At 49.6% G+C, this 115,343-nt stretch carries 87 protein-coding genes, 2 tRNA genes and 1 riboswitch (1 of these 90 running past the window's edge); of the genes, 40 read left to right on the top strand and 49 right to left on the bottom strand.

Translation table 11 applies throughout. From position 1 onward, the window contains the following. The 8 genes from A372_RS0118300 to A372_RS0118265 form a co-directional block, all read right to left on the bottom strand. A protein-coding gene (locus A372_RS0118300) for a decaprenyl-phosphate phosphoribosyltransferase (protein WP_026011149.1) crosses the window boundary here: on the bottom strand, positions 1–734 show its 5' portion. It extends 157 nt beyond the left edge of the window; 734 of the gene's 891 nt are visible here — the first part of the coding sequence; it begins with the start codon at positions 732–734; the stop codon falls past the left edge of the window. Between the two features lie 180 nt (positions 735–914). Beyond that, complete coding sequence (locus tag A372_RS0118295; protein WP_036704639.1) at positions 915–3,926, bottom strand: GAP1-N2 domain-containing protein; 3,012 nt, start codon at positions 3,924–3,926, stop codon at positions 915–917. Between the two features lie 5 nt (positions 3,927–3,931). Beyond that, positions 3,932–5,194 (bottom strand): hypothetical protein, encoded by a 1,263-nt coding sequence (locus A372_RS0118290; RefSeq protein ID WP_019422336.1) that lies wholly within the window; start codon positions 5,192–5,194, stop codon positions 3,932–3,934. Positions 5,195–5,207: 13 nt separating this feature from the next. Further along, positions 5,208–5,843, bottom strand: a complete 636-nt coding sequence (locus tag A372_RS0118285; protein WP_019422335.1) for a hypothetical protein — start codon at positions 5,841–5,843, stop codon at positions 5,208–5,210. A 21-nt stretch (positions 5,844–5,864) separates the two neighbouring features. Next, positions 5,865–7,145: a vWA domain-containing protein gene (locus A372_RS0118280; RefSeq protein ID WP_019422334.1), complete on the bottom strand. Its 1,281-nt coding sequence runs from the start codon at positions 7,143–7,145 to the stop codon at positions 5,865–5,867. Between the two features lie 154 nt (positions 7,146–7,299). Further along, on the bottom strand, positions 7,300–9,759 hold the full coding sequence (locus tag A372_RS0118275) for a hypothetical protein (protein WP_019422333.1): 2,460 nt from the start codon (positions 9,757–9,759) through the stop codon (positions 7,300–7,302). 4 nt (positions 9,760–9,763) lie between these two features. Beyond that, entirely contained in the window at positions 9,764–13,153 is a 3,390-nt protein-coding gene (locus tag A372_RS0118270) for a tubulin-like doman-containing protein (protein WP_019422332.1), read from the bottom strand. 58 nt (positions 13,154–13,211) lie between these two features. Then, positions 13,212–14,996: a VWA domain-containing protein gene (locus A372_RS0118265; RefSeq protein WP_019422331.1), complete on the bottom strand. Its 1,785-nt coding sequence runs from the start codon at positions 14,994–14,996 to the stop codon at positions 13,212–13,214. 528 nt (positions 14,997–15,524) lie between these two features. On the opposite strand from A372_RS0118265, the gene A372_RS0118260 reads away from it, so the two are divergent. The 7 genes from A372_RS0118260 (at position 15,525) to A372_RS0118230 (ending at position 24,474) form a co-directional block, all read left to right on the top strand. Beyond that, positions 15,525–16,478, top strand: a complete 954-nt coding sequence (locus A372_RS0118260) for a lipoprotein (RefSeq protein WP_036704625.1) — start codon at positions 15,525–15,527, stop codon at positions 16,476–16,478. Between the two features lie 404 nt (positions 16,479–16,882). Then, the gene (locus tag A372_RS0118255; RefSeq protein WP_019422328.1) at positions 16,883–18,634 is read left to right on the top strand and encodes a copper amine oxidase N-terminal domain-containing protein; all 1,752 of its coding nucleotides are present in this window, start codon (positions 16,883–16,885) and stop codon (positions 18,632–18,634) included. 122 nt (positions 18,635–18,756) lie between these two features. Then, positions 18,757–19,452, top strand: a complete 696-nt coding sequence (locus A372_RS0118250) for a response regulator transcription factor (RefSeq protein WP_019422327.1) — start codon at positions 18,757–18,759, stop codon at positions 19,450–19,452. 56 nt (positions 19,453–19,508) lie between these two features. Beyond that, positions 19,509–20,744, top strand: coding sequence for a sensor histidine kinase (locus A372_RS0118245; RefSeq protein ID WP_019422326.1), 1,236 nt, complete (start codon positions 19,509–19,511; stop codon positions 20,742–20,744). A 222-nt stretch (positions 20,745–20,966) separates the two neighbouring features. Continuing rightward, positions 20,967–22,127, top strand: coding sequence for an acyltransferase (locus A372_RS0118240; protein ID WP_019422325.1), 1,161 nt, complete (start codon positions 20,967–20,969; stop codon positions 22,125–22,127). A gap of 245 nt (positions 22,128–22,372) precedes the next feature. Beyond that, positions 22,373–23,065, top strand: coding sequence for a response regulator transcription factor (locus A372_RS0118235; protein WP_019422324.1), 693 nt, complete (start codon positions 22,373–22,375; stop codon positions 23,063–23,065). A 191-nt stretch (positions 23,066–23,256) separates the two neighbouring features. Next, the gene (locus tag A372_RS0118230; protein ID WP_019422323.1) at positions 23,257–24,474 is read left to right on the top strand and encodes a polysaccharide deacetylase family protein; all 1,218 of its coding nucleotides are present in this window, start codon (positions 23,257–23,259) and stop codon (positions 24,472–24,474) included. Positions 24,475–24,594: 120 nt separating this feature from the next. Here the strand turns inward: A372_RS0118230 and A372_RS0118225 are convergent, their stop codons facing one another. From A372_RS0118225 to A372_RS0118200, 5 genes are all read right to left on the bottom strand, one after another. After that, positions 24,595–26,640: a methyl-accepting chemotaxis protein gene (locus A372_RS0118225; protein WP_237728561.1), complete on the bottom strand. Its 2,046-nt coding sequence runs from the start codon at positions 26,638–26,640 to the stop codon at positions 24,595–24,597. 103 nt (positions 26,641–26,743) lie between these two features. Beyond that, positions 26,744–28,459, bottom strand: a complete 1,716-nt coding sequence (gene ggt / locus A372_RS0118220) for a gamma-glutamyltransferase (RefSeq protein ID WP_019422321.1) — start codon at positions 28,457–28,459, stop codon at positions 26,744–26,746. A 99-nt stretch (positions 28,460–28,558) separates the two neighbouring features. Then, positions 28,559–28,651: riboswitch (cyclic di-GMP riboswitch) on the bottom strand. A gap of 677 nt (positions 28,652–29,328) precedes the next feature. Beyond that, on the bottom strand, positions 29,329–29,451 hold the full coding sequence (locus tag A372_RS39095; protein ID WP_019422319.1) for a hypothetical protein: 123 nt from the start codon (positions 29,449–29,451) through the stop codon (positions 29,329–29,331). 390 nt (positions 29,452–29,841) lie between these two features. Next, entirely contained in the window at positions 29,842–30,204 is a 363-nt protein-coding gene (locus tag A372_RS0118205; protein WP_019422317.1) for a helix-turn-helix domain-containing protein, read from the bottom strand. Positions 30,205–30,514: 310 nt separating this feature from the next. Then, positions 30,515–30,877 carry a helix-turn-helix domain-containing protein gene (locus A372_RS0118200; protein ID WP_019422316.1) on the bottom strand — a complete coding sequence of 121 codons (363 nt, stop codon included), beginning with the start codon at positions 30,875–30,877 and terminating at the stop codon, positions 30,515–30,517. Positions 30,878–31,011: 134 nt separating this feature from the next. Between A372_RS0118200 and A372_RS0118195 the strand changes: the two genes are divergently transcribed. Continuing rightward, positions 31,012–31,464, top strand: coding sequence for a hypothetical protein (locus A372_RS0118195; RefSeq protein ID WP_036704622.1), 453 nt, complete (start codon positions 31,012–31,014; stop codon positions 31,462–31,464). 189 nt (positions 31,465–31,653) lie between these two features. Then, positions 31,654–32,721 (top strand): hypothetical protein, encoded by a 1,068-nt coding sequence (locus A372_RS0118190; RefSeq protein WP_019422314.1) that lies wholly within the window; start codon positions 31,654–31,656, stop codon positions 32,719–32,721. A 475-nt stretch (positions 32,722–33,196) separates the two neighbouring features. Here A372_RS0118190 and A372_RS0118185 read toward each other — a convergent pair whose 3' ends face one another. The 5 genes from A372_RS0118185 to A372_RS0118165 all read right to left on the bottom strand — a co-directional run bounded on the left by A372_RS0118185 (position 33,197) and on the right by A372_RS0118165 (position 37,957). Then, entirely contained in the window at positions 33,197–33,394 is a 198-nt protein-coding gene (locus A372_RS0118185) for a hypothetical protein (RefSeq protein ID WP_019422313.1), read from the bottom strand. 12 nt (positions 33,395–33,406) lie between these two features. Then, positions 33,407–34,858: an RtcB family protein gene (locus tag A372_RS0118180; RefSeq protein ID WP_019422312.1), complete on the bottom strand. Its 1,452-nt coding sequence runs from the start codon at positions 34,856–34,858 to the stop codon at positions 33,407–33,409. A 349-nt stretch (positions 34,859–35,207) separates the two neighbouring features. Next, positions 35,208–36,428: an acyltransferase gene (locus A372_RS0118175; protein ID WP_019422311.1), complete on the bottom strand. Its 1,221-nt coding sequence runs from the start codon at positions 36,426–36,428 to the stop codon at positions 35,208–35,210. A gap of 100 nt (positions 36,429–36,528) precedes the next feature. Further along, on the bottom strand, positions 36,529–37,368 hold the full coding sequence (locus A372_RS0118170) for an EcsC family protein (RefSeq protein ID WP_019422310.1): 840 nt from the start codon (positions 37,366–37,368) through the stop codon (positions 36,529–36,531). 91 nt (positions 37,369–37,459) lie between these two features. Continuing rightward, positions 37,460–37,957: a hypothetical protein gene (locus A372_RS0118165; protein ID WP_019422309.1), complete on the bottom strand. Its 498-nt coding sequence runs from the start codon at positions 37,955–37,957 to the stop codon at positions 37,460–37,462. A 243-nt stretch (positions 37,958–38,200) separates the two neighbouring features. Here A372_RS0118165 and A372_RS0118160 point away from each other — a divergent pair, with 243 nt between their 5' ends. From A372_RS0118160 to A372_RS0118140, 5 genes are all read left to right on the top strand, one after another. Further along, positions 38,201–38,680 carry a MarR family winged helix-turn-helix transcriptional regulator gene (locus A372_RS0118160; protein WP_019422308.1) on the top strand — a complete coding sequence of 160 codons (480 nt, stop codon included), beginning with the start codon at positions 38,201–38,203 and terminating at the stop codon, positions 38,678–38,680. Further along, positions 38,677–39,537 carry an MBL fold metallo-hydrolase gene (locus A372_RS0118155; RefSeq protein ID WP_019422307.1) on the top strand — a complete coding sequence of 287 codons (861 nt, stop codon included), beginning with the start codon at positions 38,677–38,679 and terminating at the stop codon, positions 39,535–39,537. Before A372_RS0118160 ends, A372_RS0118155 begins: the two co-directional genes overlap by 4 nt. A gap of 131 nt (positions 39,538–39,668) precedes the next feature. Further along, entirely contained in the window at positions 39,669–40,466 is a 798-nt protein-coding gene (locus A372_RS0118150) for a class I SAM-dependent methyltransferase (RefSeq protein WP_019422306.1), read from the top strand. Beyond that, on the top strand, positions 40,450–41,406 hold the full coding sequence (locus A372_RS0118145) for a hypothetical protein (protein ID WP_019422305.1): 957 nt from the start codon (positions 40,450–40,452) through the stop codon (positions 41,404–41,406). The genes A372_RS0118150 and A372_RS0118145 overlap by 17 nt, the downstream gene beginning before the upstream one ends. Positions 41,407–41,458: 52 nt before the next feature. Then, positions 41,459–41,698 carry an NHLP leader peptide family RiPP precursor gene (locus A372_RS0118140; RefSeq protein ID WP_019422304.1) on the top strand — a complete coding sequence of 80 codons (240 nt, stop codon included), beginning with the start codon at positions 41,459–41,461 and terminating at the stop codon, positions 41,696–41,698. Positions 41,699–41,755: 57 nt separating this feature from the next. Here the strand turns inward: A372_RS0118140 and A372_RS0118135 are convergent, their stop codons facing one another. Next, positions 41,756–43,663 (bottom strand): sensor histidine kinase, encoded by a 1,908-nt coding sequence (locus tag A372_RS0118135; protein ID WP_019422303.1) that lies wholly within the window; start codon positions 43,661–43,663, stop codon positions 41,756–41,758. An 808-nt stretch (positions 43,664–44,471) separates the two neighbouring features. Further along, complete coding sequence (gene fabF, locus A372_RS0118130; RefSeq protein ID WP_019422302.1) at positions 44,472–45,713, bottom strand: beta-ketoacyl-ACP synthase II; 1,242 nt, start codon at positions 45,711–45,713, stop codon at positions 44,472–44,474. Between the two features lie 124 nt (positions 45,714–45,837). On the opposite strand from fabF, the gene A372_RS0118125 reads away from it, so the two are divergent. Then, positions 45,838–46,698 carry a helix-turn-helix transcriptional regulator gene (locus tag A372_RS0118125; protein ID WP_019422301.1) on the top strand — a complete coding sequence of 287 codons (861 nt, stop codon included), beginning with the start codon at positions 45,838–45,840 and terminating at the stop codon, positions 46,696–46,698. 159 nt (positions 46,699–46,857) lie between these two features. Beyond that, positions 46,858–47,019 carry a hypothetical protein gene (locus A372_RS37480; protein WP_019422300.1) on the top strand — a complete coding sequence of 54 codons (162 nt, stop codon included), beginning with the start codon at positions 46,858–46,860 and terminating at the stop codon, positions 47,017–47,019. Between the two features lie 131 nt (positions 47,020–47,150). Here the strand turns inward: A372_RS37480 and A372_RS0118115 are convergent, their stop codons facing one another. The 3 genes from A372_RS0118115 to A372_RS0118105 are packed head-to-tail and all read right to left on the bottom strand — an operon-like array spanning position 47,151 to position 50,378. After that, positions 47,151–47,861, bottom strand: coding sequence for an SDR family oxidoreductase (locus A372_RS0118115; protein ID WP_019422299.1), 711 nt, complete (start codon positions 47,859–47,861; stop codon positions 47,151–47,153). A 34-nt stretch (positions 47,862–47,895) separates the two neighbouring features. Next, complete coding sequence (locus tag A372_RS0118110; protein ID WP_019422298.1) at positions 47,896–49,140, bottom strand: aminotransferase class III-fold pyridoxal phosphate-dependent enzyme; 1,245 nt, start codon at positions 49,138–49,140, stop codon at positions 47,896–47,898. A 38-nt stretch (positions 49,141–49,178) separates the two neighbouring features. Then, the gene (locus A372_RS0118105) at positions 49,179–50,378 is read right to left on the bottom strand and encodes a hypothetical protein (protein WP_019422297.1); all 1,200 of its coding nucleotides are present in this window, start codon (positions 50,376–50,378) and stop codon (positions 49,179–49,181) included. Positions 50,379–50,619: 241 nt separating this feature from the next. Between A372_RS0118105 and A372_RS36505 the strand changes: the two genes are divergently transcribed. The 11 genes from A372_RS36505 (at position 50,620) to A372_RS0118055 (ending at position 63,532) form a co-directional block, all read left to right on the top strand. Beyond that, positions 50,620–50,814, top strand: coding sequence for a thiazolylpeptide-type bacteriocin (locus A372_RS36505; protein WP_083858884.1), 195 nt, complete (start codon positions 50,620–50,622; stop codon positions 50,812–50,814). Between the two features lie 292 nt (positions 50,815–51,106). Continuing rightward, the gene (locus A372_RS0118100) at positions 51,107–52,153 is read left to right on the top strand and encodes a hypothetical protein (RefSeq protein ID WP_019422296.1); all 1,047 of its coding nucleotides are present in this window, start codon (positions 51,107–51,109) and stop codon (positions 52,151–52,153) included. 37 nt (positions 52,154–52,190) lie between these two features. Beyond that, complete coding sequence (locus tag A372_RS0118095) at positions 52,191–54,779, top strand: hypothetical protein (RefSeq protein ID WP_019422295.1); 2,589 nt, start codon at positions 52,191–52,193, stop codon at positions 54,777–54,779. Continuing rightward, positions 54,754–56,367 carry a hypothetical protein gene (locus A372_RS0118090; protein ID WP_019422294.1) on the top strand — a complete coding sequence of 538 codons (1,614 nt, stop codon included), beginning with the start codon at positions 54,754–54,756 and terminating at the stop codon, positions 56,365–56,367. Before A372_RS0118095 ends, A372_RS0118090 begins: the two co-directional genes overlap by 26 nt. After that, on the top strand, positions 56,364–58,094 hold the full coding sequence (locus A372_RS0118085) for a YcaO-like family protein (RefSeq protein WP_019422293.1): 1,731 nt from the start codon (positions 56,364–56,366) through the stop codon (positions 58,092–58,094). The genes A372_RS0118090 and A372_RS0118085 overlap by 4 nt, the downstream gene beginning before the upstream one ends. 27 nt (positions 58,095–58,121) lie before the next feature. Next, on the top strand, positions 58,122–59,429 hold the full coding sequence (locus tag A372_RS0118080; protein WP_019422292.1) for a hypothetical protein: 1,308 nt from the start codon (positions 58,122–58,124) through the stop codon (positions 59,427–59,429). A 20-nt stretch (positions 59,430–59,449) separates the two neighbouring features. Next, positions 59,450–60,271, top strand: a complete 822-nt coding sequence (locus A372_RS0118075) for a lantibiotic dehydratase C-terminal domain-containing protein (protein ID WP_019422291.1) — start codon at positions 59,450–59,452, stop codon at positions 60,269–60,271. Then, positions 60,271–60,993 carry a SagB/ThcOx family dehydrogenase gene (locus tag A372_RS36500; protein WP_083858883.1) on the top strand — a complete coding sequence of 241 codons (723 nt, stop codon included), beginning with the start codon at positions 60,271–60,273 and terminating at the stop codon, positions 60,991–60,993. Before A372_RS0118075 ends, A372_RS36500 begins: the two co-directional genes overlap by 1 nt. Before the next feature lie 127 nt (positions 60,994–61,120). Further along, the gene (locus A372_RS0118065; protein ID WP_157259608.1) at positions 61,121–61,846 is read left to right on the top strand and encodes a hypothetical protein; all 726 of its coding nucleotides are present in this window, start codon (positions 61,121–61,123) and stop codon (positions 61,844–61,846) included. A 29-nt stretch (positions 61,847–61,875) separates the two neighbouring features. Continuing rightward, a complete protein-coding gene (locus A372_RS0118060) occupies positions 61,876–62,772 on the top strand; it encodes an ABC transporter ATP-binding protein (RefSeq protein ID WP_019422288.1) in 897 nt (298 codons plus the stop codon). Then, positions 62,765–63,532 carry an ABC transporter permease gene (locus A372_RS0118055; RefSeq protein WP_019422287.1) on the top strand — a complete coding sequence of 256 codons (768 nt, stop codon included), beginning with the start codon at positions 62,765–62,767 and terminating at the stop codon, positions 63,530–63,532. Before A372_RS0118060 ends, A372_RS0118055 begins: the two co-directional genes overlap by 8 nt. A 131-nt stretch (positions 63,533–63,663) precedes the next feature. On the opposite strand, the gene A372_RS0118050 is transcribed toward A372_RS0118055, so the two are convergent. Further along, entirely contained in the window at positions 63,664–64,908 is a 1,245-nt protein-coding gene (locus tag A372_RS0118050) for an outer membrane protein assembly factor BamB family protein (protein ID WP_019422286.1), read from the bottom strand. 165 nt (positions 64,909–65,073) lie between these two features. Between A372_RS0118050 and A372_RS0118045 the strand changes: the two genes are divergently transcribed. Further along, positions 65,074–65,679 (top strand): pentapeptide repeat-containing protein, encoded by a 606-nt coding sequence (locus tag A372_RS0118045; RefSeq protein ID WP_019422285.1) that lies wholly within the window; start codon positions 65,074–65,076, stop codon positions 65,677–65,679. Positions 65,680–65,783: 104 nt separating this feature from the next. On the opposite strand, the gene A372_RS0118040 is transcribed toward A372_RS0118045, so the two are convergent. The 5 genes from A372_RS0118040 to A372_RS0118020 all read right to left on the bottom strand — a co-directional run bounded on the left by A372_RS0118040 (position 65,784) and on the right by A372_RS0118020 (position 70,485). Beyond that, the gene (locus tag A372_RS0118040) at positions 65,784–66,563 is read right to left on the bottom strand and encodes a hypothetical protein (RefSeq protein WP_019422284.1); all 780 of its coding nucleotides are present in this window, start codon (positions 66,561–66,563) and stop codon (positions 65,784–65,786) included. A 36-nt stretch (positions 66,564–66,599) separates the two neighbouring features. Continuing rightward, the gene (locus tag A372_RS0118035; protein ID WP_019422283.1) at positions 66,600–67,292 is read right to left on the bottom strand and encodes a helix-turn-helix transcriptional regulator; all 693 of its coding nucleotides are present in this window, start codon (positions 67,290–67,292) and stop codon (positions 66,600–66,602) included. 70 nt (positions 67,293–67,362) lie between these two features. Beyond that, positions 67,363–67,980, bottom strand: coding sequence for a superoxide dismutase (locus A372_RS0118030; RefSeq protein WP_019422282.1), 618 nt, complete (start codon positions 67,978–67,980; stop codon positions 67,363–67,365). Between the two features lie 416 nt (positions 67,981–68,396). Continuing rightward, positions 68,397–69,545 (bottom strand): phosphodiester glycosidase family protein, encoded by a 1,149-nt coding sequence (locus A372_RS0118025; RefSeq protein WP_019422281.1) that lies wholly within the window; start codon positions 69,543–69,545, stop codon positions 68,397–68,399. A 208-nt stretch (positions 69,546–69,753) separates the two neighbouring features. Beyond that, positions 69,754–70,485 (bottom strand): acyl-[acyl-carrier-protein] thioesterase, encoded by a 732-nt coding sequence (locus A372_RS0118020; RefSeq protein WP_019422280.1) that lies wholly within the window; start codon positions 70,483–70,485, stop codon positions 69,754–69,756. Between the two features lie 1,041 nt (positions 70,486–71,526). Between A372_RS0118020 and A372_RS0118010 the strand changes: the two genes are divergently transcribed. After that, positions 71,527–72,204, top strand: coding sequence for a futalosine hydrolase (locus A372_RS0118010; protein WP_019422278.1), 678 nt, complete (start codon positions 71,527–71,529; stop codon positions 72,202–72,204). Continuing rightward, on the top strand, positions 72,201–73,034 hold the full coding sequence (locus tag A372_RS0118005; protein WP_019422277.1) for a 1,4-dihydroxy-6-naphthoate synthase: 834 nt from the start codon (positions 72,201–72,203) through the stop codon (positions 73,032–73,034). Before A372_RS0118010 ends, A372_RS0118005 begins: the two co-directional genes overlap by 4 nt. Before the next feature lie 980 nt (positions 73,035–74,014). Here A372_RS0118005 and A372_RS0118000 read toward each other — a convergent pair. Both A372_RS0118000 and A372_RS0117995 read right to left on the bottom strand, forming a co-directional pair. Then, positions 74,015–80,548, bottom strand: a complete 6,534-nt coding sequence (locus A372_RS0118000; RefSeq protein WP_026011146.1) for a S8 family serine peptidase — start codon at positions 80,546–80,548, stop codon at positions 74,015–74,017. A 324-nt stretch (positions 80,549–80,872) separates the two neighbouring features. After that, positions 80,873–81,667 (bottom strand): arylamine N-acetyltransferase family protein, encoded by a 795-nt coding sequence (locus tag A372_RS0117995; RefSeq protein WP_019422275.1) that lies wholly within the window; start codon positions 81,665–81,667, stop codon positions 80,873–80,875. 872 nt (positions 81,668–82,539) lie between these two features. Between A372_RS0117995 and A372_RS0117985 the strand changes: the two genes are divergently transcribed. Then, positions 82,540–83,586 carry a lytic polysaccharide monooxygenase gene (locus A372_RS0117985; RefSeq protein WP_019422273.1) on the top strand — a complete coding sequence of 349 codons (1,047 nt, stop codon included), beginning with the start codon at positions 82,540–82,542 and terminating at the stop codon, positions 83,584–83,586. A gap of 813 nt (positions 83,587–84,399) precedes the next feature. Here the strand turns inward: A372_RS0117985 and A372_RS0117980 are convergent. The 4 genes from A372_RS0117980 to A372_RS37475 all read right to left on the bottom strand — a co-directional run bounded on the left by A372_RS0117980 (position 84,400) and on the right by A372_RS37475 (position 88,485). Further along, positions 84,400–85,626 (bottom strand): RtcB family protein, encoded by a 1,227-nt coding sequence (locus A372_RS0117980; protein ID WP_019422272.1) that lies wholly within the window; start codon positions 85,624–85,626, stop codon positions 84,400–84,402. 69 nt (positions 85,627–85,695) lie between these two features. Next, complete coding sequence (locus tag A372_RS0117975) at positions 85,696–86,502, bottom strand: nucleotidyltransferase domain-containing protein (RefSeq protein ID WP_019422271.1); 807 nt, start codon at positions 86,500–86,502, stop codon at positions 85,696–85,698. A 44-nt stretch (positions 86,503–86,546) separates the two neighbouring features. Then, positions 86,547–88,040: a TROVE domain-containing protein gene (locus tag A372_RS0117970; protein ID WP_019422270.1), complete on the bottom strand. Its 1,494-nt coding sequence runs from the start codon at positions 88,038–88,040 to the stop codon at positions 86,547–86,549. A gap of 368 nt (positions 88,041–88,408) precedes the next feature. Then, positions 88,409–88,485 (bottom strand) — tRNA-Ser (locus tag A372_RS37475). 171 nt (positions 88,486–88,656) lie between these two features. On the opposite strand from A372_RS37475, the gene A372_RS0117960 reads away from it, so the two are divergent. From A372_RS0117960 to A372_RS0117950, 3 genes are all read left to right on the top strand, one after another. Then, positions 88,657–89,988, top strand: coding sequence for a helix-turn-helix transcriptional regulator (locus A372_RS0117960; RefSeq protein ID WP_019422268.1), 1,332 nt, complete (start codon positions 88,657–88,659; stop codon positions 89,986–89,988). Then, positions 89,957–90,802 (top strand): WYL domain-containing protein, encoded by an 846-nt coding sequence (locus A372_RS0117955; RefSeq protein ID WP_019422267.1) that lies wholly within the window; start codon positions 89,957–89,959, stop codon positions 90,800–90,802. Before A372_RS0117960 ends, A372_RS0117955 begins: the two co-directional genes overlap by 32 nt. Positions 90,803–91,007: 205 nt before the next feature. Then, complete coding sequence (locus A372_RS0117950; protein WP_019422266.1) at positions 91,008–92,213, top strand: MFS transporter; 1,206 nt, start codon at positions 91,008–91,010, stop codon at positions 92,211–92,213. Positions 92,214–92,858: 645 nt separating this feature from the next. On the opposite strand, the gene A372_RS0117940 is transcribed toward A372_RS0117950, so the two are convergent. From A372_RS0117940 to A372_RS34235, 8 genes are read right to left on the bottom strand one after another with little or no spacing between them, the layout of a single operon-like run. Then, positions 92,859–93,869 carry a hypothetical protein gene (locus A372_RS0117940; RefSeq protein ID WP_019422264.1) on the bottom strand — a complete coding sequence of 337 codons (1,011 nt, stop codon included), beginning with the start codon at positions 93,867–93,869 and terminating at the stop codon, positions 92,859–92,861. 39 nt (positions 93,870–93,908) lie between these two features. Beyond that, complete coding sequence (locus tag A372_RS0117935) at positions 93,909–94,742, bottom strand: ABC transporter permease (RefSeq protein ID WP_019422263.1); 834 nt, start codon at positions 94,740–94,742, stop codon at positions 93,909–93,911. A gap of 6 nt (positions 94,743–94,748) precedes the next feature. Next, positions 94,749–95,654: an ABC transporter permease gene (locus A372_RS0117930; RefSeq protein WP_019422262.1), complete on the bottom strand. Its 906-nt coding sequence runs from the start codon at positions 95,652–95,654 to the stop codon at positions 94,749–94,751. Then, the gene (locus A372_RS34240) at positions 95,608–96,663 is read right to left on the bottom strand and encodes an ABC transporter ATP-binding protein (protein WP_019422261.1); all 1,056 of its coding nucleotides are present in this window, start codon (positions 96,661–96,663) and stop codon (positions 95,608–95,610) included. Before A372_RS34240 ends, A372_RS0117930 begins: the two co-directional genes overlap by 47 nt. A 28-nt stretch (positions 96,664–96,691) precedes the next feature. Next, positions 96,692–97,867 carry a radical SAM protein gene (locus tag A372_RS0117920; protein ID WP_019422260.1) on the bottom strand — a complete coding sequence of 392 codons (1,176 nt, stop codon included), beginning with the start codon at positions 97,865–97,867 and terminating at the stop codon, positions 96,692–96,694. Next, the gene (locus A372_RS0117915) at positions 97,864–98,958 is read right to left on the bottom strand and encodes a hypothetical protein (protein ID WP_019422259.1); all 1,095 of its coding nucleotides are present in this window, start codon (positions 98,956–98,958) and stop codon (positions 97,864–97,866) included. The genes A372_RS0117920 and A372_RS0117915 overlap by 4 nt, the downstream gene beginning before the upstream one ends. 47 nt (positions 98,959–99,005) lie before the next feature. Next, the gene (locus tag A372_RS0117910) at positions 99,006–100,490 is read right to left on the bottom strand and encodes a hypothetical protein (RefSeq protein WP_019422258.1); all 1,485 of its coding nucleotides are present in this window, start codon (positions 100,488–100,490) and stop codon (positions 99,006–99,008) included. Next, positions 100,483–100,746: an acyl carrier protein gene (locus A372_RS34235; protein WP_019422257.1), complete on the bottom strand. Its 264-nt coding sequence runs from the start codon at positions 100,744–100,746 to the stop codon at positions 100,483–100,485. The genes A372_RS0117910 and A372_RS34235 overlap by 8 nt, the downstream gene beginning before the upstream one ends. A gap of 223 nt (positions 100,747–100,969) precedes the next feature. On the opposite strand from A372_RS34235, the gene A372_RS0117900 reads away from it, so the two are divergent. After that, positions 100,970–102,073, top strand: coding sequence for a mechanosensitive ion channel family protein (locus A372_RS0117900; protein WP_019422256.1), 1,104 nt, complete (start codon positions 100,970–100,972; stop codon positions 102,071–102,073). A gap of 462 nt (positions 102,074–102,535) precedes the next feature. Here A372_RS0117900 and A372_RS0117895 read toward each other — a convergent pair whose 3' ends face one another. Beyond that, positions 102,536–103,087 (bottom strand): hypothetical protein, encoded by a 552-nt coding sequence (locus A372_RS0117895; protein WP_019422255.1) that lies wholly within the window; start codon positions 103,085–103,087, stop codon positions 102,536–102,538. A 237-nt stretch (positions 103,088–103,324) separates the two neighbouring features. Beyond that, positions 103,325–104,314 (bottom strand): zinc-binding dehydrogenase, encoded by a 990-nt coding sequence (locus A372_RS0117890; RefSeq protein WP_019422254.1) that lies wholly within the window; start codon positions 104,312–104,314, stop codon positions 103,325–103,327. Positions 104,315–104,456: 142 nt separating this feature from the next. Here A372_RS0117890 and A372_RS0117885 point away from each other — a divergent pair, with 142 nt between their 5' ends. Next, positions 104,457–105,311, top strand: a complete 855-nt coding sequence (locus tag A372_RS0117885) for a LysR family transcriptional regulator (RefSeq protein WP_019422253.1) — start codon at positions 104,457–104,459, stop codon at positions 105,309–105,311. Positions 105,312–105,460: 149 nt separating this feature from the next. Here the strand turns inward: A372_RS0117885 and A372_RS0117880 are convergent, their stop codons facing one another. Genes A372_RS0117880 through A372_RS0117865 form a run of 4 tightly spaced genes read right to left on the bottom strand, consistent with a single transcriptional unit; the run spans position 105,461 to position 112,179 of the window. Next, positions 105,461–108,706 carry an AAA family ATPase gene (locus A372_RS0117880; protein ID WP_019422252.1) on the bottom strand — a complete coding sequence of 1,082 codons (3,246 nt, stop codon included), beginning with the start codon at positions 108,704–108,706 and terminating at the stop codon, positions 105,461–105,463. Beyond that, entirely contained in the window at positions 108,703–109,413 is a 711-nt protein-coding gene (locus A372_RS0117875) for a hypothetical protein (protein ID WP_019422251.1), read from the bottom strand. Before A372_RS0117875 ends, A372_RS0117880 begins: the two co-directional genes overlap by 4 nt. After that, on the bottom strand, positions 109,367–110,767 hold the full coding sequence (locus tag A372_RS0117870) for a hypothetical protein (RefSeq protein ID WP_237728562.1): 1,401 nt from the start codon (positions 110,765–110,767) through the stop codon (positions 109,367–109,369). The genes A372_RS0117875 and A372_RS0117870 overlap by 47 nt, the downstream gene beginning before the upstream one ends. Next, positions 110,752–112,179, bottom strand: a complete 1,428-nt coding sequence (locus A372_RS0117865; protein WP_019422249.1) for a hypothetical protein — start codon at positions 112,177–112,179, stop codon at positions 110,752–110,754. Before A372_RS0117865 ends, A372_RS0117870 begins: the two co-directional genes overlap by 16 nt. A gap of 634 nt (positions 112,180–112,813) precedes the next feature. On the opposite strand from A372_RS0117865, the gene A372_RS0117860 reads away from it, so the two are divergent. From A372_RS0117860 to A372_RS34230, 4 genes are all read left to right on the top strand, one after another. Then, the gene (locus A372_RS0117860; RefSeq protein ID WP_019422248.1) at positions 112,814–113,866 is read left to right on the top strand and encodes an NADH:flavin oxidoreductase/NADH oxidase; all 1,053 of its coding nucleotides are present in this window, start codon (positions 112,814–112,816) and stop codon (positions 113,864–113,866) included. A gap of 195 nt (positions 113,867–114,061) precedes the next feature. Further along, positions 114,062–114,505 carry a MarR family winged helix-turn-helix transcriptional regulator gene (locus A372_RS0117855; protein ID WP_019422247.1) on the top strand — a complete coding sequence of 148 codons (444 nt, stop codon included), beginning with the start codon at positions 114,062–114,064 and terminating at the stop codon, positions 114,503–114,505. 81 nt (positions 114,506–114,586) lie between these two features. Further along, positions 114,587–114,662, top strand: a tRNA-Ala gene (locus A372_RS0117850). A 303-nt stretch (positions 114,663–114,965) separates the two neighbouring features. Next, positions 114,966–115,343: 3-keto-5-aminohexanoate cleavage protein (locus A372_RS34230; RefSeq protein WP_019422246.1), on the top strand; the 378-nt coding region annotated here is incomplete at its 3' end.

Here is a 115,343-nt window from a genome sequence, read left to right as displayed (position 1 = left end):
GGTATTGTCCACATGAGATAGACAGTGCGTCCAGCTGTAAAAGTAAATAGCGAATAGCTGATAATCGTCGCCGTAGCGACAATACCAGTCAGCTGATCAAGCAGCGCAAAGGAATAGTTTTCGAGCACTTTCCGGTGAGAGCCTTTTTGATCCTCTAGCAAAAACAACTCATGGCGCCGTTTCCCGATAGCGAGAAATAGAGATAACAGCATCGTGCACAACAAGAACCACGGCGTTAGATGGACGAAAATGGCCAAGCCCCCCGCAATAGCCCGTAGGACAAAGCCCGAAGCGATGACCATGATGTCCAGAATGACCATATGTTTTAACTTGAAAGAATACGACACATTCAAAATAAAATATACAACCAACAGGACAGTCAGGAGCGGATTAATAAAATACGATGCAACCAGCGAAGCAGCCAGCAGTACCCCGCCAAACCATAATGCCAGTGCAGGGTTCAAAGCTCCGGAAGCCATAGGCCGGTTTTTTTTGACCGGATGTATACGGTCGGCTTCCCTATCTGCATAATCATTAATGATGTAGACGCACCCGGACACAAAACTGAACAGAAAAAAAGCTGCCAGCGAACGGATGAACGCTGACAGATCGACTGCTTTCAAAGAAAATAGCAGGGCCGCGAATACAAGTAAATTTTTGGTCCACTGTTTCGGCCTCAGCTGTGTAAACAGCAGCTTTAGCACATTGCTGCCATTCGTTGAAGAAGAAGGCAACGGTCGATTTGTTGGTTCTAAATTCACATTCAATGCTATTTAAACCCCTTTGCAATCTTTACTATATCTACCTGCAAAAATACATATCGACATATTATATTATAAATCTCGGAGAAATTATATGGTTCTGACGGCATCATTTCGGTAAAATCCAGATCAGTAAAGTAGGGGTAACGCCCCCTATTTCACAATGTATGGAATCAATTTTCCATCCACGATGACCTGATTGATGTTCGCGAGCGTAAGCTGCTCCCCCAATGGAACGACGACTTGATACTTCGGCTCGCCGGACGCTTGACCAGCCGACTGACTCGAATCTGTGCCCGGGGCAGTGTCGCTGCCTTCCGCATTGGAAGCACCGTTGGCCGCTTCTGCAACATTATCGCCATCCTTCACTTCCACATTCCCGGCGTCTGCGCTCTTCTTATCTGCGGCAGAATCGGCGCCATCCTCATTGTTGCCGTCCCCGCTCTTATCAGATTCAGCAGAATTGTCGGAGTCGGCGGCGGTATCGGAGGAGGATGAATCTGATGTACCGCTGGTCGCACCCGCTGACGAAGTCTCTGCGGATCCGGCAGCGGTCGTGCAAGCATGCTGCAGCTGCTTATCCGTGAACGACCGTTCCGTACCGTCATCAAGCTTCACTATAATCGCCTTTGCCTGAAATGCCGTACACTCAGAAGCCGTGCCGAAGTCGAACACAAGCTCCGTCGCCAGCTTTTTCACGCCATCAACGTCTTCCTCTACGTCCCGCGCGAATACCGCCGGCTGCTTATCCACAGCAGTCTGCACATCACCCAGCGTCTTCGCATCTTCTGCAGGCTTGTCCGCCAACGCCGGCTTGTCCTTGTCGAATACCCCTGCGGCAAACAGACCAATCAGCGCCCCCCCAATAACGACGACAGCCGCTAATGAAAACAAGCTTGCCTTTCTGTTCCATCTTATCAGCTTCATGAACGGCGAAGACAGCTCTAGTCGCGCCTTCTCATATACGGCTTGCAGCCCAGTTCCAGCCTGTGCAAAATATTGGCGATTGGTGCGCTTCTTGAACGCATCGCGATCATATTTTTTGAAGTACGACACAATCGCCGTTGCATATGCAGGAATAAGCTTTCTCGAACCGGCAAAGAGCGGATGCTTCTCGGACCAGTTCATGAACTGGTACACCGTCTCCTTATCCGGAGCATGCTGATTCAAGTAATGAAGCAGCGCCCCATATTCAACCAACGCCCTATCGGCTTCACGGTAGAAGGCAAGCACCAGCCTGCCGAATTGAGCAGGCACAAGCTCCTTCTGCAGCCAGCTGCGGCCTAACTGCTGCACCCGATCCATTTCCGTCAACGACAGATCGTCGAACACCGTTGCGTCTGGGTCCCGTTCGCTGAACCAGCGATAAGCGGACAGCATTACCGCCGCCTGAGACTGCACCTGCTGATTGAAGCGCGCAACCCACTGCTTCACCTCATGCGGATGCTGCAAGAAATCAATTTGTAAAAATGACTCCTTCCGCACCTGCTCCAAGTCCAAATCGGTCAGCAGGAACACGTTCGCCGCATAAGACAGCCGCTCCATAAACATCGCATAGTCTGCGCCCGAAGATCGGGAATCATCGCTCGGCAGTCGCGCAATCCGCTCGAGCACCTCGTTCACAGCCGCTACCGGCTCCACTTCCCGGCGCAGCTTCTCCACCAGCTGTGTCGAAGCCAGCTCCATGAAATAAGCATCACGCAGCACTTGCGGATGCGTACTTGACCAATGATGCGCCAGCTGCACGACGTCAATCGCCTTCTGCGCGGCATGGAATTTATGCTGGATGTACGGCTCGAACAGCTCTTTGGATTTGCCGCCTCGCAGCACCGTGTCGAAGAACGATCGGCTTAATTCCGGCTGGCTCTCAATCAAGCCATAGAATGATTCAACCCGCTCCTTGCCCTTCTCCATCGCGGCATTATATATGGCGCAGATCAAATAACCAATCAAATTGTTGCCCATATTGGCGCCGTCCAGCTCATTGTACTCCTTGAAGCATTTCACAATGGACAGATCCGGCACCTGTCGCTGCTTCGCCTGCTCGAATTCTCGGTTGAATCGGCCTAGGAGCAGGCCATTTAGGCGCTCCTTGGCTGCAATCGCTCCCGCCGGAGACAAATATTCAAGCATCGCCCGCAGCACCATGCTTCTGTTCGCATCATACAACGCGTCATTGCCTTCTTCGATCTGAAAAAACACGGCAAGCTCATGATAACTCGCTATAGCAGTATGCCGCTTTGGGTCCATATCCGCCAACATTTGCTCGGCAAATTGGTAGAAGCTGTCCGCTCTATCCGGATGTTCCAGATTCGACCAAGCAAAGCTCAAATAAGGCTGCTTCGCAAAGTCGATGTCCACATTCGTGACGCGCTGCGAAGCGAGATCGAACGTATAATCCTTGTCGATATTGCGGTCGTTCGGACGCAAGCTTCCTTGCTCGACAAAGGTAAGATGAATGCCCTTCTTGCTCTGCGGCTCCATCGCGTAGGTGATGAATCCAAGCACGCTGCGGTACGCATAAGGCAGGCTGGCATACAGCAAGCTAAGCAATTGCCCTGCGTTCTCCGATATGGACTCTACGGGAACATCCAGCGCAACGTACACCTTCCGCTTCGTTGCAACCGAAGACATAATCGCGAACAGCAGCTGCTTGAACAGCTTCTCATCGATGCCGAGGCTTGCGAGCAGCGCTGCGGGTGAAGCTGGAAGAGACGGGTCTGCTGCGACGGGCAAGCGCTCTAATTCCGGAAGCGTCATGCCTGTCTCGATATCATAGCTTTCGGCAAACGATGCATTCAGTAAAGAGACATAATCTCTGGCCGTATCCGCCGCGCGCTCCGCAGGAATGACATAGTTATGAGAGAAGAAGGCGCTGCGCAATCCCGTAAAATCAGTCGCTTGATAGACGCTGCAGCCGAGCACCATCTGCCCTGTGTCCGTATGAAACAGGTGTACTGCCTTCGGATAAGCGGCATCGTCCTTCTCACCGCGTGCGGTCAGCCCCGCCGGGGCGTCATAGACGCAGAACGGATGCAGCACCTTTTTAATAAAGCTATGGTCCAGCCCATCAGACTTGGCAATCGTGTCATAGCCTTCCGTAGAGCGAAATATCCCGCGCCGCTCTCGTGTGTACATCTGCTGCTGGATCGGTGTGGGAGTCATAGGCGTCACAGCTGTTCTCTCCCCTCGATGTAATTCAATTTATACAAGAGCCAAATGAACGGCTCGTCCACGCGGATCGGACTGACAACGCCCTGCAGCTTCTGATTGACCGGATTGCTGCCGAGTGCAGACACGGCGAAGTAGGCGGTATCGGAGAAATACACATCCATCGTTCCTTTGAACGGGCGGTCTACCTTCTCGATAAATCGCCGGATTTCGCCGTCGATGTTCTCGAATTCGGTTACATCCAAATGTTTACGGTGAACCATGTTGTTAAAAATGTTGCTGTTCGATTTAATGTATTCGCCGTCCTCGTCCTTCAACGAATGCAGCATGTCACTCTTCGTAAGCACAATCGCGGTAGGAATGTCCGTCTTGTTCTTGTCCTCATAAGCGATGAAGTCTCCGAACATCGTCAGCACCACGTCGCGGGGTTCGTCGTATTGAGGCACCCATTCGCCTGAAGTATCTCCATATTTAATGCGGATTTTCTCGCGAATCGAACGGATTTGGAGCGGATCCACCATGAACAGAATGCCGGCGGAATTTTTAATGTGCTGGCCGTGCAGTCCCAAATAATCCTGATCAACCATACCTTCGCCCGCGACGTCAAAAAAGACCAGCGTCAGCGGAGGCTTCGCTTCATCCTTGAACACGAATTGGAAAATAAAAGGCTCCTGCATCTTCTCCTTCTGCGTCGAAGCGAGCAGATCCCCGCGTTCGAACAGCGGCTCTTCGTACATCGTGCGGAACTTGCGGCTAATCTCTGCGTTCAGCGGCATACATGCGGCATCGAAATGATCGGCCGTCATATGCTGCAGTGTATGAATCAAGGTAGTCATGTACACGGATTTGCCTACTTGGGATGCGCCGATAATCGAAATGATGTTGCTCGGCACTTTACCTGCCGTCACCGGCAGCTCATTGTGGCAATGCGGGCACAGCCTTCTCCGCGTAACGACACCGTAACGGTCGTTCAGACCGATCAGCACATGATCCGAACGAATATGATGCTCCTCTGGGATATCGCGCGGATCGATGACCGCCTCCATGTCATACACTGTGTCCAGGCCGAAGCGTTCCCGGTATTTGTTCAGCTTCTCGTCTTCCTGCAGCGCGTAGTTCTCATCATCCTCCCGATGATGAGCCGCACGGAATACGGCGTCCTCCGGCGAGAACTTGCTGAAGCAGTACGGACATACGATATCGTAGAATAGCGGTCTGGGCGCCGCCTGCGGCTTCTTCTTAAAAAAATCAAAAATCCCCATGTTCTTGCCCTCCTTATTCCGGTATCAACTCATACAATTGCCCGTATAGGCGGCCGTCGGTGAAAAATAATCGGATGTAGTCATCCTTGCCAATCTCAATAACAGGCAGCACATTCCTCCCTGGGGCAAATGACTCGACGAATGGATACACGGTCCCATCCTCTTTGTTGGCGGGGTATCCGCCTTGCTTTTTCACATAGCACAGCACATCTTGGGCGACCGGAACCTCTGCCGTCACTTGAATTTGCACCGTCTTGTACTTTTTGAACAACCCGCTCTTCTGACGGATTGTGAAATAAATGTTAGCTTTGCCTGTGCTCATCACGATGCGGTTCTCGCTATCCGGCTGCAGGATGAGCCGCGTCTCGCCGCTTGTCATGACACAAGCGTACACCGTATATACGAGCCGCCCTATTCCTTCAATCCGATCGTAATAGCCGTTATTCGCTTTATATTCATCTTTGGTATACAGCTTCAGGCCAGCGGTGGGCGGCTGTTCATTCATCCGCTCATCCGCATTGGTCTTGTGAATGTATACGGCCTGAACGCCGTCAGGCCACAGCCACCGCAGCGTGCAGCGGTCTTCATCAACGCTATGACTTAATCCGCGGATGACTGGAGTCGTTGAATCCGCATCGATATACTGCATCTGTAATCGGCCTCCTCGCGACTAGAATCCTCTGCTGCGGCTGTCCTGCTTCCGCTCCGCCAAGCCGTCCGCGGCGCGTCCAGCCGAGCCCGGCCGGTGACGCTCTTCACGCGGCACATAACTCTCCTTCACTGGCACGATCAGGGTGAATAACGAGATAACGCCCGCGAGCACAAGGTCGGCGAGCAGGCGGCACAAGCCATCGGTGAATGGGCGTCCGGTTAGTCCTGTCTCCAGCAATGCGCCGGCTATGAGACCTGCTGCCGCTCCACCGATGGCGAAGCTTCTCGCCAAGTAGCGGTTGTCGAACACCAAGCCCAATGCCAGACCGATCGCCGCCCCGATAAGGGTCAGCGCCACAAGGCGCAGTATCATGTAGTAGCTGCTGTCCTTCACCGGACCTGTTCGTTCCGTAATTAATGTCCGGTCTCCGATGGTGCTATAAATCGTATTGAATACAAACGACAACTCGTCTGCTTTTGTAACGTCATAATATTGTCCGCCGGTAAGGCTTGCGATCTCCTTCAGCAAGATCGCACCGTCCCCGTTAACAAGATTGAGTCCAATCGTGTTCACCGCAATGTTCCGCTGCTGATACTCCGCCAGCGCTTGGCCTGTATTCAAATCACTTACACCATCCGACAGCAGCACAACCATCGTGCCTCGTCCCGTGTTCTCGTTGTCCTTAATCTGCTTCATCGTCTCGGAGAGAGACAGTCCAATATCCGTCCCGCCTCCCAATGAATCGATAGCATCCATCTTGGCATATATGGCGTCTTTCTCCGCTTGGCCTTTCACTAGCACGAACGGCTGCAGCAGCTCGGCTCTATCGTCAAAAGCGATAACCGCAACGCGCTTGTCACTGTCCATCTCATCAATCATACGCTTCGCGGCTTCATACCTTTTATTGTGCGGATCGTTCTGCTGCATGCTTCCGGAATGATCAATGACGAGCGCAATGTCTTTGACCGGCTTAGAGCCGCCGATATCCAGCTGATATACGAATTCCAGCGCCAGTCCAGCCACGAACAGCATGACCAATGTCGCCGGAACGAGCAGCTTCCAGGAAGCGCCTGTGTATCGCTGCCGCCAGGATGAACCGTTCAAGCGGGGGGATATCATCTCGGCAATTAGGCAGAACAGACCGATGAAAAAGGCAATGATACCGAAATAGAGGCCGACGACGATGATATTCGGCCACTCGCCGAGCAGGCTGTGCAGCAGCCATTCACCGAAAGCAAAGCCGACCGCGCCACCGATCAAGCTGAACAGCAGCATTAGCAAGTTTACTTTGCGATTCATATGGTTTGCCTCCTTTCCTATAGAATTAGAAGTTATAGGTTGAACAAGGCAGTGCGAGTGCGAATCGGAATTGATGTCCCGTTAGCCCGTCTGACATCACATCGATTCGCCTGGCCTTGTTCAGTCTGACACCACGTTAGCCCGACTGGCCCGCTCACCTAAGCTCCGGCAGCAGCCCGGGATCAATGCCGTGGAACTCATATCCGTTCTGATTGTAGCCTTCATAGTACACTTTGCCGTTCCGGTAATACATCATATCCTCGATGTGGAATCCGCCCATAATGTTCAGCTTCTCGACGCCGCTGCTTCGTTTCTCATGCACACAGCCGAGCTTGTATATGCGGGACGTATCGTCTGCGCTTAGCGCATAACCAATAAATTCGCTTGCAGCGTCGCCGAAGAAGTATTTCTCTTCATAGCGGTGTTCGTGCGTATAGTCCAGCAGGCGAATGTTAATCCCTGCATGTTCCTCCAACGTTCGATACAGCTTCTTGAACAGCTCGTCCTTCGACAGCACCTCCCGGTTGCTGTAATCGATCGTCACGTTGGCCCGCCGCAGCAGTTCTTCCTCGAACGTCTGCTGGAACGGCTCGGCAGTCAAAATGTGCTGTCTGCATACTTCAATCAGCCTTGCAGTGAAAGCTTCCATTCCCGACCCCAGCAGATGCGCAATGCTGCCCATATACCGCTCTTCGAAGAAGATGCCTTGGCCCCGCTTGGCTTCGATGTCCTGCATAATCGTTGCGGTGACTCGCTCGTAATACTCCATAATGTTCTGACCTATATAATCGTCAGCATGGCGAATGCTGTCCAGCGCGGCTTCCCGCAGCATATGCTCCAGCTTGTTCAACTGCTGCACCTGATGCCTATAGACCGCATGCAGCCGCTCCAGCTCTGCCTCATACCGCCGATACAGCTGAAGCTCCGTCTCCATCCGCAAGAGCTCCAGCTTCCTGCGGTATATGGCATCGAAGAAGCTGCGCACGAAGCTGCGCACATTGTGCTTGTCCATCAAAGGCAAGCGCTGGAACGACTGTTCCTCCACTCGCTCCTGATACACTTGTTCCAGCTCGGCACGCGCCGAATCGAGCGATCGCGCCAGATCACGAATGCGGGCATGCAGATCCTTCCATACGCTCCCCGCCTCATTGGCTTCATTCGTCCACTCGTACACTTGATGGAATCCGACCTGTGCATATTCGGACATCTGCTTCTGAATAATACGGTTCAGCTCTTCCGCCGTATTCAACTGCAGCATGTATTTCTCTGCTTCCTTCACATAGTTGTCCTGAAAATAAACATGGCAGCCGCTTCCGAACAAAGCGGACTCCGCCTCCCGCAGCGACATCCGCTTTAGTTGACCGAAGCTCACATCGTGAGTCATGATGCCGTTCATATCGCTGATTCTGCTCTCATCGGGCAAGGCGCGAGCCAAGCGGGCAGCCATCGCATTCGGATCCAGCCCGAAGAAGGCCAGCTTCTCCGCCGCGCTCCAATCCGGTCCGCCTTCCATCCGCAAGACCAGCTCCCGATAGAAATGGTGCAGCACGGCTAGCGCAATGGATTGATTCGGGCGCTTAACCCTGGAGAAGCCAGCTGATACATAGCCTTGGCGGCCGGACTCGGTCATAATGTTATTTTTGAAGGACGTGTTGTTATAGCCGCTAATGTTGAAATCTTGACTCGAGTCCTTTAGCCTGCGGTTTTTCAACAAATTCATATGGCATATCATTTCGTAATTGTCGTCCATATCATGGAAAGACGAAATGCCGCGTTCATTTTTGTCCGACAGCACGTACACGAGATCGAACAATGGCGAGGCGGAATGCGTAACCGGAATCGAGATGCCGTCTTCCGTCACGTGCAAGCGGGCTGAGAACGTGTAATCCGCGCTCTGCATGTAATCCAGCTCGCGCAGAAACGCGACGCCCACAGAGCTTGTATATCCGAATGCCTCAACCTGCTCGCGTTCGCTAATGAGCGCATACAAATCCATCTGCACCGACTTGAAAGATTGGCTGAAGATGGATTCGGCAAGCAGCGTAATTTCTGGAATGAACACATTAAGCGGGTCATCGACCCGCGTAATGACAGCAAGATGGATCCGATCGAACGAGGCGTACAATCGACCATACTCGGCTATATTGTGACTAACCTGACGCAAAGAGCGGTTCAGCTCGAACAGGTTACCTTCATCCTTGTACAACTGCTGGTATACCTCTTTACGCGTCGTCTTCCCTTTTTCTTTCCCTTTGTCTGCGCAGACTGGGAGCACGAGGCGGGTAACCTGCCGATGATTCGAGTTCTCGCGGTGAAAATCGCTGGAACGCGCAGCTCCTCTATCAGCCAACGTGCCGTAGCCGGGTGCATCTGCTGAACCTGAGTTCACAGCATCACCATCCCGCGACACGGCATGCACATACATGACACCGGCACTATTGTCCCACTTGCGTTCATTAATCCGGATCATCGGTTCAATCGCATCCGCCGTCTTGTCTCCGATAAACAAGAACACAGTCGGATAATGGATGCTGCTCTGGTCGTCTCCTTTGCCGGTTAGCCTTTCTTCTGCTATCGCATATTCGGATGCGAACCGTTCCAAGTATTCGTTCATCCGCTTATTTCAACTTTCTGCGAATCGCGTTAAGCTTCGTTGTCAGCTGCTTATAAAATTGATACGCATCTTCGCCGTTCGTCAATTCGATCTTCTCATACTCCAAGTGTTCGCGCGCTTCCAGGAACGCCTCGTACAAGTCATCCAGCTTCGTCAAGAGCGGAGTCACATCCTCCGAAGCGGTCAATTCCGCCGAGCGGCGGGCCGCCTTGCGCAGCAGCGTGCTGCGGTGCTTCTCATCCAGCTTGCGGAAGCTCTCGAACACCTCGAACTCTACATAATCACGGCTCTTCACCAAGTTGGCGAACGGCTCCCAAGCCTCCTCCTCGGCATCCCGGTCATAGACATAGAGCGCGCCCTTCTTACAAATCGTTCCGGTGTAGAGCGCTTCGATAAATTGGTCCTGCCATTTCTCCTCATCTTGGTGCTGCCCGATCAGTTCCTCGAATTCGGCTGCCTTCGCACGGATGGCGTCGTATTTGGCAAGCTCCTCGCGCACGCGCAAAATAAGCTCAGGCGAGCGAATGAGATTTTCCTTCGCCAGCTCATCGTTAATGCTGCCGAATAAATCTTTGGCTCCCTCTTGCTCCAATCCATTCTCAAGCATGCGCTTCAGATCGAGATAAGCCCGCTTCACCTCGCCCAGGTTCGGCTTGGCTGCCTGAAGCTGCAGATCATAGCCATTCAGAACGCCATTCAAGTCAAACGGCTTCGTGAAGATGACGGCATAGCGATTGCTCGTGTTCTGATCCATGCCTTTCTCGACGATGACCTTGAACTGCAGCGCCTTGTCGAATTCCGTCCGGACACGAGAATTGTACTTCTGGACTCGTGCGTTCATGTAGGTATCGCCCCACGACTTCTCTGGAATCGGTGACGGCAAATACGTCCAGTTCACTTTATCGGTCTGCACAAGATGGCGGCCGATGCCCTCCTTGTCGAGAATCGTCCGTTCATAGCTCTCTTCATATACTTTCAGCGGCGTATACACGAAGAGCGGCACGCCGTTGTGCGTATTCAGCCAGAAGATGCGATTCTTCACTTCGCTCTCCTTCACGGTGAAGTTGGACTTGCCGACCGCGTTGTTCTGGTAGTTGCGAATCCCCTTCAGAATACTTGGCGCCTTCACTGGGACAGACACGAAGCCCCAGCGCGGGAAGTGCAGATTGCCGGAGCTGTTGCTCAAGTGGAATACCGGCACCGCTTCTCCGTCCAGCTTGCTTGCGATGCTGCGCTCGACAAACTTGTCGATCGACTCCTCGTTGCCGAACTTCATCACCAGGAACTCTTCCATCGACTGCGTAATCAAATCTCCGAACTTGTCCGACAGGAAGTCAGAAATCGAGCTGACGATATCAAGCTCCTGCTCCTTAATCCATTGGTTCGAGTGGTTCAACAGCTCCATGGAGAAGTCGCGGATCAGATCGTCCACTTCCCTCTGCTCCATAATGTTGCTGATCACCTTCGAAATGTCCGGCACGCTGACAATATTCCAGTAGTAAGTGCGGTTGCCTTTATGATCGGCCTGCTCCTCGCCATTGATCAGGATGTCACCATTTTTCTCGAAAATAGAGTTCAACGCGTTCAAAATTTCGGTAAATACGCTATAAATGCGGTTGTTCTCATGGTTCAGCAGCTCGTACAGATCCTCGTAAAATTCGATCATCTGCTCCGTGCGCTCCACATCGGCATGCAGCCAGTATTCGTTAATTTTGGCCTCGATGTAGTTGTTCTTCTTTTTGTCTTTGGAGATAAACGCGCTCTTCGCGTCGCCAAGTCTATCGTTCGCCTGCTCCTGCGCTGACTCAATATCACGCGGGATCCGGTGCAGATTCTCGCGCAGCGTCTCGATATAGGAGAGCAGCATCTTCAAGAGACAGAAGCCTTTCTCCGTGTAGATGAGGCGCGATACATAAAAGGGCCCCTGCTCTGGATGAAGGAACATTCTGCGAATCTGGTCCGTGAATTGACCGACAATCTCACCCGGCAATTGCTTCTTCGCCTTAATATATTCTTCACGGACCCGTGCCAGAAAGCTCTGTTCCAGCTCAGTATCCATGTTGACGACTTGCATTTTGATGACATTGTGATAGCTTAAGCGCTCGCTGTTCTCATAACCCGGAAGCGGCTCGGGAACGCGCGATTCGAACGTCTTCACCATTGTGTCGAGATCAATGCCCAGCTTGCGCGCGAACTTCTCAACATCCTCTTGGCTCGGCGCCTTCTCGAACATCTTCTCCATCTTGTCGAACAAGCGGTAGCCGAGATACGTCGTCATCTCTTCAATCGGCAGCACCGCCGAGGAAGCTCCGATAATGTTGTACTCGTAGTTGGCCGGATAAGCCTTGTTCATCTGGGCGATGTTCGTGCGGATGTTGCTGATATAGTCGTGAATCGCGAACTCTTCGCCGGACTCCTTCTCCTCGCTCGCCATGAAGTTCGTAATGTTCTCCGCCGTTACGTTCATGCAATAATCATAAGCGTTCTCCAGCAGCTTGCCTTCGGTATTCGTTGCCGAGATGAGATGGCATAGATTGAACGGCGGCAGCGGCGAATTGACCGTCAAAATGTTGCCGTACTTCTGCTGGAACCGTTCGCCGCGGCTGTCGACATTCATCCAATAATCGAGCTCTTTGAGCGCGGCATAGCCGTTCTTCTTGACATATTCGCGCGTATGCTCGCTTAAGCTCTTGTTCGCCAAGTTCACATCCGGCGTGAACAAGTAACCGAGCGTATTGACGCGATCGATGCCTGCGGAGCCGTGATCGCGCTCAATGATGCCTCGCACGATGTACGAGATGTCCAGGAAGCAGCCGCTTCCCGTTCCGCCGGACAAGCCGGACAGCAGGAACACCATCAGCTTCTTGTTCGTGCCGACGGACAGCGTTTTGATTTTTTTATCAATCGCCTGCACGACTTGATTGATCTTCGTGAACAGCAGCAGCCGCCCCGCCTGGCGCACGCCCGCCGCGCCGTTCATGCCGTCGGTGATGCTCAGTTCGGGCGACAGCCATTCGGTAATGTACGGCTCCAAAATGCTGCGGTTCTGCAGCAATCCGCCGATTTCCGCATTCGATAGCAGCACGAATTCGTTGAGCGGATCGAGGCCGATCCCCCTATATTTTTTGTTGCGATCCTGTTCATTCGTCTCGAACGCCAGAAACTCCACGTTGTCCGGCTTCTCGCGCTTTTTCTTCGAAATCGGGTCTTCCGGCAGCTTGAAGCGGCGGTTAATCTGATATTTCAAGCGCAGCAGCGCGTCGATTCCAGTGCCGCCAAGCCCGATAATGAGAATCGGATTGTCAATTGTCTCGACCCGAATCTTATCGCTGACGATTCCCCCGCCAAGCGACACGTCCAACTGCTGAATATGTTCTCTTACTATCGGTTTCATTGAGGTTCCCCCTATACGTATGTGTTCAAAAAGGTCGCTTTTCAGCACCGAGAAGTACCTAAACGAGATATTCGATCAATACCGTTTTGTCGACATTGCTTAACGGTACGGTAATACGGTCACCAGTCTTCAACTCCAGGCCGCTGCTCGCATCCACTGCGCGTCCGGACTTCTCAATCGTACCTGCTGATCCGTTCTTCAGCATGACGCGGTCGCCCTTGCTTGGCACAAACACGATCTTTTCGGTTTCCTTCAGTTCAGGCGCCAGCTGCAGCAGCTGATGGAGTGTAAATTTGCCTTTGAAGGCCGTCAGCTTCTTATACTGCGGGTATGTCTTCTCCCCCGTGTTCTCGTCGCGGATCTCGATCACCATCTGACCGACGAAGCCGCGCGTCGCCTTTTTCACGGCTGCGAGAATGAAGTAGGCCGCAGCGGCAAGCGCCGCCAAGACGGCAGCTCCGATGACCACTGCCCATACCGGGAACGGCTTCTTCTCCTCAGCCTCAGCCGAGCCCGCCGCAGCGGTGCCGCCCGATCCACCAGGCTTGGCGCTCACCTTGACTGGCTCTGTCTCCCGATAGAAGCTCTTCTCTTCCGCTCGCACCTTCAACTCGTATTCATGCTTATCCTCAATCTCATAAGCGCCCTCAAAGCGATCGCCGAGATTGTTAAGCGGGATTTCTTTCGTATCGCCTGTATCCAGATCCTTCACGGTCAATACGGCATTCATATTTGGATAGAGCGCATTGTTCTGCAGCTTCTGGCCGTTGCTCGTTAGATACGAGCTGATTTCGATTTTGTCGCCCTTCTTGTAGGCTTGGGCCGACAGCGGGTCCATCGCAAGCTCCAGATCATAGTTAAAGACGAGATTGATATCGATTTTGTCTTTGGCTACCCCTTTGACCTGCAGCTTCCAGTCGCCTTGAGCCGGCTGCAGCAGCTTGATGAGAGAGTAACTCTTAGAGCGTGACAGCTGCGCGTCATCCGAAGGAATGGCTGCCTCCTTGCCTGATGGATCGAATAATTTCACATCGACCGGCTTGGACGACATGAGAGAAATGTTCGCCTCCATGACGTTGGCATTCGGCACATTCACGATGACATCTTGATAGCTTCCGTTGGCCGTAATCGATTGGATCGGCACAATCTTCAGCTTCAAGTGACTGGCGAAGATTTCACTTAAGATTTGCGGCAGCTCATCCGCCGAGGCCGTCACGAACGACTTGCCGCCCGTCTGCTTCGACAGCTCTGCCAGCGCATCCTTGTTCAGCTGACCGTCGGCATTCAGTCCGATCGTGTAGATGGGAATGCCTTTCTTTTTGGCGTCGGCTACAGCCTCATTGAGCTCTTGGTCAGACTGCTCCTGCGTCCGGCTTCCTTGTTTGTTCAAGTAGTTGTTGCCGTCAGCGAGCAGCACAATCATTGGTTCATGCGCCGGATCGGCGCCGTGCTGGAGCACCTTGACAGCTTCCTTCACGCCTACGGCAATGTCCGTATAAGGCCCGCGGTTCAACTGATCAATAAACTGCTTCAAATCCTGCTTATCCGCATCAGATTGAATTTCCAGCAAGGCTTTCTCGCGTTCTATTTTATCGGTATAAGCGACGATCCCGACTTTGTCGCCCGCGGCAGACAACATATCGATGAACATCTTCATCGCTTCATTGCCGATCTTGTCCTTATCGCTTGTGTCCATCGAGTTGCTCACGTCCACCACGAGGACAGAGTCGATTTTGGAAGATTGCTGAGCGGCATGTGCTGCGGGAAGTTGCCCTATCAACGGCAGCAATAATATGGATAGAGTCAACAACATTGTAAAGGCGAAATCATTTCTACGAAGCATAGTTGTACTCCTTTATGAAAAAATGTTTAATGAATAACATAATACGGATTTAAAAAATAGCTTTTCAGCCATTAGGTATAAAGTCTTAATAGGCGGATCGGTACTATATGTTTATACCTCATAATTCTTAATATTATATGAAGATTTCCTGAATAAACAATTTCCTTTCCCGTCATAAGTCTGCCTGATATGACAATTTATTTACTAATTCTACCACGAATCACCCGTTATGATATAATCAGTGACTATAAGTGCGTGTGCAAAGCGTGAATTTTTCCGCACCGTTATTCAATATCACTCAACACAGACAGCGAATGGGGGTAAAAATCACATATCCCTCCCGCTTCATCTTATATATTTAAGCAAAAGGAAGGATTTTCATATGTTAGCATACGGATGTATAGGCATTTTGTTTCTATTTGTCGCCGTCAAATCAATACTTTATTGGGTTCGCCGCAAATCGACGCCCTCTCATGCTGATATCGACCAAACCCTGTTAACTATACTAAATGGCGAAAGCGGACAATCATGATGAAAAAGATACCTGTATTTTTTAGACCCTATCATACAACGAGATACGCCTATCAAAAGTTAAGGGTTTGCAAACATTGTCAAACCTTTACGATATTATCCGAGGAGGAGTGCCCATCCTGCGGGAAATCCTCCATCATCCCCGTTGAACGGCAGGCGGCGAAGGAAGTGAAGCGTGCGGATTGCGCACGGCTGTTCATCTCCGCGCTCTTTGCGCTTGCAGGCGTGCTGCTGAGCGATGGCCCCTTGCAGATGGCGCTCTGTGGAGCCGCTGGACTTCTGCTTATATCGCTCCTCTGGTTCATGCAACAGCGAATGAGGCCGTTCGAAGTCAACCGGGCGCTCGATAAGCTGCTGAAGCGCGAGCGGGAACGAATCGGGCAGGATGTGTACCGCGACTGGGAAACCGCCTTTGCCAACTGGGATACAGACAAGCAATTAACCTATGAGCTGCTGCGCGAGCTCGGCACGCTGCTCCATAATGACACCATTCGGCTGCAGCAGGTTGCGCTGCTCCATTTTTTCGCGCTTCGCAAAGATATGGACTTGGTGCTGGAGCCGTTGCTGATTAACCAGTATGATCCGCTGCTGGCCGATTACATCGGCGAAATATCCAAAATCAAACGTGATTTGATCAAAGACAAAACGTTTCAATATGTCATCAATCATGAAGTTGAAATTCTCGGACTCGATAACGGGCAAGACATTCTCACCGGAGCTGCCGGTGCGGCCGTGCGCATGAAGCGTTACGTGCAGTCTTATCCCGGATTAGTGCGGCGTTACGCACATCGGCTGCCCAAGGACCGGTTCCTCCGCTTGTACCGGATGATACAGCAATATCCGAATGACAACTGGGACCGCTTGGCCACAGAAGTGAACCGCATCTATCATGAAAAATATGAATGGGATCCCGATTTTCAGATAACGGCCGTAAGAAGCTCAACGATATGACGTTGTAATGAACCGCAACCCCGTGAAAATTGTTCTTTATTTTGTGCACCGAGACGTGGTAATGATTGGGATTAACGTCCCGGGACGGGTTCATGGCCACAAGGCATCGATGTCAAAGCAGTCCACAGGCTTGGCTGCTTTGACTCCATCTGCTCGCATCCGGCACAAAGCTCGTTTTTTTGACCCCGTCATGCAACCTGTTTTTCACTTTATGGTGCTCAATGATCAAAATTTTGTAAATATTTTTTCGCCTATGAACCGCGACGCTCCACACCTCCTCGCATCCCCTCTTATTCCAGCATTCGACTTCAGTGCGAAACTTTTCCGACAAACAAGCGTTAAATATATATTCACACGTCCATATGTTAAAAATTCTAGATCAACTATAATGAAGGAGTGGAAGCATGAATGCATACATCTCAAAAAGCTTTAAAGTAATCGCGATAGGTACGGTGCTGTCCTGGCAGCTATTTGCCTTCGGACAGACCACGAGCGCAGCAGGCAGTTCCAGCCACAGTCTCAACTTAACGGAAAATAGCAGCAGCATGAACTACAATGGCCAGACGATCAAAGCCGATCAGCCAGTTACCCAAAAAGGGGACAGAGCCTATGTCCCTCTGAAGAGCATCGCGCAGCTCTACGGCTTCTCGCTCTCCTACGATGCAGAGACAAAAGAGACAATAGCCATGAAAGACAGCGTGACTCTCCGCTTCACACCGGATACGAAGAACATCGATGTCAACGGCTCTGCCGTCACTTCGGCGGGCATAATATACGCTCAGAAGGGCAGCCTAATGGTTCCGCTGCGCACATGGGCCGATCTGACGGACAGCAAGCTGAGCGCATCCGGAACGAGCTACACTTTGTCCTGGAATACAGGCCCTGAGAGCCATTCCGCGCCTGTGGCCGATTTCCTCACGGATAAGACCATCTACCGGATGGGCGAGAACATTCGTTACGAAGATCGCAGTCATGACGAGAACAGCGAGATTGTGAAGAGAACGTGGACTGGCAAAGCACCCGCATTTTTCGAGACGGGCGAACACCAGATTACGCTGGAGGTAGAGAACAAGCACGGCTTGACTCATTCGGTCACCAAGACGGTATCGGTAACGGATGAAATTTTGTACTCGCCTGAAGAGCACGGACTGCTCTTCACACCGCCGGGAAGCAAAATCGCCGTGCAAAACTATGATGTGCTGGGCTATGAGCAGGTTACATACAACGCCATATCCAACCCGATGACGTTCGTGCGCAGCAACAGCCCTGAGCATCTGTACGGAGAGGAAGGCATCGGCTATCAGGATAAGCTGACCGGCGATTTCCGGATTAACATTCACAATCAGAACCGTTCGCAGAAGGAATTGTCGGTGTACTTGCTGGCGACGAACCACGGCACAGATGAAGCGAACGTCACCCTGAAATCGTTCGGGATGGGCGGACCGACGAAATATGTTTCTACCAGCGGCAAAACAGCCGTATCGCGATTTCTCAAATCCTTGACCATTTCCGAGCCTGTGAACTCATTCAAGGTACCGGCAGGCGAGACGGCCATCGTGCTGCCCGATATTAGCAAGGTGACCCTCAAGCCGGGCTTGACCATGACGTCATATTCGGAGTTTCATACCGATCAGGAGATCGAATTTTCCGTTGTCATACTCGATCCAGATAAGGAACCTATCACCTCCCTTCCGCAGCTGAGCTACTTGGAACGGGACGGCAGGCATGTGCGGGGGACGTTCCCGCAAGGCAACCGGTCGCTCGAAATCAGCGGCACGCTTGGGGAAAAGCCGCAGCGAATTATCATCGGGGATGATAACAACGATGATTTCGTGGTCGGCGAAGACCGTATCACAGGGAACGAGGAACGAAATATCGGCAATACGGGCGTGCTCTACAGCACGCAAATCAAAGTTGCCCCCCGGACCGTCATTGCCTTGAATGCGCGCGGCGGACACTATGCCGGAGCCTTTCTGGTCAACGGCAAGGTGGTCAATATGACGGAAGAAAGCATCTTGATCAATCCGGAAGAAGCCGGCGTGCTGTACCGCACCGGCAACAAGGAAGAAACGGTCCAAATTTCATTCGTTCTCGCCTCTGGCAGCAATCTGCCGATCCATATGGTATTTTTGCCTATGCCGGATGCGAAGGAATAAGTCATTGATTACAAGAAGAATCGGATGAATGATATGTCAAGACGCTTCCTGTGACAAGGGGCGTCTTGTCGCGCGTTTACCCGATAAGGAAAATTGCAGCATATCGAAAAGGAGTCTGTCCGATGACTAGAGAGACGATATTATTGGTAGACGACGAGAAAGAAATTGCAGAACTCATCGAAATTTATTTAAAAAACGAGGGGTATCAACTCTTGAAAGCAAGCAACGGATTGGTGGCTCTGGAGCTGCTGCAGAACCATTCGGTCGATTTGATTATTTTGGACGTCATGATGCCGCACATGGACGGCATTCAGGCATGCATGAAAATACGTGAGCAAAACACCATCCCGATCATTATGTTGTCCGCCAAAAGCCAAGACATCGATAAGATCGCGGGACTCAGCATCGGAGCGGATGACTATGTGGCGAAGCCGTTCAACCCGCTCGTCCTGATGGCGCGGGTGAAATCCCAGCTGCGCAGGTACAAGCAATTCAACACCAGACGTCTCCCGAACGAGAACGAGATTCAAATCGACGACCTGGTTATCAATATCGCCACCCATTCCGTAACGGTGGACGATATCCCCGTGAAGCTGACGCCGCGAGAATTCTCCATCCTGAGGCTACTGGCAATGAACCGCGGCATCGTGCTCAGCATGGAGAAAATTTATCAGGAAGTATGGAACGAACCGTTCATGGAATCGAAAAATACGGTCATGGTCCATATTCGTAAAATCCGTGAAAAAATCGAAAAGGACAACCAGAGCCCGAAATATATTAAGACGGTATGGGGCATCGGCTATAAGATGGATTCTTAATAGCACGTGATCAAAAGGGGACTATTTGAACAACTTCTGAACAGGGAGATGCGGGGATGGAAAAAAACAAACTGATTTATACGGTCCGGTGGAAGTTCCTGCTTGTGTTCGTCGCAAGTCTGGCCGGCACGGCGCTCTTTCTATTGCTTGGCCGCTTGTTGTCTACGTATATACTTGCTTTCAGGCCTTACAACATTCCGATTAAGTGGGTCGTGAACAATATCGGCTCAACCCCGGTCCTCATCGTGACCGGCATCGCATTGTTCTTTGTTCTCTATTTTTTGCTGAGCCGCACCATTATCCGTTATCTCGAACAAATCAACCAAGGCTTGAAGGAAATTTCCAACGGACATTTCGATTACACCATTCCGATCAAATCATCGGATGAGCTCGGAATGATCGCTGGCCATGTGAATGTGATGGCAAAGGAGTTGAATAGCTATTTGCAGGAGATTACGTACGGCCTGCAAGAAATAGCGAAGGGACAGTTCGAGCATGTCATACCGGTCAAGCCCTCCAACGACCTGGGCTTGGTGGCGGACAGCATTAATCAAATGAGCGCGCAATTGAGCCATTCTATCCAAGAAGAACGAAATGCCGAAAAGACGAAAAATGATCTCATTACGGGCGTATCGCACGATTTACGGACGCCGCTAACCTCCATTCTCGGCTTCTTGGAGCTCATTGAAAACGATCGCTATAAGGATGAGATCGAGCTGCGCTATTACGTCAACATCGCTTACGAGAAAGCGTTGAGCTTGAAAAATTTGATAGACGATCTGTTCGAGTATACACGCATCAACAACGGCTTTCCGCTTGAAATTGTCGAATTGGACATGGACGGTTTCATCAGGCAGTTAATCGAAGAGTTCGTGCCCAGCTTGGAACGCGCAGAGATGACTTGCCGCATTCATGCAGCGGATCAGCCTTTTAAGATCGCCGCCGACGGAGACAGACTCGTTCGCGCTTACGAGAATCTGATATCTAATGCAATAAAATATGGAAATAAAAGCAAATACATCGACATTTTTATCGGCGAAGAAAGGGATGAGACGTTCGTCAAAATTACAAATTACGGAGAGCCGATTTCGGAGAGAGACCTGCCATTCATATTTGACCGCTTCTACCGGGTGGAACAATCCCGCTCGAAGGAAACGGGCGGTACTGGTCTCGGCCTCGCGATTACGAAAAGCATTATCGAGGTGCATGGCGGTAAAATATCCGCATATAGCGACGAACGCCAGACAACGTTCGAAACGAGGTTCCCTCTTCCCAGAGCTCACACTGTTTGAAGGTGATTGATTCACTCACCTTCAAGGGCGTGAGCTCTTTTTTATCCCCCATGCTCGAGACATGGCACACACCCTCACTTCATTTTCCCGCCGCTGACCTCCGACAAGCCGGAATCATTAGTAATGTTTTAATGATTTGATAAGCAAATGCTAAGAAATGCTGTGCGGAATCGTTAAGATCCCTCCCTTATACTTCGCTAAATAGAAAACAAAGAGGGAGTAGTGAAGTCTGTGAGAGAAAAGCTGTCCGAAGTTCAGCTCGTTCGAGCCATGGCGATTCTCGGGGTTCTGTCCGTGCACTCAACATCGTTCGCAACGCTTGCCATGAAGGATTCTAATTATTATATCCTTTACAATTTCTTTAACATTTTTACGAAAATAGGAACGCCTACATTTCTGTTTTTGAGCAGCTTTGTTCTGTTCTACAATTATGCTTCGCGTCCATTGGACAAACGGCTTATCGTCAATTTCTACAAAAAAAGACTAAAGTACATTATCGTTCCGTATTGTCTATTTTCCGTGTTTTATTTCGTTTTGCTGCACGTTATTCATTACCGCGACCGTTCCCTTGAAGAAACGGTTATGAAGTTCATCATGCAGCTGGCGACGGGAAAAGCATATACGCATTTGTATTTTGTCTTTATCAGCATCCAGTTCTATCTGCTGTTTCCACTGTTCCTGTGGCTGTTCCAACGCAAGCCAATCATCGCCAAATGGAGTGTCCCGCTTGGGTTGGCCCTGCAGTGGACGTTCATCCTGCTGAACAAATACTTTCTCCAAGTGCCCAATAAGGGAAGCTGGTCGCTCTCCTACATGTCTTACTTCCTGCTGGGCGCTTGCATCGGAATCTACTATCCGAAGCTGAAAGCTTGGCTCAACGTTAGCAGGGAGAACGCGAATGCCGGCCGCATCGCATCCTGGATAGCGTTGTGGTCTATCGGATTGGCTGCCGGTCTAGGCCATGTCTATGTTTGGCATAACACCCGCCTGAACGGCATTCAGTATAATTCGCTCTTGTATGAGCTGTTATGGAATGTGCATACGTATGCTTTTGCCTTAATCGCTTTTCAAATTGCGCATATGCTGCACCGGCATGGATGGTCCTGGCTTAATCGATGGATGAAGCGGCTCGGAGAGCTCTCGTTCGGTATCTATCTTATCCATCCGTTCTTTCTGCTCGTGTACCGAATGTTTCCGCCGCACACTTCCATATCGCAGCTCCATCATCTGTGGTACGCAGGAGGCTTCCTGTTTGCGCTCGTGTGCTCTTGGATTATCGTTGCCCTGGCCGTCCAGATTCTGCCCCACTCCTGGCTCCTGTTCGGGAATATTCCCGCGCGGAAGCCGCAGCGGCCTATTACGGTCGCCGCAAGCAATCATTAACGGGACATTGAAATCAATGAGATTCAACTCATTCCGATCCCCCTTCCAGGGATTACATAACTCCGGCCTGCGGTATGGCGGTGCCGGAGTTTTTGCTGCGTCAATTATTAACAATTTCTTAACGAAAGTTGGATTTATTTCGCAAATGATAAGCTATCTTTAAGGTTTTAGGCACGGATTTATTAAGTTCTTCCTTCTACACTTGCTAATAGTGAGGGAATAGATGCTGTAAAGGAGCTTGTCCGATGTCTAAAGAGACCATATTGTTGGTAGACGACGAAAATGAAATGGTGGAGCTGATCGAGATCTATTTGAAGAACGAGGGGTACGAGCTGCTGAAAGCGAGCAGCGGATTAGCCGCATTGGAGCTGCTTCAAAGACATCCGATCGATCTCATTATTTTGGACGTCATGATGCCGCAAATGGATGGCTTTCAGACATGTAAAAAAATACGGGAGAAAAATACCACCCCCATTATTATGCTGTCTTCTAAAAGCCGGGACATCGATAAGATCGCAGGACTCAGTATCGGAGCAGACGATTATGTAACGAAGCCGTTCAATCCGCTCGTCCTAATGGCGCGGGTGAAATCCCAGCTGCGCAGGTATAATCAGTTCAATCCAATACGTCTCCCAAATGTGAACGAGATTCAAATTGACGGCTTGGCCATCAATATTGCCACCCACACCGTAACTGTGGATGGCACACCTGTGAAGCTGACGCCGCGCGAGTTCGCCATTCTGAAGCTGTTGGCGAAAAATCACGGCATCGTAATGAGCATGGAGAAAATTTATCAAGAAGTGTGGAACGAACCCTTCATGGAATCGAAGAATACCGTCATGGTTCACATTCGCAAGCTCCGTGAAAAAATCGAAGAGGACGGCCAAAACCCGAAATACATCAAGACGGTATGGGGCATCGGCTACAAGTTGGAATAAGGGATTACATAACTCCGGTCCGCCTTACCGCGGATTCGGAGTTTTTTTACTGTCGATTCATTAACAATTCCTTAACAAAAACCATATTTATTTCGCTAATAATAAGCATTCGTTAAGGAATGAGGTACAGATTCGTTAAGATCCTCCTTTTACACTCCTATATAGAAGAAACACTATAGGAGGATTCATCCATGAAGGTTCAACTTCCCCATTCATTCAAAGTTATGCTTCTATGTCTGCCGTTATTGTATCTGTTAACTGGTTGTGTGCAGAACAATACCGTCCAAGCCATCTCTGTTGTGGTGGATGGAAAAGAAATAAATGATTCCACGGCCGTTACGATGGATAGCGGACAATTGATGGCCTCGGCTTCGTTCATTAAGAACACGCTTGGCATGAGCGTAGCTGCCGCCAGTCCGGTCGCTTCCACTTCAACTGCAACCTATTATTCGGATCAGGTTGCAGTGCTCATGTATCACGATATTGTCGATAAGCCGGAAAAGCCCCACATGCTGCCCGTGCAGCAATTCGAGCACCAGATGGAGCTATTCAAGACGAACGGCTTCAACGTCATCACCATGGACGACTATGTCAACTTCATGACGAAAGGGGCAGCGATTCCGGATAACGCCATCTTGCTTACGTTCGACGATGGGTATGAGAGCTTTTATACCCACGCCTTTCCTATTTTGAAAAAATACAACTACACCGCTACAAATTTTGTCATCGTGTCCTTCATCGATAACCGCGAAGGACGCCCGAAATTGACATGGGACCAGATGCGGGAAATGAAAAAAGAAGGCATGAGCTTCTACAGCCATACGTACAATTCCCATAAATACGGTCCCATCGACGCTGGGGGGAAAACGAAGCCAATGCTGACCCGTCATCTTTATTTGAAAGATAAACAGCGGGTGGAGAACGATGAAGAGTACATTGGGCGCATTACGGGCGATTTAGCGACAGCTGAGAAGCGATTGCACCAAGAGCTTGGCAACACGCAGGGCATCATCGCCTTTCCTTACGGGGCTTTCAATAAGGATGTGATCGGGGTCATGAATTCGCTTAAGATCGAGCTCTCCTTCACGATCAAGAAAGGGATGACGACGCGAAAAGACAAAAATGCATTCCGGTTCGACGCAGGGAACAGCAAGCAATCGCCGGAGGACTTAATTAAGCTGCTTAAAGAACAAGGAAACGGGAAAGACGTCGGCAAGAACCCGAACGTTCCCCTGAACGTTACGGTCGACGGCAAGGAAGTCCGCTTTACGAAGAAGCTTCCGAGTATGAAAGGGAACGAAGTCATGATTCCATTGCGTGAGTTCTGCAATTTATACGATATTCGAATTGACTGGAACAACAAGAAAAAAAAGGTTACTCTTTCGACTTCACCAGCTCCGAATGCCTAAGCCTATCGAAGAAGACGCAGCCATCCAAGGCTGCGTCTTTTTTTTGCGAAAAAATAAATGGAGAACAGGAGCCTCGAAGCATTTCGAAGCATCACCGTTCTCCATATCAGACCCTAATCGCTATACCTTAAAGCGCGACACATGCGCCTGCAGATCTTCCGCCATCTTGGCCAGCGCCGTGGACGAGGAACTGACCTCCTCCATCGCGGCAAGCTGTTCTTCGGTTGCAGCGGACACATTCTGCGTGCCTTCCGCGGATTGCTCAGCGACCGCCGTAATTTGCTGTACCCGGTTGACCGCTTGGTCGGTATCCTGGGACATTTGATGCGCATAGACACTTACGTTCTGAATCTGTTCTGCGACCTGTCGGATCGCCTGCAGAATCTGTTCGAAGTAGTCGCCAGCTTGTTGGACTACGTCGATGCCGACTGTCACTTCCTTCGTTCCCTGCTCCATCGATTGTACGGCTTGATTCGTCTCCGATTGAATCGCATCAATTAAGGTTGCAATTTGCTGCGCATACTGTGCCGTCTGCTCAGACAGATTCTTCACTTCGCCGGCAACGACAGAGAATCCGCGGCCTTGTTCGCCAGCGCGTGCCGCTTCGATCGACGCATTGAGCGCGAGCAGGTTGGTCTGCGAGGCAACGCCGTGAATGACCTGTGCGATGCTGTCGATCTCCGCGGACCGCTGCCCGAGGCGCTTCACGATCTCCGCAAGCTGCAGCACTGTATCATGGATGGCGCCCATCTGCTTCGTCATCGATTCCATCGATTGATGGCCTTCTTGCGCGCTGTCGGAGGCATTCCCCGCTGAATCAGCCACCTGACGGGCATTCAAGGCAATTTGTTGCACGCCAACCGACACATCATGAATGGATTGCACGCTATTTTCTACATTGCGTACTTGTTTCTCCGTGCCATCCGCTACTTCCTGAATCGTAACGGCAATATGCTCGGTCGCCTTGCTCGTATGCTCCGCATTGGCGGAGAGCTCTTCAGCGGACACTGCCACCTGCTGCGCCGTGGCGTTAATATCCACAATAAAGCTGCGTAATTGCCCCACCATCGTGTTGACCGCCTGTGACAACATCCCCACCTCATCCTTGGTACGGACAGATAGCGGTTCAACGGTCAATTCGCCAATCGACACCTGCTCCGCTACAACAGCCACTTTAGCAATAGGTCTTGTAATACTGCGGGATAGGATGATTGCGATGAACATGACCAAGATAGTGACGAAGAGCATGATGACCGTAACATTGGTCTTCATCGAAGATACAGCCGAGGTAATGGACGTTTCCGGTATATGCAAATAAAGGCCGTACCCAGTAGCCTGAATCGGGGAATAGGCTACCACGTAGGATTCACCGTTATCTGTATAATGGTAAGAAGATGCCTCATTCTCCTGCTTCAGCAAAATGCCGCCCAAATCCGAAGCAAGCTCAAGTTCGCTCACTTTTTTTCCGAGCCATTCCTTGTTCGGATGCAGCTGAATCTGCCCCAAATTGTCGACTATGATCGGATAGACCGCTCCGTTATCGATGTACAGATCCTGCAGAAAGCGATCGGCGAACGCCTCGAAGTTAATAAGACCGGTCAGCACTCCGATGACGTTCTCTTGCTTCCCTTTGACCGGCGATGCGACGATAATGGAGCGCTTGCCTGTCGTCTTCGCCAATATAACGTCGGTATAGCTTGATTTGCCTTTCAATCCGTTCTGGAAAAATGGACGCTCAGACAAGTCGATGCCGACACTGTCTGGGAACGTATCCGCAATTACGATGCCGTTTGAACCGATATATGTATTGCCGTCAAACACGTTCGCGCTCTTCGTAAATTGTTGGATAAACTCAGCCTTCGCCGCTTGGTCAGTTGAACGAATGTCTGTAGTGAGGGACAAAATGTCCATTTGCGACATGCGCTCCGTTAACCATTGATTCATAATAAGCGACGTACTTGTAACTAATTTCACGTATGATTCTGTTTGTTTGTCTACCAACTGCTTCGAACTGAACTGATATAAATACAGGGATGTAAGCAGCAGCGGAATTAATGCGACGATGAGAAACCACGCCGCCAGCTTATTTCCCAGCTTCCCAGTAAACCGTGATAACAACCCGTTTCTAGCCATCGCTTTGTTGAGAAACGGTTCCAACTTTCCCATCGGTTTCATCTCCATTTCCTACCTCTAGCGCCGTCATTGCGTTGCGACGGCAGCAGACTGCCGGTACTTGCCCGGCAGTCTTCCGTCTCACACATCCATTTAATTAATAGCCTAGCGCCGCTCCTTCGCCCCGCGGATCGGCACCGCCGAATTTGACGTTGGTGTCCGGATTAATCAGAATGACACCCGATTGGCCAACCGTATCCGTGTATTCGGCAATCGGCTGCACCGGATGGCCGCGCTTCACGAGTTCATCCCGTACCGCCTGCGGAACGCGTCCTTCCATCTTCAGATCGTTCGACGAGGATCCCCAGTTGCGTCCATGCAGCCATCTCGGCGCTTCGATCGCATCCTGCACTGTAAATCCGAAGTCGACAATTCGCGTAATAAGCGCCGTCTGTGTCTGCGGTTGCCCTTCGCCGCCCTGCGTGCCGTACAGCACATATGGCTTATTTCCTTTTAAGAGCATCGCCGGATTCAACGTATGGAACGTGCGCTTTTTCGGTTCCAGCTTGTTAATATGGTTCGGGTCCAAGGAGAAGAAGCTGCCCCGATTTTGCAAAATAACGCCGGTGTCCTTAGCGACGACGCCTGCACCATAGTCAAAGTAATGGCTCTGAATCAAAGATACGGCGTTGCCGTCCTTATCCACGAAGCCAAGCCATACCGTATCCCCTTTTGGATCGAGCGGCTTGACGGATTCTGCCGCTTTCTTCATATCAATGCGGGCAGCCATGTCTTGGCCATGCTGCTTAGACAACAGCTGGTCAAGCGGAATATCAACGAAATCAGGGTCAGTCAGCCACTTGTCCCGATCGGCAAATGCCTGCTTGGTAGCCTCCACGATAACATGGTAATAATCGGCCGTGCCTTCACCCATACTCTTCACATCAAAGTTGTTCAAAATGTTGAGAATGGACAATGACGCCATGCCCTGCGAGTTCGGCGGAACGTTGTACGCTGTATATCCGCGGTAATCGACAGAAATCGGCTTCACCCAATCCGCTTTGTGCTCGGCAAAATCCTTATTCGTCAGCACTCCGCCATTTTCCTGAATGTCCTTGACGATTTTATCGGCGATTTCACCTTTATAGAAGGCGTCTGCCCCTTTGTTCGCAATTGTCTGCAATGTCTTGGCCAAGTCCTTCTGCACCATGACTTCACCTGGTTTATAAGCTTCCCCGTTCGGCTTCAGGAAGGTGTCACGGAAGCTTTCGAAGCGCTGCAGGTTTTTCAATTCCTTGTCGCTTGTATCTAGATTCAGCTTCGTCCAGTACTCCTGATTCGGAGTTACCGGGTAGCCATTTTCCGCATATCCAATGGCCCGTTCCAGCACTTTGTCCCATGGCAAATGGCGGTCCATCGACTTTTTAGCATATTCATAAGCTTCTCCCCAGCCAGATACCGCCCCCGGCACAGTGTTGGCCGCAAGATATCCGCGCGATGGGATTTTGTCATACCCTTTATTTTTATAAAAATCGATGGTGACGTTCTCTCCCGATCGCCCGCTCGCGTTCAGCGCCTTGACTTCTTTCGTCTTGGCGTTGTAGATCAGCCAGAAGCTGTCTCCGCCAATGCTCGTATAGTGCGGATAGACGACGGCGAGCGTGGATGCGGCCGCAATGGCGGCTTCCACGGCGTTGCCCCCATCCTCAAGCGCTTGCAGAGCCGCCGCGGATGCCAAATAGTGAGGCGTAGTTACCATTCCGTTCTGAGCCATCGTCGTCGGACGGTTGGCTGCACCGGCTGCTGAGAAGGAAGTCACAAAAAGCAGACAAGACATTAGCAACATAGACCACTTTTTAAAAGTAAACCGCATGATTACGTCATTCTCCTTCCATCGTGTGCATATTGTAGAATCAAGAAAATAAAAAAAGGCGCCCCCATTGTCACCTTCTTCATCATAAGAATCAGGATGGCAGGCAACAGGCTGGCATCATCTGCCGGAAGGAAGACATTAGCCCCTGTAGCTTTGCGGCACATTCTCTCGAACGGTGTGCCTTTTTCTGTTATTACATGATTATTTATTCATATATTCATATACATAATTGAAAATTATCCTCTTCTCGAAACCTATCACTCAGAAGCGGCCGCTCCTTCACTATCATTTATCGGTTATTGCAGTGAAATTATGTATATTGCATGTCTCACATTTCCAAGATTGTCATATATCACGAGTTGTGATCAGTAACGAAATGTTCCGTTCGTGCAGTGGCATCACACTTCGGTGATTCGCTTCAACCGCCCCTTTGCTTCATTCTCCCCTTCCATCAGAAGGAGGCGGCTCCCTTTGTGCGTTCGGTTCACTCTCCTCATTGGCTTACGTCATGCCGTTCGCGCAAGATATGACCGTCTGTCTTTTCCGTAACATATCCCTCCTGTGGTCATGTCATTTGTGTATGATATTACGTGTACCTTTTCCTCGACGTTATCACTCCTGATTATATGGGAGAGTGCACATAAGGGCAGGGTAAGGACAGGGCTCATAAGCCTTCTCACCGAGTACCGCTTCACAGTACTGCCTCGAGCCTTTTGCAAGAGCCCCAAAGCCCAATCGAGCACAATAAATCAATATGTCCAAGTCGTGCACAACAACACTAATTCCTTGCAATACACTCAGTCGTGCACAACATATCTGCAATACGTCGAATCACGTGCATTTCACGAATGCAACGGAACCATAGGGGTTCAGACTCGCTCCAGCTGCACCACAACGAGCGCTTCGGGACCGCGCGCGTTGCCAAGCTTTGGGCAGTGTAGCAGCTGAGCGCTGCTTATCGGTGACCAAGCGTATTGAAGCAGCACTGCCATTGGAAAACATCCAATGGAAATTCACATGTTAAGCGGAAATGGTGCAATCCACTGGAAAACCTCCGCTCAAATCAATCCTAGTCCGGTGAAGCAGCCGAATATAAGGTCATTTGACTGTACAGTATCCAATGGAAGTTTCCTTTCTCCACACAACCTCATCAATCTATTGGACGAAATCCAACAGACAGGAGCGCAGCAGCTCAAAACGCACAAAAGCAAGAAGGATTAATCTACATATGAGCATCCGATGTTATCCCTCCTAGATACAACAGAAGCCGAAGAAGAAGAAGACATCACAGTCACGATTAAAAAGGAAGAAAAACTGTCATCTGAATGAAGGGGAAAGTGAGACGATACAAAAAAGAGGCCTTGCGGGCCCCTTACTCCATTTTATGTATTCATTCTGCGGTCAAATGTCGCGAGCATATCTGTGGCAATGCGATGGACAAGCTTCACGTCGTCCGGTTCCCTGCCCTTAAGCAGCTTCACATGCAGCTCAAGTGTGCCGGCGATACCGAGACGTTCGGCGTCTACGTTGGCTGTATCGAACGCGAAGAAATCCTCAATACTTACGTCAAGCGCCCGAATCATCCGCTCTAGCGAATTCAACGAAATATTAATGCTGCCGCGCTCGGCACCTCCGATGTACGAAGCCTTCATTTCACATTTGTCTCCGAGCTCCGCTTGGGTATATCCTTTGAACTTGCGCAGCTGTCGAATCCGATCTCCTAAAAATATTTTCAAGTCCGCCATTCCGTTCACCTCATCTTAAGCATATAAGAAAGCTATCGCGATCAAAATACCATTATGAATGCCATTATTGTTTTTATTATATATAAATGTTATTATGTCAATATAGAAGTAATATATGTCTTCGAGGTATTCATACCCTCGATGGTATCCTTCCTGACTGTATGGGAGAGTACACATAAGGTCGTGACACGGAAGCCTTATCACCGAGCGCTAAACTTGGCCCCTCCCGTGACTGGACTCTCACCGGCAAGGAGATGCGTGCTTCTGGGCACGCCAATCCAAAAAAAAGAGGCTTTGCAGGCCCCTTCAATTATGTATTCATTCTGCGGTCAAACGTCTCTAACATATCTTTGGCAATGCGATGGACAAGCTTCACGTCGTCTGGCTCCCTGCCCTTAAGCAGCTTCACATGCAGCTCAAGTGTGCCGGCGATACCGAGACGTTCGGCGTTTACGTTGGCTGTATCGAACTGGAAGAATTCCTCAATGTTTACGTCAAGCGCCCGAATTATCCGTTCTAGCGAATCCAGTGAAATATTAATGCTGCCGCGCTCGGCACCTCCGATGTATGATGCTTTCATTCCGCATTTGTCCCCGAGATCCGCTTGGGTATATCCTTTCAGCTTGCGCAGCTGTCGAATCCGATCTCCTAAAAATATTTTCAAGTCCGCCATTCCGTTCACCTCATCCTAAGCATATAAGAAAGCTATCGCGATCAAAACACCATTATGAATGCTATTGTTGTTTTTAATATATATAAATGTTATTATGTCGTTATAGAAGTAATATATGTCTTCGAGGTGATCGTGTGATACCTAGAATCCACAACGTTCAGGACGTCGTGTTGTGTAATGAACGGGATGAACACCTATGGTACCAATTTAAGGCGATGTACATGCTTGGGAATGAACAAATCGTTGTGCTTCATAAAGGGGACTTCAACTACGGATTCGAAATTATGGAACAAGACAAGAGCAGTTATCTTCAACAGCTGTCATATCATCGAATCAGCATATTAAAAATGAAGTATCCCACCGTGTTTCACGACCTCCAAGAATCGACCATCACACACACGGCTCCGCTAAGGCTGATTGCCTTTACGTACAACGAATTCAAGACAAAGAGCAATTATCGCATATGCATTTCATTCGCATCGGACGAGCACCCGCTCGATGCGTACTCCTTTTTCCTGCAAACGGGTGCGGATTATGTGCATTTCCTGAAAGAACCTAAGCCTCCAGATGAACAAAATGACGACTAACCGACGCACCAAGATATAGACCCGCCCTTTCCTAAGGTGTGCGGTCTATTTCATTTGTTCTGCTATGCTGTGCATCAATTATACAACCGCAAGAGAAGAAAAATAGATTTATCGTCTTGTCTCACCCACATGGCTCATACAATGATCTTGTACACATGCGCCTTCATTTATTTCAAAGGAGGGATATTCATGTCTTGTACACAGCCTGACAAACAAAAAGTCGAATTAAGCGCCGTACCGGTACCATCAGATATTTCAGGAGCGCAAGGAAGTGGCAGAAGACGGTTGTTTATTAGCGATAATCCCGAATCGATTAATGACAGCGTGCCGTTCGTCAACCATATGGCCACGGTATGGCATGATACGGTAAAGGATAGCAACAGCGTATCGTACCGCGTGTTTCTGTGGCATTATAATCGGTTGGACATTCCCGTGCGGGCAGCGGTCACGGTCAGCAATGATGGCGTTGCAGATAGTGCTAACCTGATTCAAATTTCCAAATTAAGTGTACAGGAAGTGTTGCATACAGAAAATTTTCTTGCGGCAGGATTGTGCATGGCCAAAGCCCTCATCGGCGGGACATGGAATATTCGCCCTCCCGTGGACAAGTCAGTTCAAGGCGGAGACATTGGCATCGTATACGAAATGCAGATGAATCCCAATACATTAAGCGGTGCTGTTGTGGAGTTTACAGTGAAACAGAAGAAGAAAAGGAAGAGAGCGTTGCAGTTTATGGTACGTTCGGTATTGGCCAACCATGATTGTGCAGAGCTCAGAACGCACCGGGAGCCGCCTGTAACGCCGAATTCTCCCCACCCGCGAGGCTCTTGGGATTTTGCGGATATTCGGGGCAACTCGATTTCCTTTGATGTAAGGCAAGGGGAGCAGAGCGTGAGCATCATGGGCAAAGGGAATGACTTTCTGTACAAAGCAGCCTTAAGCTATGACCCGGAACACGCCTTTGATAATAAAGGACAATACGGCGCCAAATATAAAGTATCGGTCCGTCTTATCAACCGCACGCATAAAGCGAAGCAAGTGGCTGTTTATCTTAATCCGCGCGGCGGAGCCTTTGCAGGGGCCGTCAAAATAAAGGGCGTCACGTACGGGGTGCCGATCGTCAAAGCGCCGAATGAAGCTTGTGAACTCATGAATGTAACGGTAAGAGCTCATAGTGTACTCAATATCCCACTAGAGATTGCCATTGCCGGCGCGGCCTCCTCGCCAATCGCTATCTTGTGCAGAACCTTGAACTAGGAGGCAGTGCAGGGCTAGCGGCAGGGGGGGGGAGGGGTGATAGGAGCTGGGAGGCGCTAGTTAGGCGCTGGGAGGGGCTGGCAGGTTCTGCTGGGTAGTGCTGGGGCAGCGGTCCTTGCGACTGAATCCAATCAAGGAATCCAGCAGTTTTTATGGCTCTTAACGAGTACTTACTATTAGCACGCTGTCTCTGCTCATTTGTACAGTAATACCTTTGCACATTTAACTTACTATGCTCACATCCATTGGATTTCGTACAGTAGATTGTTGAAGATGAGCGCCGAGAGGGTGCTTCCATTGGAAATGGTACAGTCAAATGGCCTCAAGTACGGCTGTATCACAGATATAGGGGGGATTTGATTGGAGATTTTCCAGTAGAATGAACCATTGCCACTTTAAATGGGAACTTCTATTGGATCTTTTCCAATGAACGAGCCGATTCTCAGCGCATGCCATGCTACGCCCGGCTATCCGTTCAAAGTGCGCGCAGGCCTTCCATAGCGCAAATGATATGCGGCTCAAGCGGCGCGGCTAGCGCGGGTTGCCAATGCCGCAATAGCGCACGGCGGCCTTGCGCACAGCGCGTGCCAATAAGACGCGCCACATAACGGTGATAGACCGCATCCCATAGCGGAATGCGGTCTATCTGGTTCAGAGCGGGCGCAGCGAACACGCTGCCCGCATGCTACCCGCCTTTGACCGTAGCCAAAGGCTTGCATCTCGCCACTACGCCGGCAAGTCCAGCCCCGACGACGCTCTCTATAATTTGCTCCACATCCTTGTAGGCTTGCGGCGATTCGTCGATAATCGATTCGAGCGTGCGCTGGTTCACTACCACCTCGTCCTCCGTGCCAACCCGCAGCGAAGCCGCGAACTCGTCGACCGTCACCAGCTGCTTCGTGGCGCTGCGAGACCGGACGCGCCCCGCCCCATGACAGATGGAATAATAGTTCGCCGCCCCCGCCTCACGGCCAACCATGAGATAGGACGCGCTGCCCATCGAGCCCGGGATGAGCGCCGGATGTCCAGTTGCCGCATACGGCTTCGGATTGTCCGGGTGCTGCGGCGGCAACGCGCGGGTCGCCCCCTTGCGGTGTACGAACATGCGGCGTCCGTCATGGCTTTCTTCCCACGCATAGTTGTGCATTAAATCGTACAGCGTGCTCATCTCCACCTTCGTGCCGAACACGTCGCGGAACGCCTCTCGGATGCCATAAGCCATCAGATGCCGATTCACCACGGCATAGTTGAGCGCTGAATACATCAGATGAACATAGCGCTCTGCCACGGGTTCGGCAAGCGGCGCGAACACGAGCTTCGGATCGGCCGTGCCGCTGCCGATCGAGCGCATCCACTGCGCCATTTCTTTGCTGCAGAGTTGACTGACGGCGCCACCCCAAGCGCGAGAGCCGGAATGGATCATGACGATGACTTGGCCATCGAACAATCCCCAAGCTTCCGCGACCTCCCGGTTCGACTCGTCGATTTCCACGGCTTGGATTTCCGCAAAGTGGTTGCCGCTGCCAAGAGTTCCGAGCTGACGGTGGGAGCGGTGCCACGCCGCTGCCGGCATCGCGTCCAGCACGTCCTCGTCGAACGCGAACTTGCTGTGCTCCACATGAGTTAAGGACGTCGCCTTCTTCGGCGTATAGGCATCTGGCACATATTTCTTCGGCAAGCCATGGAGCCCTTTCACCAACACATGCTCCAAGCGGATGTCAGAGAAATGACCACGCGCATGGGAATCGATGGGGATCATCTTTTCTATCGCCTTAACGAGCTTGCGCCGCAGCTTCACATCCTGCAATGCGTCGCGGTGCAAATTCGTGAGATGGACCCGCATGCCGCAACCGATATCGCTCCCGACGATGGAGGGAGATACGTAACCGTCGCTTGCGTTCCAGACCGCCGTTGTGCCGATGCACGTGCCGACACCGACATGAACGTCCGGGGTATAGCTCATATAGACCCGGTTCGGAATTTGCAAATTGTTGTTGGCCATTTCAAATACTTTGGCTCCCAAATCATGGTAGAGGGCATTATTGGCATAGACGTGCAGCGTCCCGGCAGGCAGCTCCATTGTGCGATAATAGCACTCCTGCTCCTGCTCATTATATAAAGAATCATTTGTATACATATATTTTTAAGTTCCTTTCCAATTTCCGTTCTGCTCTGTTCCAAAAAACAAAAAAAAGACCGCAGACTCTCGTCCTGCGGCCATCCGAACATACAAAAAAGCCACAGACTTCATCGTCCATGGCCAAGCAACCGATATTAGCCTCCCCCGAGGGGGATCGCTCGATTATCTTGTTCTCACTCCGTAGAGGCCGACGAGAGACCGTTCACTATCATTATGCAGTTGCACCGTCACATATTGATTCCATGTCATCTTCATCAACCTCCTTTTTCCAAAATGTATACTCATCATAAAATGGTAAACCCGTAAATGTCAACCCTTATTTTAGCAGAAAAGAAAAGATGCAGCGCTAGGAGTAAGAAGAACTCGCCTCCCCTCGCCGGCCTCCAGCCCCTTCTGCTGAGATTGTCTTCCTGCGCTTCGCCCCGATGAACAAGCTTGCGAATGGCGAGTGCTGCAGCCATCTGGTGATAAAAAGCGATGCCGCTGCGACCACCACGAACGTCAATACGGTTGCGATTAGGTGAAAGCCTTCCAGCGACAACTGGCGGGTAAATCGGGACACCAGCGCCAGCACGAGCGCATGCACCAAATATCCGCCGAACGAATACGTTCCGGCCATCCGCAAGAACCGCTGCATCAATCCGCCGCGCTTTTGGATTTGCAGCGCAATCGCGTAAATGAGCAGCATCTGCACTACGATGAGTACGAAGACAGTCGGCTTCAAATACGTCGAGATATTCAAGTTAATTGGCGTGATCCCTGCGGACAGCAGATCATAACCGATGAAGATGTAGCACGCGATAAAAATAAATAAGTTCCAAGAAGCAGCCTGCTGCACCCACTGCCGCCACCGCTGCAGATGAAGCGCGCATACAATGCCAAGCGCAATGTAGAAAAAGTAAAATATGACGATCATCGTCCGGTGTCCAGCAAGCACTTGTCCGATTCCTCCGACAGATCCCGCCCACCCCGCGGCCTTATAATATGACCAATACATGAGACCTGCATAAGCCGCTCCGAGCCCGAGCAGTATCCCCGTCACATGGCGTACGGATATCACTCCGAACCAAGTGAATAGCCGCTTCCGCACAGCCTGCACGAACCGTGCCAGCCACGGGTAGAGGAGGTACAGCTGAAAGATCATCGGAATGAACCATAACTGATATCCGTAAGTCGGCGTGAGAAACTGCTGGCTCAGCAGCACCCAGCCTTCCTTCGTCAGCAGTAGCCCTTGCAGCGAGAATACGCCGTATATCAAGGTCCACAGCGCGAAAGGCACGAGCACGGACTGTGCGCGCCGCTTGATGAACCGACCGTAAGCAAGAGAAGCATCGTAATTATAGAACAAGATGACGGTCGACAAGAAGACGAAAGTCAACGTTCCGTATCGCGTAAAGTGATACAGCATCCCCAACATGACAGCATCCGCAGGCAAAATATCCGCACGATAGATGTACTCTCCAATGCTATGCTGCAGTACAATAGCAAAAAAGGCGAGCGCCCGCATAATCGTAATTTCTTCAATTCGTTCTTTCTCACCTGATTGGATAGGTGGTTTTGTGGTCATTGCCCCAATCCTCTCGTTTTCATAGTTGAAGGTAAGGAACCATTATAAACCATTAACCTGAAAAAGAGATGAAAAAGAACTGTAAATATTTACAAATATATTAGAGGTTTGAATTCAATTCCCGCAACCGCGCCTTAACCGCCCGCTTGCGGTACATATTCTGTGCCGTTTCGGCCATATCGTGAATCATGGAGCGGTTCATGAAGGAGCCGAGCACCATGCCGAGCACGGGAATCGACTGAAACAGCTTCTTCCACCCGAAGCTATCGGTGAACGAGGCCATCGTCTCCCGCCAGCCCTGCACTTCGGAGATAGCATCCCGAGCCCGGTCCGGATTATCATAATCGGCCAAGTCCTTCAATATGGCCCGCTTGCCGACGACGTCCGACGTAGCCAACTGCATGCACTTGACGATAAAGACGCGCTCCCGCACATCGTTCGGATTGTAGCCGTAGCAAATTGCCGTCTCCTGCAGCACCTTCAGCGCCAACCCGAGCACAGCGGGAATATCGATAGCGAGCGTAAATATGCCGCCGAACCCGGTCGTCGCCCCTTGAGCGAACGCCATCGTCTTGTTCGCCTCACGCACCTGTTCCGCCACGCGATCGCACACGGCGAGCGGCATGGCCTCCACAAGCGCGATGTCTGGCTCCGCATACTGACCCGCCGTTGCCGGATCAGCTTCTTGCCAATTCGCATGCAGCTTCTTGAGCACACTCTTCTCCTGCACCAAGTAATTGCCGCCGGTATGCAAATAGCTGCCCAATTCATCCAGCAGCTCGGCAATCTTCTGCTGCAGCCCTTTCGGCGTAAATCGATCCAGCAGCGTGAACGGCATCCGCCCGATTTTTTCCAAAATCGATAAATCGCGCTGTTCCTGTTCCCACGTTTCTATTTCTTTCAACGCTTGCTTCAGCTCTGAACGTTGTTCCTGTATCATCCTTCGCTCCAACCTCCACGATGTGCGCATACATACCCATCAGTTTCATTAAACAGTTGTACGCTGCATGAAGGATACCGTTTCGGATGTTTTACATGGGCTCGCCGTAAATCAATTCCTTCAACGACTGGGCCTCTGCCTTCTCCCGATCGTCTAACAATCCATCGAACTCATATACATACGTGCCGTTGTCCGCAATTTTCAAAATAGCCGCCTTCTGCTTCACAAAGTGCTCCAACAAGCTGCTTGCCTTCTGCACGCTTATGCGGGTATGCATGGCTAGCTCGGCAGGGGTCAGGCGCCCTCCGTGACTCGCCGCCAAGACGAGCGTCTCGATTTCCAACTCCTCTTGCTTGCGCTGTCTCCGCTTCATGACCGAAGCGAAGCACATCCAGCCGCCAAGCAATGCGGGCATAACGCCGACCAACAGCACTAGAGCCAGCTGGGCGCCAGCCGACATTTCCGAATCCGTTCCAATGATGGAGCCTGTAACAATCATCAATCCGAATACTATGATGATAATGCCTGCGAACATTAACACGTGCTCTTTTATAATCCGTCCATATTGGGGCGGCGAATTCTCCATCATACGACTAACCCTCTCCAGTTGAAAAAAATTGTGGACGATTATGTACGTTCACTTATCCAATATATAAGGATTTGATGGGAAAATCCATACATTGCTGCGTCGCACGATACCGCTCCATGTTCTGTCTCCGACCCCTGTGATCGCAATTGACAGCTCAAGAAATCCGGTTTATATTAAAATAATAATTAAGTTAAGTTAACTAAACAAATTTGTTGCAACGAGGCGGAAGGAGGTTGTTTGTCCATGTATGACGAGTATCGCCGCGTCATGGATCGGATCAATGAGCAATTCGAACGGTTCAAAACGATCATTACGTCTGGCTCACCTGAAGTGGAACGGTTGAATGACTTCAAATTGACGCCGCAGCAAGAGCTCATTATGTTCCACATCATTCGGTCTCAGCCTATTACCGCACACATGATCGCAGCTTACATGAACGTGACGAAGAGCGCCGTCAGCCAGACGATGGCGAAGCTGGAGAGCCGGGATATGATTGTCCGCGATCCCAATCCGCGCAACCGAAGGGAAGCGCTAATCCGTCTCGGCAAGCGCGGCGAGGAATATCGGGCAGTGCTCGAAGACATTGATGAGATGCTGGTCCGCAAATATTATTCCAAGGTCGAGCTGAGGGAATTGCAGCAAGTGCTTGACACCCTTACGAAGCTGAATGGCATTCTCGGCGACGAATCTGGCAAAACACGGTCTAAGGAGGAAGACAAATGAAGCATGAACGAATTTTGAAACAATTAACGGATCATATCGTGTTCTTGCCTCCAGAGGAGGAGACCGACCGTCCAATTATCGCGGCGATACGCGGTACAGAGCGGACGCTTGTCGTAGATGCGGGGAATTCGCCCGCCCACGCGGAGCTGTTCCTTTCTCTGTTGACTGAACGTCAATGGCCTCAACCGTATGCAGCCGTAATTACCCATTGGCATTGGGATCATATTTTCGGAAGCCACCGCATGGGTATCCCTCTCATCGCCCACGAGGCGACGAAGCAGGCGATTGAGCAGCTCGTGCCGCTGTCTTGGGCCGACGACGCTTTGGATGAAAGAGTGCGCAATGGAACGGAAATTCCTTTTTGCGCAGATATGATAAAAAAAGAGCTCGGCCCCAATCGCGACGTTGCGATCGAGGTCCCTGCGATGACGTTCCAAGATTCGTTGGAGCTTGATTTGGGCGGCTTGCATTGCAGCATCAAGCACGTCGGCGGCGATCACGCCCATGACTCCTCCATCATTTATGTCCAAGAAGAGCGCGTCCTGCTGCTTGGAGATTGCCTGTATCAGGACTTGTACAGCAATCCGGTTCAGTATACCGTCCCCGGCACCCGCGCGCTGCTGGCACGGATACAGAAATATGATGCCGACATCTATGTCCTGTCGCACGAGCTGCCGCTGTCCAAGGCCGAATTCCAACAATTTGCCGGACAACTGCAGCTGCTCTGTGATCTGACGGAACAACATGACGGCGATAAAGATGCCGTAACTGCATCGGTTACGCAGCTGTTGGGCCGAGAGCCCGAAGAATTCGAACAAACGGCGGTTCAATGGTTTGCCAACGGTTATCGAAAATAACGCCTATTCCTAATTGCTGTCGATTCTCATGAATCGACGGCATTTTTATTTTCCTGATATTGCCTTCCACTCGCCCTGTAATCTATACTGAGTATGACTTTCATCCCAGCAAATGTTGAGGAGGGCTTACAATGACGCCGCAAATCGACATCATCGACATCTTCGACGACATGCTTGAGTTGACCGCGGACCTCTTGTTCGACACGGAGAAGCTGTTGTATTTCCGCGATTCCGAACCCGGAAGCGTGCTTGATGTGGGCTGTGGGAACGGCGCCTATCTGAATCGGCTCAAAGCAGCCTTCCCCGAATCGGCATGCACGGGCATCGACCTCAATGATGCCATTTTGCACAGAGCCCATGCTCAGCCGAACCAGCCAATCGCCTGCTATCACGGAAGCTACGAAGAGTTGCCCGCGAGCGGCACCTTCGACACCATCATCGCCAGGCTCGTCATCGATCACATTCCGGACAGGGCGCATTTCTTCCGCTGGCTGCAGGATCGCACAGATGATGGAGCCCGCATCATCATTATGGATATTGAAGAAGACGGCATTCTGCATGTAGGCGAGCTTCCGCTGTTCGCCAGCATGTATGATGAATCTCGCCGCCACATTCGCAAGCCCTCACTTCTTGCCCTCAAAGACACACTCAAAATGGAGCTGGCGCATTTTCGTTTTCAACCCATCAACATCACATCTTACGACATCTCAACCGACAACATGCAGATTAGGGAAAAAGTTCATCGTTACCTGCAACTCGTGTCTCAGTTGTTCACCGGAACCGATCTATCTCAAGAAAGGGCACGGGAGCTGGACGATTGGTACCATTCGGACCGCAACCTGAACATTCGAATGTTCGGCTTGGAAGCCTTCCGCACGAGTTCTCAACCGCTAAGCAAAGGAGGATTATCGTATGATATGGTTCGATGAGCACAAAGCGGAATTGCACAAAGTCTTCGCGGAAGCGGAACGGAGAATAGAAGCCTTTCCTGCTCCCATGAACGTTTTGGGGCAACGATATATAGAGAAATTCAACCCGTTGATGCAGGATAGCACAACCAACTACATATGTTATTTGCTTCCTTACTGGGTGCAAGAAACGGCAGGCTTGACGCGGGAGCAATGCCGTCAGTTGTCCTTAGCCAACGTATTCGTCATGCTATACTTCTTCCTTCAGGACGACTTGATGGACACCGGGCCGGAAGATTGGAGTCAACAGCTCGTTCTCGGCAATTTATGCTATTTGGAATTTTTGCAAATATATCATCAGTCATACCCATCCGATTCTTCCTTCTGGACATCGTTCCATCAATACATTACGGAGTGGGCGGAAGCCGTAGTGAAGGAACGGGAGGAAGATATTTTCCTGACGCATCGCGTCATGGTCGCGAGAAAGGCGGCTCCCGTGAAATTTGCCAGCACTGGAGCGTTATGCCTTACCGGCCGGACTCATCTGATTGACACCTTGTCCAATGCGGTCGACACCGTGCTCGTCACGCTGCAAATGGCCGATGACTGGGAAGATTGGGAGGATGACTTGCAAGAAGGGAGCTACAATTGCCTCATGTCGTGGATCCGATTCGAGCTGAACCTGCCGGCTACGGAGCCGCTATCGCCGGACACCGTGCAGACAGCGATAGCCGTACACGACTGTATGAAAGGCTACGCAGAACAGGCGCAGGAGCATCACCGCCGGTTGCAGGCGCTCAACCTCGATATTCCGCATCTGCATCAATTTCATCAATTTCTTATCGATGGTCTCGTCGGGGAAGCGAACCGCGTTCGACAAGAACGCGAGACTTTAATGCTAGGCGGATTGAATCATTGGCTGTCGAAAAACGGTAAAAAAGTAGTGGATTCTACAAATTAAGCATGATAAACTATAATTCAAGCAAATTCCAATTTGTGGAGGGATGAGTATTATGAGCACCGAACAACTGGTCAGAAATCAAATTGTACAGAAGGCTTGGGAGGATCCGTCGTTCAAGCAGAAGCTGCTATCTGATCCGAAGTCCGCTATCAAGGAAGTGCTGGGCATCTCCATTCCCGAACATATTAAAATGAAAGCCGTGGAAGAAACCGCGGACAGTTTCGTTTTGGTTATCCCTCCGAATCCAACAGATGTCATCACAGCAGGACGCGTGCAAATGGGATATTGGTAAACATATATCCTTACTTGAAGAAGAGGGACAAGCCCTCTTCTTTTTAATTGCCCCGCCTCACATCGCTTTCTCATAAACGGAGGGGAAGCGTACGACCACTTCGGTGCCGATACCCTTTTTGCTGGTAAATTTGATTTCCCCTTGCATGACCTCGATAATCCGCAACGTCACCATGAGGCCGAGTCCGGTTCCTTTTGTTTTATTTGAAAAATACGGCTCACCCAACCGGCTCAATTCCTGCTCATCCATGCCGGCGCCATTATCCTGAATGTGAATGGTGACTTTGCCTTCCTGCTCGTATCCCCATACGCGGATCCATCCTTTGTCGGTTAAGGCCTCGATGCTATTTTTGATCAGGTTAATGAATGCTTGCTTGAACTTGGAGGAGTTCCCGTTAATGCACAGGTTCGGCGGCACATCCAACGTTATGACGCCGCCCTGCATGTTGGCTAGCGGAATGAGAATGCCTTCGATATGGCTTAGCTCTTCGCCTACATTCAGCACAGTAATGTCCTCCAGCTCTGGCTTAGCAAAGGTGAGGAAGTCGGTAATTATGGCGGAAGCCCGATCGAGCTCGGTCAACGCCAGCTTCAAGTATTCCTTCTCTTTCATCGCCGCCTTACTGTCCAATAGCTGCAGGAAGCCGCGCGTCACTTGCAGCGGATTGCGCACTTCGTGGGCCACCGAAGCGGCAAGCTCGCTTAATATTTCCATCTTCTCCGAGTGCTGCAGCTTGCCGTTATACATCTCCAGTTCCTTCGAATACTGGATGACTCGCTCATGATTCAAAGCAATGCGTCTTCCCAAAATAAGGATGAGTGCAAGAACGAAACATATCATCCCCCATTTCCATAATGACAATTCATATTGAGCGTAGCGTATGAGAAACCATATTAGTTCTGCGATGGATGTCATTGCGAATATAGTGAAACCAACCGCAAATAGAATGACATCTTTATTTTTCCGCAGGACATAAATAATTGAAAAGCTAAGCAGCACGACAAGTTGGATGACAATGATAAATGCCAGAACCGTTACCGTCAGAAAAAAATAAACACTATAAATGGCATTATCCAAAATCAGATTGGCAACAAGCATTAATAGAATAAATGTAGCATAGCCCACTTGAAATTTTCGGAATTTTGTAATAATAGCGCGAGCTCCGGGGCCGGTTATTATCTCGAAGTAATAGCTTAAAGCAGGAAATAATATCATTAAACCTAAATCGAACAGGATATTAAAAACCTTTCCATACTCGCTGAAAAAGGTGTAAGTAAATCTGGAATAGGTTATCATCAGAACGCCGGAGGATAAAATGACCAGACTAAGCGACAGCCAGCTCGGCACATCGATATTCCGCAAAAACAAAGTACAGCTTAACATGACGACTGCGGCAAATACCAAGGCGCCGCCCAAGATGATATCCAGCAGCCCCTTATTCACATATAACGGGAACAGGTCTTGATAATTCCCGATCGTGATCTCACTGTGAATGCCAAATCTGTCGCTTGATGTCGAAGCGTGAATAAATATATCCTGCCCTTTGAGATTGGCAACGAGAGGTGCAAGAATGTGGTAAACATCATAGCTGTAGTCACGGGAAGCTTCGAATACCTTCCGTCCATCCTCGGTATATACCTCCACATCAAACGCATATAGCTTGTCGATGTACAGTCCTGGTTCGTCCCAAGGCGTATCCGGCAGCGTAATGCGGAACCAAGCCGAATTGATTCTTTCTGGCTTCGAAGGAATTCCCCGGGCGAGATCCACCTCTCTCCACCCTTCCTTCGTGTGCGCGACGTCCTCCCACTTCAGAGGATTTGCTTCCCACAGCACGTCCCACTGCGACAGCTTCAACTGCTCTGAATCTGATGACGATGCCGCCCAGAGGCAGGATGGTTGAACAAATAAACCTATAATAAGAAGGAGTACCCCTATTGCGATACCTTTGCGAAGGAAATCCATACAGCACCTCTATACCGTTTTGTATGATCGTGACCTAAAAGGTCATTCGCACTATTTCAACAAATTTTTGTAAATTCCTTCTCACTATTTGGAAATTCATCCGTTTTTGTCGAAGTTCCGCTGCATTAGAGCATAGAGCACTGTTTTGTCGTTTAAAAAACGAGAACTAACTGTAGATGAAATCGCCGACGTATTTATCAAATGAGGTACCAGTAACGTGATAAATATGCGGTTCGAGTAAGTTCAAAAGGAAAGGATACGCGTAGTTCGATTTTATTAGAATAGGCAAGAATTAATTTGAATGGCTAGTGGTTGCTTATCAGTTACCTTTCTAGTAGATATCGCATCTTCTATTAGTATGTAACAGAAGAGTGAGGTGAATGATATGACAAGAATAGATGTGGTGACGATTGCATTTAGACGCAGCATCGTAAATCGGCGCAGATTTATTATAGCTTTCCGTATAGTAGGTAGTGCTAGACCGTGTCGCCGATTCTTGGTGATCGGTGGACGCGTGCTTTTTGCTGAACGTTGTCTTTTGAGAAACGGATTCCGTCTTGTGTCATCCAGACGAAATGTTCTTGTTTTTGAACGAAGAAGATAAGTATCTCATCCCAATCAAACAAGCCCTGGAAGCAATTCTAGATGAGCTTTGCAGCAGTCCCTGTGATCAAGGCACCTTTGAAAAAAACCTATTTGAAAACTGGCGTCGGTAATCCACCGACGCCAGTTTGTTAATCTGTTTAATATAGCGATACTTCCGCTATGGTAAGCCTGAATGAGGGCAACCTCTTCTATCTAATTCGCATCACCGCTCGTATGCCTTCAGCACGATAACTGCATTGTGTCCGCCAAAGCCAAACGAATTGGACATTCCGATGTTGACAGAGGCGGAACGAGCCTGATTCGGCACGTAGTCCAAATCACAATCGGCATCTGCTTCCTCCAGATTGATTGTCGGCGGAATGATGCCTTCCTGCAATGTTTTGATCAACGCGATCGCTTCCGCGCCGCCGGCAGCGCCCAGCATATGGCCGAGCATTGATTTGTTGGCGGTGACGGGTATATGGTGAGCCTGTTCGGCAAACAACCGCTTAATTGCCGTCGTCTCCGACAGGTCACCGATTCCGGTGCTCGTCGCGTGCGCGCTGATGACATCCACTTGCGCCGGTTCAATGCCAGCCTCTTGAAGCGCCAGCCTCATCGCTTGAGTCGCCCCGCGTCCCTCTGGATGAGTTGCGACCATGTGATACGCATCCGAGCTTGCTCCATAGCCTATCACTTCCGCATAGATGCGCGCATTTCTGCGCAAGGCGTGCGGCAATGACTCCATAATCAAGATGCCTGCGCCCTCGGCCATGACGAACCCGTCCCGATCTTTGTCAAAAGGCCGACTCGCCCGGGCAGGCTCGTCATTCCGCGCCGACAAGGCGGTCGCATTGCTGAAGCTGGACAGCGATAATTCCGTAATTGCCGCTTCCGTGCCTCCGGCGAACACAACGTCTGCTCCACCATACCGAATGAGCCGGAACGCTTCGCCGATAGCCGTGTTGCCAATCGAACAGGCCGTCACGGGCGATAAGCTTGGACCCAGCGCTCCATATTTAATACTAATCTGGGCGGCAGCCATATTTGCAATCATCATCGGCACCAATGTCGGACTGACCCGCTCAGGACCGCGGTTAGTTAAGATGGCTTGCTGCTCCATCATTGTCTGAATGCCTCCGATGCCTGAGCCCACGTATACGCCCATTCGCTCCCGGTCGAGCTGATCCCAAGCGGCGAGTCCGGCATCTTCATATGCTTGTTCTGCCGCCGCCAAGGCGAACTGGCAGAAACGATCCAAGCGCCGCGCTTCCTTGCGGCCGAAGCGTGCGTCCGCATCGAAGTCCCGAACTTGACCCGCTATTTTTGTTTTATGTTTCGATGTATCAAATGTATCGATAAGGGAAATTCCCGATTCCCCACGGATGAGTTGATTCCAAAATGCGTCCACCTCATTGCCGAGCGGAGAAATAACTCCCATCCCCGTAATGACGACTCTGTTCATCACATTTCCCTCCTGAGTTCGAATTGTATTAATACTATCGTTGCATAGTCATTATCATATTACAAGTTGTTGTTTATCCTAGTATAATAAGTACTATCATAAAACAGGTGAAAGGGATGAGGCGATGAATCACCAATCGCGGCTCCAAATGCTGTCCGACTTTCTCAAATCTCAACGGGCTAAAATTCTTCCTCAAACCGTAGGTCTGCCAGAAGGAACCCGCCGCAGAACCCCAGGACTGCGAAGAGAGGAAGTCGCGCAATTGGCGGGAGTGAGCACGACTTGGTATACGTGGCTGGAGCAGGGGCGCGACATCAAAGTATCCGCATCCGTACTGGACAATGTGGCGGCGGCGTTGCAATTGACCGTAGACGAGCGCAAATACTTGTACGCCTTGGCGCTGGAGGGCGGTGCTGGAGCCAATCCATGGCAGGAAGAAGAAGCGCAGATCAGTCCTGCTCTGCAGCGTATTTTGCAGGAGCTTCAGCACTGTCCGACCATTATTTCCGACAGGCGCTGCCACATCGTCGGCTGGAATCAGGCGGCGTCTCATGTCTTCTTGGACTTTACCCGTATCCCGCCTGAGGAGCGGAATATGATTCGTTTATTGTTTACGCGCAAGGAATTCAAGAGCCTGGCTGTCAATTGGGAGCATTTCGTCAAAGGATTTCTGTCGATCTTCCGCGCGTATTATGGTCAATATGTGGAGGATGGATGGTATGTTCGGTTTCTCGAGGAAATGAAGGAAGCCCACCCCGGCTTCCACCAGCTCTGGAACCAGAGCCAAGTCAGCTCGGCCCCTGAGGTCGTCATCGAATTCCGGCATGCCAAGGCGGGCAAAATGCTGTTCCATTTGACTTCACTCCAGGTGCAGGGCAGCGCCGACTTGCGCTGCAGCATCTATACGCCGGCCCCGGAGTCTTCGACCGAATTCAAGCTGAGGAAGTTGATGGATCTGAGCGCGGCAAGAAGCGGCGAGGAATAAACTCCGATCCATTATTATTCCAATTTTACTATATTTTTATTTACAATTTCCGTTATTTGTTATATGTTAACAGCGGGTAAGACAATCGGTGAATAAACTGGGTGAGTCAGAAGGCAGAATGCTGCTTCCGAGAAGCCATGATGTAGTGGAGGGGTATGCATGAACGATAACGAGCGAATTGAACGTCTGGAAAGAGAGCTTCATGAGATCAAAATCAAATTGGAAGAAGTATCCAACGAGAGCCGCGGATTTGATTTTTCATGGTTTTGGATTCTCATTCCTGTATTAGCGCTGGCGGGATGGGTAGTAAGAGGTTTTTGAAGCGCATTTGTTCGTATTGAATCAGCTTCCCCCGGATTTACCCCCAGCAGCTTGTCATAAGAAAAATAGCCTAATCTCCCGTCTTTGCACAGAAGGAATTAGGCTATCATCCATTTTAGCCACTATAGTCGTCATACAATTGTATAACCATAGTCGACAATAATGTTTTGTCCCCTGATAGCTTTGCTCTCATCAGACATTAGAAATTTGATGACCGCGGCAACATCAGTTGAATGGATCAATTTTTTATAAGGAATTCTTTTTATTAATTTCTTTCCCTCCATGGTTTCAAAATAGGCTTTATTTTTTTCACTCAGCACATAAGTCGGTGATATGCTATTAATCTTTATATCTTTATTCTGATCCTGCGAGAAATCAACGGTAAGATTTTTTACGAGTTGAATGAGGGCCGCTTTGGACGGGCCGTAAGAAACTCTGTTTTCATGGCCGATCACGCCATTCTGGGAGGCAATGCAAACGATTGCTATCTGTTGGCTGAATAAATCGTACCATCCCTTCAAGCAGAATAGAAAACCAGCGGCATTAATATCCAATGAGTTAGCCCAATCTGCATAATTCACATCATAAAAATTGGTCATATAGTTGATGCCGGCTAAATAAATGATGCCATCAATCGTTATCGAATGATGATGCAAGTACGAAGCGACTCGATCGATGCTCTCCTTAGAGGTTACATCGAAGTTCATATAGATTCGATTCCCCTCCACCTTTACAGCTTCTTCAATATTTTTGTCCAAACAAATAGTTCGAATATGATGGTAGACTCTTTTTACTTCTGCCCCTATCTCGCCTTCCGATCCGATAATTACGAAGGTTTTCAAGCTAAATCCCCTTTCTTTTATGGAATGAATCCGTTTATAAATAACGTTTTATTTTTTTGCAGATGATATGCAAGGCTGCTTCTAATTTATTGGCGTCGAGGAATAAGGGAGGAAAGAGCGTAATGCCCGAGTTGACTCCTTCATTGGAATAATCATAATAATAGTAAACTAAAATGCCAAATTCTTTTAACTCATTCACAATTCGGTTCGTTATATTGACATCATTGATCGTTATGGAGAACATGGCTCCCGCACCGCTATATCGCATGGAATAATGATCAAACACCCGCTTTATGCAATTTTCCATTTCGGCTACGTTCCGCTTGATTTCAGCTTCTTTTTCTATCATGTAGTTTAATGTCTCATTAGCTGCATGAATGGATAACAAGTTGCCATTTTGCGTTGAAAAATGATCAATGTGTTTATTCAATAATAGACCGCTTACCTTCTCCCCTATTAAAACTGCCCCAAAAGGCAAGATGCCGTTGTTAATTGATTTGCTTAAAATTAATATATCCGGAGGCGAAGCTAGCTTATGATAATAAAATCTAGCGCCAGTTCTGAAAAACCCCGTTGCCACCTCATCGAAGATTTTCAAAATATCGTTCATGTCGCAATGTTTCATCAGGATATTTAAATAGGTGTCATTTACGGCTATCGTACCGCTTGATCCTATAACAGGCTCAAATATAAATGCTGCGATGGTCTCCTTGTTACGATCGATAAAAGCTAACAACTCATCTAACATGCTTTGATTCCTCGGCGCAGGGAAAAAAACAACATGCTCATTGACGTTATTATAAGCTTTGCTAATGTCGCAATCGACGCCGCTTACCGCCATTCCGCCAAAAAAAGTGCCATGATACCCTTCTTGAAAAGCCAAAATCATTTTCCTTTGCTGATTGAAATGGGATAATTTAAGCGCCAGTTCCGTACCTTCAGAGCCGCTGCTTGTATAAAAAACTTTATGGAATGCATGATGTCCGCAATTTGCAAATTCCAGCAAGCTAACGGCAAATTCCTGATAGATGCCGTGATGATAAGAGTGGATATCCAAATAAAACAATCCGTCCGCCAACAGCATGCTCATTTTTTTTTGTATTCTGGTCAATAACTCGGCACGGTAGCCCAAGCTTACATTCCATAAACCGCTTCTTAAATCCAAGTGCTTTTTCCCGTTTTTGTCGATGATATATTCGTTGGATGCCTTTGCAACATCCAGGTTGTAATAAGGGTAATTATCAAATAAAGTCATCGGCACGACATAGTTGTAGACCATAATGCAGCCCCTTCCTGTTTCGTAAAATAATGAGAAGCTTAATCATTCACAATGCTTCTAAATTTGTTGAGAATGGCAGGGAAACGAGTAGAGTATTTTGCTTTCAGCTCTTCTGAATCTATTTTTTCTTTCAGATCGAATTCCAAAAAATGAAGAAACGTATCATTAACCTCATACATTTTGTTTGTCAACACATGATACGCATATTTTTTCCCATCATTTATAATCCCCAGGAACTTCAAGCTTTTGTGTCTATCGATGGTCTGAGCTACTTGATGCACGGAGTACGGAGTGATAAATGTCGATGTGTTTCCTTGCAGGTGAGCCGAGATGTTGAGAACAAGAGGAAAAATATCGTATAAAGGGTTTGCTTTTCTAGTTGATATGTAACTTAACCTGTTTAACAACGACATGAAGCTGCTGTTCAATTGCTCGGTTATGCAGCATGTCTTTCTATAATCTTTATAGATCCCGTCACTGAAATAAAAAAGACGATTGTTTCTATCTATATGAAGAGTGTGCGCATAATCAATAATTCCTTGTATTTTTGATGGATTATCAATGGTTCCATCAGATTTGAATGTATCTATCATTTCCTGCAATTCATGCTCAGGGAGGTATAAGGAAGTCGGCAGCAGCTTATTTTGCGTGATCTTATCATAATCCACATAAATGCAAGGAAATTGTGGAGATTCCAGAGGCGTTGGATCGTTAATAAGTACGGCGCTGTTGATAGCCGCAAATTTGTATATTTCGACATGAATCTCATTCAATAGATTCATGCTATCAACATATATATGTTTGATTAAGCTATTCCCTATAGAAAAAGGGTATGCTCCTGTAACCAAAAAGCGAAGTCCGTTTTTTAATTGGATGCCTGATAAATCATATTCATTTCCCGTAGCGGAAGACAACTCACCTTCAAGATTCATTGCCACTCTGGAAACGATGTCCTTATCCCCAACCATACAGTTGAATTTTGTGTCGCATAAATGAAAGCTTATGTCGTAATGCAAGTTCATAAACATGACGAATCTTTTTACTCTGGCCCCGTCAGAAATAAACACATAATCACTGACATCATGAAATTGTAAATAATCATAGAAGTCGTTGCTGGAATGGGTATGAAAATCGAGGTCGTCATTAAAAAAATTGTCGGAGCTTGTAATAGATGCCGGCAGCTCTTGCTTGGAAAAAACACCGAGCTTGTTTTCCAGTACAACAGATATTCCAATCATGCCATGTTACCCCCTTATTACCATTTTACCGTTACGTTTTTGGTAAATACTTACTATCCATTCATATATTATTTTAGTTAATATCAAGAAAAAAAGATAGAGGAGATTGCAATAGACTAAGGATTAAGCAGGAAGGGATGTTCTGTCCGAATTTAAATTCAATTAAAAATTTAGAATATTTTAGTTGAATTATTGTTCCTCCGATGTAATAATAAGGAGAATAAAAAGGAGGTGTTTCTATATGAGTACTGTAAGCACTAGTGTCAAAAATGAACAACAATTACTGGATGAGCTCTTTTCCAACGTAGAAGATTTAGAATTTATCGAAATCAACGAAGCAACGGCTTTGCCCGAAACAGCTGCTACTAGTGGCTCCGCGTTCAGCAGTGGCTGTTCGACTTGCGGTTCCAGTTCGACATGTTCCTCCTCGACATAATTCAGCATAACTCAACAGAGTCTTAACATAATTCTACACACAAGGTAATCGGTACAGACGAACTCATCATTATCAGGATGCCCGGTGCGGCATAATAGAGACTGTACCTATGCTTAGTAGGTGCAGTCCCTATTTTATTCATTTGTTGGGTCAGTCTGTCAATCCATTGCTCCGTTGCCCCTATCATTAATTACTCTGCAGTATTCATTACTCTCACATCCAGATGCGTTGTTCACGACTATACACTCCAACAAAAGCGCTTACAAAACTATAATTTTTAGGAGATTGTAATATGCCAATCAGTATCTACAATTATCAAAACAGCAAGATACCTTTGATGTTAGAACTAGCGGAATCCTATTTGGAGAGACATTATGCTGGAGAGTATTATTTGGATAACGACTGGGAGAACGGCCCTAATACAATCATTATATTCAAAGACCCGAATTTGGAGGCTTCGATCCTTGAGAGCATAAAAGCAATCGTGGCCGCTTATAAGGAAAAGCATCCAGTATCCAAAGAAGAAGTACATAAAAAAGCTGAAAAGTATGCAAGAAATCAGCACACTCTCAAACAGCTGGAATTGAGAGATATGGAAGGGCATGCACAAACTATGCGTGCCGACGGAACGGTAGAACTTAGAAGCAGAAAAAATAATGCGTTCAATTCCCAATACCATCAAGACATGTTTGATCATTACAGAACACGTCTGAATAGTCTATATTTGGATATGATGCGAATTTATATCGGACTGGATACATTTCATCAAACTCATATGTTCCTTTATATGTATCATTATTTAACCTCTCTTTATGAAGATGGGTCCAAGAGAGGATATTTATCTTTTTTGTCGCATGTCGAGGGTTTTTTCTCGCGGCTCCGCTTGGAAGGCCACAACATCGACATGAAGAGTGAATTCGAAAGACGAAGAACCGGTATTTTAAAGGACAACAAGATTATACTGCATGACGAACTGGCAGATGCCATGGACCAATGGCAACAAACGTGGGGACTCATAGCTGCCGAAATGAACAGTCAATTTCGAATCGAAAATTACCAAGATGAGAGCATGCTTGGTTTAAATGAGCAATATGAGTTATTGCTTGAAAATATTTCGCCTTTGGATAATTCCTTTCACAGTGAACTGGTGCGCAACAAGGAGCTGAAATCCTTCATTTTATCAAAAAAAATGCTTGTGTTCAGGGATATTATCAATTTGTTTTACTTGTCGCTCCCTATCTTCGAACAAAGTATGGTCAAAAAACAATTCTATGCATACTGCACCGTTAAGTTCATCGAAGAGAATCACAAAGAAGATTTGCTCTTTGTGCTCGATTAATTGCGAATAGATGCTTTTTATGGGGGGAGGGGCAATATTGAATATAAACCCGCTTATTCTCGTACGGGAGAATAGCTTAGAAAAGAAATCGATTGATTTATCGATGGATAATCCTATTTACATGCAAATAATAAGCAGCAGATTAGAGCTGGCCGAATTAAAAGATGGAGTCGTAAAAGAATTGGATCTTTTTTATAAAGCAGAAAAAGACATACGAATTTTAGACATCAAACGACATATATGCAAGGATAAAATACATAAGATTAACTTGGATACCGATCAGTTTCACGGCAACGAGACCGATCCGCTTTATTTATTGCTCAGCGAATATGCAAGCAAGTACAAGGAATTAGAACAGCTGGAACACGAAGCGGAAAATAGATATAACGCGCAATTGAAAACGTTCAGGCAGTCCATGATTGAACTGCTTGTGGACAAGGAAGACATACTAAGCGGATTATTAATGATTAATCCCGACATTTATTATAAACTGAACGCCTACATCAATACTCCTCTAGACCTGCACAAGAACAAAACCCGCAAAGTGGAGTCGACACTCTATAAATTTATAAGCAGAGCGATGCTGAAAACGAGCCCTTTTCTTTCGATAACCAATGTAGGAAGGGCAAAGATGCAAGCCAACCCCGCGGACAGAACAGCGCATCATGAGAACTATACCAAACATGTATCATTAAACTACACTTTATTATATCGATTGGCTTTTTATTTTTTCATACAATCCAATCGGTTTATAAAAACGATAGACTTTTATCTTCCCCCCTATTCAATACGGCAAGATGAGGGGGCGTGTTATATCAGTTTTTTGTCGAGAAAAGACTTGCCAGAAAATAACAAGTTGTATTTGCCTTCAGAAAACTTGGGCGAATTGAAAATACCCGCCAATTTGGCGAACTTATTTGAGAGCAAGGATATGGATAATAACTTGGGCTTCGAAGATTTTATGGCCGCATTTGACCATAGAATAAGCGAAGAGAATATGTATCAAATTATAAGGAAATATATCAGTATCGGATTGCTGATTCCGGCAGTTGGTTTTAATGAAGGAAGCAGCGAGTTACTGCTGCTTGATATCCAACAGACAGCGCAAAAATACTTGAATGGCGATGATTTCGAAAAATTAAACCGATTTTTGGCGGACTTAACCGAAATATCAAAAAAAATATCCTTACATAATAAATACGAAGCCAAACATATCATTCATCAAGAGTTGGCAGCTCTTCTCTTCGAACTGGAACAAGAAACAGGCATTAAGTTTCCGGCGAATTCCGTATTTTATGAAGACGGAATCATGGACAAGGTGCAATTCATCCATACAGAGAATGTAGAACAGTCATATATGGATTTTAAAAAGCTGCAGGCCTTTTCTCTCATTTTTGATGCCAGTATTCGATTGCAGTACGAAATGGGCACAAAGCTGTATGAACACGCGAACGGACAAGAAATGGAAATTGACAGCGATTTCTTTTCGATACTTTTTGCGGTATCGAAGGAAATGATACCTTACTGGGAAGATATTACTTACACCCGGCCAGACATAGAGACGGAAGAAATCCGAATATTGGATCATTTGAAAACGAGCTTTATCCAAGAGTTCCGATCGTTATGTCTAAGCTGTGAACAGGCAATCAATATCAAAGCTCTCATCGATAAATACATCCGGCAAATCCCGGAAAGAATTATTAAGCATGCCGACATTACAAGCAGTTATTTTGTTCAGTTCAACGAAGACAACATTATCGTCAACGCTGTTTATGATGGGCATGAAAAGTTCAAAGCGCGCTTCATGAACTACTTCACTCCGTATTTGTTGCATGATGATGCGTATACGGCATTCAGCGCAAATTATTATGACAGCCAAAATTATTATGAGTTCACGGAAAGCTTCGGGTTTAACGGGAACGTAAAAAATATCAAGCTAAAAAAAGAGTGCTGCACCGTCGGAATCGGCACAAAAAGGTTTTTGCAGGATGCAGAGAAGCCGCTTACGCATGTTGAAGATTTTAAAATCAAAATAAAAAAAGAAAATAAGAGGTTTCGGCTTATTGACAAGGATAAACAAACGGTAAAAGTATGCTTTAGAGGCTCTCTGGTCCCCACCTCTATGCCTGGATATATTTCCGTCCTGCTTCAATTATTTTCTTCAGGAAGCATGTTATTTAAGTTCTCCGATTTATTGGAACGGGATGTGATGCCTAGAATAACATACGGAAATATTGTGTTGAACCGGCATCGAATCAAGCTCAGCAGTATAAGCGAAGAGCTTAAGCGGAGAGAAGGGGAAAATAATTATCATTATTACCGCCGAGTCAACATGTACTTCCTTGAAAATAATCTTAAACAGAAGTTTTTTATTATCGCAAAGAGAGACTTTCTATTGAATGATCCCTACCTCCGGGATTTCAAGCCGCTTTATATCGACATCTCCAATCCTATTGCCCTAAGAATATTGGAGAAGGAGATGATAAGCAAAAGCGAAACGGAAATATTTCATAACTTCTATATCGAAGAATACTTAAGTAATGAAGGGGATTATGCCAAAGAGTATGATATTGAAATATATAAGAAAGAAGGAGAGGGAATTGGAGAACAGCTTGCAAATCTTTAATAGGCAAAATACGATGCTGTATCGGGAACAAGAGAAGACATTTATGAAAAGCCACTTTAAAGAGTTGGAAGTTAAAATGACGGATGCAACGCATCAAGTCTTGATTGAATTATTAAGCGCCTCTAAAGAAGGGATCCCTTTAAAAACGTTAGAACACATCATTCAACACAGCGATTTCATGAAAATGGTGAAATTATTGTATGAGGCAGGCTCTATCTTTTTATATCCCGGCTCAATCCCTATAGACAAAGTCGCTTCTTCGGGTTGGTTTCATATACTGACGCAATATTTGCCCCCTGACAAGAAGCTGTCCGATTATATAGATCGAGTCAACCGAATCACAGTATGGATAGATGACGCCGTGAACAAGCTATTTCCCAGATTGCGTTCATTATTGCAGGAAAGCGGTATCAGTGTCTCACTCTCTCATGAACTTCCTTATTCCCCAATGGCTAATGACTGGGTCATTACGATGAACAGGGAGGAAGTTGCAGGCAGGAACAATACGATTGTTGTCTCGGTTCATGACCATGCAGTGTCCGGATTCAAATATAGCAAAGAAGTCTTGATTCCCGAAAGTACAGGCAAGCCAGACTTGATAAACAAAAACAGTCTTTTATATAAAACGGCTCCCCTATACTTATTCATATATATTGCGAAGACGGTATTCGGGTTGTCGAAACATACGTTTACCCTGAACAAAGAGGGGCGCTTTTTTGAACAAGATCTTGCGCCAAACCATCTCTATGATACAGTCCCTCATCTGAATGTCCAAACGATAAATGAAGCCAAGGACAAGCTGGATGATATCAATGGGTTTGAAACGTTCATTGCCAAAAATATATTGCCTTTAAAAATATCAGGACATCTGGATGCATATTCAGATTTGGTTCAGGTAGGGTTCACAACATATGGGATACAGCATAAGGAAAGCGAGTACGGTTATGTATATGCGGGAACGGATTATCCTCTGACGGCATTCACAGCTATTAAAAGAGGGCTTAGACATCACTTTCATACACAGGTATCAAAAGATTGGCTCGTGACGGATGCGGAAAATTATTATTATGACAAGGTTTTATATTTATTGAATCATTTTGATGAACCTTTCCATATTATCGAGTTAGATCGAAATAAATTGGATACTTCATCATTAACTGCTATTTATGGAAAGAGATTGAATATAGAATATAACGTATTTTTAAAAGTCCACCATTTATCTTCTGCAGCCATTGTTTATTTATATATGCCAAGTGAGAACCGTTATTACACGGATGGCAACAAAACAAGCGAAATCAAAGAAAAAATAGACGAAATTTTTATAAATTATGTCGTTAAGCAATGTAATCCGGAAGCTGATTTTTCCGGCATGCTGCATGTCCTTGAATCCATTGAACTCGAAGCAGAGCCGCCGCGATATGATTGGCCTGGCTTCATACATCATGATAGGCAGCGATTTATAGAAAAATCATTGGGCTTATTTAAAAAGTATAATATTAGATATGAGGAAAGAGCTTGGAGATACGAGGAGGAGTTAAAGGACGCTAACTTGCTTGTCAGAAAAATTATGGTTGGTGAATATTCATGATCAAGGAAAGGAAACGAATTACAATTGAACGGATCCAGCATTATATCGTTATCGCAAGCGAAAGTCATGCTCATGGATGTATCCATTGCATCAAAAGCCGCATGATTGATAATCAATTCTTAAGCCCGAAGCGGATAGAAACCTCCTTCATCGCTGTTAATAAGCTGGATTACAGTATGGTGGCGGAACTGAAAAATCAATTTTCCGAACTACATCCAGATGTTTATTTTACATATAATTTATTTACAAAGGAAATAAGGAAAAGCCTAATGTTGAAATATCCGCAGTGTGAGCAGTGCGGAGAGACGGAAACGGTTCAAAAGCTAGAAGAATGCAAAATTGAATCTGCAAGCATTCCTATCGGTTCTGATTACCGGGAAAAGCATTTCAACGAAATCGTAACAGGGCTGAAGCAAAATGCGGCCTCTCTCATCCACCCGGAAACGGGTTGGTTCAAAAATCATTATCGTTCCGTAACGGACAGCATGCCTTTAATTGCGCTGGACGGATATTTGAGCAAAGTCAATTATGATTCATATGGAAGAAATTACACATACAAACAAGCGTATTACACGGCAGTGCTGGAAGGATTGGAACGGCATCAAGGAGTTGCCCCCTCTACCTATGCCCCTTGCCGTGCGAGCGAGAACACCCTGCTGGAAGAAAACAAATCATTCATATCGCTTGACAGATACATCCATTTTGAAAGCAATCAGTATAACAATACGGAATTTCGCTTTGACAAGTACGAACAGGACGATTCCATTCTGTGGAGATATGTTTATTCCTTTACACAGGACAGATATATGCTGGCTCCTGAACAAATCATCTATTTCTCAAACCATCATTTTTATAAAGAAAATATGGAGAAGCGTTATCTTCCGGACAGTTCTAACGGTATCGCATTAGGCTCCAATATTGATGAAGCCTCTATATATGGACTGTTTGAACTTATTGAGCGAGATGCCTTTATGGTTTATTGGTTTTCACGTTCGACCCCGACGAAGCTGGAGAATATAGAACGTGTCAATCATACGGCCATTCAACTGATTTTAGCTTATCTGGACTTTATCGGATATGATGTGCATCTATATGATATTACGTTGGAAAGCAAGGTTCCTACATACTGGGTTCTGCTCGAACTAAGAGATAAAACAAATACGGACAAAATGGCATTTTACACTGCTGCAGGCGCAAATATTGATCCATTGAAAGCGATAGAATCTGCTTTAATAGAAGCTTCCACCTCAATAAAGGCTTTTTTGGTATTTAGGGAAAGAAGATATAAAAATAAAGATGTGAACGCGATGATTACGAATTTTAACAACGTCAAATTTTTAGAGGATCATTTATTTTTATATTCTTCTTCCAAGATGGAATACGCCCTGTCCTTTGCTTTGCATAGCTCTATAAAGATCGATGCCGCCGCATCGATATCCAAACATGATTTCTACAGCCAAGCAACGACCCAAAGGGAATTGTTACATCAGATTATCGCCTGTATGAAGCCTTATCATGATGAAATTTTACAAGCTAACTTGACAAGCGAACCGTTAAAGCGGCTAGGTTTTAATTGCGTCAAAATATCAGTTCCAACCATGCAAAATATTAGTTTTGGTTACGAACAACAAAATGTGAATAAAAGCAGAATAAAACAAGGCGTCAAAATCAATCAATTGGATGGCGATCCGGACCAAATTAATCCACATCCGCATCCTTTTCCATGAAAGTTGGGACCTAATGAGATGATTACGATGGAAATCGAATATTATAAAAAGTACTCGAGCGACCGCTATAAAAACACGGAAACGAATTATTTGACCATTTTGACGCCTTTTCAAAAGGAATATGTAAAGAAGGCGAATCATCATGCAGCCGCTCTTTTGCGAAGCAACCCGCTTATCGATTCTATCATCAATAATACAGTAAGAATTCGCAGATATGATATATTGAGCAGATATCAAGATCACAATAATTCTCCCTCCGTAAGGAGTATGCATTCGTGCAATATTGTATTCATATATAACGGGAATGCGTATTTATATAGCATATATGAAGATGAGCTGCTATGGATTGGCGGGGATATTGCATGTCGGCAGCAGGCTCGGAATAAAGTTTTTATTGTTGGCTTGAACGATGTTTTGAACCTGTCCCGATTTTATAGTGAATTTTGTTTGTATATTTCCAACTTGGATGCCGGCCATGTGCTATATAATATCAAACATGTTCTGGGTCATTTGTCCGTCGATTATTATCAATATTCGCATATCAATGTCAAACCGATTATGGATAAACTCTCGCTTGATCGCAGCAGTTATTATATCTCTTTTATGCTGGAGTTAGATGCGCCTGTTGTTCTTGACAATGAGCAGATGCCGGCCGATGCGGGCATGAGTTTTGATGTGCGATTGCAAAAAAAATTTGATGAGCTGGCGCCGACCACATATGTAAAACCTTTGTTAAAAGAGTATGCGAATGAAAGCATCTCCGAGAAAAAATATATGGATCACAAGGAGATTGAATTTTTACCGCTCAGCGAGAAAGTCAGACGGAACTCAGCCCATACAATGGTTGGAAATTTCAACTTGGACGAAAGCTTCATCCATTTCCAAATCGAAGATGCCATGAAATTACTGAAGCAATCAGAAAAAATATTGAGTTCCCCTTTTGTTGAGTACTGTTTTTTGGCAAGAGAGAATGAGAATGTTTTGAGATTATACAGCATCACTGGAGAAATCTCCATTATTGAAGGTGACTTTTCAACCCTTATGTTTGATGATCATAGATTTTTTGATTTGAAAACATATAAGGTGGTGTTCATCTGCTATTCCAAGACAGCTTCCATTTATGAAACTGGGCTGCGCAATCTGCTTATAACATGTGGAGAAATCATGCAAATAACGGCCCTCTATGCTTCCAGTGCGGGCTATTCCTTCAGACCCATGAAAAATCATAATGACCACTATATAAAACGCATATTGTCACTACATGATGAATATGAAGTGAACTACATCGGGGTGTTATGTAACTCTCCTGTTACTCAGATTAGTTTTGATATCTAAATGTTAAAGGTTGTGAACGTATGTGGCACTCACTGCATGGATTTATCCACGACTTTAACTCGTTGGATAAGTACATGTCCAGTACCTTCAATGATTTTTTACAAAAAAACAATGCTTACATGAAACATTTTTTTTATATAAGATACTGGCTGGGCGGGCCTCATATTCGATTGCGCTTTACTTGTTATCGTGAGGAGGATTATGCGGCCGTCAAAGACCATTTTCAACAGTCCATCACCGAATTCATCGCCGGAAATGACATTTCGCTTATTGACTACGATTCTTTTTATAAGGATTCCATGCTGCAAAATGAAAATATTGAGCATACCTATTGGTGCGAACATGGGTCAGTGCAAGAAATAGCCTATATACCTGAATATGATAGATATGGCGGGGAAGCGCATATCGCTCGGTCTGAGCGCATCTTTATGGAGAGCAGCAAACTTGCTTGTTCCATTAATACATTGGATTATCGAAAAAGAATTGTTGTCGGGCTTGACTTGATATATTTGACTTTCAAGTTATTCGACTATTCAGCAGAGGCATACAAGCATTACTCCGAAATATGGGCGGGCTATACTGCGGAATCAAACATCATTCATCTCTATCATCCCGTTTTCACTAAAAGATTGGCCCATTTATCGACTTATGATTTTTCGCATAAGACGATATATGATGACTATTTCCTCACATTGAAAGAGAATATATACGACCAGGGGGATTTTGCATTAATCGCTTCACATATACATATGACCAATAACCGATTGGGCATCCATCCTGAATTCGAATACATGATGTCGGATTTCATCTATCACGATAGTGCTGGATCCATTCCGGTATAATGGAGGGGATTACCATTGCAAAGGAATATTTATGGGACTTAGAAAATGACAGAAGTTTATTGAGGAGATTTTATCACAAAAATTCGAATAGTACGAAAGAATTCAGTTCGGTCAATTTGAAAAACTTGAGAAGCACGAAATCATGGGAAATTAAACCTGGAATTACCCTCCCCTCTTTTACGGCAGAAAGCGAATTTGAACAATTATTGAGAAAAAGGAGGACACGAAGGTTTCAGAGTAAAAATACCATTGATATCGTATTTATAGCGAAGTTATTGCAATTTTGTGCCGGAATAACGGATCATAACCATAACCTGTTTAGTTACCCTTCACCAGGAGCTTTATATCCCTGCACATTATTTATCTCCATGAATACCTCACAGCACGATTACGTCTATCGATATAATCCTTACATGCACACCTTAGAAGAATATGCATTGGACCAAGCAAAAAGTATAAACAACGTTATTTTAGACGAAGAATTAAAAAAGTTTCCGTTAAAACTGTATTTCTCCAGCGATTATCAGCTGTTGGAAGAAAAGTACGGTGAATTGTCTTATCGCTTGTTATGTCAAGAAATCGGCCACATCGCGCAAAATATATCGCTCTATTGCGAACATAAAAACTTCAACTCGGTTTGTATTGGCGGCTTCGTAGAAAGTGTGTTCCAATCCGTCGTGGATGATAAATACGATTTGCATTATGTGATGGTAGTGGGGTAATCGCATGTATTTCATACTCAAAACGGTTTATGATATCGAGTTCACTGACAGGCTGACTTTTACACATCTGATCAGTGACAACCACATTTTTATTGATATCCATCAAAACTTGAATGTGGCTGAGCTCATGAAGCTGTTGAAAAATGGCATTCCTATTGCTCAGCGCATGGATACCATCGAAGAAAAGATTGCTGTGAATATTTTCAAAAATACGAAACATGCATTTGAAGTCGTGCACGACAGGAGCGGCCTGCACAAAGTCATCAATATACGCTCGGTACTGCATACAGCCCTGCACTCTGGAGTAACGAAAGAATCACTAACATCATATATCGATCATTTTGATTCGCCGGACATCGTATGGATCGATAATTCAGACCATGCCATGCTGGATTTCTTCCATGCGGAGGGAATTACAAACATTCAGAGAATAACGGTGCAGGATTTGAATGCTGAACCAGTTTGTGATGCCGGGAAAATTATATTGCTGGATGATCAGTTCGCAAATGAAATCTCCTTTCAAAGGAACCATATCTATGTATTGTACTCCTTGGATAAACTGCAAGCAGGTCCTATCTTGATTCCCGAGGTATCGGCATGTGTGGATTGCTACCTGAAAATCCGCACTGAGCCCGATGCCGCTAGTGCTCATTATTGGCCTGCGTATTACCGGACATTTATTTACAATCTTTTGGTAAATACGATTTACTATTTGAAAAACGATTTGTTTAAAGGTCTCTATAATGATGTTGGCTTACCTATAAAGAAGTATTTCACATTGGCACACCCTCATTTACACATGGAAGTCACCAATGTCTATAAAGATATGACTTGTGGAACATGCATGAAGTAAACTGAGCACGGATAAGGAGGAGAACAACATTGATTACTGTTAAATCGGTAAGTAAAAAATACGGAGACAAATTGGCTTTGGATCATATCAATTTACATGTGAATGAGGGGGAAATATATGCGATACTAGGTCACAATGGCGCAGGTAAGACGACCCTAATTAAATGCATAATGGATTTAATCCAATATGAAGGTGACATTGCATATTCATTTGACCGGGCTAATTTGTATCACCATATCAGTTTGCAAATGCAAACGTCTGTGTTTGAAGAAGGCGTAAGAGTCATGGATATTTGCAAATTATACAAAGACATACTGAATAGCAAAGTAAATATTAAGGAATTGTTGCAGCACTTCGATCTTGAGGAGCATAGCAAGTCCGAAGTAAATAAGCTGTCCGGAGGTCAGAAACAGAAGCTGTCCATATTATTGACGTTGATCAATGAGCCCAAAGTTATTATCTTCGATGAGCTGACCACGGGTTTGGATGTGATGTCAAGAAGGAAAACATGGAATTTATTGAAAGACATAAACAAAGAAAAAGGAATAACACTCATTTTGACGAGTCACTTCTTGGATGAAGTCGAATATCTCGCCGATAAAGTCATTATTTTAGAAAGAGGAAAAGAGTCGGTATCCGGAAGTGTGGATGAGATTATTGAAAATTGCTTTGGAGACAGGAAGAAAATAAGTTTTAGTTATAAGAGTTCCGCCGAAGAAAAGGAAGACTTCACCTTCTCGTATCAGATAGATGAGAATGGGAAATACATCGTAGAGTACGATGCACAAGATGAATCAAAGATTTTCAATGAGATTTCGCAAAAAGGCGGGTACGATATCAATATGAACCGTTTCTCCTTTGAAGATGCTTTTCTGAAGATTCTTGGGTATAAGATGACAGAGAAAGGGGAAATAAAAGATGCGTAAATTATATATATTCTCCAAATTCCAAACCAACCTGCTTCTAAGAAATTTCAAAACAACGATTGTTGGCTTTTTATTGCCCGTTATCATGTTCTTCATATTTAGCAATATGCTGGCAGAATTGGAAGTCCCGAATACAGGAAGAACCATAGTGGATTACTTAATCCCCGCATTTATACCCATTATCATCATTAATGCAGTCATTGTCATCTATGGACAATATTATATTTTATATAAAGAACAAGGAAATTTGTTGAAGTACAAATTACTCGGCTTGAATACATTCAGCACTTCATTTGGTATCTTTTTAGCAACTCTCATTTTTCAAATCATCGCTACCTTGTTTTTAGTCATATTCGGTGTCGCGACAAAAGGAGTGACGGTTCCTTACGAAAACGTCCTTTCTGTTATTTTTATGGTGCTCTTAATTAACCTATATCAGTTTGCCATTGTTGTTTTTACTACTTCGGTTATTCAAAAAAGCACGACTTATCAATCGGTATCCCTTATTATATTTTACATCCAAATATTTTTAGGGGGTTTAACGTTTCCTCCTGAAATGTTCCCCGGTTTCATAAGGGAGATCGTATATATTTTTAATCCAATCATATACGGCTTGGTCGCAATGAGGGGGATATGGACGGAAGGGTTAAGTATTTTGAATTACTCGCAGGAAGTTATGATTTTATCACTCGTAACAATAGGTTTGATTACAATCGGAATATTTATTTCAAAGAAACGCGAAAAAACACAATATCAATGAAGTTGAGCAATGACAGATGGCAAGGGGAAAGATCCGGAATCCGGCTCTCCCCTTGTCTTTTTGATTAGATGTCTCCCAGCTCCCTCACGGCAACAACCGCTCAATTGCACGATCACTGCCGGACAGACCGGCTACTTGGCCGCTTTAATAGCGAACAGCTTGCTTCCGCCAATATAAATAGTGCCATCCTTGCCGATGACCGGAGGGGAAGACAACGATTGGTACAAAGGAAGCTTCCAATTGACCTTTTTCGTCACGGAATTAGCCGATATGATGCCGCCACCCTTGCCCTTCAAGCTGTCATAACCGTAAAGCACATTGGATTTGTTATCTATCGCCACCGTATTCGTCGGATACTCGTTGCTGGACGGGATATCGAACGGAGTGAAGGACCACAGCATTTTTCCGGAGGGCTCCATCATTCGTTGCCCGTAATAGATGTTGCCCTTCTTGCCGATGGACGGCCCGATCCAATTGTTGACGGCACCTTTCATCTCGATGCTCTGCTTGCGCTTGCCGTTCAAGTCGTATAAGTGCATATGCTTATCTGCCGGTACGTACAACGTATTCTGGGTGTACACCGGCGAAGCGAGATGGTAGCCATGATAAAATCTGGACCAGACGACGTTGCCCTGCTTATCCAGCCTGAGTAAGCGCCCATCATCATATTGGATTGTGGAAGCGCCCTTGCTAATCTGCTCCGATTTGCCTTTGGATACGGTTAAATAAATGCCGTCCTTAACGACGATAGGCGATGAAGCCGTCGTGTGCGAAGACTTGAGCTGGTGCTTTTGGGTCCATAACGTCCCGCCTAATGTGTTCACAGCGATGATCGCGATGTCCTGATTCCCGTCCTCGTTCGCTTCCAAGCCGGACATGACAAACATACCATCGTCGTCTACGCCGATGCTGCCCTGTCCGAAGCTATCCACTCCCGGAAATGTGCTGTGCCACATCAGCTGCCCTTCCGTCGAATATGCCGACAAGGTGGAGGAGACACCATCTTCATTACTGGATCCGCTCACGATGAGCATGTTATCACGGAACAGAACTACGTCCCGGCCTTTTGACTCCAGTTCTGCTTTCCATTGAATCTTTCCTTGGGAAGATACCGCAGTCAATCGGCTTTTGGAGTGACTGGAAGATACCGTATATATCGTTCCTTTGGAGTCAATGACCATGTTCGTTATGTTATCATCAATGGGAACCGTCCATGAAATTTTCGGTTTGTTGACGGGTGATGAGTAATCCGAATGTCTAGACCATTGATTGTTATTCGGATGAACGGAGGACGGCTGCGCTGATGCAGGCATACAGAATGCTAGCAGCAGAATAGCTGCAAGAATAGTATGTACTTTCTTATTAAAGCGTAACAAAATAATCCCTCTTTCTACCAATAGTGTGGTGTAACATGATGTTATCCTACTATATCACAAGTGGACTTATCTCTGCCGCTAGCCTACTTTTACCTTTTCAAGCTTGCATTGCTATTAGAGAGGAACACTTGCTACTATGGAATATACATAGAGGAGGTTGACTCATTGTACCAGTATTCGGATCAGCAATATGAGGAAATTGACTTCAACCAGGCCGACTTGAGAGACGGCGAATTGCGCAACTGCATCTTTACGCGCTGCCGTTTTCGCTCAGCCCGGCTGGAGGAAGCGTGGACGACGAGCTGTCAATTCGTTGATTGTGATTTCTCAGGGGCCGCCTTAAACGGATCGGTGCATACGCGCAGCGCCTTTACGAACTGCCGCTTTACCTCTGTTAATTTATTCTCCGCCAAGTTCGAAGAGTGCAAAATGGTCGGAACTGATTTCTCGAGTGCGAATTGGGACGGAATGACGATTGTGGGCGGGGATTGGTCGTATACGAACATGCGCCATGCGAATCTGATGAAGCAAAATTTGCGCCATGTCCGGTTGGTCGAAGCGGATCTATCCAATTGCAATTTAGTGAAAGCCGATTTGAGAGATGCCGATTTGACCCATGCGATTCTATCCAAAGTATCGTGGAATGGAGCGGACTTGAGGGGAGCTAAGCTGGACGGTATTGATTGGAAAGCGTTGGAGCTCAAGGGCGTGCGCATCGATATGGGACAGGCCGTCGCTTTTGCGCGCGCTCATGGCGCCAAGGTGGATTAAAGAAATCTGTATGGCCATTACCGGTCTTGGAATGAAGCGGTAACGGCAGTCGGGTCATCAATATCCGCCCGGCTGCCGTCAAGGTTCCGCCGCATTCCCTTCCACTACTCTTTGTGACCGTTGCCGTTGTAGACATCATATGCTTTCTTCACCCAATCGAACAGGTAGGCGCTTCCTCCATGATCAGGATGCAGCAGCTTCAATAGCTTCTTAGACTGCTTCCGAACCTGCTTGGCATCCGCTTCATCAGGAACACCAATCAAAGCGTGAAAAGAAACGCCCCCTCGTTCTTCTTGATGTTCCCACGAATTAGAGGAGCTGTCGCCGTAGGATCCGTTGTAATTGTATGCCTTCTTCTCCCGCCGAGGCGCATGCTCTGCCAATGCGGTCAGCTTGTGATGCACGTCATCCAAGACGCTCTCCAACCGGTCTTCCTCCCGTGGAAGATTGCCGTCCCAAAAATCGAATTCAAATTGTCGAATCACTTGCTCCAGCCGCTCCATTAGATCGTTAAACATAATAAGCGCGGCCTTCGTGCGCTCTGCCAGCCTGTAAATACGCAGGATGTGCCGAATCGACCATTCCGGCATTTCCATCGCGTAGGCATGCAGCACTTTACCCATATCCTTCTCCGGCACTGGTGTCTCTTGAACGAACTCCATTAGCCGTTCCTGTCGGTCCGCATCCAGCTTAGATCCAATCTGAACGGCAAACTGCAGCTTGATGCTGCCGCCCTTCACCTTGTCCTTCCAAGCCTCTGTCAGATTCATCAGGGATTGGACAATATCGATTAAATAGGGATCGGCAACGGTAATGTGGTTCGTATCGTCCAAATTAGCAAATAGGGCTCCTTCCACGCCGCCATGCTCCTTTCCGTTATACATGAATCGTCACCGCGGACCGGAAGCCGTAGTGAGCTGTCATCCGTCCTCTTCCCCGTCTGCCTGCTTCGCAAGAGACGTGCAAGCGTGCTTCTCTGTAATACGGTACATACACTTTCTGCTCCCCTGAGCCATGCATTCCGTACGCTCCACGTCGGCTTCGAGCAGATCCGCAAACAACGCTAACTCGCACTGGCAAGGAGGGGAATACTTGGCCGCGACATGTGATATCGGACAGTTGGCCTCTTCCAGCCAGAACGATCCGTTCACGTTTCTTCCCCATTTGACCATGTAGCCTTCCTTGTCTTGAATATCCGCTAGCGCCTGCACCCGTTGTTCGAGCTTTAAGCCCTTCAGCATGCGCTCATATTTCTCCTCTAGCTTCAGCTTGCGCCGTTCGAACAACTGCTCCACGAATGCATTGCCAGCCATTGCCTGCATTTCTTCAATCATGTCCATCGCGAGCGCGTCGTACTTGTTCACGAACAGCGAATTCGCTTTGTCCGACAAGCTGTATTCATAATTCGGCCTGCCCACGCTTTGACGGACCAATTGAATGTGGACATAGCCGCCCTTCTGCAGATCGTATAGATGCCTGCGGACAGCCATGCCCGTAATGTGCAACTGCTCCGCCATCTGCTGAACACTGATCGGCCCTTGCTGCTTCAGTATCATCAGGATGTCTCTGCGCGTTGATTGTTTCAGAAGGCGGGCTTCATGAGCAATCATCATATAACACCCCTTCCTGCCGGATAATCCCGGCAATAGGATTAGACTTGAATCCATCGAAGATCCGCTCTAGTTAGGAGTCAAGCGCTTCCTGATAGCGGCGGTTGACTTCCTCCCAATTTACCACATTCCACCAAGCCGAGACAAAGTCAGGACGTTTGTTCTGATACTGCAAATAATAGGCATGCTCCCACACGTCGACAACCAGAATCGGAGTCTTGTTCTCTATAAATGGTGTATCCTGATTCGACGTGCTCATCACCTCCAGCTTGTCTCCGTTCACGACGAGCCAGCCCCAGCCCGAACCGAATCTGCTGACGGCAGCCTTGCTCAAATCGTCCTTGAATTGCTCGAAGCTTCCGAAATGCTTCTCGATTCCCTTGCTGATATCACCAAACGGGTTGCCGCCTCCATTGGGACTCATGACCGACCAGAACAGGCTGTGACCATAGTGTCCGCCCCCATGATTCCGAACCGTTGTGCGAATGTCATCCGACACATCGTTCAAGTTCGAGAGCAGTTCCTCGACGGAAGCATTCTTATATTGAGACTGTCCATCCAAAGCTTGATTCAAAGTGGCGATATAGGCGGCATGATGTTTTCCGTGATGTATTTCCAGCGTTCTCGCATCGAGGTAAGGTTCCAGTTCATCGTAAGCATATGGCAGTTCCGGGAGTGTGAATTGTCCCATTTCGTTCATCTCCTTTTCATTCAATCACTAAGCATCTTAATTTGTTATTCATGCCCATTGTATCTCAATGAAAAATTTTTGTACATGGTAAACATTTTTTACTTAAGTAAAATTAATTAGTAAAAAAAGGTTTTATCATTGTTCAGTTTAACAGCATATTTACCAGTGTGCGCCGATATCTATGTCCCCGCTAAGATTAAAATAGTTGTACGTTCCAACGGCTTAGCATCACTCTTCAGCAACATTTACATCTTTATTTTCCCGCGGCTCACCCTCAGGCAACAGAGTTATCCCAGAATCGTACCCGTGAAAACTTAGAATTGTATGCTGGAGAGAAAGTCACTGGTTACTTTTCCTGCCGAAATATGAGAAAAGGCCGGCCTGAGTAACCCAGACCGACCTCATGATATTCTCTTTTATTTTCCTCTATATACGAGCAGCGCGTTGCTGATCTCTCTGCCCGGCGACGTCAAGTATTTGCCGTTGTAGTACAGCCCGCTGGATGCGCCGCCATCCAAATTCATCGCTTGATAAGCCCCGGCTTGCTTCATGGCGTTGGCCAACTGGGGAATCGTAGCGCTGGACGTTGTCATTAGAATGAGCTTGTGGTCCTTCGTAATCCCGACCGCGCTGCGGGCTCCGCCGCTGGTCACAATCTTCGGATCCTTGAAGCCTTCCTTGACGGGATTGACCGTCACTTTTCCATTCGTCACCAAGCGCGGGCCTGCTTGCAGCCCCCCGTATACGCCGCCCTCTTCGAAGCGCTCCGGGAACTCCTCTCCAGAAATAATCTCCACTTGATTGTCCTTCGTGAAGATGATCGCGGCCCGCTTATCTCCGGAGCTCTGATGCACCATCTTGCCATTGTTCACGATATATCCGTATGGAACTTTCACACTTGACTTCGTATATGCATCGAAGAACGTGCCGTTTATCGCTACCTTCGCACCGTTGACAGTCGCCATATGCTTTAGGCTGTCGACCGCTCCGGTCTTGCCCTTGGCAATGCCGACGCCGAGCCGAATATTAGGGTGAAGCAGGTCTATTTCCACAATCGTGGCGGAAAGACGTTTGGAGCCAACATTAAAGGATTGATGCTTCTGCTTAATCGGAGTACTCGCGGAAATCTTCCGTGTTGTCGAAATGACCGGAAGCTTATGCGCATCCTGTCCGTTCTGGAACACAAGGGCTGATCCTGCCTTGTCCCATTCGAGCTGAAGCTTCATAGCTTCACTGACGAATCGGATTGGCACATAAGTCGTTCCGCCTTCCCTGAACGGCACTGCATCCATTTCCTTCACGGTGTCATTGACCTTGGCTTTCTTCTGCCCGAGCGTAAAAGATACCTTATCTTCGCCTTTGCTTATCTCAATCCCCTTCGTCTTCGGATCCCAATTCACATCATACTTCAATTGCTCGCTCAGGTAACGAATCGGCACGAATGTGCGATTCGACTTCATATCCATATACCCGTAGCTTCTTGCTCCCGCTTCAGCCTGCCCGCTCTGCAGCAATGCCCCCGCAATTAGTGTAATCCCCAACGCCGCAATGGTTATTCTCTTCATTTTCTCTCTGCTCCCAAGTATGTAGTGGTGTAGTTGTCGTTGCTCCATCTTCAGCGGCTCTATACGAGAGCACAGTCTCTCTATCAATGGTCGCTATATTTCAGTGCAAACATAGAACAGATTACCATAAGCTGGTCTTTTAGAACAATAGTTTTCTTATATATATTTCACAAAACAACCAACCGGACGACCGTATGATAAGCCTTAACTAACGGAGAACGACACAGGCATCGAAGAAGCGGCTGCCCTCGGCGGACGTTCCGCAGATGAAATAGCTGGCTCCGTCCCCATCGGAACGCAGCACGGTCATTTCGTCACCCGGTGCGACCTCCTGGTGATAAGTAATATGAAAGCGCGCGATACCTCGCTCCAACTGCTTCTGCGTCAGGGCGTCCAAGCAAATATCGGCAAAGCGCGCATTGTTCAAGTGGCCGTTCATATCGATGCTGCTCAGCCGCACCTTCAAGTCATAAGCATGCTCCAGCACAGTGTCTGCTGGAATGTCCGCTTTGTGCGGCGCCTCGCCGACCGAATCCTCGGCATTGACCGGAATTTCGTAAGGGAAGGCCGATGCGCGGAGAATCCGGCGCTTATTCAAATCGACCAGCACCCATACCGTTCTTGCCTCTGCAAGCAGCTCACGATCGGGTCCGTAGATTTGGTAATCGCGCTGCCACTGTACGCCCTTGGCCCCTTTATTCCATGTTTCGATTTCAATCGTCTCTCCATAACGGGGCAACCGTTGCAGCTCGACATCCACCGTCACTAGCATCCATGCCATCCCTTGGCCAATCAGCTCATCGAGCGATACGCCGAACGACGCGATCTGGGCATCAGCTGCCCGCTGCATCCACTCGAGCAATGTCGACAGCCTGCAATCTCTTTTATAATCGGAGTTGTCCGACTGTATATCATGTGTTTCACGCCAACGTATTCCCATGTCCATCCCTCTCCTGTTCAGGATTTCTTTTTCCACACTTCATAATGTTCCTTTTTGGAGTTCCCCTCTTTGCCTAATGCCCATTCACTCCATGCAGTCTTTGCAGTCTTTGCAGTCTTTGCAGTCTTTGCAGCCTTTGCAGTCGTTGCAATCTCTACGTTGTGGTCGTTGCAGTTTTCCAATCGTTGTGGTCGTTGCAGTCTCTGCAAATGTTGTAGTCAGCAGTGGTCCACGATGCACTGCAGTTCTTGCAATCTACGCAGTTCGCGCTGTCATTACGGTCCACGCTAACATTGCATTGGAAAAGATCCAGTAGAATCTCGTATACAAAGCGTTTTTTATCGTTCTGCTGGAAAACGTCCAATCAAATCAAGCCTTTCCATGCCTCGCAGCCGCTTTAAGAGTGATTCCGCTGTACAATTTCCAATGAAAGGTCTCATCTTCGTTCCCCAACCATGAATCCATTGTACGAATTCCAATGAAAAAGGAGCTAGCTAGTTGTATACCGGAGGGGCAAGATATGTCACTCAACTATACTCACCTATATCATAAACCATATTTAAAAAAAAGCAGAACACCTCGCGTTTTCCACCGTCCATTACGTCCATTACGTCCATTACGTCCATTACCTCACTACCTCCATTACCTCCATACCCGTTTAGCACATTCGAAACAATCGGCTAAAGGAACACTCCCTATCTGAAAACATTTCGTTTCTCGAGCGGAGCCGTAAATTACTCTCAGCGTTATTTCGGCACAACTAATCAGTTGGCTCCTGATTGCTCCCCCATACATGGACCCGGCCACGGTCAGTTATCTAGCAGAGCACAGAAATTCATTGTTTGACCTTCTTAATAATAGAAAGTCTACCATTTCATATGTTAGAATAAACATATATTTGCAATAAGCACATTGAGATTCCCACTTGATTGATTTAGCCTAACCACTCTGGGCTCTTTACACGGAGGCTAAGATCGGGATAATTTGGAGTAAGGAATAAAGAAAGTCAATAACGCTAACCTGCTAAAGGAGAATATAAGCATGAATCAAAATATACTGAAAGATTCGACTTCGACCATACGTGTGCTCATCATGACCTCGGTGCCTGCGGAGCGGGATGCCGTGCTGCGCGGACTGAACGGCGATGCCCGCTTCGACGTCGTGATCGGTGGCGTCGGCACGGCTGCGGCGGCGGTGAGTACGGCGCGAGCATTGGCGACGGCGGAGTACGGGCTCGTCGTATGCGCTGGCATTGCGGGCGGGTTCGCCGGTCAGGCTGACATTGGCTCGCTCGTCTTGGCGAGCGAAATCGTGGCCGCCGACCTGGGCGCTGAGACGCCGGAAGGCTTCTGCAGCGTGGACGAGCTCGGCTTCGGCTCCGCCCGCGTCCCCGTCGACGCCGGCTTGACGGCGCGCTTGGCGGAGGCGCTGCGAGCGGCCGGGCTGCCAGTTGCAGCCGGTCCCGTGCTCACGCTGGCGACCGTGACCGGAACCGCCGAGACGGCTGCGGAATTGGCCGCGCGGGTACCAGGTGCAGCCGCCGAAGCGATGGAGGGCTACGGCGTGGCCGTCGCTGCTCAAGCGTGCGGTGTACCCGTGCTTGAGCTCCGCTCCATCTCCAACGCGGTTGGACCGCGCAATCGGGACGCATGGCGTATCCCGGAAGCATTGAAAGCTTTGGAAGCGGCAAGCGCCGTATTAATGGAGGTGTTACGATGAATATTGCCTTTTCACCATGTCCAAATGATACATTCGTATTCCACGCCTGGGTGCATGGACTCATTCCGGATGCCCCGCAGCTTGACGTCACTTATGCGGATATTGATATTACGAACGGGCTGGCAGCCAGCGGCCAAGGCCCGGAAGTGCTCAAGGTCTCCTATGCGGCGCTGCCGTGGGTACTGTCGGAGTACGCGCTGCTGCCATGCGGCGGGGCACTGGGCAGAGGCTGCGGGCCGCTTGTGCTGACGAAGAGCGGGTCCAATGATCCGGCTGCGCTGTCTGGCAGACGGGTGGCGGTGCCTAGTGAACGCTCAACCGCCTACCTCCTGTTCCGCCTATGGGCGGCGCAGAACGTTCCGGGAGGCGTCGGCGACATCGTGGTCATGCCGTTTAACGAAATTATGCCGGCAGTGCGCAACGGCGACATCGATGCTGGACTCGTCATCCACGAGGCGCGCTTCACCTACCAGAACTATGGCCTGACCCTGTTGGCCGACATGGGCAACTGGTGGGAAGCCGACACCGGATTGCCAATTCCGCTTGGGGCAATTATTGCCCGCCGCAGCATGAACCTTGCGGCCATCACCAACTGGACCCGTGCCTCGGTCGAATACGCATGGGCTCATCCGGAAGCATCGCGGGATTACATTCTGCGCCATGCGCAAGAGATGAATCCGGAAGTTGCTCAGGCGCATATCAACCTGTACGTCAACGAATTCACGAGAAACCTGGGCGAGGACGGCTATGGCGCCATAACGGCCCTGCTCGGTCGCGCAGCGGAAGAAGGACTCGTGCCACAGTTCGATCTCGACGCGTTACGCTTATAATCTTCCATCTCATGAATCCCAATGCCATAGGGAAACCCCCGAGGTTGTTGCCTCGGGGGTTTGTGCGTTGACCAACGGCTGTCGTCCTTGTTCCTTACTTGAGGATTAGAGGTTATGATGCTCACTGAGGAAAGTCTGGAGTATGAGCGCATGTTAGTTTATAGTCCTTATGTTCAATCTCCCTTTCAATCAGGAAAAATATAATCCAGAACGATCGCGCTACTCTGTAGCCATAACATAACCATCGTCCCCTTTCCCTTCATATATAATCCATTAACGCTAGCTGTTTGCAGCAGGACAAATATTGATGACTTTGACTTATGCCGTATCGGAGAAGCTTGGATGTATTTGATAGTACTGAGCAATTGGGAGAGTGCAGATAAGGAGTATAAAAGAAATACATCCGTGTCTCGAGCCAGCGCCCACTTTTGAAGATGATACACAGTTCATTAGGTTGCGACAACTGAAAACTCCATTCGGTATAGTAGCCGATCTCACATTTCTGAATCATTCTCTAGTTGCATTAAGGGATGCATCTCCTCCGCGCATGTCTGTGTCGACCCCATATGTATCATGTGTGTGTTCCCGGATATCTCACGTCCAGATGTCAGCGTATTCAGTGATAATGCTAGTATATGAATCTATACGTCGTTACAAGGCCGTTCCCCCTCCCTGATTTACAAAAATATAGCATGCTCAGTCTATGGAATGTCATTCTCTTTGACCTTATACCCCATTGTGGCTGGTTGCGGCGAATTGAAACGTGGCGCTGTAATTCAGAGTACCGATGCAGGAAAAAGGGCACCCCCGAACGTCTTGTTCAGAAGTGCCCTTGCTGTCAGTCTTGGCTCCATACAAAGCAGCAGCACAAGGCGATAATAGGTGTCTTTCACTCACTGCTGACTGTTCACTACTTACTATTCACAGTTCATACTAGCTGTTCAGAGTTCTTTCTAGCTGTTTACAGCCCGCCGCTCCGCTTATATACGATGAAGCATCTCCAATACTCGGTGTAAAATGACAGCGACTTGCGCACGAGATGTCGGCGCATCGCCCGCGAATCGGTTGTTCCCGATACCCTTCACCAATCCGTTGCGGTAAGCATAGGCCACGGCAGCGCGGGCTTCAGGGGAAACAGTGTCTTGAACGTCCCATCCGTCGTTCTTTTGTTCACGTGGCAGCTCTACATCCAGCGCCGTCACGAGCATGACGATCATCCCCTCGCGCCGCAGGATGTCGTGTGCTCCCGGCTCACTTGCCCGTTTCGCCCAATCCGCTTCCTTGCCTAGAATGCGGTCCAGCAAAGTCATGAACTCTGCCCGGGTGACCTGATCATTCGGAGCGAATTGGTATTCATTCCGGCCGACGGCAACATGCTGAGAAGCCAACACTTCAATTTCTTTTCTGCCCCAATGATTGGAAATATCCGCGAACGTCTTCCCGTACTCCAATGCAGAATAGGAGCCGAGCTGTTGAATCGTAATGAGAAGCTCTGATCTGCTGCTCTGCTGCTCGCTTCGAGAAGCCAGCCCGGCAAACTCCCACTTATTGCGTTCCTTCGTATCATTGCGATAATATATACCGGCTTTGCGCTTATCACGGACGACTTTGTCATCCAACTGCATAGTAAAGCTAAGCGGCTTGTTCAATGTCTTGCGCTCAGTGCCAATCGTGACGATGTCCGACACAATAGACGCTTTTTCCCCTTTAACTATGCTGTCGCTCTGTCCGATCATGTCGGGATTCACAGCGATCGTCAGCTGCAGCCCGCTCTGACTCATAAAGTCTGGTAACGCATCTGCAGGAATGGTCAATCCAAATCGTGTACCGTTCATTTTAACAGCCTTGCCCGACGCGCTTAGCTGCTTGGCTAACGACGAAGCCAGTTCAATGCTGACGGCACCATAATCCTCAAATGCCACGGACGACAAGTCAAGTGTTAGCGTGTTGCTTGCTCCCGTCTTAGCCTTGGCAAGCTCATCGTCCAGCCATGCTTGAGCAATGATAGCGCGCGCGTTCTTAACTCCTTCTTTTCGCTCCACTTTCAAGCTTCCGATTGTTTTGCCATTGGCAACGATCGGGGTCCCATTATCTGGAACGGAAACAGTCCCGGCACCAGAAGATGATGCAGAAGGAGCAGACCCAGACGTATCAGGCCGAGGTGCAGGGGGTGTAGGCGTATCCGCCTTCTTCACCGTCACTTGCGCAGCCGCTTGCAGCGTTCCGTACTCCACATGGATACGTGCTTCTCCCGCTTGATGAGCGCTGACCCGGCCCGTATCGTCGACCTTGGCCACCTCCGGATCAGACGTGGAGAACTTCAGTCCTTCCATAACCGGAACCATCTTCAACTCCCCATTGGCATATACCGATGCCGTAACGCTTAATGGTGCCGATTCCCCTATCGTCAACGCAAGCGCAGACGGACGAACCGTGATAGACCTTACTTCTTCCTGTGGCGGTTCTGCACTCTTTTCGACCGTAACATGCACGGCATCCTGCAGTTCCCCATACTGGGCGGTGATTGTTGTGTTCCCGGCTTGATGGGCAGTGACCCACCCCATATGATTCACCGCAGCAATATCGGAATCGGAAGACACGAATGTCAAGCCCTGCACAAGCGGAACCGTATTCTTCTCCCCGTTAGCATACACCACCGCAGTAACGCTCAACTGTGCCGACTTCCCTTCGGTTAACGTCAAGCTCGACGGATGAACCGATATGGAGCGAACTTCTCCATCTGGAATGTCCGGTGCTTTTTCTACAGTCACGCGGACCGTGTCCTGCAGCCCGTTATAGGTAACAGTGACAACCGCTTCGCCTTCACCAAGCGCAGTAATTATCCCCGTGCTGTCTACAGCGGCTGCTTGATCGGCTTCAATGTGGTAAGACGCCAGCTGTGTCACATCTCGTTCGTACCCTGCTGCATTGCGCGCCTTCACGGTCAATTGCGTCTGTTGTCCTTCGAACAGGGCAATATCCCGCGGCTCCACTCTGATCTCCGTAGCCGGTGAATCGTCTCCGATCTTCGTAATTCGGGCCCGAATCATATAATTGCCTTGCGATTCAGCTGCCTGCTTCCATGATCCATTCTCCAGCTTCCAGGAACGCTTATGGTTGGCTCCTGTCTGATCGACAGCAAGGCCTGGAACATCGGGATAAAATCCCGGTTGAATGTAAGCAACATAGAAGTCACCATTAACGACTGGCGTATTTGGAAAATCCACCTTGGTCCACGTTCCGTCTAATTGGGCCGTTCCCGTATGCGGACCAGAGATCATTGCTCCCGGCAAGCCATCAGGTCCTTCCGCGTCGTACATCGCATATTGGAATTCCGTCCCGCCCGGTTCCGGCCAGCCTTCATCCCAGAAAAACATACGGGCTCCTGTCACTTGCGCCTGACCTTTCGTCGTCATTCGTACGGCATAACCATTTCCCGGGCTATAATATGCGATCGCATTATCTCCCTTGCCGCTGTCGTAGGCGAGCTCATCGGCTGTTCCCATGAAAGACTTCAAAGCGATATCCTTCGTGACGCTCTGCTCGCCTATAACGCTTACTTGCTGCTCGGAGGACAAGTAGCCCAATGAAGACACGAGAAGTCGATAATCTCCTTCATATGCTTCGATTGTATAATTCCCATTGACATCGGTCATGACAGAAGGCACATGAGCATCCTCCATCACCCGTACGCTGGCGCCGGCAACCGGTCTGCCTGTCGCCTCATCTGTAACGGTGCCAATAATCGTTCCCTTGAGCAGCGGCTGTAAATGAATGTCGACCTCCGTCGGCTGCTTGTCCGCAATGGTTACACCTTGATTGACGGTCCGATATCCGTAAGCCTCCACTCTCATCTGATAGTCCCCCGGCGGGTGCTGAAGCTTGTAACGCCCCGACCCCAAGTCTGTCTTCGCGGAGCGGTCGGTCTCTACAATTGTTACCGTCGCCGCTGCCGGCAGACGAGATTGGCCGGTTCCTTGCGTTTGCGCTTCCTGTCTCGCTGCTTTCCATGCAGAGATGAGCAGACTTGGCGTCGTTGCTCCTTCACGGTCAACCGGACCATTCTGCGCATCCGTCTTGGTTGGACGATTCGGCTCGGCTGGCGGTGCGTCCGTCATGTCCTTTGCCCTCAGCTCATTTGTCATATCCGACTGAGGTTGATTAGACGGATCCGCCATATTCATCTTCTCGGGTGAAGCCTTCATATCCGTTTTTTCCGGCATATGCTGTTCGTCCCCTGTCGATGCGTCCTCTGAAGCATTCATGGAAGAACTGACCGTCTTGACGGGCGGTGTATCCCTCACTTCAAAGTTATCAATATACCAGCCTTTTCCGGTTGTACTATTGCCGCTCTTCAAGCGGAAGCGAATTTTCACCTTTTTTCCTGCGTAATCATCAATTCCAAGCTCATCCAAATACCAGAACATGCGAGGATGCTTGCTGTCATACGACGGCTTGGGATAAGAGGCCAGCCCTCTCCACGTGGCTCCGTCATCCGAGCTGATTTCAACAGTTCCCTTGTCAAGATCGCCGTCGATATCATACCACTGCTGAAAATAGATGGAAGCATGCTGCGCACCCGTCAAATCAATTTCCGGGGAAATAAGACTTTGATCCGTATTTTTCGCATAAGAACCAGACAAATTGGTTCCCCACACCTTGCTTCCAGATACCGCTTCTTTCGGTCCGTACTTCGGATTAGGCTCGCCGTGCTCCCACTGATTGTTCTCGCCTTCCAGTGTCCAGCCCTTATCTAGTCCCTCGAAATCATCGCTAAAAATCGGCGTGCCGCCCGTGAATGTCCATGACACTTCATTCGAGGCCTCGCTTAGCACCTGGCTATACGTTCTCGCCTTAACGATATAGTAGTATGTGCCTTGCTGCAGGGTTGGAAGGTCCCCGTAACTGCGGTTTTTGCTCGTTCCGATTTCTTCATATCCCCCGCCTGGTGCAGTGGAGCGGTAGACGACATAATCCATCACATCACCCTGCGGCTCCTTGTCCCACTCAATAATGACACGGCCAGGCGTATTGCTCCGCACCTTCGCTATTGGTGTCGCAGGCTGTGCTTGATTCGGCCCGATGAGTTCAATGTCATCAACATACCAGCCCTCATCACTGCCGTTCTCACCGCGCAGATTGAAGAGGACATAGATTCGATCGCCTTTGTACGGTGATAAATCGATATACTCTGTTTGCCACCCTTTGCTATTCATTCTGAAATCTTTCACCAGTTCGTATTGAAAGCCATTCGATTTACGGCCGATGAACACTTCCGCTTTGTCGAACAAGGCGAAAAACCAATCGCCGAGCTTGTGCCAATGCTTAAACGACAAGATGGTATGCTCGCCATCTCTCAAGTCGATTAATGGCAGCACAAAGAACGTCTCCTTCACACCTTCCGGATAATTGCCATGCAGGCGTGTAGCCATCAGCTTGCTTCCGGAATAAGCCTTGCCGGGACCTGTCGTCGGCTCGCCCCATTCCCAAATCCCAAGCTCGCCACCGAAGTCGAACCCTTCGATATTTTGCTCGAAATCCTGCTTATATCCCAGCTTGACTCCTTCCGATACCTTCACTGGATAGATGTCTGTCTCTACTTCGTTGCCGCTGAAATCAACAGCTCGGATCCGGTATTCAATTCCCTCCTTCACAAGCAAAGTCACCGGGATGTTCCCTTCATACTTCCCATCCTGATGATTGCCCGAGATGCGGGTCATCGGCAGTGTCGTCCACTCTTTCCCGCCAACGGCGCGCACCATGAGCTCAACGGTCACGACGCTATTATCATCCATGGCACGGGCAAAGATATCCAGCTCCATCGCATTGAAGGTCAGTGTAATCGGTGTATGCTCGATGACAGGCTTGCCGTCATCCGATCCATCGATCGTGATCGTTCCTTCCACAGAGCCGAGTCCACTCTTGAGCGAGGATACCGCATTCAAAGCGTTGACGATGCCCCATCCAAAGCCGTTGTTCGGCGTCTGAGGGAATTCATCGTCGGTTAGCGGTACCGCCGTATTCTTCAAAATGCTCTCCAATTTTTCCACCGTCAGCGAATGATTAGCCTGCAGCAGCAGAGCGGCAACCCCTGCCGTATGCGGACTGGCCATCGACGTCCCGTTCATGAGCCCATACTTCCCATTTGGCATGGACGAACGGATATTAACGCCCGGGGCAGACACTTCCGGCTTCATCTGTCCATATGGAGTCGGTCCTTGCAGCGAGAAGCTGGCCAGGCGGTTATCGATATCGACGGCTCCGGTCGCAAATGATTCCGGGTAGTTCCCCGGAGGCGTTATCGAGCCTGGACCCCCGTTGTTCTCCGGAGGCTTCGTGTTTCCCGCAGAGAAGGCAGGGAAAATGCCGGCTGACCGCCATACCTTAACGATGTCCTGAAAGAACTCATTCTTCCCGGCTTGCACGTTGCCCCACGAATTGTTCACGATATCCGGCGCCAGCTCAGGATAAGAGCGTCCATTTTTGTCGGTAGGCGCCATAAGCCATTCACCAGCTGCCAAAATGCCAGCGTCCGTCGCTGATCCTGCCGAGTCAAAAATACGCACCGCAATCCACTTCGCCTGCGGGGCAACGCCGATTGGGTTCTTCCCATCCACCTCGGAGCCAACCATCGTGCCCATAACATGGGTACCATGTCCGTTACCGTCGTACGGAAGTTTTTTCTGTTCTAGCGTAGCATCGTACCAGTGCAGCTCTGGCTTGTCCAATTCGCCTTGGGCATTATACCCTCTCCACTTGTGCTGCAGCGTTGGATGGGTCCAGTCAACGCCTGAGTCCATATTCGCAACGACGATGCCTGTGCCATCAATGCCCATCTCCCACACTTGAGGCGCGTTAATGTTTCGCAAGTTCCAAGGAACGTTCGGTTTGCCCTCGGTGCCACTCATAGCATTCATGTCGTTCATGGTATGCAAGGATCGTGGCTGAACCTCCTCCTCCGGGCTCTCAAGCGTATCCAACGTATATGTATGGTTAGGGGTGACAGCCTCCACATCAGAGCGGGTGGACAGTCGCTCCATCACGTCCTGCGTGCTCGTAACGGCCACCGCATTAACGATGTAATAGGCCCGGAAGTCCTGTACCGTTCCGGAACGCTTCCCTGCTTCCAATTCATCTAATAACGGAGATTGCGCGCGGTCCGCCGTCTCCATTAAGGAGTTGAGGACGAAGCTGCGCACCGTCTGCTTCCGCTTCGCAGAGGTCTCTCCAGAGAAAGCAGAATACTTCGCTGCGAGGGTCGATGCCGCTTCGACATTGACCTGCTCTTTCAGCTTCACAATATACGTGAGGTATTTCTGACTAGCAAATTGCTCGAATAGCACGGCATCCACCTTGCCGACTTGTGCATCCGCCTGCTGAGATTCCGACATCATCAGCATCGCGGAATCGTTCGTCTCTCCGCTCATGGCTAATGCCCCTGGAGCGGATGTCACGAACAAAATGATAGTTAACGCAAGCGCCAACCATCGATGAAGCACTGATTTGTAAAACACTATGAATTCCTCCTTATTCAGCGAATTTAGCATTTTTTAGTAGATGAATTTACGTTCACCCTCCTATTTTCCAGCTCCCTCTCATCTTGGAAACTGATAGAATTGTACTAAATTAAATTTGTTGTGTAAATACAATACTTTTGACCTAATGCAAAAATAAAGTCATAATTTGGTTTTAAGTGTCAAAAAAAAACGATCTCCTCCCGATATAGATCCGGGAAAAAATCGCTAGATTCGAAGCTTTTCTACAATATTCTATTGTATTTTCTTACTGATATCATTCATCCATTTCCGTAATGTTGCCGACAAATCTATATATTTCGTTCACACTGTAATCTTATTGAGATTAATGCCGAAATAAGACCGCAACGCTTCCTCATACTCCGCTTCAGTCTGTGGGATAAAGGTGCTCACCTGCTCAGAGGAAAATATGCGGAATTCCCGACCGGCAACTGTGTTGCGGCCCTCGCGGGTACGGAGCGCTACCATTGCATCCTGAATGAAAATCGAGTCCGGCGCGTTCTCGCACCAATACGTGGCCATAATGAAGTCTTTAGCGAGCTGCGGCTCCTCGGTGAAGGAATAGAGCTGACACCATTCGCCACGTTTGAGCTCGCACAGCATCCAGCCAAATTCAGGATCGCGCTCCAAGCGGTAGCATTCATCGCCCTGCTCGTGCTCAAGTCCTTCGATCATCTGAATCGGCCGGCGCGGCACAATCCCACCCACGCCCACATCACATAGGTACAAAGCCCCTCCCACTTCCACCTTCAGCACATGATGCCGCCGTTTCGGTGGTGGATTCGGCTCGTCGCGCCAGAATCGAGACATAAGGTCGGTCACCGGATAGCCAAGCTCGCGCAGCAGCCAGCCGAATAGAGCGTTGAGCTCGAAGCAGTAGCCTCCGCGACGTCGGACGACAATTTTATTGAATAGCTCCGGAATGTCAAGCGACAATGGAATGCGGCGCACAATGTCAATGTTCTCGTATGGCACCGCGTGCAGATGGCACTCCTGCAATTCGGCCAGCGCTGCGGCGCTGATTTCCACCGGCCCCTCGTACCCGATGCGCTCCAGATAGGCGTACACTTCAGGTTTCATTTCATTGCAATCGTTCATAATATCGACTCCTTCCCTCTTCATTAGGGCGGTTGCCTCGAATGACGAATAGATTGGCTAACAATTTGGCTAACAATACCACCATCATAGCAACATCCTCACGTTCCTACAAGACAGCTCGCATATGCCTAAATACCCTTGTGTAATTTGATCGTTGATCCTCAAAAATCTTCCTCTTTCCCCTCCCATTCTTACTTTTATCCCACTACCATTGGCGCAATGCAGATGCTCTTTTGCTTGCAGCACTACTATTTTTGTCCCACTTCAAAATAATTAAAATTTCTTATAGCATAAGCGGTTAAACTTTAGTATAATGTGTTGAAATAACTGGATCCCCGCCCATCTATTATGAATCACTTTTCTTTTGCAGCAATAATCCACCCAGCTTATCTTGCCAATTAACCGCATGTTGACTTGCGTTTTCCAGAACTGGTTTATTCATTTCCGCACTTCCTGCAAGCGTTTACCTAATCTTATTGTGAAGTTCCTCATCGTTATCGGCCCGCACCTTAGAAAGGCTTCACATCAGTCTCTTTTAGACCTTCTGCTCTCCTGATACCATACATCACAGCCAGGTTCGCATCATGTGTCTCATATGAATCTGCCAACGCATCCCGTTGATTTATTGGATCGTCTTTTTATACAAGTGTTGTCCGTTATTTCCAATAGTATGCTCCATATCTAGTCCAACTGCAGGTCGCTGTAACGTATTATACGCTCTCAGTCTTAGCCCTAGATCGGCTAGCTTTCTTAACCACCAATAACATAAACGCTTTAATTCTATGAAGGAGGTGATGCAACAGCTCATTAATAGAGTACAGTCACAATGTTGCTTGTATTCCATAATCCACCCAAACCAAGGAGGTAATGAAATGACAGATTCACGCATTTGGAACCACATGTTATCCAAAGTATCGCCATTGTTCGTCGCTTTTTCTGCCCTGCTGCTAGGTGTGACTTGTATGGTCGTGTTCGCAGAAACCGCTTTGGCACACGGATATATCGAGGCGCCTGCAAGCCGCGCACTTCAATGCAGCCAAGATTTGAACACGAACTGCGGTCAAGTAAAGTATGAGCCGCAAAGCGTAGAAGCGCCGGGATCGTTCCCATCTGGCGGCCCTGCTGACGGTCACATCGCCGGCGGCGGCGTGTTCCCGGAGCTTGACGCGCAAAGTGCGACTCGTTGGAACAAAGTTACTATAAATGGCGGCACCAACACATTCAAATGGCATTTGACTGCTCCTCACGCTACGAAAGAATGGAAATATTACATTACAAAAAAAGGCTGGGACCCGAACCAGCCGCTAGCCCGCGCCAATTTGGAACTGTTCTGTTCCTTCAATGATGGCGGCGCAACACCATCGAATAAGGTCACGCATCAATGCAGCGTGCCTACCGACCGCAGCGGCTACCATGTTATTCTCGGCGTCTGGGAGATCGCCAACACTCCCAATGCCTTCTACCAAGTCATTGACGTGAACTTAGTTAACGGCGGCTCCGGCGAAGATTTGCCGACAGTCCCGGCCAATGTCGTATCCCCATCTCAAACAAAGACAAGCGTCACACTTAATTGGTCCGCTTCTTCTTCGGCGATCGGCATCAAGGAATATGAAGTATACCGGAACGGCCAACTTGTCGGCAAGGCGACTGGGACCTCCTATACCGACTCTGGGTTGACGGCAAATACGTCCTATACGTATACCGTCCTCGCCGTGGATACAGCCGGGAACAAGTCATCATCCTCATCCGCATTAACGGTTAAGACGTCGAACGACAGCAGCGTCTATCCGGCGTGGGAAGCGAGCAAAGTGTATGTCACTGGCAACCGGGTGACGCACAACGGCGTCGTCTATGAAGCGCGCTGGTGGACTCAAGGCGAAGAGCCAGGCAACGCTGACGTGTGGGTAGCTGTGAATTAACGTATATTTAATTCATAGCAAGAGCAAACAGGCTAACGACGTGAACCCCGTTGTTAGCCTGTTTTTTGTTTAAATCTGAGTTTGTTGGGATGAGGAGTGTAGCGGATGCGCGAAAGTCTGGTCGGAACGTCAGGAGGAGTTTATTTTATTGGAAAATGTCCAGTGGATTAGGGGACAGCTCTGCTGAAGAGGCATTCCATTGGAAATTGTCCAATGAATTCGCCTAATAATGTGCTGCCGACCGGAAATAAAGCGAATTGATTGGAAGTTTTCCAATGAAAAGAGCATTTCGCCCTGACAACGCGGCATTCCATTGGACATTTTCCACTGCTTGACAGAATCGCCAACTTAGCCTCCATATAGCACACCAAGTCGCGGCTCCCTATACCGTATGCATGAAACCCGTTTTGACTCCCTGTTATCCCTGTTGTGTCCCTGTTGTGTCCCTGTTGTGCTCCTTCACAAGTATATTGCTTCATTCTCCCCTTCCATCAGGGAATGATAAATAACTCTTTTGTTTCTCATATTTTGAATAGTTGTGATCATAATGGCCAGCTGCTACCGGAAAACGATGTGCATTCGGCGGCTGTCACTGTTCTGATTGATTGGGAGATTGGGCATATGCATTCAAGCAACACACGGTCAACGTCGAGCCGAGGACAGTTTCCGGATCTGAGTGGATGGGAGAATGAACATAAGGCCTTTATGAATAAGGGGAGGGAGCGCGGGAGGAGCCACGAGCAGCCATGACACTTCTGTGCAGCAGTAAAAAAGCCTTTGTTCCTCCCCACGGGGCTGGTCCAAAGGCTTGCATTAATCCTTGTAAGGGTCAAACTCGTCCGCGCCGGCCATGCAGACGCCGAACGGCTTCAGCACGTGCAGCACGTCGATCGTGTCTGCATGGGCGTCCAGCACATCCTGCAGCTTGCGGTACACGAACGGGCTCTCGTCGGTGCCCGCTCCGCGCAGCTCCACGCCGAAGCTCTGAACGGCCGCCTTCATTTGCTCTGGTGCAATTTGTCCGCCTGTCCGTGTACGAGTCTTCCAGTTCATTTTTCCAGCTGCTTGGGTGCGGCTCATGATGCGGCCCGCGCCATGCACGGTGCTGTAGTAGGCATCCCGATTCTCATCCGTATCCTTCCCGCGGACGATGACCGAGATGTCACCCATGCTGCCGCCGATGAAGCCGAGCTGTCCGGGCGCCGACGGAGTGGCCCCTTTGCGGACGACGATGTTGTCGCGGCCGCCATGCTGCTCTTTCCACGCGTAATTGTGGTGGTTATGCACCTCGAAGTCCGCCTCCGCGCCGAGAATAGATAGCACCTGGCGAATAACATAGTCCCGTCCGGCGTATGCGTACCGTCCTGCCAGCTTCATCGCACGGTAGTACATATCGCCGATCTCGCTCTCCAGCTCAAGCAGCACCGGCGGCTGATCCATGCTTTCACCGGGCGCCTTGCCCAGAAATTCACGCCCAGCGGCCAAATTCAAGAAGCCGCTAGCCGTCTTGTGTCCGAAGCCGCGGCTCCCGAAGTGATTCCCGATCCACAGCATGCCCGTTCCGGCTTCCTCGAACAGATCGACGTAGTGGTTACCGCTGCCGACCGTCCCCAACTGGCCGCGGGCCAGCGCCTTCAGCTTGTCGTGCTCTTGGCGCCCAATGGACATATAGACGTTCCAATCCGGGTCGTCGAACAGCTCATGATCTACTTTCTCGTCGTTGTCCCGACCGACGCCGAATGATATCTTCTTCGCAATCTCGTCCATGATGGCTCCGATTCTCGGCTTGATGTCAGCAGCGGACAAGTTCGTCCGCACCGCCTTGTTGCCGCACCCGATATCATAGCCAACGCCGGAAGGGGAGATCTGACCGTCATAGACGACGACACCCCCAATCGGTTGGCTGTATCCTTTATGGTGGTCCGCCATCAAGAGCGCCTGCACGACGCGGCCATTACGGGCACACGTCTTCGCTTGGGAGACAGCGCCCTCCTCCGGCTTGCCCCATACTCGCACGCCTTCAATTGTTTCATATGCCATTTGCTTCAACTCTCCTTACCTATCTGCCGTTATTACGCGCTTTGTCTTCCAGCAATGCTATCGCTTCAGTCACTGCCAATCCCCACTATGCCCCCACACTTCCCGCAACGCCGAGCGGAACAGATCATCCAGACTCCGTTCCTGATGTTGCCGGCCTTCAGCTGATTTTAGATTCAAGGCCGTCCGTTCATAATGCTTGATGCGCTCTTCGAGATACTCATTAATGGATTGTATTCTCGGCTCGAAGTCCAGTTCCTCCCCAGACTTTTTCCGCACCAGTAAATGCTCCACCGCTTCCCTCAGATCACTGCCGTCCGGAAGCAGCTCGCGGACCAAGACGTCGAATTCCATCGGCGGCATCGCGTTATGCCGTTCAATCCAGCCGCACGCCAGTATCGGACGGAGCACGTAGAAATACTTCTTGATTTTGACCCGCTCCCCTTGCAAATACTCCCGATAGTTTCCCTTCGCCATGTTGAGGTAATGGCACATGCACGATCTCGGCGAAAAGGCGAGTGGAGACAGTCTTCGGATCTGCTCTGCGACCGAATACGTCTCCTCATATTGTATCGGTGACTGCAGCCATTCCAGCAAGGGCGGATTCGACTTGCGGAACAGCCGCAGCGCTTTGAGCACATCCCAGCCGTTGATATCAAGCTGGTTGCTGATGGGCCGCTCAATGACATCCCTGTGATCAAAGATGGACAAATACCAGTCCATCGGCCGGACATACAGGAAGCGGACATCGTAATCGCTATCCTGCGATGGGAATCCCCATGCCCGGCTTCCAGATTCGCAGGCGTACACGATACGCACGTTCTCCTGCCGCTCAATTTGCCGAAGCTCCTGCCATATCGTTTGCTTAATATCGGACATGGTCGTCCCTCCTATTTATGTTATCGAGTTGCGTTTCTGTGCTGCTATAATTCTTCAGCTTTCACGCGCTCAACAAGCGTCGAGTAGCCCTGCACCGTCTGGGCGATGTACGTGAGCACGTTGTCGCTCCATCCATAGATGTAGTGTGTGTTCAGATCCTGCGGAGGCACCATCGCATTGCGATAAGGCGCGATGTCCACGATGAAAGCCTTCACCTCTGAATTCACCTTCGCGCGGTAAGCAGATAGCGCCTCATAGAACGGGCTGCCGCTGTTCTGCTGCTCATCCGTAATAATGACGATCTGGTCGACCTCCGTCTGCTGCCGGAGAAGTTCCCGCACCGGCGCTCCGGTATCGGTTCCCCCGCGGGTTCGGATACGCTCCGCCTGGGTCAAGATGCTGTCATGCCGCGACGGCTTAGCGTCCAACACTTTCGTGTCGAATAGCCAGAACAGCGAGTTGCCTTGCGTTTTCTTATATAATGCCAGCGCGAACACCGACCCGATGCGCAAGTATTCCCCACTCATCGAGCCCGAGATGTCCAGGAAGATCGCGGTCTGCTCGCCCAGCTCCGGCAAGTTGCCGAAGGTCAGCTCCACCGCCTCACGCAGCGCGTCGCGCAGTACAGGATGGTCGACCTGCTCATAAGCTAGGGCGAAGCGGAACGGCAATATTTTAGCCTTAGCCAGCGCTTCGCGATCGGTCAGCCGCTGCACGACATACTTCAAGTTCGCTTCGCTCTCGAACACGCCCGCCCGGAGCAGCGCATTCAGGTGGCGCAGCAGCGCAAACGCAGGCATTTGACGCAGCAAAGCTTCCCATATCGCCTTTGTAGGCTTGATTGCACCTGTCACGGTCGAATATGGGAGCTTTCCCTGCGCGATCCAGCGGAGCTGCTTCTTCTCCGTGTTCGCGCGCTTCAAGTTCTCCAGCGCCTCCACCTGCGGCAGCAAGGCGAGATTCGCCTCATGCCCGCGCAAATACCGGAACAGCGCCTGCTGCTTCAGGTCGGCCGGCTTCGGATGAGCCGTGGCTATCGCATCGCCCAGGTTGTACCCGCGGCCGCGACCATTATACTTGAGCGCCCAATATTCCGATACGCCGGCGAGGAATAGGTTCACCTGCCGCTTCACGGCGCGTCCGCCCTCCCCGCGACCCAAGCCTTGCAGGATGGTGAGGAAGTCAGATAGATCGGAAGGGATGAGCACCACCTTGAGAAACACCTTCGCAAATAAATCCGGACGGTAATACGACAGCACGGCCAGCCCATACAGTGGCTGCAGGCGCATGTAGCCTTCATTGCGCGCATAGACAAGCGCCTTGGCCATGAACTGCGGATTGCGATCAGCCATCTCCAGATGCATCTGCCCTGCGTCCTCCAGCAGCTCGTTCCGATCCGCATAAAATGTATTGCCCATTGTATTCGTCAAAAGCGTCTGCAGATATTGCTCCTCCGCAGAACACGTATATGCAGGATAACCGTCTTTGTTTCTTGTCGTCGGCTTCACGGCCGAAAACAATTTTCGTGCAAAGCTCATGATTGTTCAGCCTCCTAGTTCATAGAAATAAGCGGCGAGGAAAGTGGGGGAAGGTTGTATGCAGGATTCGAACCTGCCATAATGCCCAATTAAACTTAGATGGCCGCTCTGTGCGAAGGAACCCTCCCCGGCGCCTCGCCGGATTCAATCATTTACATGTAAGTTAATAACAGAAGCGAGGAAAAGAGTGAAAAGGCCACATGATGCTCCGGACGAACCGGTGGACACCGTCATTACTTTTCCCATAAAAGTCGAAGGATCCCTTTCGAGCGCCTCGCTTCACGATATTGTTTTTTGGAGACGATCCATGAGGAAGTTGGGCGGACAGGCACGTAACTGCTCTACCACCTGAGCTATCCCGCCATATGTGGCGGGAGTTGGACTCGAACCAACGACCTGTCGCTTAAAAGGCGAAGTAACCCGTCCATGCGCCTCATGGACCGCCGTGCCGCCTTCACCTGAGGTGTCGGCTTCACGTCCTTATCTTCGCTCATTTTCGAAGGCGCGAACATGGCGGAAGTATTACGACATGAGAAAAAGTTTTTCATTTCCCCCATATGTCTCCCCTGCTAAAATGGAAGATAGTCTTGAAAGGACCGGAAAGGAGGCTCCTCCCATGGCAAAAGAGAGCTTCGATAAAGAAATCCAGTTTCTGCGCATGCTCGTGCTGACCAGCGGCGCTTACAGCCGGCAGCAATTTGCGCAGCGCTTGGGCATATCGGTGCATACGTTCGACAAGACGATTCGGCGCCTGAAGGAAATCGTACATACGGTATATCAGCAGCTCCCCCAAGATCAGGGCCAGGAGTTCGCAGAGACACTGCGCTTCAATTATTATGAATCGGCGTACCCAATGCTGCTGTTCTTGTTCCGGGCCAAATCGTTGAAGGAATCGGAAAGCTATCGTTTGTCGGTTATCTTGGCAGCTTTGCAGGAGCAAGCGAAGACCGCGATGGAGCTGATTGACGCTTGCAGCAGCCAGCTTCCTGAAGAATATCCGCTTCCGGACGAAAAGACGATTCGTTCCGATCTGAAATATTTGGAGGACATCGGCGTCATTCGTAAAATGAAGGGCGGCCGGCCGTATCGGTATTCGATGCGCCATGATATTGTCAACGAACTGACGGATGACGAATTGATCGACCTGTACGACTTCGTCGATGTCATGGCGAATACGCAGGTGCCTTCCGTGCAGGGCTATATCCTCAGGGATAATTTGAAACAGGCGTTAAAGCTGAAGGATATGGACGCCAGCACGGCGGAACCATTTCTGTACAAATATCATTATTACTCGCGCATTTTGGATGAGGCGCATCTGTATACACTGCTGCAAGCGATACGAGAGCGCCGCAAGCTGTCGTTCCTCTACTTCTCGCCCAAGGCGCGGAAGAAGTACGCCTCCCAGAACACGAATCCGCTCTTCCAACGCGAGACGCAAGGGAAGCAAGAAAGCGTGCTGCCGCTGAAGGTGGTCTATGACCATCAATACGGCAGATGGTATTTGCTCGGCCACACCTCTCGGCTAGGGCTCATGAAATACCGGATGGAAGGACTGACTCAAGTTCAAGCAGGCGAAGCCGTGCCTGAAGAACTGTTCACCCGCAAGCTGCAGGAGCTCGAAGAGCGAACGCGTCACAGCTGGCTCGTCGACACCGGTCATCCGGTAAGGGTGCGAGCGCGGTTCTATAACCCGGAAGGCGCTCGCACGAACTTCATCAAAGAGCGGGTGCTGCTGCAAGGCCAATGGGGACGCATCGTCGAGGAAAATAACGATTCGTTCCTATATGAAATCACGGTGAACGGGATGATGGAGATTAAACCCTGGCTGCGCAGCTTCGGTTCCAGCTGTGAAGTGTTGAAGCCGCTGAAGCTCCGGCAGGAGCTGATCGACGAGTGGAAGGAGATTCAATCGTACTATGACGATGAACCTGTTCGAGAAGATTTTTAATTATCAGATTATGTCGCGGCTGGAAGAGTCCGGCGCGTTCGCCGTCACTTCACACGAACGGTCATGGTTAAGAGCGATGCTGGACCATCCTGCGGCAGCCGAAGCGTTCACGCCGGAGACGATGGCGAAGCTTGCGGCCGTGCTGCAAGCTGAGGCGGACATCGATATCGCGGAGCATGTCATGGAAAAGGCAGCCAGCGTCGAGCGCCAAGTATACCACCCGCTCCTGCGCCCCTTGCGCCGTATTATCGCAGAGCGTCAAGGCAGCCGCATCTCGTATCGGCTCAAGCACGGAGGCATGCAGCACGAGCAATCCGGATTCCCTTATAAGCTGGAATATTCCATGGTCAAGCGGGAGTGGTACTTGCTCTGGTACCATCCGCGCCGTCATATGTTCATGTCGACGAGGCTGCGGAATATCGCAGATGTGCAGCAAGAGGAGATTCCTCCTGCACGAGCGGAGGAATTGCTGAGCAAGATCGCCGCCATCATAGATTCCCGCAAAGAGCATGCAGTCATCGAAGTGATACGGATCTACAACCGGGAACTGTCCCGCATTATGTACGCGTTCTCGTGCTTCGAGAAGGAAGTGGAATACTTCGATGACACAGATACATATCGGATCCGGCTTACATTTATGGGGGATGAATGCGAGTATATTTTGTCCAAAATCCGCTTCCTCGGCAAACGGGTGCGCATCATCGAAGGCGAAAAATTGCAGCGCCGCATGCGTGAAAGTGCGGCCAAGGCGCTCGCGCGATACGGGATCGGCGAAGAACACGAACAGCTGCACGGAGAGGAGCAGCGTGTGTAATTTTTGATAGCTCAAGCTAACAACGAGGCTTTCTTCTGAATTATAGGAAGGAGCCTTTTTTTCTATCCATTTTTCCCGTAACAACAGGCTTTTTTTGTAGGATTATATCATTCCATTACAGCGTCAGAGGAGAAAAAGAATGAAGATTGCTGTATAATAGTTTAGGTCTAAAGTGTTCGGTCTAAATATGGGGAGTGAAGATCTAATGGAAACATGGAAGAAAAATTTATGGATTCTATGGGTCGGCTCATTCATCGTATCCTCCAGCTTCTCGATGGTCATTCCGTTCCTGCCGCTGTTCCTGATCCAGATCGGCGTCAATGACCATATCGAGCTGTGGTCCGGGATTTTGTTCAGCAGCGCCTTTCTGGCCGGGGCCATCGCATCGCCTTTCTGGGGCGCCGTCGGCGACAAATACGGCCGCAAGCCGATGATTATCCGGGCAGGGCTGGCACTGTGTGTCATTTATCTCCTGACCGCGTTCGTCACCAGTCCGTATCAGCTGCTCGTACTGCGGCTGCTGCAGGGCTTGCTGTCCGGCTTCATTCCGGGCTCCATCGCGCTCGTCGGCACGAATACTCCGGAGAAAAAGGTCGGCTATGCGCTGTCGATGATATCCACAGCTACCGCAACCGGCAGCATTATGGGGCCGATGCTGGGCGGTGTGTTGTCGAAAATTTTCGATAACCGGATCGCTTTCGGCAGCGCGGGGGTGCTCTGCTTCATTGCGACGATGCTCATTATTTTCTGGGTCAAGGAGGAATCCTTCGTGCCAAGCAAGGACAGCGGCTCAATCGTGCACACGATTAGTCTGGCGGCTCATAACAGGCCGTTTATGATCGTGCTCGTCCTGACGCTCTGTACCCAGTTCTCCGTCATGACGATTGAACCGGTGCTGCCACTGTACATTGTAGAGCTCGGCATTTCGGCCAAGGATGCTTCACTGGCTGCGGGCTTCGTCTTCTCGTTGGTCGGGGTCGCCGGCATCCTGTTCGCCCCCCGCTGGGGGAAACTGGCCGACCGGGTCGGATTTCACAAAATATTGTTAATCGGCCTGCTGGCCGGAGGTATTGGGACACTGCTCCAAATTCCGTTCCACAACATATGGTGGTTCTCCATCATCCGGTTCATGTACGGCATCTTCTTCTGCGCCGTGTTCCCGGCGTTGAACGGTCTCGTCGTCCGCACGACGGAAAGCGAGTTCCGCGGCCGCGCCTTCAGCTTGAACCAGACCGCAAGCCAGCTTGGCGGCATGCTGGGACCGCTCGTGGGAGGCGCTATAAGCGGCGTGTTTTCGATTCACGCCGTCTTTTGGGTGACCGGTATCCTCTTGCTCGGCACGATGAGCCTTGGATACTGGTCGCAGCGGCATGCGAAGCAGCAGCCTGCTACGGTCAGCCGCGGCATGTGATGGCGGTGCAGTGGATTAGGTGAGAACAGCGCCGCCGACCGTATGGCTGCGATAGCAAAAAACCGAGGCAATCCGAGGGTACTGAACAAGGCCTTGATTCTCTACAAACATAGAGAATCAAGGCCTGTTCTCGTAGTAAGCAGGCGGTCCGAAAACAACAGCCCCCCTCTCTTCGCAGGCGTGCAGTGGCTCGAGCAGACTGAATGGGAGTCGCTCCTTCCGCTCTTTGCTTCACTCTCCCCTTTCATCAGGAGGCGGCATGCCCAATGACTGACGATTCTGGTTAACTGCCATCAGGAGGCAGCATGCCCAATGACGATTCTGGTTAACTGCCATCAGAAGCGGCCGCTTCATGCCATAGTTCACGAAACGGCATGTGCCTTACCCTCGTTGTTCCCCTTCCTGACTGCAGGGGAGAATGGACATAAGGACCATTGCACAGAAGTCAGTCAATATGTTTTCCCTCTTACAAGGCAAGGGCAGTTGCCATACTGAATGAAGGGGAGAGTGAGGCAAGAGATGGAACAGACATACCTTCTCCGAACCGTTAGATTCGATAGTCTCCATTTTCTGCGGTTCGAATTGCAGTGTCCCGTCAAAACAATGCTGGCTTTATTCTCCCCTCCAGTCAGCAGATTCACGAGATCAGTTGCTTATAGGAGCAGATGTCAAAAGATTCGGGAGATGGCAATTTAGTCGATTGTGCCCGCTGTTCTTCCATTGATACTCCAGCTTCTGGAGCCCGCTGCACATCCGAATGATGGCCTTGGCATCTGCTCGCCCGCTGTGGACGGCCATCAGGAAGACATTTTTCAGCGCGTCCGCCTTGCGTGCGATGTCCCGCAGCAGATGCGCCCGTTCGCCTATGCCCTCCACCGCTTCCACGAAGCAGGAGAATACATAGCGCGAGCCCGCGATGAACTTGAAGGCATGAGCATGACAATCGTACAGCTCCGTCAGGTCAGCGAATGACCCGGCATCGCCGCTCGCCGCGAATGTGCATACCGTGTCATAGAAGGACAGATCATCCTCTAAGACTCTCATTCGGTCGGTATAACGCTCCATTATCCGTTCCACGTCTACGGTTTCCGGCTGCTCCCGATTCCTAAGGATGAACGCCTTCCTGTCCTCCTCCCTGATGCGCGGGTCTTCGCACATTCGCCGGATATCTTCCTCAGATACCGTCCCTTCGTATTCGGGATACATATCACACACGTAATAACCCAAAGACACACCCGGTCGTTCCTCCGCAGCCCACCCGCGTATCCAAATGGAGTGCTCCGCTTCTGGACTGCCGAACTTTTCTGGCCTCGCATAGGGCACTTCACCGCAAATAACCCAGAGAAAGATAGCGCGTGTGGCGGAATCCGCCTCCTTCAAGAGCGGTGCAATATCGTCATAGCACGTATATGGCACGCGCTCGAATGGAACTCCAATGAACTCCAGCTCCGCCGGTTCAAGACACGGGGAAGCGTAGAACCACGGCTTCGACTTTTTCACATATAAATGCTCGTAAATGTCACTCGTGCTCTCCCACGCATTGTAATACAGCAGCTCGACAGGAATCCCCCAGTCCTGCAAAGCAAGGGACAATTGAATGTTCCGGCAATTGAAAAAGCTGTGCTCATAGCGCAGTCTCTCTTTTGTTGTATCCACTATGACGATCTCCTTCCTCCGTATCCAATTCGGCACCATCTAGCTGCCGGCGCTGCTGTAGCTGCGGACGGCTCGCTTCCAGCACCATCTCACAAGCACGAACAGCAAGACGGGCGCTGCGACCGCCCAGATGATATCCCCCATGGCGAGCTCGTTCAAGACGAACTTCGGCGCATAGTTGCTGATGAGAAACACAGGGATGATGTACACGCCGATGCGCTGCAGCCATTGCGGGAAGATATCGAGCGGCATATTGTTCGCATCCCAGATGGAATGCGCGATTTCTGTCACTGCCCCGGTCTGCACGAAGCGGAAGGCCAGCAAGGCCGGCAGCAGCATAATCCCGTATGTGACGGCCAGGGCCGCCAGCAGCAAAGCAGCAAAGCCTGCGATATTTCCGTTAAGCGGCAGGCCAGATCGATGCCAGCCGACGGCGATCATCATCGCCCCGGCTACGACATTGGGCACGGGCAAACCAATGTCGACGTAGCGAAGCGAGACGAGAAATTGCAGCGAGACTGGCTTCGTCATGAGCAGATCGAGCGTGCCGTCCCTGATGTATTGCTGCAGGCGGATAAAATTAACATAAAACAGTCCCATGTACAGGCCGGTCATCATCGTGTAGGTGCCGATGAACAGCAGGATGTGGTCTGGAGTCAGCTTGCCGATATGCAAATCGGTCTGATACACGATAAGAATGTACAGCGCCTTGGCGCATAGAAAGGCGATTTCGACCGCAATGCCCATCCAGAAGTTAAAGCGGTATTCCATGCCGGCAGAAAGACAGTTCTTGACGAACACGCCATATAGCCGCACATAATCGGTTCCTCTGTTTAATGCTGCGCGACATTTTGCAAGCAATCCGGTGCTCATCGAACATCACCCTCCCAACCCGACGTACCGTTTCAAGCCAAGCCGCCACGCCGCATGCGCGGCTCCGGCCAGCAGCACGATCCAACCGCATTGGATGAAGATGCCTGTCAGTGCTTCGCCCTCAGCCAGCCGGCCATTGAGCACGTTGACCGGGAAATAAATCGTATATTTAAACGGCAGCAGATTAAACCATCCATTCAGCGTCTCGCCAAACACTTCGAGCGGCACCATCCCTCCGCTTAAGATTTGCACGACGAGTCCAGTAATGACGAAGAAGTACGAAATCTCCGCCAGCCGAAACGCCAGCGCGCATATCGCATACGACAGCAGGAACTGCACCGCTGCCGCAAGCACGAGGGCCGCGGTGAACAGTCCGATTCGAACCGGTGACAACGGCGTGTGCCCATAACGGATCGCGATCAGCAGCACCGCTGTCACCAAGACGATCAGCACGCTGTCGGACACGACCCGGCTCCCCGCATAGGCGCTGAGCCGATAGCCAAAATAGCTGACTGGGCGCACGAGATAAGCGTTCAGTCCGCCGCTCTTAATATCTTCCGCGATCGTGTGCTCCAGCTGGGTCATGACGAACTTCGCCACGATGCCCGACAGAATGGTATACAGTATCATTTGGCCGTAATCGTATCCGTACAATACGTCTTGGGCAGACGAGCGGTACACCGCAGTCCAGATCAAAGACTGTATGCCGACAGGGAACACGAGGCTGACGAGTCCGATGACGAACTGAAGCCTGTATTCAAGCGATGCCTGCAGTCCAATTTTGAACGCGGCGGCGTATTTGCCGCTGCGCGATCGCTTGCTGTACACGGCGCCAGCTTCAGGCTGCATGCTGCCCGGCTCACCGCTATCCCTCTTGCGCATGCCGCTGCCGCGTTCCGGGTGCTTCTCCATCGTCCCCTTCTCCTTCATTCCCAAACTTCGCTTTATACAGCCGCTCGATCACTTCCTCAACAGGAACCTCCTCGACCGTCCAATCCTCGACGAGGTCGTGATCAATCAGCAACCGGGCCAACGGCTTCACCTCATCCGCCGACACCTCCAGCTCGGCCGTCAAGCCGTCGTGGGTGCGGACAACCGCCAGCAGCCGCACGAGCTCATGCAGCTCTTCCGGCGGAATGAATGCGGCGAACCGCACCTTCATCCGCTTGCGGCGCCCGAACGACTCGCTCATCCGGGAGAGCTTCCCATCATAAGCAATCTGCCCGCCATGGATCACGAGCGCCCGTCCGCAGACGTGCTCGATATCGCGCATGTAGTGGCTCGTTAACAAGATGGTCGCTTGCTTCTCCTCCTTGTACGCTTTGAGGAATTGGCGCACGTTCTGCTGAGCGGCGAAGTCCAGCCCCAGCGTTGGTTCATCCAGAAACAGCAGCTTCGGCCGATGAATGAGCGCAGCGATGATCTCCATCTTCATGCGCTCGCCGAGCGACAAGCGGCGCACCTGCACGCCGAGCAGATGCTTCACATCAAGCATTTCAGCCAGTTCGTCCAGCGTCATCCGGTACTCGCGCTCGTCGATTCCATAAATGCATTTGTTCAAGTAAATCGATTCGTTCGCCGGCAGATCCCACCAGAGCTGGCTCTTCTGGCCCATCACGATCGCGAAGCGGCGCTTGAACTCGCGGCGGCGCTCCCATGGCACATAGCCGAGCACCCGCGCCTCCCCTGCAGACGGGTGCAGGATGCCTGACAGCATCTTGAGCGTCGTCGTCTTGCCCGCTCCATTCGGTCCGATGAATCCGACCGCTTCGCCCTGACCGATGTCGAACGAAATATTGGCGACGGCATGGCGGTACAGCTGCTCGCGGTGGAACAAGTTCCGCAGCGAATGTCTGAGGCCGCTCTGCTTGCGATAATAGGCGAACGTCTTGCTCAAATCACGTACCGTTATGGCGCTCATCGCAGCTTCCCCCTTCCCGACGCAGCGGCTAGGCTCCGTTATTGTACAGCAGCACGCACTTGGAGCAGACCGGCGTCAAGCCGCAGGCCAGCGTTTCGCGCTGCTTGTTGTAGCCCTCGCCGTGAAACACGTCCTTCAAGCTGGCTTCGCGCAGGTCGGCGATCGTGAACTCGGGGAAAAACTTGCACGGGTTCACCTTGCCGTTCGGCAGCACATCCATGCGCGTCGACAGCGCCAGACATTCCGTCCGCCTCATGCCGGGGCGATCCGTGCCGAGCACGAAATCACGCACCTCGTCCGGCTCCAGTGCAGGCTGGAAGCGGATGCGGTTCTTCCACACGCGCGAACGCAGCTTCTCCATCTCGGCGACCAGCGGCTCGATGTTCTCCGGCGACAGGTGGTATGTGAACGAGTGCCAGCTCTTCTTGCCGGGATCCTGCGCCGCTTCGAGCCAGCCGAAGCGCTCGGCAAAATACGTGTCCATCCGCTCGGCCACTTCATTCGGGATATACCATGGAAAAACGAAGTAGACGGAATTGACCCCGACCGATTCGAAATATTCCATAAAATCGTACAGCCGGGTCACCATCGCGTCGTTAATGGTCAGGCTGATCGACACGTCCCCTTTGAATTCGCCCGCACGCTTCCGTTCCAGCAGGAGTTCGATGGCAGACATGACCTTGCGGAAGATGCCGCGGCCGCGAATGGCATCATTCTCCGCTTCGAAGCCTTCCAGGCTAGCGAGCAGGGTCACGCCCTCAGGCAGCTTCAGGAGTGACTCCAGCTTCTGTTCGACGAGCACCGCATTCGAGCATATGGTGGAGATGCGCGGATCGGACGCAAGCAGCTCGCACAGCTCGTCGAGCTTGGAGTACATGAGCGGTTCTCCGCCCCACAAAAACATGCGGGAGCGATACGGCCTCGTCTCCGCGAAGATTTGCTCGATCAGGGAAAAATCAATCTCCCTCCGCGCCTCTTGGCGCTCGAATTCATGATGGTACCCGTCCGGATTCCATTCGAAGCAGTGCTTACAGCGTAAATTGCAGCCGTTGTTGAGCTTAATTCCGATATCGCGCGGCAAATCGAAAGCAAAGGACGGCTCTTGCTTCAAGCCGCGGCTCGCTGCGCTCATGTTGTGCAGCGTCTGCTTCAAGGAACGGAACTCTGCCGGTGTCAGCGTGGCGCTTGTCTTCGGTTGCGTCATGGAAACATCCCTCCGTAATCAGATAATGAAAGCGCACGTCTTTTCAGGTTATTGTGCAGTTGGTCCAATATGCCGATAGCGAAGCCCGACCGGGCCCAACGATCATAGGCGATGCCGAAGCCGAGCCGCTCCCATAGCAAAGCGTTGGCGCGCTCATGCTCGCCGAACGGCTCGAGGTACACGAGCGGCGTCGCCGCCGACAGCGAATCGACGAGCGTGCCGCCGCCCGGCTTGCTCACGATGGCGAGGCTGCGGCGGATGGCGCCGTACAAGCGCGGGCCATCCGTGCCCCGTTCATAGATGGGCGGCTCATCTGGCTTCCATTCCGCCGTCGGCGGGTAGGCGGCCTGATCGCGCTGCTCCGGTTCATCCGACCACGGATGCCAATCCGGATCGGTCATGTAAATGCGGTCGCAGGGGCGTGCCCCGCCCGCTTCCTCCGGCTGATAGGCAACCAGGTCGAGCGCAAACCGATCCTGCAGAGCGGTGATTGCGCTGCGATAGGTGCCGATGCCCCAGCCGCCGCCATGAACGACGATCCGCTCCTCCCGTTCGGCATATGGCACGAGCGGCTCATCCGACATGGCCAGCCGATAGTGGAGGACCGGGTCCTCCCCCTCCAGCCGGAACAGCCAATGATGGCGGAAGCGCTGATACGTATCGCGATATACGCGATACGACGGCGTATCGATCGCATCGAGCCGGAGGAATTCCACGCGCACGGGATCCGGGTGCACGCGTCGGCCATATTGCTCCAGAACGGGCAGCCAGAAGCCCGTCATGGCCAGAAACGTGCGCCGGCCTTGCTCCTGCCACCGCTCGAGCAGCGCTTCGACCGCCTCCGTGTCGAGCACTGGCCCGATGTCGCGCGCGAGGCGGGTTCCCATCAAGGCAGCGCCGAAGCTGTTGTGGAATGCCTGCTTCGTGCGGACAAGCTTCCGCCGCACCTCTTCTGGGAACAGGCGCTCCAGAACTTCGGCTTCCGCCGGAATGCCGCGCCGCCGGAGCCGCTCCTGCAGCCGAATGCCGGGCACATAAGCGCCGAGCGAATTGCCCGACGTCAGAATCGTAACGGGTGAAGCGGATTGCATGAATGGCACCTTCTTTTTCTCATTCAAGATGAGTTCTTATTGAATACTCAATACTGCCTGAACCCCAGCTCTGACAGCATGCGATTGAGCTGCTTGCTTAAAGCTTCGCTGTCATGGCGGCTATCTGCCACAAGCGAGACGTACCAGCGCCCAGACGTATTGCCGCCCGCAGGCGGGAACAGCGTATTGGCGGACAGCGGAATAATTCCCGCACGGCATTCCGGCTTGAACAAAAGACCAGCCTGCTCCATGTGCGCCAGCAGTCGCTCGAACGGCTCCGCTGTGGTTATACCTGCAAAGCCTGCCGGTTCGGCTGCTGCAGCCGTTTTAGCTTCTGATGTGTCGTTGCTGTGTTCGGCTCGTTCCGCTCCTTCGGCCTGTTCTGCTCGTTGTAACGCCCATTCCGGCAGTCCCAGCTGGAGGCATGCCAAGAAGCTCCGCTGGCCGTACCGCTCAAGATGGACGTCAAGACTATGATTAAGCAGCCCCATCGAATGCCGGGCATTGATTTCCACTACGGGATACACGTCGCCATTCTCCAGCAGCATCGAGTCGACGCATACAGGGCCGAAGTAGCCTTCCTGATAGAGGCGGACAGCCAGCCGCTCCATTGCTTCGAAGTATCCGGCTCCCGCCAGCCGATCCATCAGGTCGGCGTCAGCCGCACACGAACCCGCGTAATTAAGCTGACGGTTCAACATGCGCTGCACGCCGAGCAGCGTAATGCGCCCGTCCGAAGCAATATACAACTGGCACGAGAAGTCGGTCTGCTTCACAAGCCAGGGCTCTAGCAGCAGCATGACTCGCTTGCCAGTCTTCTGCTGCACGCGGAGATAGTCGGTTATCCGCCCGAGAAGCGCCGGGGAATCAACGACCAGATTGCCTCTCCCGGACACGCCGTACGGGTCCTTCATCACTAGCCTACCACACTGCCGCAGCAGCTCCGCACCGATGCGCTCCACCTCGGCGGCATCCTCTGCAAGGCGTCCCTGCGGCTTCAATTCCAATTCGGCCGCGAGCCGAAGGGAATAGGCCTTGGAGTTAACTCTCGCGACGATGTTCGCTGCCGGAATCATCCCCGTCAAGTTATAGCGTCGTGCCAATTCGGCCGCGGACGGGATGACCGCATAAGGCGCGCACGGCAGCTCCCGCATCAAGCTGCGCCATTCCGCCTGTGCCGGATGGCCGGCAATCGCCTGAAAGACGTCATCCCCGCTATCGGTTCCGCGTGACGCGGTATCGCCTATGGATAGCGAGCGGAAGTGGAACCCAATCTCCCGCAAATATGCCGTATGAGCCTCATTCATTGCCTGCCGCGTCACCAGCACGCCGTCCTCTCCGCTTAGCGGAAACAACAGCTCGTCCATGAATCCGGTGACAGAGCGCCCTTGCTCGGCCCGGATGGCAGGCAGCGTCGCCAGCTCAGCCGGGCGCCAGTACGCCTCTGCGTCGAACGTCCCGAGCGCAATGCGCGGCCCGTCATAGATCGGCTTAGGCGCTTGCAATGATGCCTCCGGCATCGGGTTACGCACGCTGCTCAACCTCGACGCCCAATGCTTGCAAGAAGCCGAGGAACGCCCGCACTGTCTGCAGATGCTCATAATCGAAACGTTCGAAATCCATCTGCACTTTAAATTGCTCCTCCACCTTCAGCATGAAATGAATGAGCTGGAGTGAATCCATGCCGACCTCCTCGATAAGGTTCGTCTCCGGAGTAAGCCTCAGCTCCCAAGAAGGGTCCTCCTTCACTTCGCTTACTAAGCGGGCCAACGTATCGATTGCGTGCATACCACCACTCCTATTCTCTATGAATCGAATATCGAACATTCTTAATCAACATATGACTAAATGATGAAAATATGTCATTCAACTTTCAAGATATCGATATCGTTTTCATGATTTTTCATAAGATAGCATCATCAAGGCAGATCCATTTCGCCCCCCTCAGGAATCTATTGGTTATATGCTATAATGGGGAACTATGTACAAGGAAAAGGAGGGTGATAACGAGATGGATCAACTATTTCGCTCGATCTTCGAGCTAGTTGACGGGACGAGGCTGCTCATTGCCATCGGCATCCTGCTTTTGTTTCTGCTGTTCCGCAAGTGGGTCGTCGGCTATCTATTCCGCTTCATCGTTCGCATGGCAGACAAGACGCAAAGCACCCATGTCGCCAGCTTCATACATTCCTTCGAACAGCCTGTCCGAATGCTGCTTATTTTGGGAGGTGTGAACGCGGCCTTTCATTTCTACTTTCCCGATCAGTGGCCTTATTGGGCGCTGTTCAATCAAATAAGCCGGAGTTCCTTTATTGCAATCGTCGGGTGGGGCTTATACAATTTTTCCGGGCGCTCCTCCAACCTGTTTACCGGATTCACCACGCGCTTGGGAGTCGAGCAATCAAGCATGCTGATTCCCTTCCTGTCGCGTATCCTTCGCATCGTTATCGTGGCCGTAGCCATTACGATGATTTCCTCCGAATGGGGGTACAGCATCAACGGTCTGGTGGCGGGGCTCGGACTAGGCAGTCTGGCGGTCGCTATGGCGGCCAAGGATACGTTCAGCAATTTCATTGCCGGGGTTATCATCATTACGGAAAAGCCGTTCGCGCAGGACGACTGGATTCAGACGTCTACCGTAGAAGGAGTGGTCGAGGACATCTCGTTCCGCAGCTCAAGAATCCGCACGTTCGCAGATACGCTCGTCACCGTTCCTAACGCTACGTTGGCTGATCAGGCGATTACGAACTTTAGCCGAATGGGCAAACGACGCATCACATTCACACTCGGCGTCGCGGTGGATACAGGGCGGGCAAGCCTGCTTCGTGCGGTAGAACAGATTCGAGAGCATATTACTACCCATCCCGAGATTGCTCCAGGAACGATTATGATTCGGTTCACCGAGTTTCATGCGGACCAGCTCGGCATTATGTGTTACTTTTTTACGCAGTCGACGGTGTGGGCGGAGCATTTGCGTGTGCGTGAGGAAATTAATTTTGCGATTATGGGCATTTTGGAGCAGGAAGGCGTTCGTCTCGCCATGCCGGCACAGCGGGTGTTTCTCGAAGCGAATGAGCAAGAATATTCGAAGACAGCCACCAGCTATGACTCGTGATCGAAGGAAACAGGTGTGACTCTAGGGTTCCACAAAGTCCTTTTGCCCACTATTCCCTTGATTCAGAAAAACACGAGCCCTATCGAATTACTCGGTAAAGCTCAATCGCTATTCACTTCTGGAGGCAGAACAAATCTTCCTATTCGTATACAAGAAACCTTAAGCATTGCCTTCAGTTGCTGAGTTTTCATTGCGTAATCTGAACCATGGGGAGAGTGAGCAAAAGAGCTATTCGACGACTCTTGCCTTGCTCAGTCTGAGTCATAGGAAGAGTGGACATAAGGCTTCAACGAAATAGCATTCAGATACACTATACTTCCCTACAAAAAGAAACGGCCATGCCGTACTTAGTACGACATGCCGTTTCTCTCGGCGGCTATCTATTTCACGGCATCCCTATAGTTCAGAGACACGCACGCTCATAGTTAGGCCAGCTATAAAATTATTGTTGGTTAATATGTTTTATTGCTCATAAATTTGGTACATGGTTGTTTCTTCGTCCGTGGCTCGGGCTGTATGATAAGCTTCCTGAATGGTCTTTTTGTTCTGGATGAGCTCGTAGCCAAAGCGCAGGGCGAACATGAGCGCCGCGTTGCCATCTGGATAATCGTCCGGTCCGATATAGGTCTTGCAGCCGCATTCCAAAAAGGCCTGAGCCAGCTCACCATTTCCCAGATCGCATCCGTTAGCCAATACAGTCCTGCCATCCAGCTTCGCAAAGCGCCGAATCTCAGCAGGGCCAAAGTCACCCCGCGGTTCCCCCTCTTCATAGACCGATTCTCCCAGCTCCGGCATGACGAACTTCCCCTCGTCGCCATGGAAATTGAGGATGATCAGATCCGTACCGGGATAGATGTCTTCGCCAGACAACACCGACATAAAATCACTCGGTCTCCCGACCCAATACATAAACACTCGCGTGCCAAAATATTCCAACGCAGCGCGTATCGCTTGCGTATCCATATCACAATCTGGACCGCATACCAAAGCAACATTCATTTCAGGCTTACTCATTTTTCATCCTCCATATGCATATAGGCGTTATTTTGATTCAATCATGGTCTAATTGCCTGTCATATGGAGGCGGTCGGGCCCGCCACGGAATAAAGCCGCGTTATAATATAGTTATTTTCATAGCTGTATACTCCTCTTCATATCTATCAAAACTCATTGTTAATACTTTACCATCCGGCAAAAAAATTTCCAAATATTAAAATATTATTAAAATTTCCTTACCAAACGTATCGATTTTCAACCGATAAGCAGACCTATATTTCCAAATTGCTCCCCCTGCTTCATGCGATGGAAGGCTTGCATCGTGTCTTGCAAAGGATACATCCGATCAATAATTGGCTTGAGTGAATGCTGTTCCATAAAATCGAGCATTTGGTGAAATTCTTCAAGGCTTCCCATCGATGTGCCGATGATACTGATTTGGGGAAAAAAGAGCGCGCGCAAAGGGAGTTCAATTTGATCGCCTGAGCTTGCTCCAAAACTTACGATCCGGCCATTTGGCTTCAACACATCGAAATAGTTGGGAAAGGTGGCGGGCCCAATACTGTCAAGAATAAGGTCGGCTTTTTCACCGTGCAGACCTTCGTTCCAATCACCATGACTATCGAAGGCACGATCGGCCCCATATGTTCGCGCCGCTTCTCTCTTCTGTTCGCTGCGTGATGTCACCGTTACTGTGGCCCCTGCTGCTTTGGCCATCATCATCGCATAAGTGGCCACGCCGCTTCCAATGCCGGGTATGATGATATGTTCGCCTTTTTGTAATCGGCCTTTCGTGAACAAGGCCCGATAAGCAGTCAACGCGGCTAAAGGCAGCACTCCCGCTTCTTCCCATGATAGGTAAGCCGGTTTTTTCACTGCATTTTTAGCAGGAATAATGACATATTCGGCAAACGTGCCATCCGCAGGACTGCCCAAAATTTGCAGATTCTGCGGCACATCATCAATCGACTCCCAATTTAGACTTGGGTGGATGATAACCTCACTGTTTACAGTCAGGTGCGACACTCCTTCTCCAACCGCCTCGATAATACCTGCGCCGTCAGAACCTAGAATCAAGGGCGAATCGTTTTCCGTTCTTGCCTTCATAATAAACAGGTCGCGATGGTTCAACCCTGCTGTTTTCAATCTCACCTTCACTTCGCCAAAACCAGGGTTTTTAGAAGATACGTCCTCATATTTCAGTCCCTCTATGCCACTCTTGCCAACATGCACGATAGCTTTCATCATGTTCCCTCCAAGTGCTTCATTTCGCAACCTTTTTAATTTGTTGTTTGAATTCGATTTTACACATCGATGATCATCAAGTAAAATGAACAAAATCGAATGCAGGTATCAATAATAACAATACCAAGAAGGGGACATCGATGTGGAAAGCGGAGATTTGAGAGTATTTCAAGCCGTTGCTCGTGAAGGCAGCATTACGAAAGCCGCTCAAGCCTTGAACTATGTGCAGTCCAATGTGACCAACCGAATTCAGCAGCTTGAATCTCAATTAGAAACACAGCTTTTTTATCGCACCAATCGGGGCATGAAGCTAACCGCCTCAGGTAAAAACTTATTGGATTATGCGGATAAAATATTATATTTGTTAGACGAGGCTGAAAAATCCACACGCTTTGCAGAGTATCCCAAAGGGCCGCTTCGGTTAGGCGCGCTAGAAACGACGGCAGCCATTCACCTTCCCCAGCTTATGGCGGGGTACCATAAAAAATTTCCCGAGGTCAATCTGTCGCTCATTACAGGAGACACGCACGCTTTGTTGCAGAAGGTTCTCCATTATGAACTGGACGGCGCTTTCGTATACGGGCCGCTTGCCCATCCTGATATTGAACAGTTTGCTGCGTTCGAGGAGGAATTGGTGTTGGTGTCCGAACCGTGTGAATCCAGCCTGAAAGAATTGTTAACCAGACCTTTGCTGTTTTTTAGCACAGGCTGCTCTCATCGGGCAAGAGCGGAACGCTTACTTCTGGAAGAAGGCATCGATAAAAATAATATTATGGAATTCGGCGCGTTAGAGGCGATTTTAGGGGGAGTCTCTGCCGGATTGGGAGTATCCTTACTGCCCAAATCGTCGATTGCCAGCCTGGAAAGCAGAGGGGGCATTTGCTCTCGCCGCTTACCTGAAGCGTATCGGGAAATAAACATTTTATTTGTTTATCGGCGGGATTTTTTCATGACGAATGCTTTTCAGACATTTATAGACTTTATGAAAGTGAAATGAATATGTTCTCTAATAAAACTGCCCAACATATAGGTTTGAGCAACGAAAGGACAGCCATTATGCTGTCCTTTTGTTCAATTGCACTGCCATTTTCGTCCCAAAAAGGAACCCGCTGCGGCAAAGGTATGCGGTCTTATTTCTTGTGCTGCCTATTCTCCACTAGCCTGCCTCGCTTTTTTAATCTTTACTACCTGGCTCTGCGGGACGGAGGCATCGTGGTATACGACGAACGCCTTGTCGAAATGCTGCAAGTAATCAGCATTCTGCGACTTCGGCGAGAGAATAATCATCTTGCGGACAAGCTCTTGCTCGTACAGTTCGAACACTCTGGCCTTGCGGCTCTCATCGAGAGCGCTGTCGAATTCGTCGAGGACAATGTAGCCGGGGTTCGTCTCTATCGTCTTCAATAGCGCGAGGGCAAACAGCAGGGAGCTTAGCGATTCTTCGCCCCCAGAGACACCTTTGCCCACCTTGTTGCCGCGTCCTTTCAAGCTGACTTCTTCCAGTGGACCGCGATGTCCTTGCTTGCGCGCTCGGACATTCAAGAAGTATTTGATGTCCCCATGCTTCGATTCTTGATGATGCCAATCGACCTCGCCATCGAAGCCGAACATGTCCATGTAGGCAATGAATTTGGCATTGACACGATGCACCTCGTATTGAATGGAATTGAACAGCTTGTCTTCCAGTTCTTGAAGCTGCTCTTCCAACTGGTTCATGAGTGTCTTTGAATTTTGCACATCCTGGGCGCCACGTTCGTACGCTTCCCGCGTCCGTTCATAGTTTTCCATCGCATACTCGTTCACCTGCTCACTGCAAGCAACCTGTAATTGGATCACCGCCTGTTCACGTTCAGACCGCCAGGCCGTTCCGGTCTTATGTTCGCTATCGCCTTCCACAGCTTGTTCCATCTCCAGCTCCAGCTCCAACTTCACCTCATCCCACAAAAATGGAAGCCGTTCGTGCCATTGCTGCAGCTCTACCTGCATTTCTGCCCATTTCTGCTGGCTGACATCTCGCTCTTCGGAGCGGTTGCGATGCTGTCGCTCTGCCTGTTCCATCGATCCTTCCGTATCTTGAAGCAGGCTTCGCTTCTCCCGCGACCTGCGTTTTGAGCTTTCGATCGAGGTGTCCAGACGCTCCAACCGGTTCCCGATGTCTCTTCCTTCACGGGTTAACTCTGCTTCCTCCCGCTGGAGCTCTGTCAGTTCCCGTCCTAACTGCTGAAGCCGCTCGATCTGCTCCCGCTCATGCTCGTATTGATCATAGATTTCCGCATATTGTTGCAGCTGCTTAGCTTGATGATCCAACGCAGCATGCCTTGCGTTCAACTCCGCAATCTCCGCATCCGCTGCACTGCGACGCTCTTTGCATGCATCGCGTTCGGCTGTATATTGCGCTAGCTGCTTGGCTCTCAATTCCCGTTCGGCAGAATCGGCCAGGAGCGTCTCCGCCTGCTGCACCTGCAGCAGCACGGAACGAAATAACGCCAGCTGCTCCTTGACCCGCTCCCACTCACTCTCTTTATTTTCATACGCAAGCTGTTGCTTCACAATAGTCTCTTGCAGCCTCTGTACGCGGATCCGCACTCCTTTCGTATTGAGCAGCCATTGTTGCATTTCCTGAGGGCCGCGACGCGCATACCGTTCAACGAGCACCCCATCCTGCAGCTTCGTATCGCTCCCCCCTTGCGCTAACTCATGCAGCCACCACAGCGCCTTCATCGCGGCCGTATACATCTGATCACTCAATCCATTCTTTACTCGAATGCCGAACCCTTCGAGGCCTTCCAACGAGCGTTCCGGTACAACGGAAGGCAGCTCGACATGAATCAGGTCGTTAGGAGGTGCGAATGATTTGCTCTCGACAAATACACTGTATTTGACCGCTTCCAGCATGAATTCCTGGTCCAACGGAGCATGCTCGTCCATTTCCAACAGCTGCTGCAGCGTGTACACCTGTATTCCCTTCTGCCTGAACACGCGTACGGACTGCTCTTGGCGCTTCGACAGCGCCTGTTCCGCTTGTAGCGAAGCTGCTTCCTGCTTAAGCTGCTCCATATGCTGATACATCTGCCGCGTTTCGTCTTGAAGGACGAGATAGCGGGCGTCCAAGCTTTCAATTTGCAGTTGGACGAAATGGCTGTCGCCGAACTCCTGCAGGACATTGCGCGATTTCTTCTCCCCTTCCCGATCCTGTTCGATACGGGCGGACAAGCCGCCGATCTCCTCTTGCAGCTTATCCAATCGCTGCTGCAGCGAATCCCGCTCTTCCGTCAACTGCCGGATGGCAGACTGAACCCGATCCAAGCGGTTCCGGGTATCTGTCAACAACAACTTCACCTCATCTGCCGCATGCGGTATCAGCTTGACTTGGTCGGCCAGCGCCTTCAAGCGGTCATTGAGCTCCGTCCGCTCTTGCTCACGCTCTTCAACGGCTGCCTTAACTTGTATGAGCCGCAGCTCGATCGTCTGCAGCTTAAGATCCCATTCCTGCCTCTCCGTCTGTCGAACCGCCTGTTCTTCTGCCAGCCGTTCCATGTCCATGAGCAGCAGCGCCTTGCGATCGCGAAACTCCTCAATATCGATCTCCAGCTGTTCCATCTGGCCCTCGAACAGACGCTGTTCTTGTTGATAACGGCTCATGAGCACCGTGGAGGCGTGCACGAATACCTGCAGGCTCTCCAACCTTCTCTGATTACGGTCCAGCAGCCGATCGCGTTCCTTCTGCCATCTGTCTAGATCGAACTTATGATGGAACTGGTTCTGCTCAGCCTCTTGCAGCGACTTGGCCCCCTCCTGCAGCTGCTCCTTGGCAGCTTCCCAGTTGCGCTGCATGCGGTCGATCTGCGTCATCTCGCTGAAGATGCGGAATCGCTCCTCCGGTCTCATCGTCGCGAATTGATTCACATCCTGCTGGTACCAGATGAGATAGAATGAATCGGGATCCACCACATACTTGTGCTGCAGCTGATAGCGATACTCGCGCAAGCTGTTCGCACTGTCACCCGACGTAAAGCGGGTTTCCCGCTCCCACTCCCCAGGCCGTTCCCCTTCGCGAATCCAATATTCTTTTTTAAGCGGATCGCCAGGCTTCTGCTCCAGATGCAAGGAGAACTGGATATATTGCGCTGCATCAATCGGCTTAGGACCAACATTGGCAAATACGAGTTGGATCTTGGCGTGCCACACTTGGTCCTGTTGGATGTTTTTTGAACGCAACCCTTCCAATTCTACTTTTGCCGATCCAAGCACTGCTCCCATGCAGAACGTCAGCGTTGATTTGCCGGAGCCGTTGGGACCTGTAATGAGAATATGTTCCATCATTCCGGATAAATCCAAGCGTGTCGCCGGGTAATCTCGTACTCCAGAAATGCTGAGCTCCCAAGGAATCATAACGTGTCAGCGCCTCCCAGATTGTATCGTTTGAAAAATTTAAGCACTTCGTCCATATGCAGCTGCTGCGATTGGCTGAATTCCGCAAAGCGCTTCAAGTATGAATTGCCGAACATCCGGCTTCCGATGGCCGTTAGCTCGTAAGCCTCTTCTTCGGATACGCTCTCGAACTTCGTAATCGCGCCGATACGCATGAGCGCGCTAAGATTCACTTGCATTTTCCGCCGAATGTCCAATGTCTCATGACCGAACGCTTCGAGCAGTTGGGTGAACAGCGTGAATTCATTCTGCAATACGTCTTGATGATAGAAAATAAACATTAACAACGCCAAGCTCTCCGCAGACAACATATCCTTCGCCTGCCGCGCTGGCACGCGCATCAGCAAGATCGTCTGATCCCGGCGCTCGTCGTACACCAGTTGAAAATATCGCGCCATCGATTGGTTGACGCGGTCGATAAACTGATGAAAGGCGTCGATTTCTTCCGGCTTCAACTGCAGCAGGCGCATCACTTCGCGGCGCGGCAGCCCAAAGTTGTCGTTCCGCACAGTCGCCGAAGAAGAGAACATAATCTGCATGAACGCATGTTCTTCGTCCGGACTCAGCACCGCCGTCAGTTGGGCCATTGCAGCCAATGGCCGGTGGTTGTCCACATAGCTGTCATTCGGTTCGAGTTGTTCGGATAACATATTGCCGGTCTGATTCATCGGCCCATTCCCACTCCTTCTTCTGCGTCATTTGTTCTGCGTCACGTCCATCTTCTTCAGCGGTGTCACGCGACATCACGGCGTGCCGGTTCGATACGACCGCCGATACGGCCAGCAAGGCATTGATCGCATCCGCCCATTGCTCCGATCCCGCTTCCAGCACAAGAGGCTCAATCCCAACCTGCCGCTTTTCCGCCAATACTCGCTCCACGTCTTCCGTGCGAATCATCGCCTTCGTCATTTGCCACTCGATATCGTCAAGATGTGTATTCAACTCAGTCTCCGTCCACTCCTGCGCATCCTGAAACATCTCTTCATCGTACTCCTCGATCGGTTCTGTGGACGGCGTGTAATTTTCCAAATATCGGATCGTGGACATCACTTGCGACTCCGGTATCGGAGAAGCGAACTTGACCGGCACCCACAATCCGTCCAACCGCTCGCCTTCATCCCGATTTTGTTCCATAAAGCTTAAAATTTCCGTACCATTCGGCAAGGCTGACTCCGGCTTCTTATGGAAGGAATCGATCACATATTGCTTGAAGGCTTTCGCATCAATTTGCACGCCGACTTCCGTCTGCTGGATATGAGCGAATTTTAAAATTTTTTGCAGAGTAGACAGGCTGATCTGCGTCCCTTCGAGCATGACGTCGGTTCCCTTTTTGAACAACCGATTCCATTTCAAGCCCTCTTCGAACGTTTTAAGCTTATCCATCCGTTCATTGACGCGCTTGTCCAATTGCTTCATCAGCTCGACAATAATCTGAACTTGAGGAAGAGCATGCCGATCTGCCAAAAATTCCAGCTGCCGCTCCTTCAGCTTGTCAACCGCTTCCTCCACATTCCGAATCATGCTGGCCAGACGGTTGCCGCCCGAAATGCCTTTGTCATCGTACGCTTCACTCAAATCTGCATCCCGTGATGCCTGAAATAACGATCTCGCAATTTCATCCCGCATGTAATACGCCAAAGAATCGTTCGCAAGGCGAATCAATGTGTCCATCAGCCGCTTGCCGACGTCCATCATCAAGATGCGCCGCTTCGTGCGTACAATCCAGTTGTATTTTTCCAATACATTCAACAGACGATCGATCGACAGCGGCGGTTCTTCCCCGTAACGGTTCCGGTAGCGGTAATAAAGGGCATTGGCATCTTCAAGCGGCTGTTCCAGACCGAGCGCTTCTTCATGAATCAAATTGAGTAATTGCAGCATATGAAGCACTTTCAACGGTTCTTCAAAATATTCGCGCAGTTCATTCAACACGCCGGACAGCTTAATAATGTCACGGAGCGATTCTTTCAGCAGGGGCGTATCATTATCGATATCAAATATCGAGATTAGCCGCTGATCCATGTCTTCCACAGCTCCACCCCTCCAAGCAGTTCCTCTTGTTCCATTGGCTTCTCTTTATCCAGCACTTCCTGCAATTCCCGCTCATAAGCTTCCCATGCTGTAAAAGCTTCCCCCCGCTGTGTCAACGGATGGGACAAAATCCACTTGACAGCGATTCGAGAATGATGAGGAAGAAGCTCTCGCACATGTTCCGATATAATCCCGCCCGCGCGATCCGTATCGCACCAGACGAGCACTTGAACAATGGAGAGCGAACTGGCCAGGACGTCCTTAATAAGCTTGCGATGTCCGCTGCGCAGCTGACCATCCAGTCCGATGACCAGGCTGTCCGTATCAGATAGAAAATCCGGTTCCACGCACATTCGGGTCAATATAGCGCGATTTTCCACGAGCCATACATTCCGGCAGGACGTGGAAAATGTCATGTCAAACACCGTCAGATCAGTTGTCGCATGCATATATCCTTGCGGATACTGAACGCCCAGGTTACTCCGCATGTCACCCGCGAACAAGATCGGCGTCACGGCACCGAGACTGACTAAGCCAATAAAATGAAGCGGCAGCTCCAGATCGCCCTCCAGCTTGTTCAGAAAGTCATCCTTGTCCCCATCGAATGCTTTCGAGCCCCCTATGTGGCCGTAGTAAGCCGCTCCGATCTGCTTCCAATCAAAGGCAGCCTGCTCCGTTCGCACCATGGCGAGCGCAAGCACGAACTCCACGTACCTGCTCAGCTTGCCGTCTCTCCAACGGACGCCGAATGTCTCCGCAACCGGGGTCATGGCATGCTGCTTCCGTGCATCGGCAAGCGCATTATGCAATCTGTGGATGTACGCATGCAGACTTGCTAGAACTTCATCATGCCGCTCCTGCTGCTTCCGGGTTACCCCCTGCATTCCTGCTAGCTTGCCTAAGAGAAGTTCACATTGGCCGCTCCAGACTTCAATCTGGTCAAGCATCGTCTCTTGCTCTAGCTGCTCTAGTTGTTGTTGAATATGGCAGAGGGCAAGTCCCATCACATAGAACGTCCGTCTCGTCGTCTTTCCGTCGGCAGCATATTCCGTCTTACGGTAGATCCACCCCTCCTGCAGCCAGTCATTCAGCCGTTCCTCGGCTATGCTCGAAGCAGATGTGAGCAACTCCCGCTCTGTTTTCTTTACATGGGTGCTATGAAATATCGTCAGTAGAGGCTGAATGTGCTCGTGTTCCACGGACACGGATTCTGGCGAGTCCTTCGGAATGAATCCAGTGAACATGCCCATCCGTCTATACGTCCTTGCCGAATGCTTCATCACATCGACATCGAACGATCTGTCAGTTTGCTGTAAAAGTTGGAGCTCTTCGCTTTTCTTGACATAGTTCTGATTAATAAATGCGATCACTTGAGTTAGCTGATTCGACGCTTCGTTCATCATAACCGCCCGTCCATTGGGAAGTGTTATTACGGACATTGTATCATATGCGTCGAAACAGGGCAGAACAGTACTTTATGGGCGTTTGCACGCCAATAAGGCAATTTCATGAAATTGCTACAGAACTAAGAGGTATTTTTCCTTTTTTACCGTATATATACATATAGTCATGTTCATATCCAGACAATTACAAAGGGAAAAGGAATGAGATGGGTGACACGCGCGCTTTACATGAAATTGATGGTGGTAAGTTGTACGTTGGCGCTCTTGAGCGCATGCGCTCCGGCACGCAAGCCAAGTGATGCGGAAGAGCCTTCAACTGAGTCACGCTCCCCTGACAAGGAAAAACAGCCCGTAATCGGGAGTGTTCCTCAAAGCTAGGGAGTGTATTTCTCGAAAAAAATAAATCGCCTTGTCCTTTTTCAAAGGGGCAAGGCGATTATTTTAGTCCTGGGGCTGGGATAGACTGATCACATTTCTCCAAGCTGATATCAGTTGGAGTTTAAAAAATGTTGACAGAAGCAGCTGTATTCATTATATTAAATGCATGAGCATGCATATATAATTTCGTTTGAACATTTTGTACACCCTATATGAGCATGCCAAATCCAGATAGCATATAAAGAGGAGATAAGTCATGAAGGATTTATTTACCCCCTATGAAATGATGGAATTGAAACTGAAAAACCGTGTAGTTATGCCTCCGATGTGTCAATATTCAGTCAGCGACAAAGATGGGATCGCTACTGATTGGCATTATATGCATTATGTGAGCCGGGCTATCGGTGGAGCTGGGTTAATTATTATTGAAATGACCGATGTTGAGCCTGATGGCCGCATTTCTGATTTTGATCTTGGGATCTGGTCCGATGACCAAATTCCTGCGTTAGCTAGAATCGTTGATGGTTGTCATGCTTATGGCGCTAAGGTGGGCATTCAAATTGCTCACGCAGGACGCAAGGCCGAAGATGCGGCGGTTCCTGTAGCGCCATCGGCAATTCCGTTTGACGCTGAGTCTAAAACGCCAAGAGAACTAACGACTGCAGAAGTGAAAGCAATGATCGAGAAATTCCGTCTAGGCGTAGCACGAGCTGTCAAAGCGGGAGTTGATGTCATTGAGCTTCATGGTGCGCACGGTTATCTCATTCATCAGTTCCATTCACCGTTAACCAACCACAGAACGGATGAGTATGGACAAGATTTAACTCGGTTCGGTCAAGAAGTCATTCGCGCTGCCAAAAGCGAAATGCCGGCAGGCATGCCTCTAATTCTACGTATTTCTGCCAAGGAATATGTGGAGGGCGGATACGGAATTAACGAGAGTCTGGAGTTCAGCAAGGCCTATAAAGAAGCGGGAGCAGATATTTTCCATATTAGTACAGGCGGTGAAGGACCTATTGGGGTTGGACCCATAGCCACTAGCGAAAAACCGGGTTCCCATGCAGCTTATCAAGTGCCGTTAGCCAGAGCAATCAAGCAGAGCCTGGATGTTCCAGTAATAGCGGTTGGAAGGTTGGATGAACCGGCGCTTGCCGATGCGGTAATAGGCAATGAAGAGGCTGACCTTGTTGCGGTAGGACGGGGGATGTTGAGAAATCCTTACTGGGCGTTGGAGGCTGCCGTTCAACTTAATAAAGAGGCAGATATTCCTAAGCAGTATAGATTTGGATTTCCTAGAACGAAAAAATAAAGACTAAATATGATGATTCCTTTTAGGAGACCAGCAGGGTTAGCTTGAGCTGGTCTCTTTTTTCACACCACATCGGTGTTGAGTTGGCAAAAGCTTGAATTCAGACAGCTGCGCTCATTAATGTTATAATGCTGAAAGGATAATTAAGATTCATTACATTCATCAGTAGCTTACGCTCAGGAGAGGAATTGTGAGATGGAGAATGCTCTTAACAATGACCTTATTACTAATTGGTTGACTTTAACTCATATACAAATGAACGTAGCCAATGAATTGGAAGCGAATTTACAACAGAAGTATCAGTTGTCTTTAAAAGAATTTTATTTGCTTTTGTTTTTGTCGGAGGCTCCAGAGAAAAAATTGAAATTGCAACAGTTGGAGTCCATGGTTGGTTTAAGCCAGAGCGCCGTATCCAGACTTGTTAGCCGATTTGAAGCAAAGGGCTGCGGAGCTTTAAAAAGACTTGCCTGCGATGATGATCGCAGAAGTATTTATACTTCGTTGACACCAATAGGCCAAGACAAGCTCGACAGGGCACAAGAGACTTTTGAAGAAGTATTATTAGCGGTCTTTCCTGAGAAACAAATAAAGCTGCTGCTGCAACAAATGCTTCATGTCAAACAGGCCGAATCCGAGTGAACCCTTAGCGCCGTGAACATCCCGCTCTTCATAGCCGCAGGCAACTTGCAGTTTCTTACTACTAAAAATTCGCTTGAACACGAAATCATTGCTCAGCTGGGAGAGCGCTTCGCTGGCAGCGAAGAGGTCAGGGGCTCGAGCCCCCTTGGCTCCACCAATTACAAATACGGACACGCCTAATGGCGTGTTTTTTGTTTGGTGGAACCCCGAGGGGGTGAGAACCAGATTCACCACACTCGAATCTCCGGTTCGAAAAACCAGTCAAATCAAGGCTTTGCACGATTTTGACGAAAAGTTGGGCTTATAACTTATTTTATTTCACGAATCCATTCGTTAAAATGAAGGTGTCCGGACATTAATTCATGGCGCTGTGAAGATAAATATAAATCATATTAAGCTGGTGATTTTTTAAATACTTTTTGTGAATGGTGTTTTATATACAAACACCAGAAGGAGCACAATGAAGAAAATTGGCATATGTGCAGCGATTACCGGTTCTATGACCAGAAAAGAAACAATGCCCGGTCTTCCTGTTACCGTTGACGAAATTATCAATTGCGCTTATGAATGTTCCTGTGCAGGGGCTGCGATCGTTCATATCCATGTTCGCGACAAGGATGAAAGACCATCGCTGGAAGCTTCATTATACAAGGAAGTGTTGACCGGAATTCGTGAAAAAAGCGACATCTTGGTGTGCATTTCCACCTCAAATCACCTTGTTCGAGTATCGGATAAGGAACGAATCAGATTAATGGAATTACAACCGGATTTAGCCTCGCTAGAAGTGACTTCTCTCAAACGACCTGACGGTGGTATTAAAAACTCAACTTTCGCAGCA

The organism is Paenibacillus sp. OSY-SE (assembly GCF_000283315.1).
Taxonomy (GTDB): Bacteria; Bacillota; Bacilli; order Paenibacillales; family Paenibacillaceae; genus Paenibacillus_B; species Paenibacillus_B profundus.
This window is presented reverse-complemented; position numbering and strand designations above follow the sequence as displayed.

Bases quoted from the DNA above. Each gene is read 5' to 3' on its own strand.
- A372_RS0118295 (WP_036704639.1), bottom strand. From the start codon at position 3,926: ATGACTCCCACACCGATCCAGCAGCAGATGTACACACGAGAGCGGCGC.
- A372_RS0118290 (WP_019422336.1), bottom strand. From the start codon at position 5,194: ATGGGGATTTTTGATTTTTTTAAGAAGAAGCCGCAGGCGGCGCCCAGA.
- A372_RS0118285 (WP_019422335.1), bottom strand. From the start codon at position 5,843: ATGCAGTATATCGATGCGGATTCAACGACTCCAGTCATCCGCGGATTA.
- A372_RS0118280 (WP_019422334.1), bottom strand. From the start codon at position 7,145: ATGAATCGCAAAGTAAACTTGCTAATGCTGCTGTTCAGCTTGATCGGT.
- A372_RS0118275 (WP_019422333.1), bottom strand. From the start codon at position 9,759: ATGAACGAATACTTGGAACGGTTCGCATCCGAATATGCGATAGCAGAA.
- A372_RS0118270 (WP_019422332.1), bottom strand. From the start codon at position 13,153: ATGAAACCGATAGTAAGAGAACATATTCAGCAGTTGGACGTGTCGCTT.
- A372_RS0118265 (WP_019422331.1), bottom strand. From the start codon at position 14,996: ATGCTTCGTAGAAATGATTTCGCCTTTACAATGTTGTTGACTCTATCC.
- A372_RS0118260 (WP_036704625.1), top strand. From the start codon at position 15,525: ATGATGAAAAAGATACCTGTATTTTTTAGACCCTATCATACAACGAGA.
- A372_RS0118255 (WP_019422328.1), top strand. From the start codon at position 16,883: ATGAATGCATACATCTCAAAAAGCTTTAAAGTAATCGCGATAGGTACG.
- A372_RS0118250 (WP_019422327.1), top strand. From the start codon at position 18,757: ATGACTAGAGAGACGATATTATTGGTAGACGACGAGAAAGAAATTGCA.
- A372_RS0118245 (WP_019422326.1), top strand. From the start codon at position 19,509: ATGGAAAAAAACAAACTGATTTATACGGTCCGGTGGAAGTTCCTGCTT.
- A372_RS0118235 (WP_019422324.1), top strand. From the start codon at position 22,373: ATGTCTAAAGAGACCATATTGTTGGTAGACGACGAAAATGAAATGGTG.
- A372_RS0118230 (WP_019422323.1), top strand. From the start codon at position 23,257: ATGAAGGTTCAACTTCCCCATTCATTCAAAGTTATGCTTCTATGTCTG.
- A372_RS0118225 (WP_237728561.1), bottom strand. From the start codon at position 26,640: ATGGGAAAGTTGGAACCGTTTCTCAACAAAGCGATGGCTAGAAACGGG.
- ggt (WP_019422321.1), bottom strand. From the start codon at position 28,459: ATGCGGTTTACTTTTAAAAAGTGGTCTATGTTGCTAATGTCTTGTCTG.
- A372_RS39095 (WP_019422319.1), bottom strand. From the start codon at position 29,451: ATGGCAGTGCTGCTTCAATACGCTTGGTCACCGATAAGCAGCGCTCAG.
- A372_RS0118205 (WP_019422317.1), bottom strand. From the start codon at position 30,204: ATGGCGGACTTGAAAATATTTTTAGGAGATCGGATTCGACAGCTGCGC.
- A372_RS0118200 (WP_019422316.1), bottom strand. From the start codon at position 30,877: ATGGCGGACTTGAAAATATTTTTAGGAGATCGGATTCGACAGCTGCGC.
- A372_RS0118190 (WP_019422314.1), top strand. From the start codon at position 31,654: ATGTCTTGTACACAGCCTGACAAACAAAAAGTCGAATTAAGCGCCGTA.
- A372_RS0118180 (WP_019422312.1), bottom strand. From the start codon at position 34,858: ATGTATACAAATGATTCTTTATATAATGAGCAGGAGCAGGAGTGCTAT.
- A372_RS0118175 (WP_019422311.1), bottom strand. From the start codon at position 36,428: ATGACCACAAAACCACCTATCCAATCAGGTGAGAAAGAACGAATTGAA.
- A372_RS0118170 (WP_019422310.1), bottom strand. From the start codon at position 37,368: ATGATACAGGAACAACGTTCAGAGCTGAAGCAAGCGTTGAAAGAAATA.
- A372_RS0118165 (WP_019422309.1), bottom strand. From the start codon at position 37,957: ATGATGGAGAATTCGCCGCCCCAATATGGACGGATTATAAAAGAGCAC.
- A372_RS0118160 (WP_019422308.1), top strand. From the start codon at position 38,201: ATGTATGACGAGTATCGCCGCGTCATGGATCGGATCAATGAGCAATTC.
- A372_RS0118155 (WP_019422307.1), top strand. From the start codon at position 38,677: ATGAAGCATGAACGAATTTTGAAACAATTAACGGATCATATCGTGTTC.
- A372_RS0118150 (WP_019422306.1), top strand. From the start codon at position 39,669: ATGACGCCGCAAATCGACATCATCGACATCTTCGACGACATGCTTGAG.
- A372_RS0118145 (WP_019422305.1), top strand. From the start codon at position 40,450: ATGATATGGTTCGATGAGCACAAAGCGGAATTGCACAAAGTCTTCGCG.
- A372_RS0118140 (WP_019422304.1), top strand. From the start codon at position 41,459: ATGAGCACCGAACAACTGGTCAGAAATCAAATTGTACAGAAGGCTTGG.
- A372_RS0118135 (WP_019422303.1), bottom strand. From the start codon at position 43,663: ATGGATTTCCTTCGCAAAGGTATCGCAATAGGGGTACTCCTTCTTATT.
- fabF (WP_019422302.1), bottom strand. From the start codon at position 45,713: ATGAACAGAGTCGTCATTACGGGGATGGGAGTTATTTCTCCGCTCGGC.
- A372_RS0118125 (WP_019422301.1), top strand. From the start codon at position 45,838: ATGAATCACCAATCGCGGCTCCAAATGCTGTCCGACTTTCTCAAATCT.
- A372_RS37480 (WP_019422300.1), top strand. From the start codon at position 46,858: ATGAACGATAACGAGCGAATTGAACGTCTGGAAAGAGAGCTTCATGAG.
- A372_RS0118110 (WP_019422298.1), bottom strand. From the start codon at position 49,140: ATGGTCTACAACTATGTCGTGCCGATGACTTTATTTGATAATTACCCT.
- A372_RS0118105 (WP_019422297.1), bottom strand. From the start codon at position 50,378: ATGATTGGAATATCTGTTGTACTGGAAAACAAGCTCGGTGTTTTTTCC.
- A372_RS36505 (WP_083858884.1), top strand. From the start codon at position 50,620: ATGAGTACTGTAAGCACTAGTGTCAAAAATGAACAACAATTACTGGAT.
- A372_RS0118100 (WP_019422296.1), top strand. From the start codon at position 51,107: ATGCCAATCAGTATCTACAATTATCAAAACAGCAAGATACCTTTGATG.
- A372_RS0118085 (WP_019422293.1), top strand. From the start codon at position 56,364: ATGATCAAGGAAAGGAAACGAATTACAATTGAACGGATCCAGCATTAT.
- A372_RS0118080 (WP_019422292.1), top strand. From the start codon at position 58,122: ATGGAAATCGAATATTATAAAAAGTACTCGAGCGACCGCTATAAAAAC.
- A372_RS0118075 (WP_019422291.1), top strand. From the start codon at position 59,450: ATGTGGCACTCACTGCATGGATTTATCCACGACTTTAACTCGTTGGAT.
- A372_RS36500 (WP_083858883.1), top strand. From the start codon at position 60,271: ATGGAGGGGATTACCATTGCAAAGGAATATTTATGGGACTTAGAAAAT.
- A372_RS0118065 (WP_157259608.1), top strand. From the start codon at position 61,121: ATGAAGCTGTTGAAAAATGGCATTCCTATTGCTCAGCGCATGGATACC.
- A372_RS0118055 (WP_019422287.1), top strand. From the start codon at position 62,765: ATGCGTAAATTATATATATTCTCCAAATTCCAAACCAACCTGCTTCTA.
- A372_RS0118040 (WP_019422284.1), bottom strand. From the start codon at position 66,563: ATGTATAACGGAAAGGAGCATGGCGGCGTGGAAGGAGCCCTATTTGCT.
- A372_RS0118035 (WP_019422283.1), bottom strand. From the start codon at position 67,292: ATGATGATTGCTCATGAAGCCCGCCTTCTGAAACAATCAACGCGCAGA.
- A372_RS0118030 (WP_019422282.1), bottom strand. From the start codon at position 67,980: ATGGGACAATTCACACTCCCGGAACTGCCATATGCTTACGATGAACTG.
- A372_RS0118025 (WP_019422281.1), bottom strand. From the start codon at position 69,545: ATGAAGAGAATAACCATTGCGGCGTTGGGGATTACACTAATTGCGGGG.
- A372_RS0118020 (WP_019422280.1), bottom strand. From the start codon at position 70,485: ATGGGAATACGTTGGCGTGAAACACATGATATACAGTCGGACAACTCC.
- A372_RS0118010 (WP_019422278.1), top strand. From the start codon at position 71,527: ATGAATCAAAATATACTGAAAGATTCGACTTCGACCATACGTGTGCTC.
- A372_RS0118005 (WP_019422277.1), top strand. From the start codon at position 72,201: ATGAATATTGCCTTTTCACCATGTCCAAATGATACATTCGTATTCCAC.
- A372_RS0117995 (WP_019422275.1), bottom strand. From the start codon at position 81,667: ATGAACGATTGCAATGAAATGAAACCTGAAGTGTACGCCTATCTGGAG.
- A372_RS0117985 (WP_019422273.1), top strand. From the start codon at position 82,540: ATGACAGATTCACGCATTTGGAACCACATGTTATCCAAAGTATCGCCA.
- A372_RS0117980 (WP_019422272.1), bottom strand. From the start codon at position 85,626: ATGGCATATGAAACAATTGAAGGCGTGCGAGTATGGGGCAAGCCGGAG.
- A372_RS0117975 (WP_019422271.1), bottom strand. From the start codon at position 86,502: ATGTCCGATATTAAGCAAACGATATGGCAGGAGCTTCGGCAAATTGAG.
- A372_RS0117970 (WP_019422270.1), bottom strand. From the start codon at position 88,040: ATGAGCTTTGCACGAAAATTGTTTTCGGCCGTGAAGCCGACGACAAGA.
- A372_RS0117960 (WP_019422268.1), top strand. From the start codon at position 88,657: ATGGCAAAAGAGAGCTTCGATAAAGAAATCCAGTTTCTGCGCATGCTC.
- A372_RS0117955 (WP_019422267.1), top strand. From the start codon at position 89,957: ATGACGATGAACCTGTTCGAGAAGATTTTTAATTATCAGATTATGTCG.
- A372_RS0117950 (WP_019422266.1), top strand. From the start codon at position 91,008: ATGGAAACATGGAAGAAAAATTTATGGATTCTATGGGTCGGCTCATTC.
- A372_RS0117935 (WP_019422263.1), bottom strand. From the start codon at position 94,742: ATGAGCACCGGATTGCTTGCAAAATGTCGCGCAGCATTAAACAGAGGA.
- A372_RS0117930 (WP_019422262.1), bottom strand. From the start codon at position 95,654: ATGGAGAAGCACCCGGAACGCGGCAGCGGCATGCGCAAGAGGGATAGC.
- A372_RS34240 (WP_019422261.1), bottom strand. From the start codon at position 96,663: ATGAGCGCCATAACGGTACGTGATTTGAGCAAGACGTTCGCCTATTAT.
- A372_RS0117920 (WP_019422260.1), bottom strand. From the start codon at position 97,867: ATGACGCAACCGAAGACAAGCGCCACGCTGACACCGGCAGAGTTCCGT.
- A372_RS0117915 (WP_019422259.1), bottom strand. From the start codon at position 98,958: ATGCAATCCGCTTCACCCGTTACGATTCTGACGTCGGGCAATTCGCTC.
- A372_RS34235 (WP_019422257.1), bottom strand. From the start codon at position 100,746: ATGCACGCAATCGATACGTTGGCCCGCTTAGTAAGCGAAGTGAAGGAG.
- A372_RS0117900 (WP_019422256.1), top strand. From the start codon at position 100,970: ATGGATCAACTATTTCGCTCGATCTTCGAGCTAGTTGACGGGACGAGG.
- A372_RS0117895 (WP_019422255.1), bottom strand. From the start codon at position 103,087: ATGAGTAAGCCTGAAATGAATGTTGCTTTGGTATGCGGTCCAGATTGT.
- A372_RS0117890 (WP_019422254.1), bottom strand. From the start codon at position 104,314: ATGAAAGCTATCGTGCATGTTGGCAAGAGTGGCATAGAGGGACTGAAA.
- A372_RS0117880 (WP_019422252.1), bottom strand. From the start codon at position 108,706: ATGATTCCTTGGGAGCTCAGCATTTCTGGAGTACGAGATTACCCGGCG.
- A372_RS0117875 (WP_019422251.1), bottom strand. From the start codon at position 109,413: ATGAATCAGACCGGCAATATGTTATCCGAACAACTCGAACCGAATGAC.
- A372_RS0117870 (WP_237728562.1), bottom strand. From the start codon at position 110,767: ATGGATCAGCGGCTAATCTCGATATTTGATATCGATAATGATACGCCC.
- A372_RS0117865 (WP_019422249.1), bottom strand. From the start codon at position 112,179: ATGATGAACGAAGCGTCGAATCAGCTAACTCAAGTGATCGCATTTATT.
- A372_RS0117860 (WP_019422248.1), top strand. From the start codon at position 112,814: ATGAAGGATTTATTTACCCCCTATGAAATGATGGAATTGAAACTGAAA.
- A372_RS0117855 (WP_019422247.1), top strand. From the start codon at position 114,062: ATGGAGAATGCTCTTAACAATGACCTTATTACTAATTGGTTGACTTTA.